The following is a 115343-nucleotide window of genomic DNA, read 5'->3' on the forward strand; positions in this document are numbered from 1 at the left end:
GCCGACTCGCTACCGACGATTGAAGCCGATCAAGCGTTAAAGAAACGGCTCTGGAGCGCTTTACAACGAGTTTTCCGACTTTAACCAACGCCTGTTCACACGGCTCTGGCCGTTTTCTGCCAAGAATTCTGTTCATCCATTTTCTTTCGTCAGCGTTCCCTAATGACGTTTTTTCAACGACTCCGCCGTTCCTTTTTTGCTACCTCCGTACCTCCTGCGCCAACGAGCGTATCGGTACCATCGCCTATCGTATCGGTTCCCCAACCTCCTGCGTTGACTACACAATCAGCAGCATTCCGTACATCGCCAGCCTATGCTACCGAACCTTTGCCCGAGTGGCTTGCCGATGAGGATTCGTTGCGGGACGAAGGCGTACTTTTCGGTTTATCGGAGGCTCGCCCGGATGGCAAAATTTCCCAGATACGGGCGTTTTTCGCTCGGCAAACGGCTTCTTTAACCGAATTGGCAGATGAGAACTCCGAGCGAATTGGTGAACTCAATCTGTTTATCGAACAGCGGGAGAACCAGATTACTGCCCTTCGTGATCAAATCAATGAGTTGCGTGATCGCGAACCCCGTCCCAACAACCTCATTCGAACGGTGGTGAGCTTGGCCCTCTCCTCAGGCGTTTGTGTCGGCAATTTCTATCTCATCGACGAAACGCTGCGCCCTTTATTTCCAAATCGGCTGATCGCCGTTGGTGTATTTCTGGCTGGCATGTTCAATTTGTTTAGCCGTACGTCGTTTTTATACGAGGATGAGGCTCGCCTGTCGGTTCGGCGGATTCTGGCAGACACCGGTTTACCACTGGCGGCATCGGTATTTGTGCTGGTACAGGCGCTCCAGTCGCAATCGACAGGGCAGGCCATTGCCTTGTTTGTGTTTGTTTTTTTCCTGTTCCTTCTGGCCGGAAATCTGTTGTTAAGTAACCTTGTAACCTTGCAAACCGACCTGGCTAACCTTGACGCGAATCGCCAGTCGATTCAAACAAAAGCACAAAGTTTACCCATTTGGGAAGCTGAAATAGACCGGTTGAATCGGGAGGTAGATGCCCTTCGGGTTCAGAAGTGGCCACTGGTTACGGCCCTTAACCATACGCAGGCTCAACTAACCCATTGGAACACCCGGCGGGATGAACTTGTTAACTTATTTGTGAGTGAGTTTGACCTTGCCCGAAGCCTCCGCGATCGACTCTCTGAGCAACAGCGGAAATCAATTTTGACCGGTGCGCCGGTGCGAGTATGAATGATAAATGATGTTTCCCTGATGAATTAACGTCTCCTTTCATTAGTTGTCGCTGAACCGAACCAGCCTGTTGTTAGCTGATCGGTCATGTTTTATAGTTCATCATTAATCATTCTTTATGGAGCCAACAAACAACCCAGACTTCCTGCACGGCTATACGAGTGGTGTGGAAGGCGTTAATCGGGAAACATACGAAGGATACTTATCGAGCCAGATCAATACCGACTGGCTCACGGAACGAATTGACGAGAAACGGACGGAGGTAGCCACGATTAATCAGCAACTTTCTGAAGCCACCGAAGCAAACCGGGCGGCCTTTGCCAACCTTCAAACACACACCCTGCAAGTTGAGCGGCTGGCCAAACAAGTGGGTCAGCGTGAAACGGACCGGCAGGTTGTGCTCGCCGATCAGGCCAGTTTGCGGGAACGCCGGACCAAAGCGGCCCCGGATTATTCGTTGTTTGCGGGATTATTATTTTTGGTCGCGGGTATTTCGTTTCTGGCGGGCGATCTGATCATTTCGCACGAGATCGTTGCTTACGCGCTGAACATCCGCAATACTAACGAAGCCTGGGCCTTTGCCGTTGGTCTGGCCATGGTGTCTATCCTGCTTAAACCAGCCTACGACCGGCTTATTGAGAAACCCTACCAGGAGGACCCCGAGAAAAACGGACGCAAATATGGACAGTTCAAGATTGCGCTGGCGGTGTTCGCGGTTATCACGCTGGCCGTACTGGGCTGGTTTCGGTACGAAGCCTACCGCACGGATCAGCTTAAATCGGCTATCAACAAGTCAGTTCGGCAACTTCAGTTAAACACAGATCCTTCGGCGACAACACAGGTCCTGAGCCCGGCAACGATAAACAAAATCGAAAAACAGTTAAGCGAGTCGAGCGAGTTGAACCTGGCGCTGGTAAATAGTCCCTGGGCGTTGCTTTCCTTTGTTTTGAGTGGTATCCTGTTCGCGCTGGCGGGCGCCGTATGCCTGGGCATTGCCTTACCGGTGATCGCAGCCTTCTGGTTCCGGTGGCTACAGGCCGATATCAAGCTCTGGAAACTGCGTCGTCGGCTGAAACGGCTGGATAAAGAAATGGCTCCGCTCGAAGCTGAACTGGCCGAACAACGCACCCAGCAAAATGTATTGCAGCACAACCTGGATCTGCTACCTGACCTGACAGAGTTGAAAGAGCAACGACAGGCTATAATGGCCGAACTCAACGAGTTGCTGGCCGAACTGAAACTGGCACAAACGGATAGCCGCATCAGCAATTTCAACGATGGGTATGGGCAGGGCGAAGCGACCCGTACGGTTTTGAGCGACGAGGAGCAGCGGCAGCTTCGCAAAGAAATGCTGGCTCTTCAAAATGGTAACCGTAACCGGACGAACGAGTCCCGCCCTGCAGGTACGCCAGCTGCCAACGGCGCGAATGGAAAAGCGCCGGGCCTACGTCCCCACCAGACCATCCGAAAATTTCTCTCAGACGAACTATAGTAGGGTTATTTTTCGGGCGTTCGTGATGTCAGATTCTTAAATCTGACATCACGAACGCAACTAGCTTCTTTGACAAAAAACGCTCTTTCGGTTTTGCAGCCTGAAGAGCGTTTTTTGCGAGTCAACTGTTCGTTCGATAGTTTCAAAAAACCAGAATATGCAGGAAGTCAACGTTTACATTGTCGATGTATTCGCCAACAATAAATACGAGGGAAATCAACTCGCCGTTTTTCTGGATCTGGACAACCAGCTTACCGACGAGCAAATGCAACGAATGGCCCTTGAAATAAACTTTGCCGAAACTACCTTCATCAAAGCGATCAAAGATGACCTTCGGTTTGCGGTTCGCATATTTACCCCTGAGCACGAAGTTCCTTTTGCGGGCCATCCATCGCTTGGAACGAGTTACATCATTGCCAAATTTATTCTGCCGCAAGCCCCAACCCAATTGACGTTAGAACTGGCTCATTCGGACGTTGAAATTTCTATTCTGGAGCCTGATAACCTGGATGAAAGCCTTTTTTTCATGCGTCAGGCACAACCTGAGTTCAGGACTACGTTTACCCGGGAAGAGGTGTCCGCCGAATTAAACATCAGGCTCGACGATATCGATTCATCGTTGCCTATTCAGGAAGTCAGCACGGGGCTCCCTTACATTATTGTTCCGCTAAAAAGCCGGGAAGCCATTGACAATCTGACGCTTACTTTCGAGTCGTTCAGAGACTTTCTGCTGGCTCGTAACAAGTATAAAACGAATAGCGAAACAGGCCATTCAACCTCCCTGTTCTTTTTCACGAACGGCGTTTATGAGACCGGAAATTCATTTAATACCCGCATGCTTTTGACGGAAAACAACAGACTGTCAGAAGATGCTGCCACAGGCAGCGCCAATGGTTGCTTTCTGGCTTACCTGTTAACGCACCAACGTAACAAAATCAAGGCAACTGTCGAACAGGGCTTTCAACTGGGTCGCAAATCGTATATATACCTCGATGGCGCTCTTGAAAACGGTCATTACCAGCTCAATATAGGTGGCCGGAATAAGCTCATTTCAGCGGGCATCTGGTACGTCTAGACTGTGCTAATACCCTTCATCCGTAACCAGATAATAATTCTCGCTTTGCGCCTGTTTGTCTTCGGTCAAAATCTTGACTGTAAGCCATTCCACATGGGTATAGGGATCAAATGAACCGCTTTCTGTTTCGGTAAGTACTTGATTCCGTGCCGCAAGCCGTTGCTTGATAAAGGAAATGGCCTCCTCTCGGGAGTCAAACGTGTCGATCAGATCGCCGAAGTCCAGCGTGGGTTCCGCTTCGGGCAATTCTCCTCTCAGGTTCGAAACGGGCGATTCGGGATGGTTCGGTTTGCCCGGCGTTTGGGGGCTGGCATACAGTTCGATGGTCATTCGGGCGCGTAGGTTTATGGTCGGGCAGCCTGGCAGGCTACCGCTCTGTGTAGAGAACCCCGTGAGGAAAGGAGTGTTAGGAAAATTTCAAAAAAAGGTAAACTTGCGTCGATTTGCCCTAGCGATATGGTTACTAATTTGTGGCTACCGATTATCTCTTTTTTGATCACTTTTACCTACAGTTGGGCCCCGCTAAAATCGGTCCTCTCAACCGAGCCAACCCATTTTCCCATGATCAGACAAAGTCCGTCCAGTTCGGCCGAAGCCAGTAAGAAGAAACAACGCCAGACGTTGTATCAACTGCTTGGCAGGCTCCCCGACCGACACAGACCGATCACTGTCGTGGTCGTTTCCACCCAGGAAACGGATGAACTCATCATCGAAAAGCTTCTATTGGACATCAATGGGCTTGAGCGCGTACCAGCCTATTTTACAAAGCCCAAAAACAAATCGGGTAAGCTTCCTGTCGTTCTGTTTAACCATTCGCATTTTGGGCAATACGAAGTTGGGAAGGAAGAATTTGTTCGTGGCAGACCCGAAATGCAGAAGCCGCCTTATGCACTGGCCTTAGCCCGGGCGGGTTATGCCGGGCTGTGTATTGACAGTTGGTGCTTTGGCGAGCGCCAGGCCCGCAAGGAGACCGACACCTTTAAAGAAATGATCTGGCAGGGACAGGTACTGTGGGGTATGATGGTCTACGACAACCTTCGCGCCCTGGATTACCTGGAAACCAGACCGGATGTCGATGCCCGGCGAATAGCCACTATGGGTATGTCTATGGGTAGTACCATGGCCTGGTGGCTGGCAGCCCTGGATGAGCGCATCAAGGTATGTGTCGATTTGTGCTGCCTGACCGATTATCAGGAGCTAATCAAGGCAAATGGACTTGGCTTACATGGCATTTATTATTATGTACCCGACCTGCTGAATCATTTCTCAACAGCCCAAATCAACGCACTTATTTCTCCTCGTCCGCACTTTGGTTTAGCGGGCCGATTTGATCCGCTTACTCCCTTACCGGGACTTAAAAAAATTGATCAGGCGTTACAATCGGCTTACCAGAAAGACGGGGCTCCATCTGCCTGGCAATTGCGCATCTATGAAGTAGGCCACCAGGAAACAGCCCCCATGCGAGCGGATATAATGGCTTTCTATGCCAAATGGTTGTAACGGGCAGGAGTAGTTTATTCCATTGATCCCTGATTCATACCGACTCAAGGCCTCTTTCCGACAGTTCATACGGATAGGTGATGGGCCGGATCAGGTGCTGACTAGTTTTGCGACCGGTAGACGACAGTTTCTTTACTTTCCCATCGTTTCCCGACTCAATTCATGGATACATTACTACTCCCTCATTTTACCACCAAGCGATCTATACCCGTGGCCTCCATCGAGTACCTGGAAGCAATGGGTAATTATACAACCGTTCACCTGATTGGTAACAAGCCAATGCTTGTAGCCATCACATTAAAACGTTTTTCCGAACGGTTGCCTGCTTTTCTCCGCATCCATAAGGGAACGCTGGTTAACCCCAATCACATCGTCGCCTACAAAACCCGGTTTACGGTGACCCCTTATGTTCAGCTTTCGAAAGATCGACAGTTGGCTATTTCCCGCCGGCAATCCAAGCGGTTGAAACCACAGCTAGCGTCATTTCCGTGGTGTTCTGCCAAGATCTGATGAGCCGGATGCTACTGTCCCTGTCCACACAGTACGTTCAATCAGATAAAACCTTTACTTGCCAATAAATCGTTATTACTAAACCGATACATTAACCTGGGTTTCGATGAACGAACCGAATTTGCTGTTTGAGTGCCTGACGTATCAACAACAGCACTTCCCGCTCAATAACATGCTGTGCGCTAAGGAAGCGGGCCAATGGCGCCACTATAGTACGCAGGAAGTCATAAAACTGGTCAATCAGCTTAGTGCGGGCTTACTGACGCTGGGTATAAACGACGGAGATGGAACCGCTGAAGGACGGAATAAAATTGCTATTCTGAGTGCAAACCGTCCCGAATGGCTGTTGGTCGATCTGGCTATTCAACAGACGGGAGCTGTTTCGGTCCCTATTTATCCAACCATCAACCCCACCGAACTTCAATTCATACTTCAGGATGCCGCCGTAAAACTGGTGTTTATTGGCGACGAGAAACTAGCCCGAAAAGTGGCCGGCATCCAGGCTAACCTCCCTGATTTACAGGAAATCATTACCTTCGACCAGGTTAGCGACGTACGGCATTGGCGGGAATTACTGGTGGAATTAACGCCGGAATTGGAAACACAATTGACAAAGCAGCGGCAGGCAATAACCCCGGCGGATCTGGTCACAATTCTATACACGTCTGGTACAACGGGCACGCCCAAAGGGGTCATGCTTTCGCACCACAACATCCTTAGCAATGTATTCAGCAGTTCCATTCTGCTGAACGAGGTAGGCATTCAGGGCAAAAAAGCGCTTAGTTTTTTACCGCTCAACCACGCTTTCGAGCGGATGGCCACCTATTGTTACATGTATGGTGGAGCCGCCATCTACTACGCCGAAAGCATGGATACGATTGGTGAAAACCTGCGCGATGTTCAACCCACGCTCTTTACCACGGTCCCTCGTCTGCTCGAAAAGATTTATGAAGGCATTCTGGCCAAAGGAGAAGAACTGACGGGCATCAAACGTAGTCTGTTTTTCTGGGCCTTGAAACTTGGTGAAAAATATGAACTTAACGCGCCACAGTCTGTAAGCTATCGGCTTCAACTGGCACTGGCTAACCGGCTCGTTTTCAGCAAATGGCGCGAAGCGTTGGGCGGGCAGATCCGCGCCATCATCACGGGGGCAGCCGCCTGTCAGGTACGGTTGCTGAAACTATTTGGCGCGGCCCAGATCGTGGTTATGGAGGGCTACGGCCTCACGGAAGCATCGCCCATCATCAGCGGTAATCGCCACAGCGACAAAAACCGCATGTTCGGCACTGTCGGGCCGATGCTGAAGGATGTTGAACTCTCTTTTGCAGAAGATGGTGAAATCCTGTGCAAAGGCCCAAACATCATGATGGGCTATTACAAACGACCAGATTTGACCGCCGAAACCGTCATTGATGGCTGGCTTCATACCGGCGACATCGGTACGCTGGTTGACGGTAAATTTTTAAAGATTACTGACCGAAAGAAAGAACTCTTCAAAACCAGCGGGGGTAAATATGTGGCTCCCCAACCCATTGAGAACAAACTGGTGGAAAGCCGATGGATTGAGCAGGTCATGGTCGTGGGCGAAGGGGAAAAGTTTGTTAGTGCCCTGCTTGTCCCGTCTTTTAAAGCAGTAAAAGAATGGTATGCTCAAGAGGGGAAAACCTATCCTGGCGATGACGCTATGGTAACGGACAAAGCTGTTCTGGCACTATTTATGACTGAACTGGAGGCCTATAATCCCTTTTTCAACCATGTTGAGCAGGTAAAAAAGTTTGCCTTGTTACCGGCTGAATGGACGATTGAGAACGGCGAGTTAACCCCAACGCTCAAACTGAAACGGAAAGTGATTCGGGATAAATACAACCAGCAAATTGCCCGTATTTATGCTAGTTAGGTGTCTAACTGATTGGCAATTCGGTCTTAACAAACTACGGTATTCTTGAGTACTGACCTATGATGTTACAAACGCATCACGTGTACCATTTTATCATCCTGTAGTACAATTCACTCAATTTAGCCTTACGGCTAACCTCAACTACCCGTTTATTCGTTAACTGACAAGCTTAAAAGTTGCTGCCATTCGCGCTCCAGTTGCTGAATTATTGTCGAATAAGGTATGTCTTCACCATCGAATGCATGAATGGGCAATTGAGTTCGTTGACCGTTATCGATCAATTCAACTGTCAGAAGTTTGGCACCCGTCAACTGAATGGCATTCACTACGTCAAAAGCGAGTTCCAGCTTGGAGAACCACCACGAAAAATATCTTTTCTGATTATTGGGATCAATTGTTTGTATGAGGATAATCATTGAAAGATAGATTTAGGCTGCCTCGTAAAAATACTCGCAAAGGTAGCAAAGCAGTAAGTATTTATACTCGTTTAATGCATCTTTAATTTAGGTCATTCCACAGGCCTAAACTTGAGTAAACTCAATCAGGCTAATTGCTAGTCCATTTATTCACTTTAGGGCAGTTGACTAATTGGCTACCTTTGTGAATGGATTATTTTAAACACCTGCTCGATTTATTGAAGGCAGAAAGAGACGAAGACCGTAATCAATATCGCAGACTCACAGAATCCACCTCCATAGCCGAACGCAGAGCCAATGGCCTCACTTGGTATTCCATTGCCATTAGAGGGTCTGAAATGAGTCGGGGCGATTATATAACCGTCGAAGTAGAACGAACCACGCATCAGGATCTATCGCATCAATTGCGAACGGGTATGCCCGCCCTGTTCTTTAGTAATCACGACCCTAAAACGGATCGAGTGGAGGGTACAATCGCCTACCAAAACGGTAACCGACTTAAGATCACGTTACTTACCGACGAATTACCCGACTGGTCGCGCGATGGTAAGCTGGGCGTCGAGATGCTCTTCGACGATAAAAGTTATGACGAAATGGAGGAGGCTCTCAAAACAGCCAACATCCTAAGTCAGGACGCTAAAAACAGACTGGTGTCGATTCTAATAGGCCAGTCCGCTCCCACTTTTCATCCCGATACACCGAAACTATCCATTCCAAAACTGAATGACAGCCAGTTGCGTGCTGTCGAAAAAATACGGGCGGCCAATGAGCTAGCGATCGTTCACGGACCGCCCGGCACAGGTAAAACAACTACGCTGGTTCAGGCGATCAAGGCGCTGATCAACCAGGATCATCAGAAGATACTCGTTGTCGCCCCCAGCAATACAGCGGTCGATCTGTTGAGTGAAAAGTTGCACGAAGAAGGGTTGAACGTGCTTCGGGTGGGTAATCCGGCCCGCGTATCGGAGCGCTTGATGGCGCTCACGCTCGACCATAAAATGGCAGAGCATAGCCTGATGAAAGAAACAAAAAAGCTCAAAAAACAGGCGAATGAGTTCAAGAACATGGCGCATAAATACAAGCGCAGTTTTGGCAAGGCCGAGCGCGACCAGCGAAAAGCGTTGTTCGATGAAGCTCACCGGATCATGAAGGATGTTGGTAATACGGAGCAATATATTGTTGACGATCTGATTGCCAAAGCGCAGGTCATTACGGCGACGCTGGTCGGCTCGAACCAGTACATGATTCGTAACCTCAAGTTTCATACGGTTGTCATCGACGAAGCCGGGCAAGCTCTGGAACCGGCCTGCTGGATACCCATTCTGAAAGCGCAGAAACTGGTGCTGGCGGGTGACCATTGTCAACTATCACCGACGATCAAATCGAGCGAGGCCGCCCGTAAAGGACTAAGTACGACATTACTGGAGAAATGCGTAGCCTTGCATCCAGAAGCCGTTACGCTCCTGGAAGAACAGTACCGGATGCACGAGCATATTATGGGTTACTCCTCGCAGGTGTTTTATGGCAGCCAGTTGCGGGCACATGCATCGGTGGCTACCCATTCGCTGTTTCCGGGCGACAGCTCGTTGGTTTTTATCGACACGGCGGGTTGTGGGTTTGACGAAAAACTGGAGGGAACGAGCTCAACCAATCCGGACGAGGCCGCATTTTTGATCAAACACCTGACGCATGTGGTCAGCGAATTAGGTCCCTATTATAGCCCGGAGACGTTCCCAAGTATTGCCATAATTTCGCCCTATAAGCAACAACTGAACCTATTGAATGAGCAGATTCTGCACACCCCTGAGCTAGACCCGTATCGACCTAAACTAGCCGTTAACACCATCGACAGCTTCCAGGGACAAGAGCGGGATATCGTCTATATTTCTATGACCCGAAGCAATGACCAGGGCGAGATCGGCTTTCTGTCGGATGTACGCCGAATGAACGTAGCCATGACCCGCGCCCGCAAAAAACTGGTCATCATTGGTGACAGTGCCACGCTGTCCAGCCTTCCCTTCTATGCAGACTTTATCACCTACGCCGAACGTCTAAATGCCTACCAGAGCGCCTGGGAATGGCTATAGCGCAATGACTTTAGGCGTGTAGCCGCGATCTACCGTCCGTCTACACGCCTAAAGTCCTATCCCGTTTTTAGTTAATCTTGACCAGATCAATCTTGAAAACCAGGATTGAATTAGCCGGAATTTCACCCTGCTCCTGCGAACCATAAGCCAGACTCGGGGGCAGATAGAGCGTGATGCTACCGCCGGGAGCCACTAACGGAATGCCCTCCTGCCAGCCTATAATGAGTTGGCCCAAGTTAAAGCTGATTCCCGAAGCACTATCGAAGGTTTTTCCATTAGTGAGTTTGCCACTGTAGTTAACGGTTACATTGGAGCAGGCCGTTGGCTTATTTCCCGAACCGGGCGACTCGATGGTATAATAGAAACCACGGTCATCGGCTTTGGCGGGTATATGATTGGTTTCTATATAATGTTTCAGCGAAGCCGTTTCCTCTTGCGGTGCCTTGGTTGACACAACGGTCTCCGTACAGGGCTGATCGGCTTGCTGGCAACTACCGGCCATTAATGCCCAGCCTAAGAGGGCAAATACGTATTTTTTCATAAACTGTACTTAGCCAACCGTACAACAGGTACGGCTCGCTTTTGTGAATGGATTAGATATAGAGAATATAGCCAAAGCTACGCAGAAACAGATACTCGGGGCTATTTACAACGAATTTACCCACACAAAAGCGTATTGCTGCACGTGACCTGAATGATTTCTTTTTCGTGATTTATCCTGTAGGTTTATCCTTCTTTTCTGTCAATACCTATGCGTCAACGGAAACCAATTAACCTCCTGCCACTTTTGAGTTTCGTTCTCTATAGCTTCAGCATGTCTATTCCGGCAAATGCGCAGCTGATGAGCCGTATTGACTGTTTTTTGCCCGTTGGTTGGGAGGGTAAAGAAGCGAAGTTAGTGGTTAACCTTCTGCACCAACCTCCGTTAATTGATACAGCCATTGTGGCGAATAGGCATGCAGTCTTCACCGTCAATCTGATCGAATATAGTCCAGCCTACATCTGGCTGGAGGGCAACAGCGAAGATATTCATTTTTTCCTTGATGCGCCCCGAGTTGATATTGCATTCGACCCTAAAGTATTTGCTCAGCCACTTATTACCGGCTCGCCAAGCAGCGAGCTATGGCTTCATCAACGAGAATTATTACATGAGATCGATGAGTCGCATGACAAAGTAAGAGATGATTTTTTTGCTACGAAAAGCGTAACTGATTCATTATTAGTCAATTCACCTTCTACGACTTTACTAAACTTTGAGCCCACTGCTGACTCACTGGCTGATGCGTATAATCAGGTGGTAAGCCAGCTAATTATGGAAAGTCCAGAGGCCGCTTCAAGCTGGTATATATTTGCGTCCCATGTTTCTCGCTTACCTTATTCGAAAACGCTAGCCTTATTTAATGAATTAGCGCTTTTCCGCTCCTATTCCTCTTATAAACAGATACGTGAAATGTTGGCCCGGAATAAAGTGGGCCAGAAGGCACATCCTTTTGATTGGCCCACCACGAACGGAGACACAATTAGATTAGCCGATCAGCAGGGCAAACTCGTTTTACTTGACTATTCAGTGAGTTTTATGGCCTCTTGCCAGCTCCGACACCATGCATTGATAAAACTTTACGCACAGTATCATCCACTTGGCCTGGAAATTATTACTGTTTCGAATGAGTCTAATCGAGAAGCCGGCCAGGAATCTTTTGCGAAAGAAAACTTACCATGGCCTGTCGTCCTGTCTAATCCTAGCGCATTCGACGTAAAAGCCAATTATACGGTTTCAAGAGTTCCCGATAACTTACTCATCGACACTCATAAAACGATAATCGGACGGGATATGTCGTTGAAAGACCTTCAGGACACATTGAAAGCGTTGCTGAAAAAGGAATAGGGGTCGCTATAGGATAGCCCCGGCGACCAAGCCAATGACTATCAGCACATAAGGCGGAATTTTGGTGTATAAGAGCACACCAATCGTCAGTATCACCACCACTACCGATGGCCAGTAGGGAGCCATGGGTTCAAACAGGGCGATAGCAGCCGCTGCCGTTAAACCCGTGCTGGCCGCATTGATGCCCTCCAGCGACGCCCGCACAACCCGGTACCGTTTCAATTGCTCCCAAAAACGATAAACAAAGAAGATGAGAAAGGTGCCGGGCAGGAAAATACCAGCGGTTGAAATAAAACTGCCCCAGAACTGGCCGCTAAGCCCGGCGTCGCGCATGGATAAAGCACCAATGTAGGACGCAAAAGCAAAAACGGGGCCCGGTACGGCCTGTACTAACCCGAGCCCCGACAAAAATTCTTCACGAGTCAGGTAGTGTTTGAAGGCAACAAACTCGTTGTAGAGCATGGGCGTCAGCACTTGTCCCCCACCAAAAACGAAACTACCATTCCGGTAGAAGTTCTCGAACAAGCGCACGGGCAGCAGCTGCGTATAGGCCCCAAGCGTAGCCGCCCCGATGAACACACCAAACCACAGAAAAAAATTAGCCCACTGCACATGCAGGGGCTTTTTCTCCATTCGCTCCTGCTGCTGGTAGGTCAGGGCGGTTGTCAGACCGCCAACCAGCAGCACAATGGGTGTCATGACCGGCGACCGGAATAGGTAAGCTACCACTGCAGCCAGCAGTGCCAGCGCCAGACTGGTTTTATTCTTAATGACTTTTTGCCCGATTCGGTAGCCAGCTACCACCATGAACCCTACGGCCATTGGTTGAATGAAGCGGACAAACTGGAGAGACAATTTTTGCTGTTCCAAGTAATAGATACCCATTCCAGCGGCCGTCATGATGCTTACGGCGGGCAACACCCAAATCAGCAGGGTAATGTAGGCGAGGTTAGGCCCGCCAATTTTAAAGCCAATAGCGGTAATTGTCTGGGTAGACGTTGGTCCTGGCAATACCTGCCCCAGCGCATTCAGTTCCAGCAGTTCCTCTTCGGTCAGGTAGCGTCGCTTCAGCACAAGCCGCTCATAAAACATGGCCAGGTGAACCTGTGGCCCGCCAAACGTCGTTAGCGCCAGAATCAGCACATCTTTTAGAAAGATGAAAAGGCGGATTCGGCGTACGGGCTGAACAGTAGACAGGTAAGGCAGCATACGTGGCGGTTATCTGTGATGATTGACTGATCGCGCACATTCTTGCCGATGGACTTGATAATCAATCATCACCATGAAGATAGCTACTTTTTGAGACCAAGTTCAATTAACCGTTCGTTCAAAAATTCGCCAGCCGTCATATCCACGTATATCTTCGGATGCTGGGCATCGATGCAACTGTCCAGGCTGGTCAAATCCATCTCCGCGCGCGGGTGCATAAAGAAGGGAATCGAATACCTGGACTGATTCATTTTCTCCCGTGGCGGGTTCACCACCTGGTGAATAGTCGATTTCAATTTATGGTTGGTAAGCCGGTCGAGCATATCACCCACGTTCACCACAACCTGGTCGGGCAGGGCCGTAATCCCAATCCATTTACCATCACGTCGGAGCACTTCCAGTCCATCGGCCGACGCCCCCATCAGCAACGTGATTAGGTTAATATCGCCATGCGGAGCAGCCCGTACAGCTCCATCCGGCGTTGTGTCAGGATCAAGAGGGAAGTAGTGTAATGCCCGCAGAATACTGTCGCCGTTTTTTACTTTATCATCGAAATACGTTTCGGGAAGTTCCAGATAAAGCGCAATAGCCCGCAGGAGTTGCTTGCCCGCGTTTTCGAGCGTACGGTAAGCAACCACGGTCGCTTCGCCAAATTCAGGAACCTCTTCGGGTAATACGTTGGCAGGCATATCACCCTCCGGCTCGGGTTGCCCAATGTGGTAGAACTCCTTTAAGTCAGCAACTTTAAATCCTTTTGCCGTTTCCTTACCCTTCCCGATATACCCCCGCTGTCCGTTCAGTTCAGGGTGTTCGTATTTCTGTTTAATCGAATCGGGCGACGAGAAAAAAGCCCTTGCCGACTCATAAAGACGCTTCGTCAGCTCGCTGGTCAAACCATGGTTCCGAATTGCAACAAAGCCAATCTGATTAAATGCCCGGCCTAAATCCTGTACAAATTTCGCTTTTCGCTCGGAATCACCGGATGTAAAATCCGCCAAATCCAGCGATGGTATTTCATTATATAATTCTTCTCCTGCCATGGCATCAACTATTTTCACAAAAATACGTAATGTTAGTAGAGACGCAACCCCTTGCGTTTCCTGTGCCGGATGGTTTTGCTACCGCACAGGAGACGCAAGGGGTTGCCAAACCGGCGGGCCGGTCTCTACCTAGTTAACGATATCAGGCTCCGAAATGCTTGCCGACTTTGTTCCAATCGACTACATTCCAGAAGGCAGTGACGTATTCGGGGCGCCGGTTCTGGTATTTCAGGTAATAGGCGTGTTCCCAGACATCAAGTCCCATTACGGGGGTCCCTTTTTTCTCAGCCAGGGCCATTAGTGGGTTGTCCTGGTTGGGCGTCGAAACGATTTCAACGTCATTGCCATTTTTAATTAACCACACCCAGCCTGACCCGAAACGACCGGTAGCGGCTTTACCCCATTCGGTTTTAAAATTATCGAACGACGTATATTTCTTGTTGATGGCCTCGGCCAGAGCACCCTTTGGTGCGCCCCCCGCGTTAGGACCCATTATATTCCAGAAGAAGGTGTGATTCCAATGCCCGCCCGCATTGTTTCGAACGGCGGGTGGTGTCGTACTGCTCACACTTTTCACCAACGCGTCAATATCCATCTTGGCCATGTCTGTTCCCGCAACGGCTTTATTGAGGTTGTCAACATAGGCTTTGTGGTGTTTATCGTGGTGGATTTCCATAGTCATCTTGTCGATGTGTGGTTCAAGCGCACCTGCGTCATAAGGTAGCGGAGCCAGTTTGAACGGCCCTTCAGCCTGTACTGGCGCAAATCCTAAAGACTGGAAGGCAACTAAACCGGCGGATGCACCGAAGGCCAGTTTCAAAAACTCGGAGCGATTCATGCGAATGTTGGTTTTGGGAAACAAAAAAGCGCCTGTGACCACACAGGTTGTTAAACTGAACAGCCCAGATTGGCGAATGTTCAACAAACCAACGGTCAGAGACGCAAAGAAAGGAGTTTTTTGTATCCGAAATCGAATGGTCCGGCGTTTCGGACGGATCGCTGCAAAAAATTAATCCAGCAACCCGGTTAAAACGCCGGACCACGTACTTCATCGACCATTAATCGTAAGCAATCCGGCTTACTATGCTACGTCCGAGCGTAACTTCATCCGCATATTCGAGGTCGCCCCCGATCGGGATGCCACGTGCGATCGTCGAGATTTTGAAATTGAATGGTTTGAGTTTCTTCTGAAGGTAAAACGCCGTTGTATCCCCTTCCATAGTGGGGCTGATCGCCAGGATGATTTCGCGTACGTGTTCGCCTTCGTCGCTGCGCAACCGGGTAATGAGCGAATCGATCTGCAGATCGCTTGGGCCAATGCCCTCAACGGGTGATATAATACCGCCCAGCACGTGGTAGAGGCCTTTATACTGCGATGTATTCTCGATAGCCAACACGTCGCGGGTATCCTCGACAACACAAATGATCGACTGATCTCGTTTGTTACTGGCGCAAATCATGCATAACTCATGGTCGGATAGGTTATGGCATTTGCGACAATACTTGACTTTAGTACGCATGGCCGTCAGACTCTGGGCCAGCGTCTCGGTTTGTTCTTCATCACGTTTGAGCAGGTGTAACACCAGCCGGAGGGCCGTTTTCTTCCCAATTCCCGGCAGTTTCGACACCTCGTTCACCGCGTCTTCTATAAGTTTAGATGGATACTCCAAAAGAATGATGAATTAGGAATGATAAATGATGACTGGTCGCCAATGCGCTGATGAACCATGAATATTAATCATTCATAACTCATCATTCATCATTAGTTCAAGACTTCAGCCGAAATGCCGCGTCGGCAGATTTCGTTGCGCATTGGCACGAGTTCTTCCCATGAGCCGTTCTTAACGGAACATTTGCCTTTGTAGTGAATGAGCAGTGTACACTGCTCCGCCTGTTCGGCTGTGTGTCCGCAAACGTCAATCAGCGTTTCAATGACATGCTCAAACGTGTTGACTTCGTCGTTGAAGACCACGAGGTTATGGACATCGGTTGCAACAACTTCGTCGAGTACGTCCACACCGGTTTCTTCAAAAGGTTGCATAGGAGATAATATGGTATTTATTTAGCAAATTTACGGCAAAATGGGCACTTTAAAAAACCAGTGCCACGCTATAAAAGAACCCGATTTTGGCCTAAAAAGTTGCCTGATTTTCTATGAATACCACCCTCGCTTTAGTCATTCTGATTGCTTATTTCGGGATGCTGATTGCCGTTTCGTTCTACACCGCCCGAGGAGCTGACACGAATGCTTTTTTTACGGCCAACCGGCAGTCTCCCTGGTGGTTAGTGGCTTTTGGGATGATTGGCACGTCGTTGTCGGGCGTCACCTTTATTTCCGTGCCGGGCGCCGTGGGCAAGATCGGTTTCTCGTATTTTCAAGTCGTGCTGGGCTATATTATCGGCTATATTGTCATTGGGTCCGTTCTGATGCCGCTCTACTACCGGCTGAACCTGATTTCCATTTACGGCTATCTCGAAAAACGGTTTGGCTTTTGGTCGTATAAGGCCGGAGCCGGTTTTTTTCTGCTGGCGCGCACGGTTGGCTCAGCCGTGCGGCTCTATGTTGCTGCCGGTGTCCTTCAAATTGCCCTGTTCACGCCCCTGGGCGTTCCATTTGAGGTATCCGTGCTTATAACCATCGCTTTAATTTGGATTTATACCTTCAAAGGGGGCGTAAAGACAATTATCGTGACCGACACTTTACAGACCGTGTTTCTGGTAACGGCCGTTGTACTAACCATCGTTTTGATTTCGAAGGAGTTAGGCTTCTCATTCGGCGATCTGGTCCGAACGGTGAAGGACAATTCGATGTCGCAGGTGTTTTACTGGGATGCCAACGACCCCAAGAACTTCTTTAAACAGTTCATCTCAGGCGCTTTCATTGCCATTGTCATGACCGGTCTGGATCAGGATTTAATGCAGAAAAACCTGACCTGCAAAAACATCGGCGAAGCCCAGAAAAACATGTTCTGGTTTACGGTTACGCTTGTTTTCGTCAACTTCATGTTTCTGTCACTGGGTGTGCTTTTGTATGTGTATGCTCAACGGGAAGGCATCGCGATTCCCGCCCGCACCGATGACCTATATCCCATGCTCGCGCTGAATCACCTCGGCCTGCTCGTGGGTATTACCTTTCTGTTAGGGATTACGGCCGCCACCTACGCCAGCGCCGATTCGGCCCTAACGGCTCTAACGACCTCATTCTGTGTAGACTTTATGAACGTCGAAAGTAAATCGGAAGCTGAACGTTCCCGAATTAAACACATCGTTCACATTGGCTTTTCCATCCTGTTTTACATCGTCATTATCATTTTCCGGCAAGTCAATAGCAAAGAAGTCATTACGGCTGTTTTTGACATTGCAGGCTACACCTATGGCCCGCTTTTGGGGCTGTATGCCTTCGGAATATTCAGTAAACGCCCGGTTATGGATCGGTTTGTGCCCTGGATTTGCGTGGCCTCGCCCCTGCTCACCTATTATGTCAACGAGCATTCGGCGGCCTGGTTCGGGGGCTATCAGTTTGGCTTCGAACGGCTCCTGCTGAACGGCTTGTTCACGTTTATCGGACTATGGGCCGTATCGAAACCCGTTATCAAAGAAACAGAAGCTGTAGCCGTTTAACCGATCACTGACGCCGGTATAGTTTCGGCACCTTATCAACTAAGGGGAATAAATACAACCAGGATTGTCGCGCTTATTTTCTTCTCCCGTATCTTCGTTGACAACCGATCAGCGGTGATCTCAACTCAGTTATGAAGCCTAGCCCTACCTACCTCATCACGTTCCTTTTGGTCGTTCTGACCGTATCCGTTGCCAGAGCGCAATTCTGTTTTTCGCCTGAACGGCCACAGCTTGGGCAGGTAGTGTCCTTTACGTACTCACCCCAAACGACTCCGCTGGCGGCTGACAGCACGATCGAGGGCCGCTATGTGCGCTATGGTGCTCCCAACGCCATGCAGCTTAGCCAACCAGCAAGTGTTGCATTGACACGCGTAGGCAATGAATATGTGGGTCAACTGGTTCTTCCTAAACGGGACGTGGCTGGACTGATGCTTCTTTTCAGGAACAGTAAACAACCCAAACGGGCCGATCTGAACAAAGGGCAATTATACGTCATTCCGGCTTGCGACCCCACGGGGCGGCCCCTTCCGCACGCAACGGGGGGGCAAGCATCCGTCTTTACACGCAGTCATTTTATTTATGAGGCAGGAGCCAAATATGACCCAAACTGGGTGGTGACGGTGTATGAGCACGAGATTCTACAAAACCCTGATCTTCGTCCACAATATTGGTCAGACCTGCTGGCGGCCCAGGTCAAGCAGCGAAAACCCGGCTACGGTCCGAAAGTAAAAGCAGGCATCGAATCTTACCTGGCCTCCCGCCCAACACCAACAAGCGCTGAACTGACTACGGCGGCCCAATTGTATGAAAGTATGGGCGACTTCCCGAAAGCAAATGCCCTGCGCGAACGGCAGAAGTTAATCGAGCCCACGGGTTCGCTGGTGCAGAAAGACCGATCCATGGCCATTCGGAACGAGTCGGACTGGACCCGGAAGAAAGTGGCTTATCAGGCATTTTTGACGGAATTTCCTACTTCGTCGTATCTGCCCGCCCTGACCGTACTGATGACCGACGGTTACTTTAAAAACAATGACATCAAAGGCCTGGTCACGTTTGTGGAACAACAGCCCGCATCACATATCGATGTACTGATGCTGAATACGATGGCATTTCAATTGGCCGACGAACGGCGTTCCTTACCCGAAGCTGAAGTGCTGATCAAGCGGGCAATGGACATCCTGAAAACGCAGCCCAAACCGAAAACGGCGGTGGGAAACTGGGAAACGGAAAAGCAAACCCGACACCGGCAGTTGGTCAATACCTATGCCCGGGCCTTGGAACAACAGGGTAGATACGCCGAAGCCTATCCAATGTATCAGGAGTTCATCAACCCCGATGATATCGATAACAGTGACCCACGCATTACAGAACGTTATTTTTTGTGCGCTGTCCGAACAAATCATGTGGCTGAAGCCCAGCCAATGGCCGAGGCTGCGGTGCAGATCGGGAAAGCAACGCCCGGCCTTAAAACGACCCTCCGCGACTGGTATGCCAAACAATCCGGTAATACCATGGCCAAAGCGGATACCTATATGACCAATCTGGAAGCCGATCTACGCGCTGATCAGCGGGACGAACTTCGGCAATTACTTATTAACGAACCAGCTCCGTCCTTTTCACTCACCGATTTACAGGGCCGGACCATTTCGTCGTCGGCCTTTAAGGGAAAAGTCATTGTGCTCGATTTCTGGGCAACTTGGTGTGGCCCCTGCATTGCGTCATTTCCGGCCATGCAGCAAGCTCAGACACGATTCCAAAACGACCCGAATGTTCGGTTTTTGTTTGTCAACACGCGCGAAGGTGGCCCCCTGCAACGGGTCCACAACTTCATGAACAGGAATACGTACAACTTCGTAGTACCGCTCGATACGCAGCAGAAAGTGGCGAATGCCTATAAAGTCCAGGGTATACCAACCAAAGTCGTCATTGGTCCAGACGGTCGCGTTCGGTACCGGACCATCGGCTATTCCGGCAACCCTGAAACAACGGTCAATGAACTCAGTATGGTGGTTGAGATGCTAAAAGAAGGAAAATAAGTTAACGGCTTAACAGTGTCAGGTCAAACATGAAACCGGGCAGCACAGGCTCAGCCGGAAGTGTTTGCGTGAAGGGAAGAACGGTTTACGGTTTAGTTACCTATCGACAAAATACCGTATTTGCGTCAAATTAACAAGTTACTTCCAATGACTGTTCGCCTGGCTACGGCTACTGATCTACCCGCGCTGATGCACCTCATCCGCCAAGTTGTTCCTCTAATGCGCAAATCCGGTAATTTCCAGTGGGATGAGCACTACCCTAACCATGCCGTATTCGAAGCGGACATTACCAGGAATCAGCTTTGGGTGGCCATTGTTGATGGATTACTGGCGGGCGTGTCGGCCATCACGGAGGATCAGGAACCCGAGTACGCGCAGGTTGGCTTCGACCTGAGCCAGCGCGCCATTGTAACCCACCGGCTGGCAGTGGACCCGGCTTTCCAGGGGCGGGGTGTAGCCGTTGCATTACTGAACCAGGCCGAACAGGTAGCCATTGAGCGGGGGATTGCCTATCTACGCATCGATACAAACTCAGAGAACCAGGTTACGCAAAAGCTTTTCCCTAAATTGGGTTACCAATATGCGGGCGAGATTACGCTTAGTTTTCGACCAGGGCTACGCTTTCTGGCCTATGAGAAGAAATTGTAGAAAGCGCCTTAAAGAGAACGGCCCGCCAAACACAACATGTTGTATTTGGCGGGCCGTTCTCTTTAATTTTTCCTTAGTTACTCAAAAAGGCGAAGGTTTTTCCCTGATAACGGGGCAAAGACAGGCTATTCCGAATCAAGACAAACGATTGATAAGCGCTTGAGGCCGCAGCTACGTTATCGAGCCAGGCAGGAATATCGCCACCCGGATCGAGTCGACAGGTGTAGGTAACCTGCATCCGTTGTTTAGCTATCGGCCGAACATTCCAAATGGCCAGCCAGTCGGCAATACGCACCGTGTTGGGTTGAGCCGCCACCAGGTTAGGCACACCAACCCCTTTCACTTCCAATACTTTTGAGGCCGGATCCTGCGCAAATGTCAGTTGGACACCCATATCACGATCACTCACCGGCCAGGGCACGGCGGTAACGACATGATAAAATAACTCGGTTTCGCTTACCCGCCGGATCAACCGCGCCGACTTCGTTTTGTAGATCACATTTTTATAATTAGCAATGTCGGACAGCAGCGCCACCAACTGACTCTGCGTACCGGCCATTGTACATTCGACCTTTAGTTCGGTCGACCGGCTACCGGGTATATTGCGCGTATAAACCTGAATCTGATCTTTATCTTTCGCCAAATGCCAGCTTTCCTGCGCCCGTGCTGCTTTCAGGGGGAAACCGAAACTACCGATCAATACTGTCAGATAGCATCCTAACCGAAATAACTTCATAAAGCATTTGCGTCTGTTTGGGCAACATCATTGCCTATCTGTTCACTTGATTAACGTTGCCGTTCTTGTTTTGTTGGATACGGCAAATTACTTAAACACCATTGGATGTCCTTCTTTCGGCACCAGAAACTGGCTTTCTGGAATTTTTGCCACCTGTAATGCTTTCCGTAAGTCATCAGCAGGCTCGGCCAGTCCATCATCTCCCTGCTGGAAGGTGCCAAAGTGAATACCTACAGCCTGGGGCGCCTTCAAATCGATAAATGCCTGCACAGCTCCCGCTGGCGAAACGTGAACGGGAGCCATGAACCACTCGGGTCGGTAGGATCCAATAGGCAGCAAGGCCAGTTTGATTGGCCCCGTTGTTGACCGTTGGGCCTGATCAGCAATCTTTTTAAAATGAGGGCCGTAGCCACTATCACCACAAAAATAAATGGTCCCAAAACTCGTATGAAGAAGATAGCCGCACCAGAGGGTTTCTTCCCGATCACCGATGCCCCGATTGCTAAAGTGCTGAGCCTGCGTGCAGCTTAACAATAGTTTATCATTCACCCGTAACGTGTCGTTCCAGTCGAGTTCATGCGCAATGCGGCCGTCAACCGAGCGGGGCAAATAAGACACGCCGAGGGGGGTCACGAACAGCGGATTATGCGCCTTGACCAGTTTCTTAAGCGTGGGTAAGTCGAGGTGGTCGTAGTGATTATGGCTCAACAGGACCACGTCAATGGGGGGCAACTCCTCTAGTCGAAGCCCCGGCGGCCGTTTACGCTTGATACCCAGCCACGAGGTGGGGCCCACCCGCTCCGACCAGACAGGGTCCGTAAGAATATTCAGTCCCGCCGTTTGAATTAGAAATGTAGAGTGATTGACAAACGTCAAAACCAGGCTATCGCCTTCTACGCGCGTAGCAGGCCGAGCCCCGACAAAAACGTTGGGCTGCTCTGGCCAGGGGCCCTTATCGCGATGGAGCAACCATTTCAACACACCACCCGAGGTACGTTCGGGCATACCCGGATTAAAAAACTTCTTGCCGTTAAAATGATCCGTAATGGGACCTTTATACCGGGGCGCACAGGCCGATATAGTTAAGAACAGGCACGACAGCGTAAGGAACGACAAGGCGGTAGGCATCAGGTACTGAACCATAAGTTTAGTCAAATAGATCAAAACAGCGATAATTGGCCAGACCGGGCAAAAGCACCTTCATGTTCCAGCAACCATTTTTTGCGCCATAATCCACCGGCATAGCCCGTCAGCGAACCATCGGAACCGATAATGCGGTGGCAGGGCACCACGATCCAGAGGGGATTTCGGCCGTTAGCAGCCGCTACTGCCCGAATCGCTTTCTCATCGCCAAGACGTCGGCTTAGGGTCAGATACGAACGTGTTGTCCCAAAGGGAACCTCCCGTAAGGCCTGCCAAACCGTCTGTTGAAAAGCCGTACCAACCGGATTAATTGGAAAGTCGAACGTTTGCCGCTCCCCGGCGAAGTAGGCATTCAACTGATTGACGGCCTGTTCGACCGGCCCTGGCAACGAAATATCTGGCGGGGTTTTATCGGCCGGGACATCCGTACAGGAGATAACAGAAACGCCCTGCTCATCGCCTGTAATGCACACTAAACCCAATGGTGATTCAAAAACGGTGGTCATTTGGCAAACGGTAAGTTTTACCTGGAACAAGGTATCAATATACGGAAAAAGGTGCCCACTGCTCATGCCTGGCCACCTTTTTTACCTGTTATGCGCCTTGTAATTATTTGAGGAATCAGTTTCCAACCAACTTCAGTATCTTACCAGTACCTAAATCACACAGATAAATCTCCTTTTTCTGGTCTTCACCGAAGGCTGAAATAGCCCCAGCCTGCGCCATAAGTTCCTGGGCAGTAGCCGTTTTATTTCCATTTGGCGTTAGCGCCCATAGGCGTCCACTGGCATAATCGGCGAAGATGTATTTTCCACGCAGGGACGGGTTGGCAGATCCACCATACACAACGCCACCCGTGATGGATACGTCCCCCTTGCTGTGGCTGTACTGATAGACAGGTGGAATTAATTCGGCCTCGGGAACGGCATTCTCCTTGGCGTTATAATCAGCATTGGCCTCTTTGATCCGCCAGCCGTAATTACCACCTTTCGTAATGATATCCACTTCTTCAATTTTGTCCTGACCAACGTCTCCCGCCCATAAGCGCCCTTCATCATCGAAGCTGACCCGCCACGGATTACGCAGTCCGTAGGCAAATATCTCTTCCCGATAACCTTTGCTGTTGCCTTTGAATGGGTTGTCGGCCGGAATACCATAATGACCTTTCTCGGTGCTGTTTACATCAACGCGCAGAATTTTACCGAGCCAGCTGCTCTTATTCTGGCCATTATTCTGAGGATCTCCCCCACTACCGCCGTCGCCGGTAGACACGTACAGAAAGCCATCAGGCCCGAACAGAGTCTTACCGCCATTGTGATTCGCATAGGGTTGTGCAAATCGAAACAAGATCACTTCAGAAGCCGGGTCGACCTGCGACGCAGTGGCCGATGAAGCTTTAAAACGGCTGACAACTGTTTCGCGTGGGTTGCTCTTCGTATAGTTGACATAGAAAAAGCCATTCTGTTTGAAATCGGGATGGAAGGCAAGGCCTAACAAACCCATTTCACCACCCGATGCGACTTTGTTGCGAATGTCCAGGTATGTACCGGCCGTGGCCGTATTGGCATCGTTTTCAAAGACCCGAATTTTGCCTTCCTGTTCAATGACAAAGACCCGGTTTGTACCATCGTTGGCATGTGTGTACTCTACAGGCGACGAGAACGTCAATTTTGGATACGCGTTGACAACCCTGGCCGATAAGGTACCTGTATTGGTGCTACCTGTGGAGTCTGGCGTCATTGAGTTCGATTGATTCGATGACTGACAAGCGGCTGCTACTATCCAGGCAACACCCGACGTGGCCGTCAGAGAAATCAAAAACGCAATGATAGTTTTACTGAGCATAATAGGTTGATTCATTAGTTTACCTATTTTTCTCTTACAAATCAGGTTCCAAAAATTAGCGCCGAACTTTGCGGCCCGCTTTTTGTTTAAAAATCAACGAAACCACTGTTTTAAAACGGTCTGATGTACGTTTAAGGCATAGCTGATTAGTGTAGTGTTTCCACAAAACGGGGCAAAAATTCTACCGCATCGGCGGGCCGACGCATCGGCGGTCCGATGCATCGGCGGTCCGACGTCCAATGCTTTAGATCACCGAACGGCTAATGGCCTGCTCTTTCGATTTCGATTCAGATAATGATTAATATGACTACTGAAACCAGTTCCTTTCTCGATCATTTACAGACTCAACGAGCGCGCTATCGCTATAAGCTTCCCTCCCGACCAGATGCCGGGCGTTTTATCGACCAGTTAATGCGGTTGCTTTTTCCGGTTACGCAGGAATGCAAATCCATTTCACAGCATGTCGAAGAGACTTACCAGAATCTGAATGAGCAACTCGTTTGTTTATTACATCCGCTGGAGAAAAACCTGGCTGAAAGTCCGGTCGTCATTACCGAGCGTTTTTTCGAGCAGTTACCTGGTATTTATGACAGCCTGCTGTTCGACGCGCACGCCATCGCGGATAATGATCCGGCAGCCGTTGGTATCGAAGAAGTCGTGGCTGTTTATCCGGGATTTTATACCATTGCGGTCTACCGGATTGCACACGAGTTGCTTAAACTTAATGTACCTCTTCTGCCCCGGATGCTGACGGAATATGCCCACGGCCAGACGGGTATCGATATTCATCCCGGCGCCCAGATCGGCAAATCATTTTTCATTGATCACGGCACAGGGGTAGTCATTGGCGAAACAACAATCATTGGCGATAACGTTAAGATTTATCAGGGTGTAACGCTTGGTGCCACACACGTGGCTAAATCGATGGCTCAGAAAAAGCGCCATCCGACTATCGAAAACAATGTGGTGATCTATGCCAATGCCACCATTCTGGGAGGTTATACGGTCGTGGGACACGACTCCGTCATTGGTGGTAACGTTTGGCTCACGACCAGCGTGGAAGCTCACTCGCTTGTCTTCCACCAGCACCAAACCGATGTCCGGGTGAAATCGCTCGAAGCGGCAGAACCCATTAATTTTGTTATTTAATTTACGTCGATACCCCATTGACGTACAACCCAAAACCCTTCTTCTATGAAAGCTGTCTCCATTCTCGATACGATTGGCAATACTCCTCATGTTCGCATAAACCGTTTATTTCCCGGCTTCGAAGTCTGGTCGAAACTGGAACGGGCAAACCCCGGCGCGAGCATAAAGGACCGGATTGCGCTGGCGATGATCAACGAGGCCGAAGCAAACGGATGGCTAACCTCGGATAGTACGATCATTGAGCCAACCTCGGGTAATACCGGCATCGGGCTGGCCATGGTGGCGGCTGTAAAAGGCTACAAGATCATTCTGGTTATGCCCGAATCGATGAGTGTCGAACGGCGTAAAATTATGGCGGCTTACGGGGCAGAATTCGATTTGACACCCCGCGAAAAAGGCATGAAAGGAGCCATCGAGCGGGCGCATGAGCTGGTTGCCCAGACACCCGGCGCGTGGATGCCCCAACAGTTTGAGAACCAGGCCAATATTGATATTCACGTAAACACAACGGCTCAGGAAATTCTGGCGGACTTCCCCGATGGTTTCGATGTGCTCATTACAGGTGTTGGTACGGGCGGCCATATAACGGCGGTTGGGCAGGTCCTCAAGCAGAAATTCCCGAATCTGAAAGTATACGCTGTAGAGCCTGAGCTTTCCCCAGTCATAAGCGGAGGTTCACCCGGCCCTCATCCTATTCAGGGTATCGGTGCAGGGTTCATCCCAAAAAACTTACATACCGATATCCTGGACGGTGTGATTCAGGTAAGCAAAGACGAAGCCTACGAAATGGCTCGTCGGTCGGCTCGGGAAGAAGGGACATTTATTGGTGTTTCGTCCGGCGCTTCGCTGGCTGCTATCGCCAAGAAATTGCCAGGTCTTGCCCCTGGAAGCCGGATTTTAACATTCTGTTACGACACGGGCGAACGTTATCTCTCCATAGACGGCTTATATTAGACCAATACGTCTATTTACTATTTATCAGTAGACCGAATGAACAACCCGTTTATTCAGTCTACTGCTTCCCTATTGTCTCACAACTCAACCTTATGTTCAGACATTCAGCTACATATCGATTAATCAAAGATACCACATTCATTGTCGCTGGCGTACTTAGTGCCGGCATGGGCATCAAAGGCTTTCTCTTGTCAAGTCATTTTATTGATGGTGGCGTTACGGGCGTTTCGATGCTCCTCGCGTCACTGGTCAGCATACCGCTACCGATCTGGCTTTTGGTTATCAATTTACCTTTTATTGGCCTTGGCTATCGGCAATTTGGCAGGCAGTTTGCGCTTAAAAGTACGCTGGCTATTACGGGGCTGTCCATCAGTCTGGCCGTTATCCCTTACCCGGATGTTACGCCCGATTTATTACTAACAGCTGTTTTTGGCGGCTTTTTCATTGGGGCAGGTATTGGGCTGGCCATGCGCGGGGGAGCCGTTCTGGACGGAACTGAAATTGCAGCGTTACTGATTAGCCGGACCAGTCCGATTTTGAAAGTGAGTGATGTTATCCTGGTCCTCAATGTGCTTATTTTTGGTGCGGCAGCTTTCTTTCTGGGAATAAACCCAGCCCTATACTCCATGATTACGTATTTCGCAGCCTCAAAAACAGTGGATTTCGTTATTCACGGCATTGAAGAATACACGGCCGTTCTGATCATCTCAAAACAAAATGCCTTAATTCGGGAACATATCATTGAAAAAGGCTGGGGTATAACGATCCTCAAAGGTGAGGGTGGCTACGGGAAACACGGAAGCCATCAGGATCTTGACAGTGTCCTTTATACAGTTGTTACCCGACTCGAAATCAGCCGCTTACGAACAATCGTTACTGAAGTAGATCCCAAAGCGTTCATTATTCAGCATAGCGTTGATGATGTGGCGGGGGGCAAAGTCAAAAGTTTGCCCATGCACTGATTCTACACATTGGAATACCTACAGTTGGGCGGCAAATTGGTCCACAGTAGTAAAAGGTTTACCCAGATCGGTCCAGGTTTGGGCGGCCTCGAAAATTTCCGGGTAGTTATTGAGTGCTTTCGTGATATGCAGACCATAATCGGCCTGCTGAGAGAAGAATCGTCCCAATTGCAGGAAGAGAGGAGAAATTATCAATACAATCAACTTTTCCTTTTTATAAGCAGCCACAAACCGTTCGGCAGCTTCATGCTGGGTGAGGGCTTCCGGCCCCTGAATGATGTATTCCTGATTCTGCTCGCCCTGAACCCATTGAAACGCCCGCGCCACCTGACTCCCATAATCCCGGGCCGCTATATACCAGGGTTTGACGACCGACCGGCCAACCATCAGCACAAAACGACCCAGCCGTTGTGTACCATTCAGTGAATCAAGAAAGCAGGACGGATAAAAAATACTATACGGAATACCTGATTCTTTAATAAGCTGTACTGCTTTCTGCTTTACCTCAAATGCCCACCAGTCAAACCCATCCATACCTTGGTACCGAATGATGATCGACGACAAGTAGCCGATTCGACGAATGCCCGCCAATCGGCTCGCCTGAATCAGATTGAGCAAGCCCTGGGCTTCGGTATGAAAGTGATCTTTCTTTTCGGTCTGTTTGATGGATAGGTTCAGGTACACGGCCTCTACTCCACTCAAGGCGTTGACCAAGCTCTCGACATTGTTCAGATCACCCGCCACAACGTCGGTAGCTGGAAAAAGATGCCGTGCTTTTGCAACATCCCGGGCGATGATCCGAATTGAAAAACCGGCCCGGATAAGTTCATGCGTAACGGGCTGGCCAAGCATCCCTGTTGCGCCGATAACGGCAATTTGCATGAGATGTGGGGTGGATAGTGCGGGAGAAAGAAAGCCTGCTCTTCACAAAACAGTCAATTGAATTTCTCCGCGCTGGTTACCGCAAATCGCGAACAAAACGACGCATTGTTTCCCGATAAATTTGTTCTGACTGATCGAGTGACTGTTCGTTCTTAAGCAGCATGGCCAGCATAATCGTCCCATGCGATACTGACCACCATTGAAAATAAAGTCGCTTGATACTTTCTTCCGCTTTGGGAATAAACGAGAAGATAATTTCACGGACAATCCGGCTCACGGCCTGCATTGTTTCGGATTGATACACAGGGAGCGTACAATAGGCGCCATCCAGGTTGTACATCACCTGATAGATTTCTGGCTGATGACGGGCAAACTCCCACTGCACGAGTGAAATTTCGTAAAGCCGCTTTTCGGGATCGCGGTAAAGTTTTAAAATACGCTCATATTCCTGAGCTAAATGCCGGAATCCCTCATTCCGTATTTCATCTAACAGAACATCCTTACTATCAAAATATTCATAGACAATAGGCGCGCTATACTCAATGGCGTCGGCTATTTTTCGAATCGAAACGGCTTGCCAGCCTTCCCGACGGGCAATTGTTTTAGCCGTCTTCAAGATACCGGAACGGGCTTGCTCTCGACTACGTGGTTTGCGTTCGATAGTTTCCATACAATTTCAGGCGATCGATCTTCAGTTAACGGTGTTATATCGACTGAAAACTACGGATTTATACCGAAATAATACAACGACCCTCAAAAAAGTTAAAAATAGAATCAAATAAAATACATAAATTACTGATATACAGCTGGTTAATTTAATAAAAAATATAAATCAATAGGTAACATAATTATATACTAATCAGCAATTCGTACTTATTATCTCTTGGCTAAGATCCAGACTGCTTCATCGCCAAGCGCAAATGGTTCGCCATCAATTGTACCATAGCAATCGAGAATCGTCAGACCTGCGTCAACAAATAAGCCACGAAGTTCAGCCAGGGTGTATACAAAATGCTGTGCCGTGCGGGTCTGTGTCTGACCGGCCCTAACATAGGTAAGGTGGGCGTCAATCCGGCTCTCCATGGGAACATACTCATTCTCGACCAGAAATAGAATTGGGTCATCGCCGTCTTCGCCAACAGGTTGCCAGTTACGGGCCTGGTAATCGGGCAGAACCGATTCGGCAAGCATTTCCGTATGCACCAGAAAACGCCCCCCTGGTTTTAATAACCGGGCAATGCGGGTTAGAAAAGTGCGCATGTCGGGTCTGGGAAAGAAACTGAAACTATTTCCCAGGCAGTAAGCCGCATCAAATGAGCCAGCCGCCCCAAGGTCTGTCTCCGGTATGGTCAGGAAATCGGCAGCAACGGCAATCAAAGGCAGTTTCTCCACTTTGACAGCAGTTTCCAGTTCGGTGATGTATTCTTCTGAAATATCGACCCCGGTCACGCGGGCACCCATCCGCGCCAGCGGCAGTGCATGCCGACCATAACCGCAGAAAATGTCCAGCAAGCGATCATCCGGACCAAAATCCAGCGTTTCCACGAGTAATTCGAGGTCAAGATGCGTTTGTTCCTCTGTTTGTGCAGCCTTCCACGCAGCCTGCGGTAATCCATGAAAAAAAGTATGATACCAAGCCATTTTATTAAAGAATGATATATGATAAATGATGGATGCTGAATGCCATCAATAAATCATTTATCATTTATCAATCTTTCTAACGTTTGCTGAACGGCTGAGAAGTTAGGCACATCGCCCGCACTTTCGAGTACTTCAGCGTATTGAATAACGCCATCCTGATCGATCACAAAGGCCGACCGTTTGCTAACGCCTTTCAGATTCATGACAAAGGTTTCATAATAGGTGTTGTAGGCCTGCGAAACTTCTTTGTTGAAGTCAGATAATAAATCGAACGGCAGGTTCTGCTCTTCCTTAAATTTAGCCAGCGTAAAAGGCGAATCGACCGAAATAGCCAGTATCTCAGCATTCAGATTCGAATAGGTACTGATGTTATCCCGCATTTCGCAAAGCTCGGCCGTGCAGACGCTCGTAAAAGCCATTGGGAAGAAAAGAATAACGACATTCTTTCCTTTAAACGTTGACAGGGTAACTTCCTTTTTATCACTGCTAAAGAGCGAAAACTCGGGAGCTTTTTGGCCGGGAGTAAGCATACTTATTTTTGATTTTAAATTAATGCGTGTTGATTTGAAACAGAATCTTTCCGCAATTCCTGAACAAGACATGTATGTTGATGGCAAAATTCAGGAAAAGCAAGGGTAAAACTAGCTAATTTGTCATTAATCAGGTTATATAGGAACGCTGTAAGCACAAAGGATAGCCATCTTTGTCCCGCTTACTTGTTGGCAGATTTTAGCCAACGAGTACAAACCAGAACCTTAGGGCTATAAAGCAGGCGTAGTCATCAACCTAAATCAACATCACCTATTCTTTTTAATAAATGCAAAACTATTGGGGTATTGACCTGGGCGGCACCAAAATCGAAGGTGTTATTCTATCCGCTCCTTCTCCCGACGCCGTCATTATTCGTAAACGCATTGACACCGAAGCGCATAAAGGCTACGATCATATTATGAACCAGATTATTCGGCTCATCGATATGCTGAAAGCCGAAACCAGCCTTCAGCCCGACCGAATTGGGTTTGGTACGCCGGGCTCCTTCGATCCGGCTCGTCAGGCCATGAAAAACTGCAACACAACGGTATTGAACGGTAAACCGATGAAGCAAGATCTGGCCCGGCTTCTGGGCATACCCGTTTCGGTTGCCAACGATGCCAATTGCTTTGCTCTGGCCGAGTCGACAATGGGCATTGTGCCGGATGTTGTCCCCGATTTTCAGACCGTTTTCGGTGTGATTATGGGCACGGGTGTTGGCGGAGGAGTTGTAATTCGCGGACGAGACGGTGTGCCATTCGTGCTAAATGGCTTACAGGGTATTGGTGGCGAGTGGGGCCATAATATTCTGGAAGAAAACGGCTACCCCTGCTATTGTGGAAAAGCCGGGTGCAACGAACAGGTCATTTCAGGACCAGCTTTGCAACGCTATTATAAACAACTGAGCGGAGAGGAACGGACAATGAAGGAGATCATGGAGCGGTACCAGGAAGGTAACGACCTGATTGCCAGCCAGACCGTAAACCGAATGCTCGAGTATTTTGGCCGTGCGGTCTCCGTCATTATAAACATCCTCGATCCGGATGCCATTGTTCTGGGTGGCGGGGTTGGTAACGTGGATTTGCTGTATACCGAAGGCGTCGAACGAGCCAAGAAATATGTTTTCAACAGCCGGGAAATCAACACTAAATTCCTGAAACCTAAACTGGGCGACAGCGCCGGGGTTTTTGGGGCCGCGTTGCTGTAGGTTATGCAATTCGGCGAGCAATGAGCCGAAAAACACATTACTATTTGAATTTTGGATAAGGGTCAGTAGCTTTGTTCCCAATCCGCCCTCTTACCGGGGGCGGATTACTTGTTCTTAACCAAACTATTAAGTCTATAGAGTTTATAATAATTATTTTCGAATAAAACGAGTTATCTTATGACCGTGATCATCAGCAACAAACGAGTCCAGATTCGCTCTTTTTCCATAAACAAGCATCCTATGCTGACCCTCAATCCGACAGCCCGGCATCTGGGCAAGGCATTGGAACGATCGACTTCCAAATTTTTGGTTGATAAATCCGACGATATGACGCTTAACCCTTATTCCAGAGCGTTCTTTGTGCTTTGGTTAGTGGCGTCGTTGGTGGCGATTGGCGTGCATGTAATGCACCAATAACCCACCAATGGCCTTTAAGGCCTTTAGCTCGTGAGCAGTTCCTTTTTACCTGAGTGCTCTACGAGCCATGTATTCTTCATCAATGTCTAATGCGTATAAAATCTCTTGATCTGCTACGGCAGGAAGCCGACGAAAGCGGAAAGTCAACCCTGAAGCGTTCGCTTGGTGCGTTTAATCTGGTAGCCCTGGGTATTGGGGTCATTATTGGCGCGGGCTTATTTTCACTTACGGGTATTGCAGCCGCAAATCATGCTGGCCCGGCCGTTACCCTCTCGTTCGTTGTCGCAGCCGTTGGCTGTGCATTCAGCGCATTATGTTATGCGGAGTTTGCGGCCATGGTGCCCGTGGCCGGGAGCGCCTACACCTACGCCTACGCTACTCTGGGCGAGTTATTTGCCTGGATCATCGGCTGGGATCTGGTTCTCGAATACTCCGTAGGAGCCGCCACCGTTGCCATTAGCTGGTCGCAGTATCTGACGCGCTTTCTGGGCAAATACGACATTCACCTGCCTCCGCAGTTGGTGCAATCCCCGTTCGAAACGTTGACGATGCCCGACGGTTCTGTGGTAAGCGGGTTCATTAACCTGCCCGCCGTTCTGGTTGTGGTGGCTGTTTCGGTGATCATCATCCGGGGTACGCAGGGCTCCGCCGTATTCAACGCCATTGTCGTCAGTCTGAAAGTGCTGGTAGTCCTGGTATTCATCGCGTTGGGGTGGCAATACATCAACCCGGCCAACTATTCGCCCTATATTCCGCCCAACACGGGTGTATTCGGGGAGTTTGGTATTAGTGGCGTTTTACGGGGTGCCGGGGTCGTTTTCTTTGTGTTCATTGGCTTCGATATTGTGGCTACTATGGCCCAGGAAACCAAGAACCCGCAACGCAACATGCCCATTGGCATTCTGGGTTCGCTGATTGTCTGTACCGTCCTGTTCGTTCTGTTCGGTTATGTCATGACGGGGCTGGCCAATTATACCGAGTTTAAAAACAGCGCGGCTCCGGTAGCTATAGCCATTGAGAAAACCCCTTATGAATGGCTCAGCCAGGCCATCATCCTGGCCATTCTGATCGGCTACACCTCCGTTATTTTAGTGGACCTGCTCGGGCAATCGAGGGTATTTTTCTCGATGAGCCGCGACGGATTACTACCTCGCGCCTTTTCCGATATTCATCCCCGCTTTCAAACACCCTGGCGATCAAACATCCTGCTATGCGTTTTCATCAGCCTTTTTGCTGGCCTTGTGCCGATACGGGTCGTAGGTGAGATGACGAGTATCGGCACGTTACTGGCCTTCATTATGGTTTGCCTCGGGGTATTGATTCTACGTAAACGACAGCCCGATGCCCCCCGCGCCTTCCGAACTCCCTGGGTGCCAGTGGTACCCATTTTGGGCATTCTGACCTGTGCCCTCATGATGCTGTCACTACCCGTCGACACCTGGATTCGGCTGGTGGTCTGGCTAGCCATTGGCCTGGTGATTTATTTTACGTACGGCAAGAAACGGAGCAAGCTACAAACCCCGTCGGTTTAGATTGTCCAGCCCATTTTCTTCTGTACAGACAGCCACAATGAGCTACGTGACAGATGTAGGAAATAAGTTTATATAACCCAAAGACGGCCGATTCGATTAATTTCGCCGTTGAACGTCAGTTGCCGGGCGCAGCCATCAACGAACTCTGATCTTGCACACAATGAATCGATTTATGTTTTTACCGATAGCTGTGCTAGCTATCGGTACAGCATCGGCCCAGTCGACAGCGCCTTTACCAGCTATACCTGCCGAAGCCCAGAAAGTTGCTCGGAGTGTTCGTCCCGAAGCGATCGAGGCTCATATGCGCTACCTTGCCGACGACAAACTCGAAGGGCGTAAACCCGGCACCAAAGGGTTTGAACTGGCCGCTCAGTATGTCGAAAAACAATTTAAGCAGCTAGGATTTCTCCCGGCAGGTCAGAAAGGGACTTACCGGCAGGCCGTACCTCTCCGTCGGGCACAGGTGCGCGAGGATGCCAGTTCAATGACGTTCGTCCAGAATGGTAAAGAGCAGCCGTTAACGTACGGCAAGAACTTCATTCTTACCCCTAATTTCGGGAAGGCCGTCAGTGATGTGTCAGCACCGGTCGTTTTTGTCGGTTTTGGCGTATCGGCGCCCGAACTAGGGTATGATGACTACAAAGACATTGATGTACGCGGTAAAATCGTAGCTTGCTTCAACGGTGCTCCAGCCATCTTTCCGTCAAATCAGCGGGCTTACACGGGATCGGCAAAAGCTGAACTAGCGGCTTCGCGCGGTGCCGTGGGCCTGATCACGTTCAGCCTGCCCACTGACGTACGGGCCCGCATCGAGTCGAACTCACCCCGAAATCGGCAGCCCATTTATCGGTGGACGGATACCAAAGGACAGTCACAGCGTACGTTTCCACAGCTAAGCGTTGTTGCGTCCCTGGGTGACTCCACTGCCCGATCTATCTTTACGGGAGCCAGCAAGACGTTTGAGGAAGCCCGGAAAGCGGCCAATCAAAGTCAGCCACAGGCATTTCCACTAACTATTTCCGTTCGTGCCCATACCCAAACGGATCTAAGCGATGGTCTGGTGGGCGAAAATCTGGTGGGTTTACTGCCCGGTTCAGACCTAAAGCTGAAGGACGAATACGTCGTCTATGTCTCCCATCTGGATCACCTGGGCATTACCAGACCTGTGAAAGGCGCATCCACGCCGGGCGCATCCACGCCGGGCGACTCGATCAATAACGGGGCTCACGACAATGCATCGGGCGTAGCCATCAATCTGGAAGCGGCCCGGCTGTTTTCATCTCTCCCCAAAGCGCCCCGGCGTTCCATTCTGTTCGTCGCCGTTACGGGCGAAGAAATGGGCCTGCTGGGCTCCGATTACTTTGCCAGTAACCCGACTGTACCCAAAGACAAGATTGTGGCCAACCTCTGTCTGGACATGCCTTTTTTCTTTCATCCCTTGCTCGACATCGTTCCGTATGGATCGGAGCATTCGAGTATGAAAGGGGCCGTCGATGCAGCCGCGCAGTTTGTGGGCGTAGCCATTGCCAAAGACCCGATTCCGGAACAGGCTGTCTTTATGCGCTCCGACCATTTTAGTTTTGTTCGGCAGGGAATTCCCGCGATCTACATTAAAAGTGGGTCAACGACCGGCGACGACCGCGACGGAACTAAACTCAACCTCGACTGGCGGGCCACGGTGTACCACACACCAAAGGATGACATGAATCAATTGTTCGACTGGACGGCGGCTGCCCGGCACGTGCAATTGCAGTTTCTGATCGGCTACCTCACCGCTCAGAACACCGAGCGTCCGGTCTGGAATGCGAATGACTTCTTTGGTACCAAGTTTGGCTCGTCAACGGTGACCAAACGCAAATAAGGCATTGGCAGACACAACGCATTCATCGCCCGTTTTGCTGCGGGGCATTGGTCGGTACGATTTCATTGCGCTCATTATCAACATAACCATTGGCGCGGGCATTTTAGGGCTACCGGCCAAACTCTATGCCCTGGCAGGCACCTGGAGCTTACTGGCTTATGGAGTGAGTGCCGGTATTGTCACGCTTATCATTCTTTGTTTTGCCGAAGTGAGCAGCCGTTTCAGCGGCACTGGTGGCCCCTATTTATACACGCGCGTGACCTTCGGGCCACTGGCAGGCTTTGAAGTTGGCTGGTTATTCTGGTTATCCCGCATCGCAGCTTTTGCCTCGATCTGTAATTTGTTCGTCAGTTACGCAGCCCTTTTCCGGCCCCAGCTTGCCACGGGCTGGGAGCGTACCGGACTACTGGCAGCCCTTGTTGCCAGCCTGGCCACGCTGAATTACGTTGGCGTACAGCGGTCAGCCCGGGTCAATACGCTGTTCACAATCACTAAACTACTGGCAGTTGCGTTGTTTGCCGGTGTGGGCTTACTTTTTGTTAAACCAGATGCTTTCGTGTGGCCGCCGTTTCCCACCTATTCGTCCTTCTCCCAAACCGTTTTGTTGCTGATTTTCACCTTTTCCGGGTTTGATGTAGCCACGATACCCTCGGGCGAAGTTCAACAACCGCAGCGAACAGTTCCGCTTTCGCTGCTGGTGGCCATTGGCACAGTGGCGATTTTGTTTATGGCTGTTCAGATTGTCTGCATCGGCACGTTGCCCAACCTAGCCAGTTCTGAACGTCCTCTGGCCGATGCTGCCCGGCAGTTTATTGGCCCGGCCGGAGGCTGGTTTATTACCATTGTGGCGCTGCTAACGGCGCTTGGCACCCTGCATGCACTTATGCTCACAGGGCCGCGTCTGCTGTTTGCCATGGCGGAGCAAGGTCAGTTACCTGACTGGTTAGCCTCGACGCATCCTCGCTTTCGAACGCCACATCGTGCCATATTAATCACAGCGTCCCTGCAACTGATACTCGCCGTGACCGGCACGTTCCTGTATGCACTTACGCTTAGCACACTCATCCGGATCGCGTATTTTGCTTTAACCTGTGCGGCTTTACCTGTACTTCGTCGGCGGGCCAATGTAGCGCCCGCCCAATTCCGGGTGGCAGGCGGCCGGTTTATTGCTGGCCTGGCGGTGCTCCTTTGTGTATGGCTTCTAAGCAACAGTTCGGGACGGGAAGCACGGGATGTCGCGATGGCGATGGCCGCGGGTTTACTTATTTTTGGTTTGATGAACCGTCGCCAGAAACGACAGAATTAGTCACATTTAAAAAAGCTGTTTGTTCACTTCATGCTTCAGCAACCTATTCAACCGGTTTCCATTCGAACGCACCAGCGCGTATGCGAGTTAGCCTGGTTTTCCGATCTCTGTGGAGAAGATACTGAATTCCTGAGTCTTCGTGACCCGGCCCGCAGCACCTTTGTTCATTGCCGCAACATTGCCCTAAAGGCCGATCAAATGGGTTTTAGCAATTTACTTCTTCCGACATCGTACATGCCCGGACAGGAAGTCATTCCGTTTGCGGGTGGGGTTGCTCCCGATCTTCAACAAATCAACCTGCTGACGGCTATTCGTTGCGGTGAAATGCACCCGCCCATGCTCGCCCGTACGCTGGCCTCCCTCGATCAGATGGTACAGGGCCGACTGACGATCAACATCATCAATTCTGACTTACCCGGTTACCGGGAAGACGCCGATTTCCGATACCAGCGCTGCGCTGAAACGATCCAGATTTTGAAACAAGCCTGGACCCAGGACCGGATTGAACACGATGGGCCCGTTTACGGGAAAATCAGTTTAGACACAACCCCTGTCAGACCTTACCAGCAGAATGGCGGCCCATTGCTGTATTTCGGCGGGACCTCAGACGGAGCCCGGGACGTCTGCGCCCGCTATTGCGATGTCTTTCTGATGTGGCCGGAGAATGAAGAAAGGCTCTATGCCAACATGCAGGACGTAGCCAAACGAGCCGCCCGGTTTGGCCGCGCCATCGACTTTGGGTTGCGGATACACGTAATCGTGCGGGAAACAGAAGCCGAAGCGCGTGCCTGGTCGAAACACATCATGTCGAAGTTTGATCCGGTACGTGGGGCAGCCCTGAAAAATGCATCACAAAGCTCCTGGTCGCTGGGCGTAAAGCGGCAAAACGCACTCCGCGAAGAGGCCGACGCTGACGGGTTTGTCGAACCTTTACTGTGGACCGATATCGGGAAAGCTCGTTCGGGAGCGGGGGGTGCTTTGGTGGGCAGCGCCGATCAGATCGTTGAAAAAATAAACCGATATATGGATATGGGCATGCGGGCCTTTATTTTCTCGGGTTACCCGCTTTTGGAAGAAGCCGAGTATTTTGCCCGGCTGGTACTACCGCGCCTGCCCAATGTGTCGATGCCTGTTGTTCAGGGGCGCATACCGAAATAGATAATACGGTTGAGAGTCTGTTTTCCTTGAGGAACGAAGATGTATTATCATTGATATGCCACCAGGCATTGCTAACCAGATTACATGAGCTTATTTTCGGGAAAGTCAACAGATAGACGGTAGGTTGTAGAGCAGGTTGCAACGCTATAAGCAGTAACGGGGTCAGTTCAGAAAACCAACTGTATAAATATGAAATATACCGAATTAGTGCTTGTTGCTCTTGTACTGTTGGTGTTCTCGAACGCCTGCCAAGAACAGGAAAACACGGTAGGCACTTTTCCCAAAGCAGGAGATACTTATGAGTTAGGCTCTGTCTTGCCTGAATTAAGAACGATCGATAAGGATACTGCCCGAATAGCTCTTTACCCGTATGCACGCTGGTTTTACCTGGACATGAAAATGAAAAACAGCCAGAAATACTTAACCATGATTCAGACCGCTGGAAAATCAGGCCGTCAGGTTAAAGCTCGAATTTTCAAGCGCCCTGTTAGTACAGGTGGTGAAGAGATTGCCGAGATTTATTGACTCCCAACAGTTGCTCAACCTGTATCAGCACCGACTCTGTTTCGCTTTAATCGAATAACCTAGAAGGTATTGAATGATAAATCGGCGCTGCCAAATCAGACTATAGTCTAATTTGGCAGCGCCGATTTATAAACACTGGTTCAGTTGGCTATCAACGAGGCCGGCGAGCACCACCGCCACTCGCAGGAGCTGGCTGCTGCGGTTGATCTCCACCGCCTTCGCCCCCTTTCACGTCGTCGTTATTGATCGACTTTTTCTGCCGTTGGGGCGCATCGAAGCTGAGCTTGCCCAGTTTATAGCTAAAGTTGACCCGTACACCCGCATTATACAGATTCGTTGTACTGCTCTGGGCGAAAATGGGTGATGACGATTCCGAGTTAACCGTGAAGGGGTGATTGAAGAAATTTTCAGCGGCAATACCGAAGCTACCCCGTTTGTCTTTCAAATCTTTCTTTACACCAATACTGTAGAACGCAAACCCGCCCTGATAGCCCTGCAACTGGATTTGTTTGCCCCGGATAAAGCCAAATCCCTGCACGCCCCAACCATTTTTGAGCGTCAGATTGGTAAAGAAACGGCCTGTGGTAACCCATCCTGAGTTGGTCGCGTTGTACACGGAACCCGCATTGTTGTTGGTCAGGTAAGAATAATACAGGTCGAAGCCACCCCCAATCTGCCACTTCGAGAAAAAGGTGGCGTTACCAAACACGTTTGTTCCGTAAGCTGATTCGCGGCCAATGTTCAGATAGGTTGTCTGAATAGCCTGCGCCAGTGTCGGATTGGTCACCTGCCCGGCACCGGTCGTAATCGTATCACGAACGCTGGTAATCGAATTGTTCGTTTGCCGGGCAAACAACGCTACGTTCAGGTACACACTCTTGATGTATGCACTCGTGCTTAACTCAAGGTTATCCGTTAGCTCAGGCGACAGCAAAGGGTTTCCTTTTGTAATGTTCGTTGGGTTCGAGGTGTTCACGTTCGGGTTTAAAAATTGAATACCCGGCCGTTGCAGTCGACGGTTATAAGCCAGCTTGATGGTTTTCCCTCCTTTCAACGCCTTCGAAATGTTGATACTCGGCACCAGATTGCTATAGCTTGGAATACCCAGATCCTGACCAGCGGCTCCCCCCTGCTCACCCGGCTGATTCTGGCTGTAGTTGGCATTGATAACCGTGTGTTCATAGCGCGTACCCGCCTTGATGGTATACTTATTTTTGGTCGTCAGGGTATATGATACATAACCGGCACCGATGCTCTGGTCATAATTCAGGGTATTACCGGGGCGAGTCGGGTCGGTTAAAAGTTCGCCGGCTCCGCTGCCAAGCCGATAGCTGAATGCACTTTCAACTTGCCGAAAAATACCTTTGCCTCCAAATTCGAGCAGTTGATTCTTACCAATCGGCGTCTGATAATCACCCTGAATCGTCGATTCCTGGTTGAAGCTGTTATTAAGATTCTGCTGACGAGCCATAACGGTCGAGAAGTCCGTCGTGTTCAAAATATCGGCGGTAAAATCGTTGTTCCGGTTGTTGCGGCTAAACTGAGCCGACACACTCAATTCCTGTTGAGGTTTGGCAAACGTGCGCGTGTAATCGATGTTCGCATCGACCGTTGCGGACAAATCTTTGGTCAATACATTCCGGTCCGATACGATGGGGAAATACGAACTTGGCGAGATCGTACGGGTAAAGAAATTATCCTGATTCTGGTAGTTGTTCCGCGCGCCGTAGCGCAGGCTGGCCGTAATCGAGCTGGTCTTGCTGATGTCATAATCCCAGCCAAGGGTATACTGCCCAAAAATCCCGTGGTTGCGGGTATCCGCCGTTTGATCGGTTGTGGTCGTACCCGTGCTCCCGAATGTTTTCTGGGTGTTGGCAAAATTGCCAACTACGTTGTAATTAGCCCGCCCGAAACCACTCAGGCTAAAGCCCATTTTCCCCGTCCGCAGGTTCCCATTCAGGCCCAGATTGCTTCCCCGGTTACCTACGCCCGAGTCGATGTTGAGCGTAAAGCCCTGCAGCGTCGTTTTCTTGGTGATGATGTTAATGATCCCTGCCGACCCTTCAGCGTCGTATTTTGCCGATGGGCTGGTAATGACCTCAACGGTTTTGATCATGTCGGCCGGAATCTGCTTCAACGCGTCGGCAACACTGCTGGCGACAATGGTAGACGGTTTGTTGTTGATCAATACCCGAACGTTACTGCTGCCCCGCAGACTAACGTTACCGTCCAGATCGACCGATAACAGCGGCACTTTACGCATGACATCGGTTGCGTCGCCCCCCTTGGCCGTAATGTCTTTATCCGCGTTATAGACCAGCCGGTCAACTTTTTCTTCCACCAGCGAGGCCTGTCCAACCACTTCCACCTCTTTCAGCGTACGCACATCGGCACCCAGCTTAATGCTTCCCAGGTTAATGTCCCCCTTGCGGTCGAGTTTAACGCTCGAAACAGTTTTGTTGCGGTACCCGACAAATGAGATAAGGAGTTGAAAGTCGCCTTGTGGCAATTTTGTCAATGTAAACTTGCCCTTGTCATCGGCCACCGTTCCATCAATTGGCTTCTTCGTTTCGGCGTTGATCAGGGCGATACTGGCAAACTCGACCGGCTTCCCGGTTGTCGAATCCGTCACGATACCGGTAAGTTTGGCGCTACCACGGGGCGATGTATCGCTCGACGTACCGGGGATTGCGGCCGCCGGTTGCTGACTGCCGCCCGGTATCGTTGGAAACTGTGCCCAAACGATGTTTGGGGCCGTCAACAGGGCAGTACCAACACATACAGAAAGTACTATTTTTTTCATATTCAGGTTAAAATCAATAATAAAGGTATTTTGCCTCATGAGACCCGTTAAATAGGACTACAAAGACAACTTAGTTGACCAAAACTCGGCACAAATTTCCTGATAAAATCTTATTATACACAAGCGGATGGCAACATGGACAGGCGGGCCGGGTTACTTAGCTAAACAGTTGGGTAGTATTGCTCAATTCTGGATAATTGACCGGTGTAAGGACGTCGGGAACATCACTCGGCTCCGTTCGGGACGTGATGCGTTTGCCGATGCTGTAACTATGCATTTTGCTCGCGGGATACGGGTGAGCCAGCAAGGCCAGCGCTTCTTTTTCGTTCAGATCGTCGTGTAACCAGGCTTGTTCGGCATCGGGCGTCAACACACAGGGCATTCGTTTTTTTGTGTTATGAATAGCCGCCAGCAGCGGGTTCGCTTCAGTTGTCAGCAACGTGTAAGTTGGCATCAGCTCACCCGTTTCGGGATCCAGCCATTCATCCCACAAACCAGCAATGGACGCAATTTTCTGATCGGCGGCACTGATGTAAAACGGGAATTTTTTGCTTCCCTGCGTGTACCATTCGAAAAAGCCCGTTACCGGAATCAGACAGCGCCGAGCCGCCTGGGCCGCTGGCCGGAAAGATGGCTTTTCGTAAATCGTTTCGGAGCGGGCATTGATCGTTTTAGTCCGAATATCGTCGGCGGCCTCCTGACTTCGGGTCCAGCTTGGAATAAGACCCCATTGGATAAATTGTAGCTTGCCCGGCTCCTGCCTGGTTACAATGGGCCAGGCCGGTAAATTATAGGCATTCGCATGGTATATCGGCTGGAAATCAGCCGAAGGTGGCAACGCAGCCTGATAACGGTCCTCTAATTCTGAGGCATTGACATTGAGTGACTTATGAAAACACATGAGCGAGATGAACGCGTCGCTAGACAGTCTATTGATATACTGGGTAAACCAGTAAACACCCTTATCGGTTATTCAATTTCAAGGATTGGGCAAAAAAAATGGTCAAGCCAACTTAGCGGCTTCCTCCAACCCGAACAATTGCCCTCTACGGCTCGTTTATCAGCCTTACGAACCCTATTGTTTATCTATTTCCTGACGAATGCCTTCCCCTGAAACCTCCGTTTACCCTGGTCTTTCGCTTACCTTGCCTACCCTTGAACAAAGTAGCTGGCATCAACTAGTAACTGTATTCGACAATGAGCCGAACGAGACAACGGCTTCCGGCTTCAAAACCATGGTCGTTGCTTCCCGCACCCCCACTGGCGCCGATGCCCGAACGGTGGTACTCCGAAAAGTGGATGCGGACCGAAAGTATGTCTGGTTTCATACCGACGTACGAGCCGCCAAGGTGATGCAATTCGAAGCATTCCCCGATTGTACGTTGGTGTTCTGGGACGAAAAATCGCAGGTGCAACTGCGCCTGACGGTTGAAACGCATCTCCACTCGGATGATTATGTGGCCGATGAGCATTGGCAAACTATAGGCGCTGGCACCCGGAAAAACTACCTGTCGGAGCTTAGGCCCGGTAGCGAACAATCCGCTCCTTACCCCGGTTTTTCCGCTCATTTAGGCGCTGACTTGCCGTCGATTGAAGAAAGCGAAGCGGGACGATCTAATTTTGCGGTCATTGAATGCCGGGTGCTGTCGATGGACTATCTGCAACTAAGTCGGAGTGGACAAGTAAGAGCCCTGTTTCAATACGAACCCGAAGCAAAAATGACCTGGCTGGCTCCGTAGGTGCTATAGGGTCAGTCACTAGATAGCCATTCGTCCTACTTAGTTGTTATATCGGATAAGACCTTATTCGTTATTCTTCCGCTCAATGGCAACCAACAACCGCGCTTTCAACTACGATCTCGACTACCGCACGCTGAACCTCCGGGAACATCCCGAACTTTACCGCGTCGGGAAAGGTGAAATGGGCGTTCTACTGGTCAGACCGTATAAAGATGAAATCCTGCCCTACTGGCGATTCAAAACACCCGACATTGCCCGTGAGTCGTCCGAGAAGATTTACCAGTTATTTCTCGACTACAAACAGAATGGCGACTTCATTGGCATGGACATGGCCCGGAAGTTTTTACAGATGGGATACACCCGATCCCGTCGGTATGCCAACCATAAAACCGGCCAGAAGTACGACGGAGCCGTGCCCGACGATAAGAAAGGTCAATCGGGTGCGCACAGCCGCGAGCAGCTCCCCCGCGATGAAGACCCCGTTAAAGCAGAATCGGCACGTATTTTCTACGGGAAATATCTGGAAGCCCGTGAAGATGCTGACTACAAGAAACTGAAAAAGGAATGGCAGGAGAAGTATGGTTAATTTTCTACCTTTTACGCCACTTCAGCCGTAATGGTAACCATCCAGCTTATGCCAAATTGGTCAGTTACCATCCCAAACGTATCGCCCCAAAATTGCTTTATGAGCGGAGCTGTAATCTGGCCATTTTCTGAAAGTTTTTCAAAGTAGCCCGTTAATACAGTCTCCTCAGAACCTTCCAATGACAAACCGAATTGCCCTGTATTTTTAGTTTCGGTGTTGTGAGGATTGTCACTTGCCAAAAGGACAATATCGCCATCTAGTTTGGCATACATAATCTTCGACCTCATTTCTTCACTGTTAGCTTTAGGGTCTTTATGGGCTTCAGGAGGCCCTTCCGAATAAGGAGTCAGAACTAAATTTCCTCCAAAAACATGTTTGTAAAACTCCATCGCTTCCCGACAGTTGCCGCCGAAGAAAAGATGCGGATTAAGTTTGACGATTACCTGTGACATTTTGCTTCGTATTTAATGATAAAAATCAGATTCTGTTACGTAACAATCCACCCAACTTTTTTGCGCCAGGCATCATACGCTATCTGCTCCAGTTGCCTTTCGGCTGCCGTTGGTTGTTTTCCCTGCTCAACGTTCATCTGGGCGGTCAATTCGGCCAATCGCTCGTCAAGGGTATTTAGCCCTACCTGCTGACGACGTTGATCCACCTCGTCCACAGAACCATCAAGTTGATACGGCACCAGCCGGCCTTGTTCGTCGCTGACAAACTGAGTACCATACGATTGGGGGCGATTCTCAAACATAGCAATTCGGTCTGACAGAAAAGCCAGATTGACCGGATCGATAGTTCTCGTCTTTTGCTGCTCCTCCATCAACGCAAGCGCACGTTTCATGAATGAAGGTAAGCTAATGGCATGCTGGACAATTAACCAGGCCGCCTGACTGGCCTCCTGGCCAACTTGTTCCTGAGCTGGCCAGCCAATCTGACCAATTATCGCCTGAAGTCGTCGGGCATTATCCAGATGCACCTCTTCCATTTCCGGGTTATAGCCCCGAAACAGCTTTCCTTCTGCAATAAGTCGTTGCCTAACGTCAAGGTCGTGTTTGCGTCGTTCGATCAACTCGTGTGCAATAGCCGGAAATTTCATTTAACTCCTATTGAATAGATAAGAGATTGAGAAGTCCGCTTCATTTGCTTAGATATGTAGGTTACTACCAAAAACCTACCCACGTAAAGCCAAATCGGCCCTATCAACTTAGCATCTTTTCAACTTCAACATTCGGAAAGTTTAATTTGACATAATCCATGAAGTCAGAGTTTCCATACTTTCCATTTAATGCTCCAATTCTACGTTGGCTTGAATGAGTGAGTAATTCTTTAATGCCTTGTTCTGTTTTTAGCTTATTGAGCCAAATAATGATTTTTTTGTCGATGAACTCAGTCAGCTTTTGAAACTTGTACTGATTCAATTCATACACGTTACAGGTATGACTATCTATGACTAGCGATTCCGTGCTGTATTGGTCAATCCTTTCTTCTTCATCTCCGAATATATGCTTGACCTTAATTCGCCTTGGATCAGCACTGTATTTATGATAAAAGAGTCCCGAATGGCCAAATAGAAAGCCTTTAGTCTTAGTGATTTTGGCAAGTTGTTTTGAATAGAAAGCTGGCAAGATTTCCAGCAGAACCCATTCACCGGGTTTGTTACTACGACTTGACCAAAAACTAATTTCAAGCTTCAGCGTGTCGTCGCTATAAGTGATTTTAGATCTTGACCGCGAGTATTTGAAACCTCTATTCTCATAATATTTTCCCAGCTCGTCGCAAACCGCCTGAAAGACCTCTTGACAGGGAGTATGTTTTGAATGTGTAAATAAAGGTTTATTATTTATCAGGTTCATTTCTATTCTAACTGTATTTTGTCATACATATCTGCTTTCAAACAATAAGTTCGCCCAATCAGGCGGTTAGTTTATCAGCCGCAATAGGGAAACTAAAGCCTATATGTGATTTTCCACAAAGGCAATGAATCTTCAGCTTCCCTGTGAAGCACCAGAAATCTATTTACCATACCCCGTTTTTAACGGCAATCAGGCGAGCTGTGCTAAATACAGGCGGAAAACTATTCAATATCTAACTCAAGATGGTACTTTCGCAACGGATTACAAATCGTATTGATGAATAAGTGGCCTTGGAGCGTTCCCTGGCGGGCACTCACGGCACTCGAATCAATTCTAATTCACTGTATATCAGCGATACCTAATTATATGCAACTCCTTGACGGTAAATTTCTTTCGGCACAAATCAAACTGGAAATCGCGGCAGAGGTCGCACAGATCAGGCAGCAGGGCGGCAAGATTCCGCACCTTGTGGCCATTCTGGTCGGCAACAAAGGGGCGTCCGAAACCTACGTAGCGTCTAAAATGAAGAACTGCGAAGAGGTCGGTATGCACTCGACACTCATCCGGTTCGACCCATCCGTAACCGAAGCCGAACTGCTCGATAAGGTTCGAGAGGTGAATAACAACCCGGACATGGATGGGCTCATCGTGCAGCTTCCCCTCCCCGATCACATCAACCCCGACCGGGTAATGGAAACCATCGATCCGGCGAAAGACGTGGACGGTTTTCACCCCATCAACATTGGTCGCATGGCCAAAGGGTTACCGGCTTATATTTCGGCCACGCCACAGGGCGTTCTGGAAATGATCAAGCGCTATGATATTAAAACGGCCGGCAAGCATTGTGTCGTGGTGGGCCGAAGCCAGATCGTTGGGTTGCCCATGTCGATTCTGATGCAGCGGAATACCTATCCCGGCAACTGTACCGTGACGATCACCCACAGCCGGACCCAGAACCTGGCCGAGATATGCCGCTCTGCCGATATTCTGGTGGCCGCGCTCGGTAAACCGGAGTTCGTTACGGCCGACATGGTAAAAGAAGGTGCCGTTGTTATCGACGTCGGTCTGGAACGTGTGCCCGACACCAGCAAGAAAAGCGGATTCTCCCTAAAGGGCGACGTGAAATTCGATGAAGTCGCTCCTAAAACGAGCTTCATTACACCCGTTCCCGGTGGCGTGGGTCTGATGACGATTTGCTCGCTGATGCAGAATACGTTGAAAGCCGCTAGAGGTGAGATTTATTAGATCGACAATAAATCTCTCCAGATTACCAAAGGCGCTATTTACGAATTTACAGCCTGAATTCGTCCGTCGTCGGCACCCTTAACAAACTTTAACAGCCCATCCTGCCACGGACGGGCTTCTTTTTGCGTAATTTTGGCTCGGCCTGAATGTGGCCCGGCCTGGATTGGCCACTACTTACACAAAAGCAGTCCGTTTAATCTTCATTTGTATGCAGTCATTCAAACGCCTGAACACCCTGACAGGCTGGTTCGCTTTCGCCGTCGCGCTGATTACCTTCGCGATGACCGTCGAACGAACGGCCAGTTTCTGGGACTGTGGCGAGTTCATTGCGTGTTCCTTCAAGCTCCAGGTTCCCCACCCGCCCGGTGCTCCATTCTTCCTGCTGTTGGGCCGGATTTTTTCGATGTTTTCGTTCGGGAACCTGACCAGCGTGGCCTACTGGGTCAATATGGCTTCTGTACTGGCCAGTGCCTTTACCATCCTTTTTCTATTCTGGACCATTACCATGCTGGCCCAGAAGCTGCTGAACAAGCCGGAGAGTGAGTACACAACGGCCGACACCCTGCTGGTTATCGGTACGGGTGCCGTGGGTGCTTTGGCGTATACCTTTTCCGATACGTTCTGGTTCTCGGCGGTCGAAGCGGAGGTGTACGGGATGTCGTCGTTTTTTACCGCCATCGTCGTCTGGGCTGCTTTCAGATGGGAGCGCATCGAAGACGAAGCTGCGGCCAACCGCTGGCTTATCTTCATTGCCTACCTGACCGGTTTATCCATCGGCGTCCACTTATTGAATCTGGTCACATTACCGGCATTGGCCCTGATTTATTACTTCAAGAAATACCCCAAACCAACCTTCTGGGGTGGTGCAACGGCTTTCGGTATTGGCCTGGTTATTCTGGGGATCATCAACGCGGGTATCATTCCAGGTCTGCCAGGCATGGCCTTCGCCGTCGAGCGGTTCTTTGTCAACATCCTTGGCTTACCCTTTACGTCGGGGGCCATTTTCTTCACGGTGGTGTTTATTGGTGCCATTGTGTACGGCATCATCTGGTCGGAGCGCCGGAAACGGGTTGTGCTGAACACGGCTCTGCTGGCGCTGGCGTTTGTTCTGATTGGCTATGCCTCGTACATGCAGGTGCTGGTGCGGGCTGACTTCAATCCGCCCATCAACGAAAATGACCCGAGCGACGAACTGAACTTCCTGTCGTACCTGCGTCGGGAGCAGTATGGTAGTCGCTCCTTATTATACGGTCCCGTTTTCACGGCTCGCCCCATCGACCAGAAGCCGGGTGCCGCTATGTGGAAAAAAGAAGGAAACAAGTATGTGATCTTCGACCACCAGCCCGAGTACGTTTACGCACCCGGCGATGAGATGCTGTTTCCGCGGGTGTATAGCAGCCAGCAAAATCACCCCGCCTTGTATCGTCAGATGCTGGGCCTGGCCGAAGGCCAAAAACCAACAATGGGCGACAACCTGAAGTTTTTGTTCAGCTACCAGTTGGGGCATATGTGGTGGCGTTACCTGATGTGGAACTTCGCCGGTCGGGAGAGCGACGAAGAAGGCGCTGGGTACCTCCTGCCCTGGTCAACGGATCAGAATGCGCCGGATATGCTGATTCATAACAAAGCGCGCGACAATTTCTATATGTTGCCGTTTATTCTGGGCCTGTTCGGTATTACGTTCCAGTATTTCCGCCGTCGGCGCGATTTTCTGATCGTTGGCCTGCTCTTTCTGTTCACCGGTATTGCGCTGCAAGTCTTCCTGAACTCGCCCCCATCCGAACCCCGCGAGCGGGATTATATCTATGTGGGTTCGTTCTATTTCTTTGCCATCTGGCTGGGACTTGGCGTCATGTCCATTGCCGAGGGCTTGCGAAATACACTGAAATCAGACATAGCCCGTAATGGCCTGGTAGCTGGTCTTTGTTTGCTGGTACCCGTGATGATGGGCGCGAAAAGTTGGGATAATCACAACCGCGACAAGCGTTACCAATCGGTTGATTTTGCCAAGAATCTGCTGAACTCCTGTGCACCAAACGCGATCCTCTTTACGGGTGGCGATAATGATACCTTCCCGCTTTGGTATGTACAGGAAGTGGAAGGATTCCGGCGTGATGTTCGGGTGTGTAACCTCAGCTTGCTGGGTACCGAGTGGTACATTCAGCAGATGAAGCGCAAAACGTATGAGTCGGACGCCCTGCCCATTTCGCTCGAATTCGACAATTTCAACAAAGGCAAAAACGACATTGTGCCGTTCTATGAAGTGCCCGGCGTGAAAAACGGCATCGATCTCAAGCAATACATCAGCCTGATTAAAACCAGCAGTCCGGCAGTTCAGGTACCGCTCACGAATGGCGACATGACGAGCATCCTGCCTTCGTCGGTGCTGTTCCTGCCTATCGACAAAGCCGCAGTGGACAATGCGAAGTTTGTACCGGCTGCGCTTCGTCCGCTCATGAAGGACACTCTGCAATGGACCATTGGCAAGAAAGATCTGTATAAGCCTGACCTCATCATGCTCGACATGATTGCGACCAATAACTGGAAGCGGCCAATCTATTTTTCGAGCACCCTGGCGAGCGATAATTACCTGAGTTTGAAGAATTACATGCAGCTGGAAGGCTACGCATATCGGCTGATGCCGGTAGCTGTACCGGGCGCAACGGATGGGTATGTCAACTCCGACATCATGTATACCAACATGACCAAGAAGACGTTCTGGCGGGAGTTCGACAATCCGGACGTGTACTATGATGAGACCTATAAGGGGCCGCCCGTCATTTCGGCGCGCATTGCGTTCTTCCGGCTGGCCGATCAGTTCATTCGGGAAGGCCGCAAAGACAAGGCACTTGAGGTACTCAATTATTCGCTGAAGGTTATTCCCGACAAGTCGATCCCGTACGACCAGATTTCGTCAAACTACGTGCGGTTCCTGTTTGAGGTAGGCGATAATAAGAAAGCCCTTGAAATTGCCGACATCATGGCCAAGCGTGCCGATCAGGCGCTGACATATGACAAGAGTGGCAACGGGCGCTTCGGTAATCCCGATTCGGATCTTTACATTCTCCAAACGATTGTGGAAGCCTGTAAGGAAGCCAAGCAAACGGCAGCTGCCAATAAATACGAAGCGATCTTTCAGAAGCACATCAACGCCTTCGGTTGATAATACCGGATATAAACAGGAGTCATCTTGACGTTTGGCTCCTGCTTTGGTAAATAGGTAGCAGGGCGGCCAAGGAGGCCCGCAGGCAATAAAGCGGTGTCAGTGCAGACTGGCACCGCTTTCCTGTTTGGTAGGCCCCGTAATAAAAAGCGTGAGTTAGGGCGTGTCAGTTGTGCTGGTGTTTCTGGTAACCATTTCCTGACGCTGTCTGGCGCGTTGCGAATCATAAACCTTAGCCAGACAATGATAGAGAACCAGTTCATACGCCCGTTGCTTTGACGGAAATAACCGGTTGACAATCATGTGCATCATGCTCCTACTGTTGTTAAGAGACGTGCGGTCGAACTGGAGAGCTGCTGCTAATTCCGACAGGGATGATTGCTGATCATCAACCCAGTTTTCAAAACCACCTGTCAGCACAAATGGGCGATTCAAGGCCTGCTCCAGTAAGGGTTTATACGTTCGGTAATGGTCATTTAACTGCTGCCGGAGCGCCGGGCTACCACCAAATTCCGTAAAAAACTGCTCTTTCATGTTAGTCAATATCGTGCACCGCTCATCGATGGTTGAGGACAGACCAACAAGTAGTTTGTCTACTTTGTGGGCTGCAAAGGCAAACCTTAAGTTTTCATCGAAAGCATCGCCAGTCTGTTGCATAAACTGAAGGGTGCTGAGGCTATCGTGGTGAAAAAACTGTTCATAAACGGTTATTTTGTCCATTCCGTATCGTTCCAGTTCACGCTGATACGTGTCGGTCTGGATTCGATGAACCAACCCGCTCTGCACATACGGATGCAGTACCTGCTCGATACGCCGGATGACGTAGTGGTAAAACTCGATATATGGATTTCCCCGAAATCGGAGCCGTAGGTGGGGGTCCTGATCTTTGTAGCGGACAAAGTAAAACTGCTGAATAGTCTGCTGCTGAAGCAACTCCTGAATGGCGGGGTACAACTGGTTAACAAGCAGGGCATCAGACGCCTTTTCTCCCGCATAAATCTTTAGGTATAACCATTCACTACCAACCGAAAAACGGCGTTGTGGCATGTCGATCGTGGCGGAGTTGATGGGTGCATAGGCCGGGGCCGACGGATTATGGAAAGGGAGCACTAACTCGTGGACATAGGCCTGCCCCTGGTGATCGCGAACCGGACACTGCTCGGGTTTGGCCAGGCATTCAATAGCCCGGATTGACTTTGCCCGGCCTAACTCCTGTAAAAACAAAGTCAGTGAAACATCCATAGCCACGTCGATTTTCAGCTCATTGTCACCTTGCGCAATGACAAATTGTGCCGGTAATCCCATGTCCTGAAGTTGCTGCCGTGCCTCGGCCAAACCTGCGGGTTTAAACTGATCGGCGGTCAACTGCCAATTGGCCCGGCTCAGAATAATGTGTCGGTATCGAACGCGGGGCAGATATGCCTGTTGAGTCAGCAGACCCCAATTCCAGCGTATATCTAAGTATGCATCCTGATACTGGAGTGTACTTAAAAACTGGTAGACGGGCAAACCGCCTTTAAAATTATGCGCATTTGACAGCCGGGGAATTACTCGTTTGTTCAGGCGTTTAGATCGCAGGACGAGTCGATCATTCCGAACGGACAGGTAAAGGTCTGATAAGGGAATCTGATACTCTGGTGCTACTGATGCACGGCCCAGGTAAGGTATTTCGTACTGATAGAGCGTAGGCCGATGGCAGATATTTCCTGCTCTGGCTTCAGGCAAATGCACAATTTCGGCCAAAATTATATCAGGGTGGCTGGCTTCCTCCAGCTTGGCGCACTTTTTTAACTGTTCGGCCAGGGCAGGGTCCGCTTCCCCAAAACGGCTGAGCAAGTTAACCGCCGATGGCCCCAGGCAGGACGTTAGCGAGAAGAGGTACTCATCGCGGTCAATGTTGTCAGCCGAAGCGGAAAGCAGCGTACCGAAGGCATAAAAGCTGCTTGGTAACGTGCGCATTGCCTCCTGCGGATTACCTACTTTACCCAAATCGTCGTCCGTTAAAACAATCTCAGACCGCCCATATCGCAATGCCTCGGTATACCGATCCAGCACAAACAACTGCCAGTTGGTCAGGGCAGCATCCTGATCTTTTGCTATTCCCGATAAGCTCAACGTATCAAGCATGGGCGCATTACCTACGCCTAATGTGGATGTGTCACCGTATCCGACTCCCATTTCATGGTCGAGGGCAAACGCCAGTGGCACCTCTTCCGCTTCGTAGCGTAAATAGAACCGGTGTCTGAATTCGTCAAGCGCATTGTTCTTATACGGTCGGTTCAGGACCAACAGAGCGTTCAGTTGTTGTTGGAAATGGTCGAGCCAACGCTCGCTCAACTGGCAGGTATCAGCGGGCAGGGCTGTATCAATCTGAATAAAATCCGAATGGGGTAACGCAATTCCCTGTTCGGCAAGGTACGGTGGCAGGGCATTCAACGCCAGCGGTCGGTGGGTAAGCAGTTCATGGATTCTGGTCAGTACCTGACGGGCGTTGATTACGGCAGGGGAAGCAGCAAGTGTGGATAGACGCTTGGCAAAAACGGCCAGATGGGCGTCGCCGGTAAGAGTTGGCTCAAGTTCGAAGACCAATAGCTGACAGTTGATCAGCTCATTAACGTAGTCAATCGCATCGTCCTGATCAACCTGATGCTGCTCGTTTAAAAAACCGATCAGTTGGGCCTGTGTAACACCAGCCTGAGCAAAGGCGAAGAGATCAGACAGGAGGTTGTCGCGACCAACGGCACTGATAAAATAGGTTCGCCCGGCGGGTTCATGCTGCTGTTCAATAAACCGGAAGTAGTTCCCGGCCAGATACAGCGTCGTGTTGAGCTGTAACGTCAACTGGGCGCGAATATCGGGTTGGGCCAGCAACCAGTCTTTAATTGCCTGAATGTATTCAATATCCAGCCTGACATGAGGAGCTATGCGGTCAACCGATGCGGCAACGAATGCTGTTTTTTTTTCGACGGAGCCCAATGCATACCCGGCAAAAAGGCCGTAAGGAGTACTTCGGGTAGTCATTCGGATCAGGTACTTGTGGAGCGTGTTGATTAGCTTGGCTTCGTCGGAGAGCGTCTCCCCCGCCAGCCACCGTTCTGCGCGATCAAACAGCCGGGGCGAGGCCGTTGCCAGCGCCTGTCGTTGGATCGGATTGGTAAACCACTGCCTAATGGTATGGGGGAGCGTATTTTCCCGATTTTGCAAAGGCTCGTAAATGGATTGAAGGGAATCAAGCGAGAAGAGTGTTCTTCTTAAAACGAAAAAATGGAAACGTTGAACCATTGGAGGGCGAGTAAAAACACCTTCCAATATATCCATTTATTCCGGGATGGATGCGAAATTGAGTAACATTTTACCTAAACTTAATACAAAAAATTGCCAATTAGTAAACTTATAATAAACGATGTAGCTACTTATATTCTTCGGCGCGCTTCTTGCTGATAGGCCTCTAGGCAGTCGTTAAATTTTTTAAACGTAAACGGTTCGGTAAGAAAATCAAAAGGCTGCATGAACAGATTTGGAAACTGATGCTTGGGAAACGGCGAGGTAATAACAACACCCGGATGATTCATTAGCTGAGAAGCTAGTTCGTCATGAACCATTTCATCTGGATACGTCAGGTGAAGAAAGATAAAATCGCAGTTTAACCACCAGGTCACGTCAGTCGTATACCCTTCCGGGCTGGTTGCCAGGGTTAATTTCTGGCAACCAGCCCGGAGGATGTATTGACTCAATAGCGCCTGGCTACCACCATCGTAATTTATTAGTAAACAGCGCATAACGATGTGGTGATGTGGCTACGTGTTGAATTTTACTTAAGGTATGGATAGAATGCGTACTATTCTGGGACAAAGCGTAGGGAACAGACTTGCCCGTTTCCTGCTAATCAGTAATGGTAAGCCAACAGGGAAGGCCCGATTTGGTGGAGCTTGTCCGAACGCCTACGGCGTTTAAATTGACAACGCGTTGTACTTTGATGGAGGGGCGGTTTGGTAGAACTTGTTGCACTTGCATGGGAGAAAAGAGTTAGGGTTGGGATGAATTAAGATGTTCATTTCGTTCAGCGGTATGTGCCATCTGATTGATGAATTAAATATAGCAGATAGCCGAAAGGGAATCAACTCTCGTAGACCGGTGCACGAACTCCTTCGACCAATGCCGTTTTTTTTTCGACCAATGAAAAAACAATTAGTATCGGGGCGTCTTGGCCGGGGCTGAAGCGAGCTGCAAGGTGAGTGTAACCGCATAGCTATCAGCCGAATGTTCCACGTCGACCTGATGGGCATTCGGGTAAAGCAACGCCAGCCGTTGCCGGACGTTGGGCAGGCCAATGCCCCCTGATTTCTGATCCGGAAAGTTCCGTTGGACAGACGTCGCCAGGCTGTTCTGAACCGTAAAGACGAGTGTGTTCGTCTGTTCCACATGTGCTTCGACCCACACATAGGCTTCCTGCTGTTGCCCGCCAACGCCGTGTTTGAAAGCGTTTTCGACAAACGCCAGTAGAATGAGGGGAACAATGAAAAGGTGCTCGTGCGTGCTTTCACTGCTGAAAAGAATCTCAACCCGCTGCCCGTGTCTTGCCTGTTCCAGTTGCAGGTAGTTTTCGATGTATCCCAACTCCTGATCGAGCGAAACAGTCGAAGCTTCGGTTTCATAAAGATTATACCGCATCAGCTCGGCCAGGCGAAGTACCAGATTAGCCGCCTGTTCATCGGCGTTAATGACCCGGGCATAAATACTGTTGAGGGCATTCAGCAGAAAATGCGGGTTTAACTGCGCTTTAAGTAGATCGAGTTCCAGCAGGTTATTTTCCTGATTTAGCGCCAGATTGGTTAGTTCTTTCTGTCGAACATCGAAGCCTAACGACAAATAATACCGGAGCAGCGTAACTAATAAAAATAGACTGGCGTAAAAATAGGGGTCGCTCAAAATAAGACTAATGGCTTCCCAATTATACAGCCATCCCCATATACCCAGTTGGTGAATTTTGTACCAATAAAACAGGGAGGATCGGGGCGTACCGGCTACAATTTTCGATTCGGCTATATGCGTGACCGATTGCAGCAGCGGGTAGGTAAAATAGGTAATCGTGTGAACGGCTCCAAGTAACGCTAATGACCCAATTAAAAACCGGAGCCAGCGAGCATTGTACAGATAGCGCACAAATAACCAACGCACGTTGACCTCGTAAATAAAAATAACCAGGCCATACATGGCCCAAAAGACTAGGTTTTTAATCGATCGTTCGTCCGGACGAATGAAGGCCCCGTTTATCACGTATATACTGATACCAATGAGCAGCCAGACCAGTAGCGAGCGAACAATTCGGAGGAGTAATGAACGGATGGGGCGGAACTTCATGAAGCGAGCGTTGGATCGGAACCCACGTTTTCAGGAACTGCATTCAGGTCGAGCTGGAGCACAACCCGATAATGGTCATCGGTTATGTCGTGCGTGACCGTATACCGGCCCGCATACTGAATATCCAGCCGCTTATGTACGTTGGAAAGTCCCACTCCGCCCGCCTTACGAACGGTGGTGAGAGCACGTTTTCTATTCAGGCTGTTTTCGACGATAAAGTGCAGGACGTTTTGTTCCAGCCGCGCATCAATGAGAATATAAGCCCCGCCAGCCGCCGACTTGATGCCATGTTTGAAGGCATTTTCGACAAAGGCGCTGAGTACGAGCGGAGCAATCAGGTACCCAGCCGTTGCGCCGGACGACTTGAACGATACCGTCAGTTGGTCACCGTGTCGCGCCTGTTCCAGCGTTACGTAACTCTTCAGGTAGTCCATCTCCCGGTCCAGCGGTACCCTCGGCACGTTCGCTTCGTATAAATTATACCGCATCAGTTCGGCCAATCTTAACACCAAATCAGCTGCCTGATCATCGACGTCAATCATCCGGGAGTAGATGCTGTTGAGCGTGTTGAACAAAAAATGGGGACTAACCTGTGCTTTCAGAAAATTCATCTTCAACAAGGTGTTGTCCCGATCCAGTAACAACCGATTTCGTTTCAAATCGAATTGTTTCTGACGGAAAACCATCGTTCCCTGCATAATCTTGATACTCAATGGAATGAGTGAAGCCACAGTAGCAAACGCAAAATTCCAGAGGAATACCCGCAGCGATGTGAAGCATCCGAAGATACCCGTTGGCCCTATAATGGACTGAATCCGGGTTATGTATTGACTTGATTTGGGCAGGCCTGGCTCCACACTGAAAATAACCGTTCGGTTAAGTAGATAAGCGCCCCAGAAGGTCAGCAGGACAATTAAGGTAAGCCATTTCGGCCGACGTTTGTAGAAAAATTTGGGTAAGACCCAATACACGGTCCCATAAAAAACGAGTATATTCTGGCTAACCAACAAGACGACCAATGAAATCAGCACGGGCCAGTCGTTCCCAACGGCCCGGTAAACGATGCTTACGTCGATACCGGCAATCAGCAGGATGGTAATGGCATGAAGGGCAATGCGTACTAGTAGAGGAAGCTGACTCGTTTTGGCAATGAGCCGATCAAGGAAGGTACGCTTTGCCGGTTTCACATCAGGTTTTCTTTCATCGCTTCCCATACAGATTCCCGGTAGGTTACGCCAATCGGTACGCGTTTTCCATCGATTGTGGTAATTAAATTACCGTCAATTTCCCGAATACTTCCTTTCCGAACGATATAAGACCGATTGACGCGCAAAAACTGCGTTGATGGCAGCATTTCCTCTATTTTCGTCATGGTCATATGGGTCGTAATGGTCCGGGCGGGCAAATGGATAACCAGATAATCCTTCATCGCTTCCACAAAGATGATCTCTTCGGGCAGCACTTTGATCAATTTCTTATCTTCTTTTACCAGAAAGAAACTCGCCGATTCCGGAGCGGGTTGACCAGCCTTGGTCGCCGGACGGTTCGTTGACGGCTCCAACGAAGCCGGCACATTTCCGGGTAGTGAGACGGATGGCTGCAGCTTCGTTACGGCTTTGTTGATTGCTCTTAAAAAACGATCGAAAGCAACCGGTTTCAGCAGGTAATCCAGTACGTCCAGTTCGAACCCTTCCAGGGCATACTGGGGTGAAGCAGTTACCATAATAACCTGAGGGCGTGGCGCATTCAGGGACTTTAAAAACTCGACACCTGTCATTTCGGGCATTTCTATGTCGAGCAGGATCAAATCAGGTTTCAATTCCTGAACGGCCAGAAGTGCCTCCACGGCATTATAGCTATAACCAACCAGTTCCAGAAAGGGTACTCGTTTGATAAACTTTTCTAGTACCGCCTGGGCTGGTTGTTCATCATCAATGATAAAACACCGCAGAGTAAGCGCCATAATACGTGAAGGGCTAAAGTCAAATGTACGTCTATTTTCTTCTAAGTAGTAATTTCAAGTCATTATCACGGCATACGGTTTTACCGAAAGCGTATTGGTTACTCTGTTAACTGATTTCGCCTTGCACACGAACATGTGCAAGGCGAAAGAGTCGTATGCTATTTGATTCCGGGCAATGTATAGATGCCGTATAGTTAAGCTGCCAACGCCATTGTCCGAACGTTCCGAACGACTTCGTCGCAATTGGCACAAGCGCCCGCTCCCTCCTGATGATACCACCGGCAACGATCCCGGATGGCGCAGCTGACAAGGGTGGCTTCTGCCTTCCGGTTCATGGCTTCCACAATCTTGCCGACCAAACTACACCCTACGCTTTCCGAACTCCAATGACCACAGCCCGTTTTGGCGCAGTTACTGGCGAAACGGAAGCGCTCTTCCGGGGCGCGGCTCTGCTGCCGGGCGGTATCGACAAATGTCTGGTCAACAATGATGGGTTCATCGAGGTATTGAATATGACCGGATGCGTCCTGCACGCCAAATAGAGCAGCACCGGGTTTCGCGGTCGAACTGGGACAAAGTAAGGAAGCCATGGGATTAGAAATTAAAGGGTCATGTCAGGAGACGTTGGTGGGAACCAGATACCCAGTACGGGCAGATCGATAATGGGGCTTTTCGCACCAAGGGGCGCTCCGCCATTCACCTGGTCCAGCACGTCTTGTGTAAGCTGCCCTTTCTCATCCAGTTCGGCCAGTTTCTTCATAAACTCGGCCTGATTTTCTACCTTGTTCTGTAAGGCCTTGATCTTGTTGTTCATCGATTTTTTCATACTTTCTTTGATTGATTTATGTTATTGTGACTGTATTTTATTGCGGTATTTAGTACTCGTTTATTCACGTCAATTACTCCAGGAATAACCCCAGCCATTTTGGTAAACTCGGCCAGGCACTGCCGCCATTGACCATGTTTAGCACGTCGTCGGTGAGTTGGCCTTTTTCATCCAGCTCGGCCAGCTTTTTCATGAATTCTTCCTGGTTACCCGCTGCGTCACGCAGTACGTTTACTTTGTCTTTTATTCCTTTCTCCATGGCTTTTTTGATCGATAAATAGATTTTTTTATGCTCTATGAACAGAACAAAGGTGGCTAATCATCATCCCCTTAGCTATAACAACCGCTTGTAATTCAGTCGATTGAGTTATTATTTATTCCCGATAGTTATAAAAAAAGCCGCCACGGGCTGGAGTCCGCTTTATTCAGATCCCAGCCCGTGGCGGCTTACGTAAAAAAGTCCAGACTTTAAAAATCTATGCTCTTGACATTATTTTTCGGATGACGGTCGATGAGCAGATTAAGGGGATCAATACCCGCCCGTTCTGGCTTTTGATCGACACGCACGGTAATCGTTTGCTTCGGTTTCGTGATGTGGTGCCGGTGGTAATACAACAGCTTTTCCGGCTGACTACCTTTTGTTTTGGGCGCATATACGCCCACCCACATCCACTCGTTCAGGGGGCGGGGTGTTTCGTTACCGAGGCTGTCGGCCCGTACTTTTTGAGCTTCCACAGTTAGGGTCACGTCGTAGTAGTTCCCCACAGGTTTCACCACGACCTGGTCCGTTTTGAGTTCGTACAGCGTGATCGTGTTGACCCAGTCATTTAGTAGCCCCCGCAAACTGTCTGGTGTAACGGCCCGTAGTTCGGCAGTCAGGTCAGCGGCTGTAGGGTATATACCTGTTTGGGCCACTCTGGCCGTATTCCAGCGGTTTCGGTAGTTCTGCAACGCCTGATTGATGGAAGCCTCACCCAACTGATCCTGCAGGGCATAGAGTACCAGCGCCCCTTTGTTATAATGGATATACGACTGATTTTCGCATTGAGACAGCGGTTGTTCCTTCTGAGTTTCTGCCTGACGCCCTCGCAGGTAGTAATCGAGTTCGTAGCCCAGAAAAGCCTGCATTCGCTCTTTCGGGTAGTGGTGTTTCATCACCATTAGCGCACTGTATTCGGCCAGGGATTCGGAGAGCATGGCGCTGCCTTTCACATTGGCTTCCGTAACCTGATGGCCCCACCACTGGTGGGCTGTTTCATGGGCGGTTACGAAAAAGGGCATGTCGATGTCCGTTGCATCATCAATATCAGCCACAAAGCCCATGTCCTCACCAAAGGGAATCGTATTGGCAAACGATTGGGCATACCCTCGGTAACGGGGGAACTCCATGATGCGCAGCTGGCGGTGCTGAAAGCGACCATAGTTCGCCTGGTAATAATCCAGCGACGCCTTCATGGCCCGCATCATGCGGTCGAGGTTGTGGGTATGGCCCGGATGGTAATAGATTTCCAGACTGACCGGTTTCCCGAACTTACCGCCGTACTGTTCTTTTTTGACCAGATAGTGCGCCGACACAATGGAATAGAAATTGGCGATGGACGAATCCATTCGGTAGCTGAAGTACCGCCGGGGTTTTCCATCAGGCCCTGTTTTTGTCCATTCTTTCTGGAGGTAGCCGGGCGCAATAGCCGTTTGTTCGGGGGTGGTGCTGATGGTCATGGCAAACCGAATCTGATCGGCATCATCCCCAAATACGCTTTGTCGCCGTCCTGTCGGGTCGTTTTGCGCCCGCATCCGCTCCGTTAGCTTCAGTCCATTTTCTTTTCGTTTGTCGTCGTCCTGCAGTTCGTAGCGCTCGTTGTACCCAATACTCGGGAAGTAATCATTGGTGAAAAACGTACCATTCTGTACAATGTCAATGTTAGCCCGACCATTCTTGAATCCTCTGGTTCGGTAGAGTACATCGAAATCGAGCCGTACACTATCCCCCACTTGTAATGGACGGTCCAGGTGGTAAATGTGATAGGCGAAATCAGCCACGTATTGATTATCGACCCGGTTCGGGACCGAAAGCCGAAGCTGTTTTACCTGCATTTCATCCGCGCGGTAGGTTTGCAGATGGATTTCGCGAATGGGCTGCGTCGTCTTGTTTTTGAGAATATACCAGCCCGTTGCGGAGAAATCGCGGGTTAGCGGAAACAGATCGACGTTCATGGTTACACTGGTCAGGCGTGGCTGGGGCAGGTCGGCAAACTTCTTCAGGGTTTTCTCATACCGGCTTAGTTCAGCTTCGACCACTTTGCTATTTTTATACGTATTGAGCACGTTGGTGTTGTAGTAAACGTAGGAGCCGCTGGAAACGAACACAACCAGCGTCGCCAGGCAAACGGTCAGCACGGGGCGCGTTAGCTGGTGGCGACCCATGCGCAAGCGCAGTTTCATCAACTCTTCCGATCCCCGCACCGACAGCACAACCGCTCCGGCAAAGAGAATTACGCCGAAGGCTGTCCAGTAGAGCGTTGTCCAGGAGAAAGGAGCTACCTGATGCCCAAAGCCATTCATGTCGGAATAAGTCCCTAAGGAAGCGGAGTCGAACAGGAGTAACCGGTGTTCGATGCCGAGGTACGACAGAACGCCCAATGCCACAAAAAACAGGATCAGCAGCGCGTGTCCGGCAAACTTGTTATTGACCACCGTGTGGATGAAAAAGCCCAGCAGCATAAATGTCAGCATCCCTAGCAACGATCCTCCGTAGAGGCTCTTGGCATAAACAGACAAGTCGATGAGTGCCCCGCCACCCAGAATGACCTGCATAAGCACACCCAGCCCGATTGCCAGCGTAATCATCAGAAAAAACGCGAGGCCTAATCCCAGGTATTTACTCAGCAGCGGTACCCAGTTTGGCACGGGCAATGCATCACTGATGAGGTTGATTCGTACATCGCGCTCTTTCCAGATCAAATCGCCAACGTACAGGACCATCAGGATAAATAGAAACAAGCCAGTAAACAAGCCCATCTTATGCAACATGACATAGGTAGTAGGCAACGTTCTGGACCCGTACCAGTCACCCGTGTTATCGAAGGCCGAAAAAAGAAACATGCCCAATCCGCCAATACTTAACGCCAGAAAAGGAAGGTCTTTCATAACCACTTTGGCGTAGAACAGGGTTAAATGACCAAGATTACTAAACCAGGCACCCTGTCCGTAGCTACGCTTAACCTGCGCCAACGGGCGACGTAACGCAATAGCATCCAGCTCGGCCTTATTGTCTGTTTCCCGTTTTCGTTTAAGCAGCCCGTTCGTCGGTTGATACGAGAAGAATCGGTAGGTGGCCAACAGGGCGAATCCTGCGATACCTATCCATAACAGGCGATTCCAAAGTAGCATATCCGCTAAAGGCAGGAGCTGGCTATTCTGCTGGCTAATGGACCAGTATTGCGTTAGGTAGCCTATTGCCCGCAAACCAAATGGGTCAAGCAGAGCCGCCGTTTCGCGCCGGTCAATCTGGGAAAGTAAGGTACCCGATAATAAATAGAGCATTAGAAAAACCATGCCCTGCGTGAAAACAACCAGCATTTTACGGCTGAGCGCACCGACGGTGAAGAAAATACTGCCAACGATCAGTGCGTTGGGGACAATAATCGTCCAGTAGGGCTGCCAGTAGGTGGCCGCTCTGAACGGTAATAATCGGTCGGCATTGCGCCAGGGAGCAACCTCGCCCAGCATCAGTCCCAGCGGAATGGCAGCCAGCGTGAGCAACAGAATGGACATGGCCCCCAGATAACGGCCCGTTAAAAACTCCCACCGCCGGATAGGCTTTGTAAAGAACAACGCGTCGGTACGGTGTTCGAAATCGCGCACGACCGATACGCCCATGATCGCCGAACTAATGAGAACGCCCATCATCATAAAGAGAACCAGGCTGATGCGTAACACGACCATGGTTGCATTGTCTTTCACGGCTCCGCCCGATAAGCCCTGAATCAGATCAGTGGTAACCGTTGCGAAGCTGAGGCCCAGCAGTAGTGCAAAGAATAAGTATGTTGCGGGGCGGTTTCGGCGATAGCGAAACTCGAAACTGAGAATGGATAACCAGTTCATAGAACAGATGGAAAAACGGATGGACGAAAAGAGTTTCCGGATCAGACGGATTACGTATGTACTACACGGTTAGGCAGCCAGAGCATGCGCCGTTGACCGGAAACGATCGTTCGTTTTGGCACCGGTTATTTCGGTAAAATAGACCTCTTCTAACCCAGCATCAACGGGGACAAATCCATAGCCGGGCATCGATTTGGCATACACGTAGATGACCGGTTCGCCAGCAATCATGCGCTCGTTGATGACCGTATGCTGTTGCTGCATCGACTCTACTTCTTGCGGACGCACGGACTTTTTCCAGATTTGACCTTTGAGCTGGGCCACTGCATCGAGCGGGTGACCGGCGAGCAGCACCTGCCCTTTGTTAACAATCGCCATCCGGCGGCATAGCTCCTGCACATCTTCAACGATATGGGTCGATAAAATGACGATGGCTTCCTGACCCAGTCCGGCCAACAGATTCAGGAACCGGTTGCGTTCGGTGGGGTCCAGGCCCGCCGTTGGTTCATCAACAATGATTAGTTTGGGATTTCCCAACAGGGCCTGGGCAATCCCAAACCGCTGGCGCATACCACCCGAATAGCCACTCAGGTTATTTTTCCGAACGTCCCACAGGTTGACGCGATGGAGCAGCGTTTCGACTGTTTCTTTACGTTCGGCCCGATTATGAATGCCTTTCAAGACAGCTAAATGATTCAGCAGGGTTATGGCATCGATGCGCGGGTAAACCCCAAAATCCTGTGGTAGATACCCCAGCACCCGACGCAATTCATCCGGTTGACGAATAGCATCAATATCCTGACCATCAACATCCTGCAATACGATACGTCCTTCGTCGGGCAATTGCAAAGTAGCAATCGTGCGCATCAAGCTTGATTTACCCGCTCCGTTCGGGCCAAGCAGCCCAAATAACCCTGGCTCGATCGTTAACGACACGTTATTCAGCGCACGTATCGAACCGGCAGACTGGCCGTTCTTGTACGTCTTGGTCAATTTATCGATTAGTAACTTCATGTTTGTAGGGGGAATAAAGTTGAAATAAGGTGATGGCCAGGTCTGGTTTATCGCCCGCTCAGAACACTGTACGGGACTCGAAAAATGTGGTTAATGCACCTTTTTATCCTGCTGCAACACCGCGATAATCAAGTCGTTCAGTGGCAAACTGAGCAGATCGACCAGACTAATGCCGTACAGAGAGGTCACCTGCTGCAGAACGGTCAGGGATAACTCAGTCCGACCCGTTTCCTTTTTACTGTAAGCGGCCTGGCTAACGCCTAACTGGAAAGCAACGTATTCCTGGGGATAGCCGTGGATCTCCCGGAGCTTGCGGATTTTGATAGCAATGTGGTTCATATCGTAGATTGAAAAGTTTGTGTCATTTGATCGACACAAATCAACCTTAGTCAGACATGAATAGAAATTTGTTTCGACCAATGCGCCCACTTCATCGACCAATGTGTCATTACACAAGCTAACTGATTGGTACGCCCACCTGCTACTTCGATGAATGACGAGTTACCTGCCTTCTATTTCCAATAAACGACACTTAGTTGATGACCTGGGGCTTACGTATAAAACATAGTATATTCTTCGCGGCAAGGCCAAGCCCCAATAAATCTGATCTCAAAGGGTGTTGCAATCAATCCATATACTTCCATTTCTCCACCAGGAACGGCTATTTAATACTGACAATAATCTCTATATAACTTATCTGAATAAACTATATCTCAATGGGTTACGATACAACGTATTGTTATTGAATTCAGGTCGATTACAGGCAACCTTTGTTTCATCAAAACAGCACAAAAAAAATCAATTCTAAATCAATGTTAACCATAAAGCAAAAAAGCCATGAAAAACCGCATCAATTCCGAATTCTCTTTTGAAGTATGGATGAATAATGACGTCGACTCGATGGCCCACGACGCGGGCTCGTTCGATGACAATTGGCTCGTATCCGCTGGTGACCTATTTGGTCAGATGGACCTATCGATGGACGATTCAGCTAATTACTACGACGAAGCTGCCTAGTCAATTAGCATTAACTCAATTACGGGATAAAAAATCCTTATTGAAATAAGTAAATTTTCCATACTGTAGACGAATATATACCATCAGTTATCTGCTATAACCTAATCGAATAAAATACAATATTTAGTTGTTGATAGCTGATTATTTACCGCACACCTTTGTCCCATTAAAACGGAAAAAATTGATAAGAAGTAAGACAAAATAAACACTAAACAAATCGAATACATTATGAAAAATAAATCAATACAGTCGAACGAATTAACGCCGTTGAGCGAAGTCGAACTACCACAAATAACGGGCGGCAGTGATGATGTACCCGTAACGATAGATATCTATTTTCCCCGGCCTTTCCCCATCATCAAATTTCCACCTATCAAGTTTCCTCCCATCCGATTACCATTACCAATTGATCCGGGTATATTGTAGTTCAGCTAACTAAATAATTACGATTAATTTACGCATAGTATTTATACAGAGTAAGCTATATTATTATCTCAACCCATCATTCAAAAAGTACGTTTTCCAGAACTGTAAGCGTACAATGCGTGGGTGAAAAGAGGAGAGTTAATCAAAAAAAAATCAGTAGCCATTTAACGTATCAAGCAGGTGGGATAAGATCGGGCAACTCCCCCGCTCTCTTTGGCGGGGAAGTTCTTTCAACAACCTAGCAGACCACGTATAAAATAGTACATGAAGCTATAGAGTATAATCAATAGTTATTGAATCAACCACTTATCTATCAGACATTTACATCAGAAATAGGCAAAAAAAACAACCAGAAATCATGACTAAAATGAATCTATTGGTCGTAGCTGGCTTACTGCTCCTGGCGACAGCCTGCAGAGAGAGCTCTCCGGTGATGCCGGTCCATACAGCATCCCAGGAAAGCACCTCAGAACCGGTACTGATTGTCCCCCTGGACGATTCGGTACACGTGAACAAAGGCAAAGGCCGACCTGTCAAGGTAAACCCCGAAGTGCCTGGCTCACTACGCCACGCCGATGTAATGCCGATAGAGGTGGTCGAAGACAAGTAGGAACGAAGTGACTGTTTAACAAATAGTTTAACCTAGTAAATCAATTCAAAAAATATGCTGATAGACCTAACGAAAACGGAATTGGGGACCATTGAAGGTGGAAACTGGCTTAATGACCTGGCTCGCGCAGCCGACACAGTTCTCGACGTTTGCGATGACTTTCAAAATAACGGTTCAAATCGCCCATTTCAGAAATACGAATAAACAACTAAACGTATGCAAACAGACAACCAAACTCAGGAACTAACTCCGAAGGAACAACAGGAACTAACAGGCGGCAACTGGCTGTATGAGGCCGCAAAGGCTGTTGCCGAAGCCGTTCTGGATATGGTCAGCTACAAAGGTCCACAGGCATAACGCCATGACCGACTAGGCTCCATCTAGTTCACTAGCCTGGAGTTATCAATTGCGAATTAATTAATAGACACAGGGTTGGCGATCTGCTGAATAACTCAAGGAAGATGCCTGTAATACGTTTGATAGCTATCGGGCACAGATCCCGTAGGTAACGATCAGGCAGACGGTTTTCACTAGCAATAAACGATCTCTGTGATATAGATTGAGAGTGCCCTCCTGGCCAACGCATCCCGGGTAAGCCGTGGCCGGAAGGAATAGAGTATACATTGTTTTATACCATTTTAACAAATCAAATCATGACTAATTTTAATCTTGACCAAGCCGAAGTAGTTGAATTGAAAGGTGCTGAGATGACCGAAGTAGACGGTGGTGGTGCCATCGGAACAATACTCTGTATCGCTGGTGCAATTTGTAATTTTCTTGGGCTGTAGAGTAAAGCAATCTGACTGCCGACAATCTCAATAGTTTGACGAGTATACCTAACTACCCTTTGGGGGAAACTGGCATGGCCCAGTACAGAAGATAGATAAAATTTCTTGTCAAAAATTGAAAAAAGTTAAGCAGGATTTTGCGAATATAATACACTTATTTTTATACCAATTTAATCAATAAAATCATGACTAATTTTAATTTTGATCAAGCCGAAGTAGCTGAATTGAAGGCCGCTGAAATGACCGAAGTAGAAGGTGGAGGCATCATCGGTTTGGTACTCACCGTAGCGGGTATCATTTGCAATTACTATGGCGTTTAAGTAAAGCCATCTTACCAGAGATTCAGGTACTATATTTTATTTATTATTAACTATCAAAACAAATCAAACAATGTCTAATTTTAATTTTGATCAAGCTGAAGTAGTAGAATTGAAGGATGCTGAAATGATTGATGTCGATGGCGGCCTGGCACCGGTTGTTGCTGTTGCTCTTATCATTGCCGGTGGCGGACTCTTGGTCTTTGCTGCAGGCGTAGCTGAAGGCATGCTGGAAGTTTACAACTCGAAACACTAATAGCTATTCTTATACTTTAAAACTTATTTATACAATGGAAAATTATAACATCGAATTGACACCCCTTACAAACGAGGATCTGATTGAATATCAAGGTGGAGTTGATCTGTCTGGTCTTGGCGACTGGATTACGAATACTCTCGATAACATCCATACGTACGGTAAAAACTTAGGTCGTCAAATTGGCGAAGCTATCTGGTAAGCAAACGATACGATATACAGCCAGCCCCAGGGGTTGGCTGTATATCGTTTTAGAACGAATATTATGAAACATATTCTTGCCTCACCGTTTATTCAGGCGCTACTGCTTGTCGTTGTTCTGGCAATTATCAGTAAAATTGGATTGATTGACTTTTTTTATCGAATCGGTAAAAGTTTAGGTAAGCAGTTAGGTGAATTTTTCTTCTAACGAGTTTCTCTGTAAACATTCATACTCAAGCCATGCCCAAAGAGCTGACCCTGTCTACCTTTAAAGCGCAACTCTACGGTGGAGTTGCGTTTCTCATTGGTATTCCCTTAATGGTCTGGCCGTTTACCAGCATCTGGCTGGGATCGCTAAATAAACTCACCGGTTCTGGCGACGATTTTGCCCGGCTTCTCTGGTTCATGGTTGCCATGTTTGCTGGCATCGTAGTACATGAATTGATACACGGACTGACGGCAAAGTGGATTGGACGGCTGTCGTGGCGAAGCATCAAGTTTGGTATATATTGGTCTACCATCACTCCATATTGCCACCCTACCATGCCGATGCCCGCCCATGCCTATCGGCTGGTTGTCGGTATGCCGCTCGTAATCATGGGGCTGCTCCCCTATGGCTTTGCGCTGGCAACGGGTAGTGGCTGGCTTTGTGCGCTTAGCATATTTTTTACCCTGGCGGCAGCGGGCGACATGATGATTTTATGGATCATGCGGCATCTACGATCTAACGATATGGTGCAGGATCATCCCACCAAAGTAGGGCTGCTGGTTGTCATGTCCAGCATTACAACCCGATAGCATACGGTATTCCCCACTGTTATAAAGTACAACTACCTGTTATTGAACCTCGTATAGCACCGCCCGACCTTTGAGATAAGATTTTATCCCAAACGTCAACGCGATGCAACATCAACTACACCCGCCTACCGTCATTGAGCACACGACGGAGGCTTATCTGCCCCAGGTTACGGTTCGGGGGCAGCTTATCTATTGCTCCGTTACCCTGGCCATCGTGGCGGCCCTTTGTGCCCTTCCATTCGTCTATACGGAGGTATCTGTGCAGAGCAGTGGCATGGTCCGCACGGTAGCCGAACGCAATGAACTTCGCCCGCTTGTGGCAGGCACCATTGCCGAAGTGCTCGTCCACGACAATCAGCCCGTACGCCGGAACCAGCCCATGATCCGGCTCCAGACCGACGTACTGGACAGTAAACTCCGGCTGAACCGTTCTCAGCAAAGCGAAAAAAACCTCAATATCCACGACCTCGACCGGCTCGTACACGCTTCCCGCCAAAACCTGTTGTCAATATCCGGGCTGCAATCGCCGGTGGTGCGGCAACAATATGAGCAATTCCGGTTTTTGCTCACGGAGAACACCCAGACGCAAACCAAGCGCAAACGTGAGTTAGACGTGACCCAGCAGCTTTACCAGGACAAAGTTTTGGCGAAGCAGGAGTTTGAAGACAAAGAATACACCTACAACACGGTAGTCGCACAATACGCATCGCAGATAGAACGCCAGGTGAGCGAGTGGCAGGCCAGCCTCAACCAACACCAGCTCGCGCTTGATGAACTCCGCGCCCAGGAACGTCAACTGCTTAACGAGCAAAAACTGCATACCATCAAGGCCCCCGTAGACGGCACAGTCAGTCAGTTGGGCGGCCGTTATGCCGGCTCCTACGTACAGCCCGGTGAAGTGCTCGGCGTGATCTCGCCCGATTCCAACCTGCTGGTCGAGTGCTATGTATCGCCAAAAGACATTGGCCTGCTACGGCCCGGTATGATCACCCGCATGCAGGTCGACGCCTTCGACTACAATCAGTGGGGCATGGCGCAGGGCAAAATTACCGAAGTATCGAACGACATTATTGTGATGAACGATACGCCCGTGTTTCGGATCAAGTGCCAGCTCGACCAGAATTTCCTCGCGCTCAAAGAAGGGTATAAAGGCTACCTCAAAAAAGGCATGACCGTACGGGCGCGGTTTGTGGTGACGCGTCGCAGCCTGTTCGACCTCCTCTACGACAATGCCGACGACTGGCTCAACCCGAAGAACACCCCCGCCTTAGCCGCGAAATAACTAAACCCCCTCCTCAAGAAATCATGGCAAAGAAAACGATACTCAAACAACACGACATTACCGATTGCGGAGCGGCTTGTCTGGCGTCGATCTCGGCACATTATAACCTGATGATGCCCATCGCCCGCATCCGTCAGATGGCCTCTACCGACCAGAAAGGAACGAATGTACTGGGTATGATCGAAGCAGCTCACCGGCTGGGTTTCCAGGCGAAGGGCGTACGCGGCACGTTCGAAAGCCTGAGCAAGATTCCAAAACCGGCTATTGCTCACATTATCGTAAAGGAAGTTCTGCACCATTTTGTGGTCATCTACGACGTAACCGACAAATACATCGTTGTGATGGACCCTGGGCCGGGCAAATTCATAAAACATACCCACGAAGAGTTCAAGAAAATCTGGACCGGCGTGTTGATTCTCCTGCTGCCCGATGATCAATTTACGACTGGCAACGAGAAAATATCGGCCACGCAGCGTTTCTGGCAATTGGTACGACCGCACCGCAATGTGATGATACAGGCGCTTTTCGGGGCCTTGATCTATACGGTGCTGGGGCTGTCGACGTCGATTTATGTGCAGAAGATTGTCGACAACGTCATCGTGGAAGGGAACCGGAATCTGCTCAATCTGCTCAGTATCGTGATGGTACTGATTCTGGTACTGCAACTCTTCATCGGCAGCATGAAAAGCATGTTTGCGCTCAAAACAGGGCAGCAAATCGACGCACGGCTGATTCTGGGGTATTATAAACACCTGATGAAACTACCGCAGCAATTCTTCGATACGATGCGGGTGGGCGAAATTATTTCCCGAATCAACGACGCGGTGAAGATACGGGCCTTCATCAATGATGCCGCTACGGGTCTGGTCGTCAACCTATTCATCGTGCTGTTCTCCTTCGGCATGATGTTCACCTACGACTGGAAGCTGGCGATGATCATGCTGGCCGTCATTCCGTTTTACGGCGTTATATACCTGATCGTCAACAAGCTAAACAGAAAGTACCAACGAACGCTGATGGAAGATGCCGCCGAGCTGGAGTCGCAGCTGGTCGAGTCGCTAAACGCAATGGGTACCATCAAGCGGTTTGGGCTGGAGGAATTTGCCAATGTCAAAACGGAGACGCGATTCATTAAACTGCTTAAAACCATTTTCACCTCGGCCCGCAACTCGGTCTGGTCAGGCAACGCGACGGAAATCGTGTCGCGGCTGTTCACCATCGTGCTCCTTTGGGTGGGGTCCGGCTTTGTGATCGACAACCAGATAACTCCCGGCGAGCTGCTGTCGTTCTACGCCCTCATCGGCTATTTCACCGGTCCGGCAAGCCAACTAATTGGGGCTAACCGAACCGTGCAAGATGCACTCATTGCTGCCGATCGTTTGTTCGAAATTATGGATCTGGAACGGGAAGAGACCGAGAATAAAATCGAACTTAAACCGGAGATGATTGGTGATATCCGCTTTACCGATGTATCGTTTCGCTACGGCACCCGTACCCAGGTATTCGATAACCTCAGCCTAACCGTACCTCGTGGGAAGATCACCGCCGTTGTGGGCGAAAGTGGTTCGGGCAAGTCTACGATGCTGTCTCTGCTGCAAAACCTGTACCCGCTCCAGAGCGGCAGCATTCATATCGGCGATTACGACATTAAGCACGTTAGTAATGACAGCATCCGGCGTCGGGTGAGCGTGGTTCCGCAGAAGATCGACCTCTTTGCCGGAAACGTAATCGACAACATCGCCGTCGGCGAATACCAGCCCGATATGCAGCGTATTGTGGCCATCTGCCAGCGACTCGGCATTACGGATTTCATCGAGAAACTACCCAATGGCTTTCATACCTACCTCGGCGAAAACGGGGCAAGTTTATCGGGCGGGCAGAAGCAGCGCATTGCCATTGCCCGGGCCCTGTACCAAAACCCTGAGGTCTTGATTCTGGACGAGGCTACCTCGTCGCTCGATTCCATTTCGGAGCAGTGCGTGCAGGAAACGATTCAGCACTTGCGGGAACACAACAAAACCGTCATTCTCATTGCGCACCGACTAAGCACCGTGATGAACGCCGACAAAATTGTGGTCATCGAACAAGGTAAACTAATCGAAGAAGGGTCACACTTCGAGTTGCTGGCCCAGAAAACCGCTTATTACAAGCTCTGGGCCTCCCAAATGCCATTAACCTTCAGTACGATAGCACAGTCGCCACTGGATCTGCTCCAGATCAGCGCCAACGGCGATCAAGCCGTTTCCAGAATTGACAACACCGACTCTAAATCCGCCCTGGTCGCATGAAACATATATGCCTGCTCCTACTCGCGTTGAGCCTGTTTAATCCGGCCGTGGCTCAAGGCCCCCTACCCTCCTTGCCAACATCGGCCGAACCACGCTCGACCACGTTGACGCTTGACCAATGCCTTACACTGGCGCTGGAAAATCAGCCAGCCCTACGGCAGTCAGTCCTGCAAAAGCAAGTGGCTGACAATACCGCGGAGCAAACCCGAAAAAGTCAGTTGCCGGTCTTATCGGCCCTGACTAATCAGGGAATGAATTTCGGGCGTAACATTGATCCGTATACGAATGGCATTACCAACGCCCAAATCGCAACCAGCAACGCCGGGCTGGGTCTGAACTGGACCATTTTCAACGGATTTCAGCTAAAGAATACCTTGTTACAGCAAAGCCTGATCGCCCAGGCGAGTCAATTTGACGTAGCGGCCATCAAGAACAACATTACCCTCAATACCTTACTAGCGTATCTGCAGGTTCTGTCAGCACAGGATTTACTGGCGGCAAGTTCCGTGCAGGTGGCGGTAGCACAGGCCCAGGTTGAACGAACTGAAAAGCTGGTGAAGATGGGCACTGTAGCTCCATTTAATCTCTACGATGCCAAAAGCCAGCTGGCCATCGACGACATGCAACGGGTACAGGCCAAAACCAACCTGAACGCAGCCCTGCTGACCTTGTTGCAGGTATTGAACCTGCCCGCCACCACGCCCTTAGAACTGGTGCGACTATCGGACACGATGTCATCGATGCAACCCGGCTTAACCGATGCGCACCAGTTGTACGGCCAGGCACGAACATTTATGCCCGAAGTGCTGGCCGCCGACCTGCGGACTAAAGCGGCACAAAAAGGAATTGACCTGGCCAAAGGGCTCGCCTACCCAAATGTAACCCTGACCGCTAACTGGGGAACATCGTTCTCCAGCGCGGCCCGACAGAATGTATTTGGCACGGACATGATCGAGCAGGCAACGACTGGCTTTGTCGATGTAGCGGGTCAGGCCTACCCCGTAAAAGTGCTGGCCCCAACATCGGCGACGGAGCGCATTGGCTATTTTCACCAGCTCGACAACAATCAGTACAAAAGCGTGGGTATCAGCATCCGCATCCCGATCCTGAACGGCTTTCAGGTGCGTTACAGAACAACCAATGCGCGATTACAGCAGCAGTTAGCCGAGTCGCAAGCCGAGGGCGTCCGGCGAAATCTAAGGCAGGCTATTGATCAGGCGGTTAATCAGTTGGAAAACGCTCAAGATCGTTACAAGGCTTTAGATCAACAGGTTTCGGTCTTAGGCCAGTCCTTTAAAGCTGCCGAAGCCCGCTACAACGCTGGCCTACTAAACGCCGTAGACTACAATCTGGCGAAGAGCAATGTTGACCGAGCATCGGTTAATTTAATTCAGCTTCACTACGAGACGCTCCTTCGCGAGAAGATTGTTGACTTTTACAGGCGAGGTGAGTTATAACAACGCCTTAGTTCTAACTTACCTACTTATACTATAATAACGCTGTATCTGCAGTTTATAAGTACTAAAGCAAACCAGCGTGGCGTATATCCCGTATGCTATGGATTAAGGTTAACACGTAGTAAACCATCGCCCTCAGCTACTAAAAAATAGCTCCGCAAAACGTCCGATTAAACTAAGGACAAGATACTAATGGGACGGTTCACCAACTGACAATGGATTTGCTGGATAACTCCCTGGTCGACGGCCTTGAAAATGCCTGGCCTAACACCTTCCAGAACATACCTGATATAAACACGATTATTGCCGTAGCGGGTTGCTACGGACGATTTAGGCCAACGAATTATCTGGGCTTTGGTAGACCAGGGAGATGAAGTCCGCATCCTGGTTCGCCCCAGTAGTAGCCCCGCCACCCTACAGAATTTTGAGAAACAGGGCGTCCAGGTCGTCAGGATTACGACCTGGGCCGTCCCTGAACTTACCGAAGCCTGTCGGGGTATTTCCTGTTTCGTATCGGCTCTGTCGGGTCTGCGGGAAACGGTCATTGATGCTCAGCAGGCCTTGCTCGATGCGGCAGTGGCGGCTGGGGTACCCCGATTTATTCCTTCCGACTACTCGATTGACTTCACCAGGTTTCAAGCCGGGCGAAATCGCAACCTCGATTTACGGCGGGAGTTTCACGTCTACCTGGATAGGACTCCGACAGAAGCGTCTCGCCAGCCTGTAGGTCGGCGGCCAGCAGCCCGCTATACAGCACCAGGAGCACTCCATTCGATAAATGAGGTCGCCCGGTGGGCACCGGGGCTTGAGTGCTGTTCGCCCCGTTGGGACATCGCCAGGTAATCGGCTTCATTGTTTTATAAATTCGCTACCGCCAGCGAACTAGAATCGGGCAACAGATAAGCTAAGGCCGGTCAAACTACTCCGTTTCTGCTGAGTTATTCGCAGCCATAACCTGTCCCGTTTCTTTACAAGGACTGAATTAGGCAGACCATTTATTTTCAGGATCAGATAATAGTCATCACTTTTCAGGACAAGTTATAGTGAGGTGCCTGTGACTTCGAGTACTTGTTAAAGTCAAAACAATCATACTATCCTCCTATTTACCATGAATGTTATACAATCCACACGTAGGGTTTTCCTTCCGATAACGAAAGGTAAATTACTAACCCTCAGAACCACCTTTGAAGTTACTCTGGTAAGCTTCATCGTATTGACTTACATTCTTGAATTCATCGTTACCGTGTTTGACTTCTAGACAAAACGCCCCGACTAATTGGACAAGATGCTTTATCTGGAAGAAGATCTATACATGGAAACGCCCGGTCAAGTTGACCGGGCGTTTCCATGTATATTCACACCAATAAAAGTGGTAGGTAAAGGTAATTCCAGCTTATCTTCAAGATGCCGTTCGCATTAAGGCTGACTTGGGAAAAGCCCTAGACCAGCCTATAAGCCAGGATACGGTCAAGCGATTGCTAAAAAACGATTGCGCCTGTCACCGGCTTCGAAGAACCACTGAACCCTTTCAAGACCCCGCAGCTTACGCTGATGTTCACCAGGGCTGGCAAATCACGAAAAGGCTCCTATCGAAAAAGCCTCACCCAGCCATATAACCGGAGAAGAAGGTCGTAGAGATATGCGGGTTATAGAAGGTATTTACCAGGCAGCCACAACTGGGCAAAAAGTAAACCTGGTGTAATCGGTCGAATCCATAACGCCTGGCTAGAGAATTTGCCGGACTGGACAACCCGTCTGCAAATAGAGTATACAGTTAACTGTAGCAGGTCCACTAGTTTCTTCGCAAAGACCTGTCAGATTTGGGCAAATTTCTGCCTGGTTCGGTCTTTTGGGCAACACCCCATCCTAATCCTCCCTGGATGACTGCTTCATCTGGACGGGCGCGTTGACCGAACGCTAAAATTCTTTCCAGCCTCATGCAATGGAAAACTACATTGTCCATTGGTTTTGATGAGTACTACCGCTTCGCTTACGAGTAAGGTTTTACGGTCATTCCCTCAGCTAATTTAATCAAACAGCTTCCACTTCAACCACACGATTATGGTTTTGCCAAGAAGAAACGGTTCACCCAATAGCTACAGGCTACTAGTTCTGGTCAGCACACTCCTGACTGGTTTTACAATGGCGTGTAGCCAACGGAGTATGCCTGCCCAATCAGGTCAGGCCACCAATACCTCGTCAACCCTGTCCAGGGATCAATTGCCTATGGAGGAGGAAGTTTTTACGGTTGTGCAGGTGCCACCCAGTTTTCCGGGTGGTAGCGCTCAGATCGGCCCTTACCTACGGCAGAACTTACGATATCCGGAAGCTGCCCTTAACGCAAAGGTTGAGGGTAAAGTATTCGTTTCGTTTATTGTGACCTATGAAGGCCGGATTCAGGATGTGACCGTGTTAAAAGGCTATGGCTACGGTCTTAATGAGGAAGCTGTTCGGGTAGTACAGGCTATGCCCACCTGGACACCCGGAAAGCAGGCCGGCCGCCCCGTCAACGTGAAGTATAATCTGGTTATTCCCTTTGAGTCAGCCAGTCGAAAATAGTCGGTTACGCCACGCAGCTATTTTTGTAACTACTACCTAGGGTTGACGAGATGGTACTATTCTAGCTGCGTATGGGACAGCTTGAGCCCTCACGTTGATACTTATCCAGACGTACCGAACCCGCAGACCATGCTGGTTCGGTACGTCTGGTTCCCTTCCTAATCACGACAAAGACCAAGCTATTATTTTTTGCATTAAATCTGCTTGACCCATTTTCGCTTGTTCCAAACCCGGGAAAAAGCCCCCTCTGGTGTAAAGCGCCAAAATCTAGGTTCCCGTACTTTCTCTTCGGGAAGCATCACCGTCCAGCACTCGCCATTTGGCAAGTCAGTTAATTCATGGATACAGGCTGCTTCGACAATATGCGTTGTCCCTGGCGCCCGAAATACATCGGTATACTGCCAATCCCCAGTTTCATTTATCTGATAAACGCGCTCCGTATAACCGCCTTTCAAAATATGGGTCGTAAACCGGAAGGGGTGACAATGAGGATACCCTTTGTCTCTATCCGTAAAGTGATGCACGACCATGTGAAAGGGGGTATCCTTCCCCTTAAAATCGAATAAGTGTTTGGTAAACTCATTACTCATTTTCTCTTTTCTGTACTTCATTCGTAATCGGTTTGGTGAGGGCATGTTTTTGATTCAAGTCACAATACACTGATAATAAGACTTTTATTACACAAAAAACGGTAGCTAATCAGCAATTAACGTCCACGCTACGTTATTTCCTTTACCCCAGAAATTGTAAAATCCCAGCCATGTCAAGGTAGCAGAACAACGGGTGGTTGAATCAATATGCACCCCGTAGAACATCCAACTGAAACCGACCTTTTGTCGGTGAAAGGTGATTGCGTATTCTACATCAACCTATACAGTTACTAGTGCATATAGAAAGCCAAATTTTGCCCTTAAAAAGGGTAAATCTCCCGGTGTCGCAAGACGTTCAGCTTTTTACCTTTAATCGTTCGTATAGAAGGAGAAAGTTTATGCTTTCTCCGTTAGCTGATTCAGTCTTTACCGGAAAAGCAATTTACTACTCCTGAGGTGCATGCAAGACTGAATTACCACAGATTAATCAGTAGAAGTTAACTCAAAAAATTAAGAAACGCTTCTCTTAACTGTAAATCAAGATGGATGTTGTCATGGATTTAACGGCCAGAGCGGTGAGTTACATCACCTTAGCTCAAGATATTTCTTATTCAGTAAAGCCGCAGCCAAATGAAGGTATTCCATCACAACCTGCTGTCTTACTGCAGGATCCCAAGGATATTAATGACCAGTTAAGACAAAATTACATACCGTTTCAAAAAAGAATAAGTGAGGTAGTTTCTATACCATCAAATGCCAAATTCGCTGAAGATGATGACCCTATCTACACGAATTGGTTTATTACTATGGAAGCTCTCCTCCTTTGGATGAGCCAGGTAAGAGACACGTTGACCCCCGAGCTTTGCTATTATCCCCTCCCACTCGATCATTCCGCAAATAAAGATCCTGAAGAGAACAAGCGAACTAACAGTTCACCCAAAGAAGCCTTAGTACGCACCGATCCGTATCCTGCTCCTCAGCAGTGGCGGGAAGCCATTCGGAGCGCCCTCTATAAAGACCCTGAACAACGAATTGAAGTAGCCAAAGCGTTAAACTACCTACCGGTTTTAGTAGAACTAGCCTGTAAAGGCGATATCGGTTCAGATGGCCAATCGTATAACTGGTAAGATGACAAGCTTGCTTTATCTGTTCTACAAAACGACGATGAACTGTTTAGCCTGTTAAAGCATCGTAATATTCCTTTGCCATTTGACGTGGTATACCGACAGGAATTGAAAGAGGTAAACTACAGCCGCAACGATCGCAAACAACAGACTGTCAAGTCGGATGGTATGGATCCATTGCAACAGGCTAAAACCATGCACTTAACCGGACTTGCTTTTTCAGGCGGAGGTATTCGGTCGGCTACGTTCAATTTAGGCGTTTTACAAGGCCTGGCAAAAGCTGGGTTACTACCCCAGTTCGATTATTTATCGACCGTATCTGGTGGCGGGTACATAGGCGCCTGGTATACTACCTGGATCAAGCGCGATGGATTACTTTTAAAGGTACAGGACCGACTAAATACCGAGAAATCAACGGATCCCCGGGGCGAAGAAGTACGACCGATACGCTGGTTGCGTATGTTCAGTAATTACCTCGCGCCCAGCAACAATATCATGTCTACCGATTCATGGACGGTAGGGATAACCTGGATCCGCAATACCATTCTGAACCAGATAATTATCCTGTTACTCTTGTGTTCTGTCCTTTTGTTAGGCTTATGTGGCTACTTAGTATGGAGTTTTGAGGGATTAAGCCAGTATATCCCTGAACAGTGGGCATTTATTACGTTCAGTATTTTTTTGTTGACGGGTTCAATAATAGCCGGTATAGGCATGGCCTCCTACCGTCCGGATTTATTTCCGGGCAGTTCACTAGGTTCGCTTAAATACACCTACGTAACGGCTGGCCTAGTGGCTTTAGGCCTGATTACGTCCTACCTGGTTAGTAGCTGGTTGTTTTTTTACTCGAAAAGTGCGAATCAACCTTATACATTTGACTATCGCTTTTCTTATTTAACAGACACTGCCCTGGTTGGGACGCTGGGCTTACTGCTCGTGGCCTTATTTGGTCGCTACGATTCGGGACTGCCGGGCAATAACTGGTTACAGAAAGCAGTGGCCTTATTGCTAAGCATACTATTTTCCGTTTTATCGGCGTTTTTCGGCATTTTATCACTCGACCTGGCCTGGGGCTTATTACAGGACCTGGCCGTCGCATCCAAAACGAGCAACTCTTGGAATGCCTCCTTTATAGTGAACGGGAAAGACTTTAGCTGGCATGCTTTATTTACCACAAGAGAATTTCTGAATAGGTTCACGTTTGTGATTGGCCCGCCCCTTATTCTGGAAGTGTTAAGTGTGATGGTTGTCTTACGGATGGCTTTATTAGGAAAGTATTTTCCTGATGCACGCCGGGAGTGGTGGGGACGCATTGGTGCCGTAGTACATCGGGGTATGGTCATTTGGATCATCCTGGCAAGCATTGGTTTGCTCGGCGAAAAAATGCTGGAAGCGGCTACAACGTATTTAGTAGCCATAACGGGGGGCTGGGTTGCCTTAGTCGGTTTGGCAGTCCGTCTGGCCTACAGCGCCAGTACGCCCGCCCAGGGAGACGCTCCTAAAACGTTACCCACAAAAGCAAAGGATTTTCTGGTCCGGTTGGCTCCGTACGTGTTTATCATTGGCCTTTTGATTATCGCAGCCAAACTCATTAATCTGGTCCTACAATCCGGTTGGTTAAACGACCCGACTACTGAACCGCCCCTAAAAGCTGTTTTAACGCTGACTCTTGTCTCCAGTTTGCTTACGTTGGGATTAGCCTGGCGCGTGGGCGTGAATGAATTTTCCATGCACCATTTTTACCGAAATCGGCTGATGCGGGGCTATCTGGCAGCTACTCGCCGACGAACGGAACGGGAAAAAACAGCGAATGCCTTCACTGGATTCGATGACGAAGACGATTTGAAATTATGTATGCTCAAACATGAGCATGCGTATCATGGCCCCTTCCCTATAATCAATACAACACTGAATGCCAGTCGGGTAACTGACCTGGACCGACAGGATCGAAAGGGCGAATCGTTTATTTTCACTCCCTTGTTTTGTGGGTTTGACATTAGTCCTACCCGCCCCAACAACCGCCAAAAGAATATATCCTGTGAATATGGCTATCGACCTACTGAACTTTATGCGTATAAACCCAAAACGCTCCCAAACGGTAAAGTAAGACCGGGCGGACCTGATCTCAGTACCGTAATGGCTATCTCCGGCGCGGCAGCCAACCCTAATCAGGGAGCCCACTCATCACCGGCTACTGCGTTTCTGATGACGGTTTTCAATGCCCGTTTAGGATGGTGGATTGGTAATCCACACGGCAAGGACTGGCAACTTTCCGACCCGCGTTCTGGTTTGGCCTATCTAATTTACGATTTGCTGGGAAAAACGAATACTGCCCAGGATTTCGTCTGCTTATCTGATGGTGGCCATTTCGATAATATGGGTCTTTATGAGTTAGTCAGGCGCCGGGTTCGCCTGATTATACTGGGCGACGCAGAGCAGGACAATCTCTTTACTTGTGAGGGGCTAGCCAACGCTGTGCGACGTTGCCGGGTGGATTTTGGTGTCGAAATCAACATCAATGTAAGCGATATAACCACCCGTGATGGTAAAACCAATTATTCTAAATCCCATTGGGCACATGGTACGATATGGTATCCTGAAGATCCCCAGGGTCAGCCAACCGGGCATTTGATTTACCTTAAATCATCTTTAACTGGCTATGAGCCAGTCGACGTGAGAGAATATGCCGTTAAAAACCGGGACTTTCCCCACCAATCGACGGCTGATCAGTTCTTCAATGAAGCTCAGTTCGAAAGCTACAGGCTATTAGGATTGCACATTTTAGAAACCGCATTGGCAGATCCTGCCGTTAATAGCCTGGTCCCCTTAACCCCGGCTAAAACTAGCCATACAGCAAACCATGCATTGCCTAAAAAGAACAATTCAGAGAAAAGTAGAACTATACTATACCTGCTAAAAGCTGCATTTCATCTATAAACGGCGAGCCTCATCAAACGTCGAAATCCTTTTACTAATCTTCTAAAAAATACCTGTCGATCGTAATTGACGTATACCAGGGTTCTGTTTTCCTTCTCTGATGGGCATCCTAATAGGTTACGCAGACCTGGTTTAAATTGCGGGTCAACCTCAGTAGTGCTGTTTTCCTCCAGCATGTTCTATCGTTCACTCATCCTCAATACGGGCTTCGTAAAAGGGTGACAGTGTAAGTCAAAAAAGCCATTGATAGGGGAACGATCATTGCGTTACGCGTGGATAAAGTATCGAAGTCCCGTGCGTGTACCAAACCCTTGCACCAGGCGGCCAATGTTGAAGTTGCGAGCACCTGCCTGGGCAATAAGCGGCCCTTGGTTTGTACTATTTCCTGGCCGGATCACGGCAGTATGGCCATGCCCACCGGTTGGATTTTTCCAGACCACAACGGATGGACATCCCTTATTGGCGTTATCCTGGGCCTGATCCTGATTGGAAGCCAACCACCCGTTCGCGGGACCAAACTTGCGTAGCCAGTCTACGCCCGCATTAATCGTAATTTCGTTGGCCCCCGAAGCAAACGGTTTGGCAATAGCGCCAGCGGCATCGATCCAATGGGGAATTTCTGACGTCATGGCACGGGTTACATCCCACAGGAATATGTTGCAGAACGTAAACCCTTGTGTCGGTAAATGACGGGGATTATGACCGACGGCGAATTGATCGATTACTTCTTCATAAATATCGCGATGGCGATTGTTGGCGTCATTGATCAGTGGAGGATTCGTAACCTGGGCCCTGGCAATAACTATCGTTCCAGGGGCAGGATTAATGCCATCGAACGTAGCACCAGCGCGGCTAGAAATCGGTGCTGAATCAGGAACATTAATGACCTGACCTATCATAATCTTGTCAGGATCAATAATCTGTTGGTTCATCTTCAGCAGTTCCGGAAGCGTGATATTAACTTGCTTCGCTATCCGGCTCAGCGTATCACCACCCTTTATTGTGTAGCTCTTGATGAGTTGTAGCATAAATGAATAGTTGTCAGATGGTTACCTTTTATACTAGTCAAAGCTACCCATCAAATAGATACCTCCACAATGGGAAATTTCCCCTATTTATCTAAAGCTCAACATTGTGTCATTTGTCGTGTATTACAGAAAATCCTGGGTCAAAGGATCTTGGTAGCTGGCAAACAAATCGCATCTCATGGGTCAACTGTCCTTGACTAACCACGCCCATTCAAAACAACATCAAAAGGCTCATTCATGAACCTTCTTTTAGGATTCAACAAGTAAGTAAATTGGCTCGCATTTGGTTTAATTAGTATTCAACCGCACTACGTACCCATTTATCAAACTCCTCAATTGTGAGGAACATACATAGATCGATCAACGCCGAATAAAGCCTCACAGAAAGGAAAAATAAAAGCCAGACAACACGAAGTCACCTGGCTTTCTTTCCATTCTGTGTGCAGTCCTATGGCTGCGTTTTAAGTGCATTTAGGACTACTTCGAGTGGAATATGATAGTAAAACGGAGTAGCCAACAAATTGTTTAAAAATTCTATACTTTCGTTCTAAAACATCTTTTGTGCCTTTAGCACGTTAACAAAGTACACTCGCTCAACGAAGCTGATCTATGAATTACGCACGCGTTTTTTTGTTCGGATTCGCAGTTTTAGGGATGACCGGCTGCGGTAAAAGAGATACCCACTTACAGCCTCAAGCTGATCAACAGTCTCAGCATGATCAGTTGATTGACCAGCAGTTTACGGGCAACTGGAAGCTAATCGGCATTAAAACGCTGGAGCCAATTGATGCCAACTTAGATGGCGTGGCATCAACTGATTTAATGACTGAAATTCCCGATCATGCTTATGTGATTGCTCAATTGAAAGTGAATTGGCTGACACAAAAGAGGGTCTTTGCGGATGGCTATATACGGACTTATCCCGCCACTCAAACCAATGGCAATACAGCTCAATATGTGGTCAACGGACGAACTTTATTCTTTGATGTGAACGAGGATCGAACGCAGATTAGCCTGACGGACGAATTCGAAACGAAGACCTACCCATTTACTTATACCAGCGCTGAAGAATTTAGAATAGATGGAATTGAACGAACGTATAACACAAAGTCGGGTTGGAAAACTATTCCAACTATAAGCACTTATGAACGCACAAAGTAAAATTAGCTGGTCAAATCGCTCAACGACATGGCTGATGAACTTTTGCAACAGCCACTGGGCTGATGAACTGTGCTAAACGTCAGACACAAGTTCGTAAAAAAATAAGTTGGGGCTTGTTAAATAGCCGCGTAGGGAGTCATAAAAAATGTCCGAAGCCATAACTCCGGACATTTTTTATGACTCCCTAATAACTCCAGTACCCTTCGACCCAAACCCGTCCCCGGCGGGTTTGACGCCAGTAACCAGGATTCCAGGTTTTGTACCGGGCGGGCTTTGAATACGTAACGTACTCAACGGGAGCTGTCTGATGATAGCCGTTTACCCAGATATAATTCCGTCCACGACGGACGTAATGACCCGGAACCCATACTTGACGCGTAGCTCCAGCATGAGGAATGACAATCACCCTTCTAGGCCCAGGTACTTGCGCGGTAACCTCATCTGAATCGACGGTACACAACGCAGTAAGCAATAAGCCTGTTAATGCCAATACTTTCACATTCGTTTTCATAGCGTTTACCGATTAAGTTCGGCAGAAAATCGAATCGCGCATCGGTGAAGATGAACGTTTTCTGCTCTAATTATCTTGACTAAGCTATTGTTTATAAACTGATGTTTAAAACTTGACTACATACTAACCAATCTGCAATCGAGATTGTTAGACCGTTTTGACAATGGTCGGCATGACTTGGTTTAATAGAATGATTTCTGACGCTGGCGAGATGTTTAAAACCTCCTGTTTACAGTAGACTATCTACTGTCACTGACCAAGTGATCAGGCTACCCCACGACAAGGCCATTATGTGGACCAAGATCCATTGGTGGCCTGGGCTTACCCTTTTTTGCGGGTAGGGTATGTTTGGCCAAAATACGGGTCTGCTCGGCCTGACCAACTTCAGTCTGGCGAGGCTCATGGAGCAGAACGCGGGCCTGGCGAGCCGTCATCGTAGCATCGATGATGGGAGCCGGGTAGTCAATGCCAACCTGAAAATGCTCCATGGCCTGTTCCAGCGGTGGCATCGTCCATGGATGGTGAAGATAGGCCAGCGGACAATTGGCCAACTCGGGTACCCACTGGCGGATGAACACGCCCTGTGGGTCATGATCCTGCGACTGCTTGACGGGGTTATAGATCCGGATCGTGTTGGTTCCCGTCATACCCGACTGCATCTGAAGTTGAGCGTAGTGAATGCCCGGCTCGAAATCAGTATAAAGCCGGGCCATATGCCAGCCCCCCTCCTGCCAGTGCTGAAATAAATGATGGGTGAGGAAGGAGGTCAGCATGGCTCGCATCCGAAAGTTTATGTAGCCCGTGGCCGCCAGACAACGCATACACGCGTCGACGAGCGGATAACCCGTGCGTCCATCCCGCCAGGCTGTGTAGTGATCCGGATTCACATGTTTAGGCAGGGCATCAAACGCCCGGTTCACATTTTCGAACTCCATGCGCTCTTCGCCCTCAAACTTTTGAATGAAATGGCAGTGCCAGCGCAGCCGGGAGGCAAAGGCACTGAACTGCCGTCCTGAACCTACTATCTGCGGGTTTCTGGCGGCCTGTCGCTGGGCCTGATACACCTGCCGAATGCTCAGACAACCCCACGACAAGTAAGGCGACAGGCGACTACACCCCCGACGACTTTCCAGGGGTTTGGAGATGGCCGCCCCATACCGCCCGATTCGCTCGGTCAGAAAGCTGGCCAGGTATCGATGCCCTTTATATTCTCCACCGGGCTGAAATAAGGGATCTGGAACTTGCCACGCCCCGGGCAGATCAGGTCCACGCTCGGCCTCGAACCAGGTCAGGGGAACCTTGGCCGGATACCAACGGGCCAGCTCGGGATGCTGTTGGGGTGCCTGCATGGTCTGCTGCCAGTCGGCAGCCCAGGTATCGCGGTTCTTGAGGCATCGAATCACACCATTAGACTGGAACTCGTGCCAGACAATTCCCTGCTGACGGCAAAAGAGGGCCACGGCTTTGTCCCGGTTATATGTTACGGCCAGGCCGGTTTCCTCATGAGAAAAGATGGTGCCTATGGTAAACTGCTCCTGTATGGCGGTTAATACATCCAGGACCTCCCGGTGAAATACCCAGACCGCAGGTTCACCTGTTTCGGGCTGGGTGTCTTCCTGTTGATCGTCAAATTCGAATGGCAACCACTCGTGTACCAGCGGGTTCGTTTCCGACGGAGAAATGGGTGGTGAGGGTAAAGCCGCCAGTTGTCGATTGATGTCGGCCAGACACTCGTATACAAATCGCCAGTGGCGCAAATCGTAATTGGGATCGGCCATCAGCGATGGCTCGAAGCAGTAAAGCAAAAGTAAGGGCCGTTTGGGCGCGCGCTGTCCCCTGACAATCGCTGTCTGGAGAGGGGCATGGTCGCGCAGGCGCAGGTCCCGCTTGAACCAGAGTATGTCAATGGTTGATCGGTTGGGCATTTAGGGGAGCAATAATCGCTTGTTAGCGGAATACTTTTGACCTTGCCTGGCGAGTTCAGCTATGGGAAGTCCGGCGTACTAGTCCCAGCACTCACCGGTCAGTGTGGTGATGCGCAGCAGAACAATGTTCGGATCATCTTTACCTTCTGGAAACCAATCACGTAAGGACTCATTCCACAGAGCGTCTACCTTCGCTTGATCGATAACGACTTCGGCCTCTCCAGCCGTAGTAACTGAAACCTGGGCTTGAGGGTCAGAAAAGCCTAACGAAATAGACGGTTGTTGGCGGATATGGGCGACTTTATCCGAATTAGCTCGGGTGAAAAACCACATGGTTCCATCTGGATCGAGTTGATGGGTGGCCATCGGTCGGCTACGTAAAGCACCCGAGGTCGTTTGAGTAGTCAGTAAAGCCACGCGGATATCCCGAATGTGGTGTTTAATTTTCTCAAATTCGTCAGGGGTAATTGTCTTCTGGCTGGGCATGTTCGTTTGTTGTCAATAACAACTGAGTAAGTAGCTGTTGATGACAAAAGTTTTTAATCCTATCGGATTGATATGTTCTGCGCAAGACGACTGGTCCGACTTTTACGGAGTCCTTGGACATAAGAAAACCTTCCGGTTAGTTGTGCGTACGGCACAGGCCGCCCTACACTAAACTCGGAAGGTTTTCGCGTTTTAGCCAGTCCCATCAACCGCCGGGATGACTCCTGTTGTGCGTATCAGACGCTAGTGAATCGGGTGATTTATTTTTTCTTCTTCCAGATCAAGGCGGGCCTCTTCCTGACGGATCACCTCATCATCGAACTCGTTCAGGTTACGAAAATAAAGCAGCGTCTTGCGTTTGGCCGTAATGATATCGCCCATAATTTTATTATACTGATCGACCTGTTCGCCATCGCGCTCCAGCGAATCCAGGTGTTTCGTAATGGAGTGCAAGTCGTTTTCCATTCGATCTCTCAGGTTACTTACCAGGTCGTTATCGATGGCTTCGGCTGCATATTTTTCCTCGACTTCTTTCAGGGCAACTTTCAGTAATTTCAGTCGGATGGCGGATGTCTGCTGATTCTCAGGAGCCCGATGATCGGGATCTTCATAGTTCACTTTCCGAATAACCATGGGCAAGGTAAGCCCCTGAAAAACAAGCGTAAACAGAATAACAACGAACGTAATGAACAGAATCAGATTCCGATGCGGAAAAGGGGCGCCATTGGTTAGGGTCAGCGGAATGGACAGCGCCGACGCCAGCGACACGACACCGCGCATACCGGCCCAACTGACAATGATAGGTCCGCGCCATCCGGGACTACGGTCGGCCACAGAAATTACCCGGCTAATTACCTTCGTAAAAACAGATGAAAACAGGACGACAGCCATCCGGGTAACGATAACCAGAAAGGTGATCAGCAAGGCGTATAGAATTGCTTCTGTCTTTGAATAGCCATCCAGCCCATTGATAATAACGGGTAGCTCAAGACCGATCAGCATGAAGACCAGTCCGTTCAAGGCGAAAACAACAGTCGACCACATCCCCGTCCCCTGAATTCGGGCGCTGTGGTTCAGAATCTGGTGGCTGTGATTCGACAGAAACAGTCCACCACTCACCACGGCCATCACCCCCGAATAATGAAACTCTTCGGCTGTCAGGTACATGATGTAGGGCGCCATAAACGTCAGCAGAATGCTAACTCGCGTTGTAGTGGGGAGCCAGCGGTGAATGACGTAAAACACGAGCGCTACGGCCAGACCAATGACAATGCCCATGAGCGTAACCATGACGAAACCGGTTGCGGCTTTCTGCCAGACAAATGAACCGGATAAAACAGCCGCCAGGGCAAACCGGAATACCACCAGACTGGAGGCATCATTTACCAGACTCTCTCCTTCCAGAATGCTGATTATTCGCTTGGGCACCTTGATTCCTCTCAAAACAGACGCAGCCGCCACAGCATCGGGTGGCGAAATAATGCCGCCCAGTAGAAAACCTAAAGCCAGCGTGAATCCCGGTATCACGGCACTCGACACATAGGCAACGGCAAAAGCAGTAAAGACAACCAGACCGAACGCCAGCACGACAATAATGCGTCTCCACCGCCAGAACTCTTTCCAGGAGGTAAACCAGGCCGCTTCGTAGAGCAATGGCGGCAGAAAAATGAGGAAAATAAGCTCGGGATCAATAACGACAAGTGGAACACCCGGAATCAGACTGACAACCAGACCGCTGATAACCAGAAAAATAGGCGCCGAAATTCGTAATTGCTGCCCCAGCATAACAAACAGAGAGATCGCCAGCATGAGCGATAAGCAAAGCAGTAGTGTTTGGTGCATACTTGTGTAGGAAAGGTAGGAGACGAAAATAGTACAACACAGGCATTATGCATGACTATGAAGCACAGATTCGTCTTTTATGGATACTCCGGTCCACGATGTGCCTACATGATCGACTGTTGAGCAGAATCAAGATCCTGGTAGGTAAGCCCAATCTACCACTACTCCTCAACCAGAATGAAGAAATTAAAACAGCATTGATTAAACTAGGCAGAAGCGTTATTTTTGCGGCACAATGGCTGACGACCCCGCTGAGGGAAGGAACGTTGGCAAGCCAGGAGGACGACCTCCCCCATTGTGGGAACCAAATCGGGACGGCCCGGCCTAACAAGCCAACGTCATGTCCTGGATTTATTTAGTGTTTGCTGGCCTACTGGAAATCGTTTGGGCCTATTCTATGAAGCAGTCGGCAGGTTTTACCCGGACTGTTCCTTCTGTAATTACGGCCGTAGCCTTAGTGGCTAGCTTCAGTTTGCTGGCTCTGGCCATGCGCACGCTGCCACTGGGCACCGCCTACACAATCTGGACCGGTATTGGAGCCATCGGTGCCTTTTTAATTGGCATCTTCGTGCTTGGTGAACCGGTCAATGCAGTTCGCCTGGTGGCTGCTTCGCTAATCGTCATGGGGCTTGTGCTGATGAAACTCGCTTAAAAATCAGAACGTACTGAAGGGGATTAAGGAACCGATCACAATTCGGAAGGCCGAATTAACCAAGCTGGCTACTATACAATATCCGGAGACATCGAGCGGATTACACGGGTTTCATTTTTATTACACTTAGTAAACCAAATTGACTACCGCTACGTTTTGCCACTAGTTTTTTCTACCAATTCGTTCATGCAAGCTGATCTTTCTACTAGTTCACCTGCCATTCCGACAGGGCTGGTCCGTGTAATCATTGTCGTTACGGCTATTTCGGCCGCCGTAATGGAACTCATCGACGTGACCATTGTCAATGTGGCCCTTAATGAAATTGCGGGGGCATTGGGAGCCACCATTGAGGATGTAGCCTGGGTTGTCACCTCCTATGCTATCGCTAACGTCATTATCATCCCGATGACGGGTTTTCTGGCCGACTATTTTGGCCGCAAAAAGTATTACGTTGCGTCGATTATTCTCTTCACAGTGGCCTCCTATTTCTGTGCCAGTTCTACGAGTTTGTGGCAATTGGTGTTCTGGCGATTCATTCAGGGTATGGGCGGAGGAGCCCTGCTGTCTACCTCACAGGGGATTATTTTCGATGCCTTTCCACCGGCGAAACGAGGGGTAGCTTCCGGCATTTTCGGTATGGGCATCATTCTGGGGCCAACGTTGGGGCCTTTTTTGGGGGGCGTGATTGTCGATAACTACCACTGGTCTTATATTTTCTATGTCAATGTCCCGATTGGCATACTGGCCACTATACTGACCCTACTGTATATTGCTAAAAAACCCGGAGAGGGTACGCGTAAGCAACAAATTAAGATAGACTACCTGGGCATTCTGCTACTAAGTGTGGGAGTCGGATCGCTGCAATATGTATTGGAGAAAGGGCAGTCTGACGACTGGTTCGAGTCGAAAACCATTGTGATCCTTACCCTATCGGCCATTGTCGGGCTGGTGGGCTTCGTCTGGCGGCAACTGACAATCTCCTACCCGGTCGTTAACCTGCGCGTACTAGGCAAGGGAACGCTGGGCGTGACGACTATTTTCAGTTTCGTGGCCGGCCTAGGGCTCTTCACCTCCGTCTTTGTATATCCCGTTCTCGTTCAGCGCATTAACGGATTTACCCCCACCATGACGGGGCTTTCCTTGCTCTGGCCCACTTTAGTGGGTATTCCCTTATTTCCTTTAATTGGCAAACGCCTTTCGGTGGGAGCCTCTCCGCTGCCGTTTATTATTGTCGGCATGTGTACGTTTGTCGTGTTCGGCTTCTATAGCGGAACCCTGAACGGCCAGGCCAATCAATGGGACTTTTTCTGGGCGCAGATGATGCGCGTTTTCGCCGTAACGATGCTCCAATTACCGCTCATCAATCAGGCGGTCGCGGGTTTGCCACCCCAGGACTTCCCGTCGGCTATCGCCCTTAACAATATGATTCGGCAGTTGGGTGGGGCCTTTGGCATTGCCCTGGCGAATACCTTTGTCACCCGAGATTATGCCCAGCATCGCTATGACTTGGTCAGCAATCTCGATCCCTCTAACCCTTTGCTTACCGAGCGGCTCAACTTGCTGGGTGGAGCAAGTCAGCGAGCGTACAAAATTCTCGATCTGGCGGTGGATAGACAGGCTTACCTGCTCGCCTATCTGGATACGTTTCGGCTGGTCGGTATTTTTTTCTTCGCCATCTTACCCTTAGTTTACTTTTTGCGCACTAAGAAAAAGTCGGCGGCTGAGATTGCCTTAGCTGCTAAAGCAATGTCGGAAGCCCACTGACAACAAGGTGGTGGTTTGCTTGTGCTCGACGGTTGCTCCTGATATGCTCCGTTAAGACCAATTTATTTCTGCTTGGTATATTTGCTTCATGAATCGACGCATTCGTCTCAACGATCTTGACAATACGCCCTACAAAGAGGTAATTCAGACCCTAACCTTACAATGGGTTCGTGCCGAGTTACCAGATCAGGGACTCTCCTATGCAGATTACCAAACCGACATTCGTATTCTCCTGTTAACAACCCAAAATACGGATCGGACAAAAGACATTGTTCAGGCGGTCCTGGCACAGGCGACTAAACTGAATAAAACGTCGGGTTGGGTGGAAGAAGAACTCAAATTTGAGGGGATGATTGACGGAGCCGACCGAGCCGATTTTCTGCGATTCGAACTTCAGCAAGCTCCTGCGATTGATGATCAGCTATTGGATAGGTACAACGAGCGAATGAATCGATTTGCCACCTGTAGCGAGTAGAAGCATCCGACTCAGCTGGCTACTGCGGTTACCCTTCCGAATCAGGACCAATAGCCCGTTTTAATACCACTTGGGTTCAAATGTCGGCCAAGCGGATACTGAAAATGGTAAAACACGATTTAATAACTTTTGGCCCCTACACCTGGCAGGTGCTTGCCATTGAAGACGGCCGCAGGGCGTTGCTTATCACCCAAGACATACTGGAATTACGCTGGTACCACACCAAGTTCGTCGACATAACATGGGCCGATTGTGCGTTGAGGCAGTACCTTAACCAGGAACTGTACCATACATTCAGCCAGGATGAGAAAGCAAGAATCATCGAGGTGACAAACCTGAATGATGATAACCCATGGTTCCACACCCCAGGTGGGCAAGACACTACTGACCGATTATTTCTACTAAGCCTGGAAGAGGTTTGCCAGTATTTCGGTGACAGCAGGGCTAAACTAGGGAATAAAGGGGGGCAAACTTGGTCAATTGATGACGAAAACAACCGGAAACGACAAGCCAGATACGGTACTGATTTCCACGGGTGGCGGCTTCGGTCGCCCGGTTATTACGGACGCACGGGTGCGGGCATCAATAAAAACGGCCATGTTTACGTCCGAGGCAATGGCGTCTTCGGCCGCCCAAGAGACGGTGGTGGTGTTCGTCCCGTTTTATGGTTAAGGCTGTCCGATTAACTCGTTCACGGATAGGCGCTACAACCCTTTTCAATTAGATTTTTCTTTCGCTGAACACGTAAAGACCTTTCATTGACGCTGGTTTTTAATAGCAGTCAACATCAATCAGCCACATACGTAGTTAACAGGACGAGTATTTACGGGTTTTAAGCCAATAAGGTTAGTGTTTTCCTGTCGGCCTCTCCCTGATAATATTTCGTTAAGACCTGCTGAAAGACGGGTTCAGTGGGGTCAACAAGGCTGAACAGGGTCATACTCGATTTTAGTTTTAAATCGTCCGGACTACCCATAATTTGATGGGCCGTTTTGCCCTCAATCCCAAGCAGCGCCTGAGAAATTTCAATTAGTCGACCACCCAGGATGGGATGGGCTAAGTAGGCCTTCGCTTCAACTAAATCGTCAATGCCATAATACTGAGCCATCTGACTAGAACCTAATCCGGCTAGCTGAGGGAAGATATACCACATCCAATGGGTTTGCTTACGGCCATTGCGGATCTCGGCTAGAGCCTGCTCGTAAGAGGAGGCTTGAGCATCAATAAATCGGGTTAAATCAGGCTCGTTTTCCATTTTCAGAGGGGTTTGAGTAAATAAACTCACCTTTTAAGCCTTTGTTGGTTTCTCCCTTCACTTTAATTATAGGCCTACTTAACATTGTCTTGGATCAGGTAACAGAATTTTACCACGAAAAGGATATAGTACTAAGATTTCATTTACTACAATGGTCCGCTATACTTTTGCTTATCTTTAACTCATACCAAGTAATTTGAGCTCATGATTCACCCGTTACGATTGCTGCCAGGACTACTTTTCTTTATCTTACTTGGTCAGACAGCCCTCTCTGCACAGAACCATCACCAGACCTACTTAGAAAGTCAGGAAGATTTCTCCAACCCAGAACGGGGATTTTATATTCCGATCAGTACTTCTTCAGCCCGGTTCGTGCCCCTCGATGCAGCGAAACTAATCCTTTACCGGACCCAGGAACAGCGCGTCTCCAAGGCCAACTACGCCATTCATTGTTCCCTGGTGTATCGAAGTTATCAGCTGAACACCTTCAAAAACAGTCCCATAAGCGAGGACTTTCTCAAAAAGATAGGAAAGGACTTTGATATTGCCCGGCAGGCGGGCATCAAGCTTATTATCCGGTTCGCTTATACAGAACAAGCTACGACGGGCACCTGTCCAGATCAATATAAAATATGCCCGCCCTACGGCGACGCCCCCAAAGCCATTGTGCTGACTCACATTAATCAGCTAAGCCCCTTGCTTCAGCAGCATGCCGATGTTATTGCGGTGTTGCAAATGGGGTTCATCGGCATTTGGGGCGAGAATTATTTTACCGATTATTTTGGCGACGCGTCCACCAATAGTCTTGGCGTGGTGCCTGACAGTAGCTGGCAGGATCGCAATCAGGTGCTGGCCGCTCTATTAAAAGCCCTTCCCAAAGATCGCATGGTGCAGGTACGTACCCCCCAGATCAAGCAACGGTTTATTTATGGGCCAAAAGCACCAGTTACCTCGGCCGCCATGAAGCCGGGGGACGGGTACCGAGGTTCCGATCTGGCCCGGATCGGGTTTCACAACGACTGCTTTCTAGCCAGTGCAGATGACTACGGTACCTTTTATGATGTCGGCAACTCGTCGACCAAACGCGGTCCGGCCACCACTCCCTTACGTCGGTATATGGCGCTGGATAGCCGCTACACCGCCATAGGTGGCGAAACCTGCGACGATGCGTTTAGTCCGCAAAATGACTGTGCCCCTATGGGTCGGGCCGAGCAGGAGATGGCCCTGATGCACTACAGCTACCTCAATGCCAGTTATAACAATGAGGTGAACAATGACTGGCAAACGAACGGGTGCATGGACAATATCCGTCGCCGGCTCGGCTATCGATTCGTGTTACGGTCCGTAACGGTCCCCAAAAAGATCAAAGCAGGCCAACGATTACAGGTTGACTTAGCCTTGAATAACGTTGGCTATTCAGCTCCTTATAATCCAAGGCCCCTTCAGCTTATTCTGCGGAATAAGGCTAGTGGTACCCTTCACAACATAACGCTCGAAACGGATGTCCGTAAACTATCACCCGGGGCACATCAGCTTCGCTACGCGCTTCAGCTTCCTACTACAATAAAAGCCGGTCAATACGAACTACTGCTAAACCTCCCTGACGGCTATCCCTCACTAGCAATAAACTCGTCATATAGTATCAGGTTGGCCAATACAGGGCTTTGGGAAGCCCATACGGGGTATAATAAACTAAACCTTGACCTCATCGTTGGGCCGTGAGATGGCAGACTCGTCAGGTCTACGAAAGCAAAAAATGTAAAGCTGAGCGAAATCAGAACGGTTCACTTTTTTTCGGATCATACAGCCTGGTCCGTCCCAGATTGAATCGTACTGTTCACTACATCAAGAGATCACATTTATTTGGCCGCGTAACTTTAATAGCATTTTAAAGCTATAGACGCCCTTAAATGGCACTGCGTTAGTAGTTAACTCGTCGCAAAAAATACTCAATTACGAGTAAAAATACCCCAAAAAATACTGAGTAGTTACTGCACCAAAGAAGCATCAATAGTGCTCCTTTAGCCTGTAATCCTGCTTTTTCGTCTTTTTTTTCGGATGGCATGATTTTTCTCTACGGATCAGCCAATGCCCGTCAAAAGGGCTCTCATTATTTCCGAAATAGCTTAAGTTAGATTTATGCGGTTACGCTCATCCCCCCTGGACTTACCCACTTACGCCAAAATAAGTGCTATTCTCCTTTCTCTAGTCATCATTGTTTACGGTCTGCATACACTGGCCGGCATACTGATTCCTTTAGTATTCGCCATTCTCTTTGCCGTATTGCTGTTTCCCCTGGCCCATCGCTTTGAGCAGTGGCATTTACCGCGTATTCTGGCCAGCATCATTTGTCTGGTTTTGCTACTCACGTTTATTGTAGGCTTATTTTATGCCGTCTCTCTACAAATCAGCAATTTCTCCGAAGTTGTTCCGAAACTCAGCCAGAAGGCCAGTGAGTATGTTGGGAAACTACAAACATTAGCTGATGAGCGCTTCCATATCAACCGTCGCCAACAAGGTCAGGAAGTCCAGAAATACATGAAGCAGGTAATGGCTGAGGGAGGAACTATCCTGAGCTCAACGCTATTGGCCACAACCAGTGCGCTGACGAATGTGTTTCTGGTCCTGCTGTTTACGTTTTTTTTTCTGCTCTACCGCGACTTTTTTCGCTCCTTTTTTTATAAAGTCTTCGCCGAAGAAAAAAGGTCGGTTATCGATGTCGTCTTTCAGGGCATCTACACGGTAGTCAAAGATTATTTAGCCGGATTAGTCCTCGTTATTCTAATTATTGGGGCTATGATGACCGCAGGCCTGTTCTTCCTGGGCGTTGACTATGCCGTATTCTTCGGTTTTTTTGGGGCTTGCTTAGTGCTTATTCCTTATTTCGGCATTTCGTTAGGGGCGCTTCTACCCGCTGCTTATACCTTAGTTACTCAGGATAATCCACTGAAAGCATTGGCTGTCATTGGCTTATTTTTAGGGGTACAGATGATCGAAGGCAATTTCATCACGCCTTACGTAGTAGGTTCCAAGGTGAGTATTAACCCATTAGCGGCCATTGTCGTGCTGATTCTATGGGACAATATCTGGGGTCTGCCCGGCCTGATCCTGGCGTTACCCATGACCGCCATTCTGAAAGTTATTTTTGACTCTGTAGAGGGTCTTCGTCCGTATGGATTTCTAATTGGCGAAGCCGAAAAACCCCGTCCGCCTATTCAAAGCTGGCAACAACTTACCGATCAGTTTCCGAACCGGATCAAAAAGGTCGGTAAGGTCGACGAAAAGACGACAGTAGCGACAACCTGATAGCAGGCCACACACTTGTGGAATAGCAGGCCTGCCTCCCAGATGAAGATAAATTAATCTGAATCTAATCGAAACTTCAGCCAAACTGGATTGCTTTGTCCCTGTCTGAAAACAGACGGCGCAAGCAGGGCGCAATAGAATGTGAGTAACAGATACGATTATATGTCAATCGTACCTGTTAACGACGACTAAACAAGCTTACATGACTCATATTTTCATCTGGATTATTACGTTTGTATCCATTGCGGGTGTCATCATCCGACCGTTTAACATACCCGAGGCCGTCTGGGCGGTTAGTGGGGCAATTTTACTGCTGCTTTTTCAGTTTTTATCACTTTCCGAAGGGCTGTCGGGTGTTGCTAACGGGTTAGATGTGTACCTGTTTCTAATAGGTATGATGCTCCTGGCCGAGACTGCCCGCGAAGAAGGCTTGTTCGACTGGCTGGCAGCTCATGCGACCAAACGCGCTGAAGGGTCGGCCAGCCGCCTTTTTCTGCTGATCTACCTGGTAGGTGTCGTTGTTACTGCGTTTTTATCCAACGATGCCACGGCTGTTGTGCTTACCCCGGCAGTAGCGGCTGCGGTTAAAGCCGCTAAGGTCAAAAACCCACTACCCTACCTGTTCATCTGCGCCTTCATTGCCAATGCGGCTTCATTTGTATTGCCGATTTCCAATCCGGCCAACCTGGTTATTTATGGTCGCCACATGCCACCCCTACTGGCCTGGGTAGCCCAATATACCCTGCCCTCGCTGGTGTCGATTGCCGTTACGTATGGGGTGCTGCGGTTTACCCAGCGGGAGGCACTAACCGAATCCGTTGAGACGGATATTGCCATTCCCGTGCTATCACCCGGTGGTCGCCTGGCCATCGTCGGTATTGCCGCTACGGCAGTCGTTCTGCTGGTTTCTTCCGCACTGGACAGGCCCCTTGGTCTGCCAACAGCCATTACGGGTATCCTCACGACCGTTCTTGTCCTGATTCGGGCGAGACTAGACCCGTGGGTCGTTATCAAAGGCGTATCCTGGTCGGTGCTTCCGCTGGTTGCGGGCCTGTTCGTTCTGGTGGAGGCTCTGGTTAAGACGGGCCTGATCCAGGAGCTAACGACCCTGCTGCACGAAAGCACGAACCATTCAGTAACGATGACCACCTGGGCGAGTGGTGTTGGCGTTGCGCTGACCTGCAATTTGGTCAATAACCTGCCTGCTGGTCTCATAACCGGTACAGTGGTGCAGGCCAGCCAGGTGCCCGACGTAATCAAAAGTGCCCTGCTGATTGGCATCGACCTCGGCCCCAATTTATCCGTGACGGGCTCACTGGCTACGATTCTCTGGCTGGTTGCTTTGCGTCGGGAAGGCCAGCAGGTCAGTGCCTGGGCGTTTCTTAAACTTGGCATTCCGGTCATGTTAACGGCGCTTCTGTTCACACTGGGTAGCATCTGGCTATACCACCGTTTGCTCTAGCCCTGCTGGTATAACTTACGTATGCTCATCACTAGTAAAAACTCGTCGTTATGAAACCATTTCACAGTATCCGTTGGTTGCCAGATTCGGCCGGACTCCGTTTAGCGAATTCGCTGTTTAGGGACGTGTTTATGCGTTCAACCGTCTACTCATTTACGCAAAAATGATCGACGCGCCCGCTAAAACTCCGAAACATAAAGCTCATAAAAGCAGTCTGCGCGCATTGGACGCGGCTAACTTTTTTCTGGCCGATGTCCGCGATGGCCTGGGGCCGTATCTGGCTATTTATCTGCTCACAACGTTGCACTGGGACGCCCAGACAATTGGTATCGCGATGTCGGTTATGGGCATTGCGACCGTAGTGGCCCAGACGCCCGCTGGTGCCCTGGTCGACCGTACGCGCCGGAAACGTATTTATTCCGTTGTGGCGTCGCTGTTGATTGCTACCGCTGCCCTGCTCACCATTACCTGGCCACGCTACGGGGTCATTCTAGGCGGTCAGGCCATGATGGGAATAGCGGCTGCCTGGTTTACTCCCGCCGTTGCTGCCCTGACGCTCGGACTGGTCGGGCCCAAAGCACTCGATGGACGGGTGGGTCGAAATGAAACATTCAACCACGCAGGAAACGTATTTGCAGCGGTGATGGCGGGCCTGATTGGCTATTACCTTCGAACGGAAGGAATCTTTGTGCTGCTGGCCGTTATGTCGCTGCTCAGTAGCATAGCCGTCTGGCGCATCCGCGAAACCGATATCGACCATGAGCTGGCGCGTGGTCAAGGATCGGAAGACGAACCGGACGATTCAGAAGGGAAGCCAACCGGCATCCGGGCGGTGCTGAGCAACCGATCCGTTTTATTTTTTGCGCTGGCCTGTGTACTTTTTCACTTTGCCAATGCAGCCATGCTGCCCTTGCTGGGCCAACGATTGGCGAAAGGCATCAACGCCGGGGCCTCATCGGCCTACATGTCGGCCTGTATTATTGTCGCCCAACTGGTTATGATTCCCGTCAGCCACCTCACGGGGAAGCTGGCACCCAAAGGACGCAAGCGGTTGCTACTTATCGGATTCGCCGTGCTCCCCATCCGTGGGCTGCTCTACACACTGACGAATGACCCCATGCTTCTGGTCGCTATTCAGATTCTGGATGGCGTGGGTGCGGGTATATTCGGGGTGCTTTCTATTCTGATCGTCTCAGATTTAACCCGTGGCAGTGGGCTCTTTAATACCACACAGGGCGCCATTGCCACGGCTGTCGGGCTGGGCTCCTCGCTCAGCAACGCCTTTGCCGGTGGTCTTCTCCAGCGAACCAGCTACAATGTTGCCTTCCTGACACTGGCGGCCCTAGCCCTGGTTGCCCTGGCCGTTTTGTGGTTTTTCGTGCCGGAAACGGGACCACAGGAAAAAGAGGAAGGTGCCTAAAAAGTCGTCAGTTGACTAAAACAGAACATGGTAATGCACTCATCTGCTTACCGCCGTGCCAACAATTAAGTTCTTGATAAACATGGCTTATATCATTCAAAAAAAGCTGCCATTAGAACTAATGGCAGCTTTTTTTGAATGGTACTAGATCAGTGACTATTGATTCATTATGAGTTGATAAACGCCAGCAGGTCAGCGTTAATGGTATCCGCTTCGGTAGTTGGCATACCATGCGGGAAGCCAGGATACGAAATCAATTTCCCATGTTTCAACAACTTAACCGCCTTGGCTCCGGAAATGGGAAAGGGAACGATCTGATCATCTTCGCCATGCAGTACCAGAACAGGAATATCCACACTTTTGAGATCTTCCGTAAAATCGGTTTCTGAAAAGGCTTTGATCCCATCATAATGGGCTTTGATACTTCCCATCATGCCCTGGCGCCACCAATTATCCCGGATTCCCTGTGAGATGGTTGCCCCCTCCCGATTGTACCCATAAAATGGAAGTGTGAAATCCTGAAAATATTGGGGGCGGTGCTTAGCCGTCCCTTCCCGTATTTCGTCAAATACCGACATGGGAACGCCGTCAGGGTTGGCTTCTGTCTGGACCATTAGGGGTGTAACTGCACTAATCAGCACGGCTTTAGCGACTCGGCCCTGGCCATGTTTGGCCACGTAATGAATCACTTCGCCACCGCCCGTTGAATGGCCGATGTGGATCGCATCTTTTAGATCGAGGAATTGGGTTAACTCGGCCACATCGGCAACATAGGTGTCCATATTATGGCCATCAGATGTATGGGATGAACGGCCATGTCCCCGGCGATCATGGGCAATAACGCGAAATCCTCGCTCCACGAAAAACATCAATTGGGTGTCCCAATCATCGCTTGATAAAGGCCAGCCATGATGAAAAACAAGCGGTTGGCCTGTTCCCCAATCTTTGTAAAAAATCTCGGTACCGTCTTTTACTGTGATCTTGCCCATGATTGTACGATTTAATTGTAGAGAGTAGATGAAAAATTAGAAACCGGTATTTTTCGTTTCCTTTACCTCATTGATCCGGTTAACGGGCAGCTCGTATAGCGTTCAATCAATGCGTAGTAAAGTAATAACGTAAATTCGTTTGCCGGATCAAAATTACCAGGAGAAGGCCGAAGCGAACGGTACAAACAACTGGTATTCCAGTACAAAGAGAGGATTTGTGTTCATCATAACGTCTCCTGACACTATTTTTACCAAACGAAGCGAAGTCAGCTACCTATCTTAGCGCCATGTCCTGGAATTGTTTCGGTACTCAGTGCTCCAAGACCAGCATCAAGCCTTCACCCGATGAGAAAATCGTTTCTTTCCCTTTTACTTGGTCTGGTTATGGCCTGCCAGGCAGTAGCTCAATCCACGCCTGGGTCTGGCAACGGCCTCACCTACACCAATCCCGTTATTGAAGGGGATTTTGCCGACCCGTCCATCATTCGGATCGGGAACACCTACTTTGCCGTTGGTACATCCTCCGAGTGGGGGCCAGCCTTCCCCATCTATACCTCGGAAGACCTGGTGAACTGGGCCTATGTGGGCCCTGCCTTTCGCCAACTACCCGCCTGGACAATGGGTAGCTATTGGGCACCCGAGCTTTTTTATCGGAAGGGCACCTATTACCTGTATTACACCGCTCGGCGAAAATCCGACAAGCGTTCGTTTATCGGAGTGGCGACCACACGCGAGCTCAACAAAGGGTTCACCGATCATGGCTTATTACTCGAATGGACTAGCGAAGCCATTGATCCTTTTATCATAGAGGACGGCGGCAAACGCTTCATTACCTGGAAAGCCTACGGCTTGGATCAGGGTAGGCCCATCGAAATCCTGGGGGCGGAACTGGCTGCTGACGGACTTAAGGTTAGTGGGCCCGCCTTTACGCTCATCAAGGCGGAGCCCGCTAATTGGGAAAAGGGCGGAGCCGAAGGACAGGCAATTTTCAAACGGGGTCGTTATTACTACATGCTTTACTCAGGCAACGCCTGTTGTGGGCTGGCGTGTAATTACCAGGTCGGTCTGGCTCGGGCCGAGACCCTGCAGGGGCCCTGGGAGAAATACGCCAACAACCCCATTTTAGTCAGTGATACCACCTGGAAATGTCCTGGACATGGTACTGTTGTCGTTACACCTGATCAGCGTTACTTCTATTTACATCATGCCTATAACGGCGTCGACTTTACCCTTACCGGCCGTCAGGGTGTGCTGAGTGAATTAATTTGGGATGAGCAAAGCCAATGGCCCGCTTTCCGGTATGGCCGCTCAACGCCCAGGCAGGCGGAGTCACCCCTACAGGCCCGGCAGAAACGACAGCCGGACCTACGTGTTAACTTTAGCCAAGCCATCAAGCAGACTCCCTGGGTCTGGGATGTTAGCCTTCCCAAGCCCATCTATCGAGTCAATCAGGGACAATTACAGCTTGTTCGTCAGGGCTCAAGTCCGGGAGGCACCTTCCTGGGGCTCGTTATCAGAAAAGGAACCTATTCCCTGTCGGCCGATATTCTCCCCCGATCCGATCTGCTCCAAAGTTTGTGTGTGTATGGAGATGCCCAAAATCAATTAGGCATTGGCATTCGGCCTGGATGGCTCGAGGTCTGGCAACTTAAAGCAGGCGTGCGCAAGGTTCTAACGACGCACCCCCTTCCAGCAGGAGCCCCTCTAATTACGCTACAATTACGGAGCAAAGGAGGCCAGCTTTATGAGTTCGGCTGGCGCACCAAAGCTGGTGAATATAAGCGGCTAATGGACAGCCCCTTAGATGGCTCTTTTCTACCTCGTTGGGATCGGGCTCCTCGTGTCGGTATCAGCCTGAACGGTAAAGACCAGGTAAGCAGCCGGGTTCGGACGTTGAGTATTCGGTATGACGACTAGTACTGATTTTGGGCAATAAAACACTCATCATTAGTAAAGGCTGGATCCGGAGGGCTAGCTATTTATTCGCTTTATTAACTGACTGATTTCCTGTTCTCATATGTAGCCAACCGGAGCAAAGCGTTGTTGTGAGTAGACAAGTCGTCAGCCGACTACCGTTCCGTTCCCCGGCTGATTGAACAGGATTCATTGCCAGCTATCCCAAATAGCTTTTGCCAGTTTGGCGATTACGGCTTCCCGGGTGGTCTGGTCCGCTTTGGCGTCGCTTATAAAAACGGCCAGGGCCATGTGCTGCCCATTGGGAAACGTAATCAGGCCAATGTCGTTTGTGGCAGCCGTAATCCCGTCCAGGGTCCAGGATGTACCCGTTTTGTGGGCCACTGGGGTTCCGATGGGCAATAGCCCTTTCAAACGCTTGAGTCCGGTTTCTGTATCGGTCATTAGTTGCAGCAACAGGGTCCGGCTTGTTGCGGTTAACCCGCGTCCCTGTTGCAGGGCCTTCAGTAAGGTTACCGCTTCATCCGGTCGGGCCCAGTTACGGTATTGTATGGCGTTATGGGTCCCGATTTCTTTCTCCGTGTTGACCACCATCAGTTGGCGGATACCCAGATTTTTGAGGTAGGTCATGATGCTTAGTGGCCCACCAACCAACCGCATTAGAACATCGCTAGCCGACCCGTCACTTTCCGATACGGCATAGCGTAACAACTCCTTTAGGGTTACGTCAGCACCGCCCGGATGCTTATCCCGGAGGGGGCTGTGCTGACGTTCGGATACGTAATCTCCGGTCGTAACATGAACCAACTGATCCAGAGTAAATTTGCCTTCATCAACCTGGTGCAGGGTAGCCATGGCGATGGGAAATTTATAAACACTTTGCATCGGAAAATGCTCATCCCCATGAAAGGACATAGACTTACCCGTTTCGATCAGGGTTGCCGCTACCCCAACACGTCCCTGGGCAAGGCAAGCAATCTGTTCAAGCTGGTCGTAAAGGCGGGTGCCTTTAGCCTCCGTCTGTTTGCTGGGTTGAGCGTTGATAAAGGCTGAAACTAACAGCGCTACGGGCAACAGAAGGTGTTTAATCATATAATCTTGCTTTTAACTGGCTTTGCTTCATTAAACAGGCCATCTCAATCAGGCTTCATTGAGTGTCGAGTTTAAGGGCGTAAGGCCAATCAATGAATTTCTACTCTTTCGTTCACTAAATCACCCATTCGTGAAACACCTGATGTTTATGCTTCCGAGAATTGGTCCGGAAGTTGAGCAAGCGCATCCGCTTTACGTCAACATCAAGTAGCATTAACCCACATTTGGCAAGATAAGTAATTCTTATCCATAATATTAGTTGACGCTTGAGTGACTAACAGGCAACGCTTGGGAATTTCCTGCATCTTTAGCAAACATATAAACCTGCCGTATGAAAACCCCGGGATACCTGCTCTTACCTGTTGCTTTGTTGATGGTAGTAAGTTCCTTTATCAAGACGTACGCTCAATCAGCAACAGATAGAGCCTCGTTAGAAAAAACAAGTCAGGCTATCCGGGCCGCCTTCGCACAGGGGGATGTAGCCACTATCCTTTCTTATCATCATCCTGACGTCATTAAAGCGCTTAGTTATACAAAGTATTTAAATGGCCGTGATGCGGTGAAAGCCGATCTGGCAGGGACATTTCAGGGATTTACCTTAGCATTCGAAGACAACCAGGTCGAGAGTCTGTTCATTCAAGGGGACACCGCTATCGAACAGGCTCTTTTTACGATTAAAGGCACACCCAAAATTGGGGGGAAACCCTTCATCTTCAAAGGGCGTGCGCAGGTTGTGTACGTCCGTTATAAACAGAGTCCAACCGGCTGGGCCTCCATTCGGGAAATTATTCAACCCGCTACTGAGTAAATGCCCGATTATCAACATGTGGAAGTTTTTCTGGCTTGTTACTACGAACAATTCGCGTATCACCCTCCACGTTGTCAGCAAAACGTGCCCCTATTTCTACGGCAAGTGCCCCCAAACGATAGCATTTAGGGCACTGCGAATTCACGAAATCTGACTATTGATCCCTAATCTGTAGCTTGTCAATAACTGGCTAACTCCATTCGAAGGACAGGGCCGATCGGGCAGGGCTTTATCGGTACGAGTAAAAAAAAGGAATGATCGCTTATTAATGAGTACTCGTCTACCTGGATAAGCCCCATGAGAATTGCAGGATTACTATTATTCGGTTTGCTGATCATCTTACAAAGGCTAAACGCACAGCCATTCGGCGTGGGCCAGATCCGGAAAAACGTACCACTTGATTCGATTCGGCTCAGCGATCCGTTTATTCTGGCTGACAAAAAGACAAACAGGTACTTCATGACCGGAACGGGTGGTATGCTCTGGAAAAGCGCTGATCTGAAACTATGGGAAGGGCCTTACCCGGTCGCCCAGACAGACCCCGGCTCGTGGATGGGACCTAAACCAATGATATGGGCCGCGGAACTGCATTCATTTAAAAACAAGTACTACTATTTCGCCACCTTCACCAACCGGGCGGTCAAAATTGATACCGTTGGAAAAAACATCATCGAACGGCGAGCCAGTCATATACTTGTCAGCGACAAGCCCGACGGGCCCTATGTACCCATGCATGATGCCACTTACCTGCCTGCCACCAAACCTACGCTCGACGGTACATTTTGGGTCGACAAGGACGGGAAACCCTATATGGTGTATTGCTACGAATGGCTGCAGAACAATAACGGCACCATCGAAAAAATAGAACTAAAGCCCGATTTGAGCGGCAGCCTGGGCGAGGGTAAACTGCTGTTCCGCGCCAGCGATTCGCCCTGGAGCCGCGAAAAAGATTCGACCGGCCACGACCGACCGAACAAAGTCACCGACGGGCCGTTTCTATTCCTGACCAAAACCGGCCGACTGGGTATGCTGTGGACGAGCTGGATTTACGACGTCTACACGCAGGGGGTAGCTTATTCAAAAAGTGGCACGCTTGATGGCCCCTGGATACAGGAAAAAGACCCGATCACCCCATCTAATTTTGGCCATGGCATGTTGTTCACCACGCTCGATGGGAAGCTACTTATGTCAGTGCATAGCCACAGAAGCCTAAATGGGCGCACCGTCCGTATTCCCTGCCTATTCGAAGCCGATCTATCGGGAGACAAACTGATCGTTGGAAAACAATACATACCTTAATAAAACCACACTTCCTGGCTCATCTGCTTGGTGAACATAACTCGTTCTGCAGCGATCTGGCAATCGTTGCAGAAATTGATCGTATTTTACAACCATACTTGACCGTTTGCAGAATAACGGCCAAGTGTATGGGTGCGAGAATAGCCCTAAAAGGCTCTTTCCCGGCCTTGTGATGCCCCAGGAAGCTTACAAACCTTGCCGCTACAGGGTGCGTATACCTCATCGGCGGCCCTCCATTGACCAATCAATACGCTTTGTTTTCCAATGAGTATAGTTCATCACGGCTCAGGCATAGCGTTGTTTTAATAGGTTCATCATGAATACGTTGATCTCCCATTGATTGCCAATGGGAAGCTGGGTATAAGGCATAACGGGCATATAGGGCGCCGGACCAAACTCGGTTGTAATGGTCAACGAGTCGCCGGAGCGGTTGGTATTAGTTGCCCGGTATGTTTCAACGACTTTGTCCCACCAGGCCAAATGCGTATTGAGGGTCAGTTCCCATTCCGAAGCGCGGGGATCGTTAACCTGAGGCCCTCCCGGATGCCCCACCCGGCTGTGAATATGGTCGGTACGGGATATAGCCAGCTTCACCGCTTCGGTCTGATCATCCAGTAATGATTCATGGACGTTACACCAGTGCGAAATATCGAGGCAAATGCGCAGATCAGGGAGCTTAGTCAAATAGTCCTGCGCGATATGAGCCGCAAACAGCGACTTTCCCCGGTGCGTTTCGTGGATAATTTTCACGCCTGTTTCAGCTGAAACACGGTCGGCCAGTTGGAACAGGTGTTTGTTCTGCTCGAACGTAAAGAAATCCTTACCTGTCTGACAGTTGATGAAAACGGGCCGCGCGGCAATCAGATTCCGGAGGTACTTTTCATAGTTCCGACTATGTTCGTCAAGATCGCTTTCGAACGATTGCCAGTACTGGCCGATCAACTCAAGATCATAGTCGGTAAGCGTAGCTACAATTTCCCGGCTCTCATCGGCTTCCAGGGGCAAGGCCATTTCCACCCCATCGTAGCCAGCGGCTTTCACGTTCTGGCAGAACGTAGCAAACGGTAACGTATTTCCCCATTGGGGCGCGTAGAATTTAATTTGCATAGCGGAGCTGGTCGTCGGTTTGCAGTATACGGTTAGTCATTAATGTTTTTTTGATAAGCTATCGTCTGCAGCACCTGCGCCACCCGGACGTATTGCGCACCAAGCGTTTTGGCATTCTGACCAACGTCGGCCAGTTTGTTTTGCAGATCAGGATAGCCAACTCCAAATGAAGAGCATTTCATGCCCCGTTCGTCAAGGAATTTTCGTAGTTCGGCGGCTGTTTCACCGAACCGATTGGAAAATGCCACGTCGGTAATTCCCAATGACTTGATGGTATCGAGCGTAGCCGCTACGTTTTTAGCAAAGCTATCTCGATTATGTATACGACACGACTCCCGGTGTTTGAGGAAATCCCTTTTTTTGCGCCTGAGCAGCGCCAACGCTCAACAGAATTGCGAAAACCAGCCGTTTTTTTTCACAATTTGTACTAGCATGCCTAAACTGACTTATAACGTAGCGTCCTCGGCAGATAACTTCATCGCCCACGCTAGCGGCTCTATCGAAGGCGTTCAGATATCAGGCGATTTTGCCAACGATTTTCTGAAACGTATGGTGACAGTCACCTGGTTTCTGCCTTACTCCTGGTATTCCCGCAGCAGCGTCTTGAGCTGTTGGAGCGGCTTAACGAAGCTTTTCCTATTTTCGGCGCGAATAGCAGCGTAACAGGACAGCAGCGTAAGGACATAGGTAAGGAGCGCACCGCCGGGAAAAGTGCGCACTCCTCCCGGCACATACAGGGTAAAAACCAGGATAACTCCAATGGCCCCACTAATCGGGATCAGTAGCAACTCATACCGCTTCTTGAACGTAAAAAAGCCGTCCAGTAACTGGTACTGCTCCGCCAGGTAGTCTCGGATTGAAGCCGGCTCTTTACTCATAAGCTGGCCTCTGGCGACCCGCTTAAATTTGTTCATCAGGACAATGGTAAACGGAAGGTATAACAACATACCTGACAGGCTCAGTAACAGAATGTGTGTTTGTGGCCAGTACTTGATGACAAGGTGGCTACACATCGCATAAACGACTAGTTGCAGGGTAAACGAAGCCCAGAAATAGTGAAAGCTGGCTTTCGTATGCTTACGCACGCGGGACGTAATGATTTTGCGAAGGGAGGCTTCATCCAGCCGCGTCTGCCCGTCAGCAGCGGAGGCTTTGCCGGATGGCTCCCAATGTTGTTTGAGTTGATCAAGAGTTGACATTGTCAGGAGAATTTGTTTGTTTTTTGAGTTGTGCTTCCAGTTCTTTTTTGATGCGTACCAGCCGTACACTCACGTTGGATTTTGTCAGACCGGTAATGGTGGCGATCTCTTCGTAGCTTACCTCATCCAGGTATAAAAGCACAATGGCTTTATTTAAAGGAGACAACGTGGCGATAGCCTGAAAAAGGGCCTGCCGTTGTTCTTCCTCAGGGCCAGTTGCTGGCTCCGGTATCTGCTGATGACTGAGCGAAAGGCGCTCCCAGTTCCTACGGGTAGTTTTCTTATGCCAGGTCAGGGCTGTATTCAGACACACCCGATACATCCAGGTGGTAAAACTGGAACGTTCGCCGAAACTTGGATAGGCTTTCCAAAGTTGGTACAGCATCTCCTGCAACAGATCGGCCCGCTCTTCGGGGTCCTGGCAGTACAAGCGGCACACCTTATGGGCAATGCCAAAGTGGTCATTGATCTGGTTAAGAAAGGGTTGCTCCAACTGGTCAGCCATCGTCCTGATACGTTAAGGTTTTGCACTGTAACCTACCAGTTAGTAGCCGGTTATACCCAAAAACTACAGTCTGTTCAAGAAAATTTGGTAACCCGACTTAGGTATGGGGCGAACGGAACAATGCTGTCAATGATTGAAATGGTCCCGCGAATTCCGAGTGGATGCGGGGAGGGCGAGGAAAAGTCAAACACACAACGGACAAAATCTGGCCGGGCATGGGCGTTAGCCCGGCCTGTATATTTCAGCAGAACAGACCCGATTTTTAATAAATCATCGCCCAGCCGCCCGCTAACGGCGTTCGGCTGGGCGATAGTATCTGATAGACGCTAGGCTACGAGCTCCATTTCACGTATTTCTGCCAGTTATGCTGTTCGTTAAAGCCCAGTACTTCGCGGATTTTACGATTGGAAAACAAGGCTTCATTTTCCCCCAATTCGCGACTGATGGGCACTCCGGGGAAGTATGTTTCGGCCAGTTCTTTGCTGGGAAGGATGGCCCCATTCTCATCATTGCCCGCATTGAAAACCTGATAACCAAGGTTATCTTTTTGCAGGCATAAATCCACAATCTGGCCCAGGTCACGCGCATCGATATAACAGAAGGCATTCCGACGGCGCACTTCAGGGTTTGCCAGATAAGCGGGAAACAGATCAGCGTATTCGTGCGGTTCAATCACATTGCCGATACGAAGGGCATAAATATCAAAGCCTGACCGGCGCTGGAAGCTACGGGCCGTTTGTTCATTGACAACCTTCGATAAGCCGTAGCTATCCATAGGATCAACGTCGTAATCCTCTTCCAGCGGTAACGATTTAGGATTAGTTTTACCATCTGAAAAACAGATCCCATACGTGGTCTCTGAAGAGGCAATGATAATCTTTCGAATGCCAAGTTTAACAGCAGCTTCGATTACATTGTAGGTACCTATGGTATTGACCCGAAACGTTTCATTATCCGGCTTGAGTAAGATCCTGGGTATGGCAGCAAAATGGACTAATGCATCAAATTTGGGTATGCCATTCCCTGGCTCCAATTCATCTAAGTCCGTATATGAACTCATGGCATTGAACATCTGGCCTGAATCGGTCGTATCCGCAACCAGATTAGCTACCCCCGGGTGATCCAAAGGAGCTAGGTCTACATTCATCACTTTATGCCCCTGTTCGAGCAGGTAAGCCACGACATGTTTGCCTGCTTTTCCCGATCCTCCTGTAAATAATATGCGCTTTTTAGTCATGCGTTTGCCCGAGTTAGCGATTGACAGTAATTAGACAGATTTCAATAAGATTTCAACTGGAGCTGGCTAAGCTGTGAAAGGGAGATAAAGTAGCGTTTACGCCCTTTCTAACCAATCCTACGAAAAATAACACGTTTCAAAAAAGCCAGGCCCGTTGAACCAGAACATGCCTCTTACGATGGAAACAGCGTAGCTGGTTTTACCTCGGTGATGAGCCGTCAACCGACGTAAGCTGCCGGAAAGGGCGCTTTCACTAACCTGCTCAACGCCTGCACGAAGGGTTTAGGCTGCTCGGCCGAAAGGTTCACGTTGATTCTGTACTACTATTTCGTAGTGTGATGTCAAGGATGTAATTATGGTCACAATCGACTGGCGCGATTTTCTAACTATTTTATCCATGGCAACCGCAGCCGTCGCCCGATACAAGCTGACTAGACCAATAAGAAGTACATAGCCATTCGCATACAAACAAAAAAGCCCCAAATCCGGGGCTTTTTTGTTTGTATGCCATAATTACTTATCCGTGAAAGAAATCCTTCATCTTGTCGAAGAATCCTTTTTCATTTTTATTGGGCTTTGGCTGGAAGTTCGGCGAGTTGCGCAATTTTTCAAGAATACCGCGCTCTTCGGCCGATAGCATTTTGGGCGTCCAGACGTTGACATGAACCAGTTCGTCACCCCGTCCGTAGCCGTTTAGCTCTTTAATACCTTTTCCCTTCAAACGGAGGATTTTCCCGCTTTGCGTACCGGGTTCGAGCGTGATGCGGGCTTTTCCATCAATGGTCGGCACTTCAACACTGGTACCAATGGCCGCATCGACAAAGTTGACGTATAAATCGAACACGACGTTATTCCCATCGCGTTTGAGGTCTATGTCTTCCTCTTCTTCGATCACAATCAGCAAGTCGCCGGCAACACCGCCCCGTGGGGGAACGTTGCCTTTACCACCAACCGACAGTTGGATGCCTTCGGCCACACCAGCCGGAATTTTGATTGGAATAACATCTTCCTGCAAGACGCGTCCTTCACCGAAACAGGCGTCGCAGCGGTCGGTGACAAGTTTACCTTCGCCGTTACAGGTTGGGCACGTACTGGTCGAAACCATCTGGCCAAGCATCGTATTGACCACTTTGCGCGTCTGGCCCGTACCGCTACAGGTCGAACAGGTCTGTACCGCCGTGCCATTTTTAGAGCCGTTGCCGCCACAGGTATTACAGGTAACGTGGCGCTTCACTTTTATCTTCTTCTCAACACCGTTGGCAACTTCCTGCAAATTCAACTTCAGTTTGATGCGCAGATCGGAGCCACGACGAACGCGCTGCCGACCACCACCGCCACCACCCTGAGCACCCCGGAAGAAACTACCAAACGGTGAATCGTCGCCAAAGACATCGCCAAACTGGCTGAATATATCTTCCATCGATGGGCCGCCAGCGCCATATCCGCCCCCAGCAGCACCACCCATACCGGCATGGCCAAACTGATCATACCGCGCTTTTTTCTGAGGATCGTTCAAGACATCGTAAGCCTCAGCCGCTTCCTTAAATTTCTCTTCGGCGGTCGGGTCATCCGGATTCTTGTCGGGGTGGTACTTGATAGCCATCTTACGATAGGCTTTCTTGAGGTCTTCTGTCGAGACGTTCTTGTCAACGCCCAGTATTTCGTAATAATCGCGCTTCGTTGCCATATCTTTCAATGTTGAATGATAGAATAACTGAATGATAGAATAGCGTATGCCAACCCATTCTATCATTCAGTCATTCTATCATTCAATCATTATGTTAACTTCCTACAATCACTTTTGCAAACCGAATGACCTTGTCATTCAGGTAATATCCTTTCTCGATTTCTTCGATCACTTTCCCTTTCAGATCGTCGCTGGGAGCCGGGAATTGCGTAACAGACTCGTGCAGATCAGCATCAAAGGCTTCACCTTTAGAAACCATTGGCTTCAGGCCTTTTCCTTCGAGCGTCTTGAACAGCTTGTTATAAATCAACGAAACGCCTTCTTTCAAAGCCGCCACATCGTTTGTATTATCGATGGATTGCATGGCCCGTTCGAAATCGTCAACAACTGGGATCAGGGCTTTCAATACACCCTCATTCGCATTGTTGATCAACTCCAGTTTCTCCTTTGCGGTGCGCCGACGGAAGTTCTCAAAATCAGCGTATAAACGGAGATATTTATCTTTCAGTTCAGCTACTTCACTGCCGTTTTTTTGGGGCTCAACCGGGGTGGCTTCGGCCTCGACGCTTTCCGTCGATGTCGTTTCTTCCGCTTCGGTGGGCTCTCCACCATTCACCGTTACAGCCTCTTCACCGTCCGCCGTTGCAGTTGTCAGGTTGTCAGGTTGTTGCGTATCGCTGGATGCCTGATCATCCAAAATGTCTTTATTTTCCATTACTGAGCTTCTATTTCTCTTCCAGAAATTCATAAGCAAAGATGGGCAAAAGACCGGCCAAAACCGCATTTCCTGCCAACTTGGCACACAGTATCCAGATTTGTATCTTCTGGATTTGATAGATTTGCCGGATTTATATTCGGCTCAGCTGTGTTTTCTTTTTGTTATTCCAGTCTTTTTAATTTAGTCTGTCTCCTATGCCTTCGTCTGTCAGCCACTACACGCAACTCATCAAAGCAAAAGCCGCTGAACTGGGCTTTGATTTTTGCGGGGTGGCCAAAGCCGATTTTCTGGAAGAGGAAGCGCCCCGGTTGGAAACCTGGCTGAAAAATGGGATGCACGGTCAGATGAATTACATGGCCAACCATTTCGATAAACGACTGGATCCGCGGTTGCTGGTCGATGATGCAAAATCGGTGCTAACCGTGCTGCTTAACTATTACCCCGAGCAAAAACTTCCCGAAGGCGATGATGACCTTAAACTATCCAAATACGCCTACGGCACTGATTATCACTTTGTTATTAAGGACAAACTAAAGGATTTACTGACTTTCATACAGGACGAAATTGGCGAGGTGGGCGGACGCGCTTTTGTCGATTCGGCGCCGGTCATGGATAAGGCCTGGGCCAAACGCGCCGGGCTTGGCTGGGTGGGCAAGCACACGAACCTGATCAATCGGGAGATCGGTTCATTTTTCTTCATTGGCGAACTGATTCTCGACCTGGAGCTGGAACCCGACGGCCCGATAACGGACTATTGCGGCACCTGTACCCGTTGCATCGACGCCTGCCCGACCGATGCCATCGTTGGACCCTATGTGGTTGACGGCAGTAAGTGCATTTCCTATTTTACCATTGAGCTGAAAGAAGCCATTCCGACCGAAGTTCAGGGAAAATTCGAGAATTGGATGTTTGGCTGCGATATCTGCCAGGACGTGTGCCCCTGGAACCGGTTCGCCCGCCCCCATAAAACGCCCGCCTTCGACCCTCATCCCGACTTGGCCAGTCTAACCAAAACCGACTGGAAAGAAATTACGGAAGACGTTTTCCGGGAGATATTCCGCCGATCGGCCGTTAAGCGGACTAAGCTGGACGGGTTGAAACGCAATATTGCCTTCCTTTCCTCGACGGACGACTCATCCGGTAACGAGTAAAGTAGTTAATTGCCAATCTGTAAGTGCCGTAGGCACGATAGGTTGTAGCGCGGCCATCCTGTCCGCAGTGCTATACAGATGACCCGTGAATCTACACAGGAGCAGCCTAACTATTCCTGTGCTGCATAGTATGCCTTTAATACCTCGCCAACACGCCACACCTCCTCAAAAGTGTTGTACAAAGGGGTTGGTGCCAACCGAATACAGTCCGGCTCCCGCCAATCGCCAATGATGCCGTTTTCCACCAGATAAGTAAACAAACCTTTGCCATTTTTACGGACCAGCAGCGACAGTTGACAGCCACGCTGGTTTGGATCATCGGGGGTCAGGAGAATGACTTCTTCCAATTGGTTCAGTATAGACTCCAGAAAACCCGTCAGCTGTTCGCTTTTTTGCCGGAGCGCCACCATGCCAGCTTCAGCCGTGATGGCAATGGCAGCCCTGTGCAGCGATAGAGCCAGAATATTGGGCGTGCTGACTTGCCAGCCATCCGCACCAGGAGCGGGCAAAAATCCGGGCGTCATCTCGAATCGTTTGTCTTCCCGATAGCCCCACCAACCAGCTAGTCGGGGTAAGTTTTGATCGTGGTGTTTTTCATGCACAAACACCCCCGATACGGCACCAGGGCCGCCATTGAGGTATTTGTAGGAACACCAGGTGGCAAAATCAACACCCCAATCGTGCAGTCGCAAAGGGATATTACCGATGGCATGGGCCAGGTCGAACCCAATGGGAACACAATATTTTCGCGCCGTTTCGGCAATGGCGGCCATGTTGTAAACCTGACCCGTATAGTAGTTAAGGCCACTCATCCAGATCAACGCCAGCGAATCAGCATGCTCGGCAATAGCGGCCTGTATATCCGTTATGTGAATTAGATTATCGTCGGGTCTTGGAGCGATTTCGATGATCGCATCGGATGGCTGTAAATTATACTGCTTCACATGGGTTTCCAGGGCGTACTGGTCCGATGGAAAGTCCCCTTTGATGGTCAGTATCTTGTATTTTTTGTTACCCGACCCATTCACCGCATCACCGGGCCGGTAAAAGGAGGCCAGCAGTAAATGAAGATTCACCGTCAGGGCGTTCATGGGGCAAACTTCGGCGGGCAGCGCCCCAACAATCTGAGCCAGTGCATCTTTACAGGTTTCGTGATACCGGAGCCACGGTTGCTCGGCGGCTTCGGGTTTATCAAACCAGCCTTCAACGCCTAGATTTTGCCATGTATCCAGTTCCTGTTCTAAAGCTTCCCTGGCCGTTTTTGGCTGCAACCCAAGTGAATTACCACAGAGATAGATCAGATCCTGCCCGTTGCGCCGGGGAATATGGAAGCGGTCACGATAGGAACGAAGCGGGTCGGCCTGATCGAGTTGCCGGGCAAAATCAAGGGTATTTTTGTAGATCATGGATGGAGTCTGTACGTTTTTCAAGTTCCGGTTTCAAGCTACTTATGCTGTTTCAGCAACCACGCATATAGGGCGTTATCCTCATACACGTATTGAATGCCGTGGCCTTCTTTTTCCAGCCGAGTGAAGTTAATCTTCCCCCGGCAATCAGTTAACCGTTTCACCAATCGCTCTGTTTCGGAGATTGGAATTAGATCGTCAGCCGTTCCATGAAATGTCCAGATCGGAATATGTTTGATCCGGCAAATCCGTGTCGAATCATCACAGCCGCCACATAAGGGAACCACAGCCGCAAATTTGTCCGGATAGTTTACGGCGGTTTGCCAAGCGCCATAGCCTCCCATGCTGATACCGGTCAAATAGATGCGCTTTTGATCAATCCGGTACTTGGTTGTCAGTTCAGCATACAGCGAATCGAACCAGTTATCGGTCGACCAGAATTTGCCATCCGGACATTGGGGAGAGGCAATAATGAACGAAAAATCCCGGCCTCTGTCGACCAAGTGCGGTAGTCCGTATGTCTTTAATTTACTTAAATCTTGTCCTCCCTGCGACCCGCCGTGCAGATAAATAACTATAGGAAACTTGGCTTTATTGGTGTTATATTCTTTTGGCAGATAAAGCAGATACGGGTATTTCACGTAGTTTTTGGCCGTAGGCTGCGCCTGCGTTTTTAGCGGTAGGGTTAACATAAACAGGCTGATAAACGCACAAAGCAACTGGGAGCGCATGGAAGGAGAAGTTGTTCACAAAGATTGTGAACTATCCACTTAATTCAGCTTGGATCAGAAAAAGTCTTTCCAATCAGCTATAGTGCGGTCAGCCTGGTGGGAATGCTTCAAATTCTGAAACCTTCTATCTTTTCCTCCTGATCAACAGCAAACATTTCGCGACTTAACGACAGGAAAACTATAGGCTAAACCCAGATCAAAGACAGTTGACTTCCCGCCATGGCTATTGCAAAACGCTATCAGTGCCTGATAATGCTGAATAGGTAGAGTTGTTTTACAGTCGCGGCTAGAGAATCGTGTCGGCCCCGGGAATCGTCAACGCAAGTCGGCCAATCAAGAAAGAGCCGATTACGGCTAATGGAGCAACAAAGATGAGCTTCAGGAAGGGATCGAGCGACACACCGGCTACCAGCAGCGACAAACTGATGATGAGCAGTGGATGAAAAATATAGGTACTGTAGGCACTTCGGGCCAGCTTATCCAGAAACGCATTATTACCATTCCAATGGTATTTGCCATAGCTTAACAAAGCCATACTGATTGACAGGCCCGTTAGCTGTTCCCAAAGACATAATAGCAGGGATTGCCAGTTCCATCCTCCACTAAAATTGTCAATAGACAACTGTAGTTTTATCGCTGCCACGAACAGCAATGGGAAACCAATCCCAACAAAACCCAAGGCTAACCACCCAAATCGCTTTCCTTCCCGGATCGATAGTTGATCGAGCCACTTATTCTGGCGAGCCACTACACCTACAGCGAATAAGACTACATACTGGGGAAAATAACTAAACTGAAAGCCCAGGAAGGGCAATACCCAGCCGATAGGGAAGACCAGCCGAACCAGAAAACTGACCAGCCCAAGAGCAACGGCAAACAGGAGAATACCGCTCATTGGGGGTAATTGAATAGCGTACTGTAGCGTGTAGCGTTGCCGTAGAACCACATAAATCAACGTAAACGTCAGCAAAGCCGCAACAAACCACAACACACCCGGATCGATCCAGTCGTCGTAACCGATTAGAAATTGCCAAAAAGTGGCCCGCTGATGCTGGCCATAGCGGTATACTAAAAAGTTCATTATTGGTGAGAGAACCAGCGAATAAAACACCAACGGAATACCCAGCCGCTTGAGTCGGTCCTGCACAAACCAAGGGGCTCCTTTGCGCTGGTAAGACGGTTCGATAAAGTAGGCTGCGAGCAGAAAGAAGAGCCCCATAAAAAACGATTGGTTTGTGGAAACAAACAACGCTAACCCAAACTTAGCGGCAAGCTGGGTCGTGGGTTGTCGATAATACCAGCCACCTGGGGCGCCATAGGTAATACAAACGTGGTGTAAAATGACCAGTATGGTCAATAGTATTCGGGTGTGATCGAGGTAGCGAATTTTTGGCTGGGCGCCACCGGCTAAAGGGGAAGAGGCAATTGTTGGCATGGAAGACGTGTAGAAACAAAACACAAGGTTAGACAAAAAGTGTCAAACAGGCGTAAATGCGTTTACTCGTTAGGCCGGCGTAACGTATGCCTTTAGGGAATATACGCATCGCACTTCAAGCACAACAGGCGCTACCCAATCAGTCAATGCGTTCAAATGAGGCTAGTTCGACCCAAACAAACAGCCCCACGTCTCCATAAGACGTGGGGCTGTTTGTTTGGGTCAGTTCGTTTATTGATGAGCCATTCCGCTGTCTTTTTTGCAACAGCTCGGAAGTTTGTTATAACCGGCTTCGTCAGCCACGACTTCTTCCGCGTCGTAACCCGTTTTGCTGATGTTCGCTTTTAATTTGGATATATCCGTTTTTGCCGGATTGTATTTGATGGTAACGACTTTGGATTTCACGTCAAGATCCGCTTCTTTGACACCTTTTTCGTAAGACAGATTCCGTTCAATACGGGATTTGCACATGCCACAGATGGCCGATGTCTTGATTTTCACTTCCTTTTCCTTGTCGTCGCGGGTTGGTGCACCAGCGAATAGGTTGCCTATAAGCAATAATGACGTTAGGGTGGTTAGAAACAGGTTACGCAACATAGGGGTATGTGGTTTATAGTGAATTGATAACGATAGTTTAGTCCAAATGGTGCCCGGCAAGAAGCGCTACTTCCTATACAAAATACCTGCTTAGCGGCTCATGCCCTTCATCTGACCATGACCCGCGTGATTCATGCTTTTCATGGTCATCAGGCTGGGCGTCAGGCGTAGGTAAATTTCTCCCGAAATGGGCATTTTTCCATAAAGAGATTGTAAAAAATGATCGGGCATACTTGTCGTCACCTGCGCGCCCAGTACCAAATCGGTGCTGTGTTGCTGAACGATTCGGTAGTTCATACCGAGTGTCAGGTTGTTAATAACAAACGACTGATCGCGGGTGATTTTCCCGATCTCTCCCGAT

110 protein-coding genes (2 of these 110 running past the window's edge) are annotated in these 115343 nt (G+C 49.4%); 56 read left to right on the top strand and 54 right to left on the bottom strand.

Translation table 11 applies throughout. The annotated features are described in order from the left end of the window. From ACYVAM_RS18925 to ACYVAM_RS18940, 4 genes are all read left to right on the top strand, one after another. Nucleotides 1-84, top strand: the 3' end of a protein-coding gene (locus ACYVAM_RS18925; protein WP_461069846.1) for a hypothetical protein. Its footprint begins 636 nt before the window's first position; the window shows 84 of its 720 coding nt (coding positions 637-720); its start codon lies beyond the left edge, outside the window; its stop codon occupies nucleotides 82-84. Nucleotides 85-162: 78 nt separating this feature from the next. After that, a complete protein-coding gene (locus ACYVAM_RS18930; protein ID WP_461069848.1) occupies nucleotides 163-1245 on the top strand; it encodes a hypothetical protein in 1083 nt (360 codons plus the stop codon). Nucleotides 1246-1363: 118 nt separating this feature from the next. After that, nucleotides 1364-2737, top strand: a complete 1374-nt coding sequence (locus ACYVAM_RS18935) for a LapA family protein (RefSeq protein ID WP_461069850.1) — start codon at nucleotides 1364-1366, stop codon at nucleotides 2735-2737. Between the two features lie 157 nt (nucleotides 2738-2894). Beyond that, nucleotides 2895-3812 (top strand): PhzF family phenazine biosynthesis protein, encoded by a 918-nt coding sequence (locus ACYVAM_RS18940; protein ID WP_461069852.1) that lies wholly within the window; start codon nucleotides 2895-2897, stop codon nucleotides 3810-3812. 6 nt (nucleotides 3813-3818) lie between these two features. Here ACYVAM_RS18940 and ACYVAM_RS18945 read toward each other — a convergent pair whose 3' ends face one another. Further along, nucleotides 3819-4142: a hypothetical protein gene (locus ACYVAM_RS18945; RefSeq protein ID WP_461069854.1), complete on the bottom strand. Its 324-nt coding sequence runs from the start codon at nucleotides 4140-4142 to the stop codon at nucleotides 3819-3821. A 231-nt stretch (nucleotides 4143-4373) separates the two neighbouring features. On the opposite strand from ACYVAM_RS18945, the gene ACYVAM_RS18950 reads away from it, so the two are divergent. The 3 genes from ACYVAM_RS18950 to ACYVAM_RS18960 all read left to right on the top strand — a co-directional run bounded on the left by ACYVAM_RS18950 (nucleotide 4374) and on the right by ACYVAM_RS18960 (nucleotide 7719). Next, a complete protein-coding gene (locus ACYVAM_RS18950) occupies nucleotides 4374-5312 on the top strand; it encodes a dienelactone hydrolase family protein (protein ID WP_461069856.1) in 939 nt (312 codons plus the stop codon). Between the two features lie 162 nt (nucleotides 5313-5474). Then, entirely contained in the window at nucleotides 5475-5822 is a 348-nt protein-coding gene (locus ACYVAM_RS18955; protein ID WP_461069858.1) for a LytR/AlgR family response regulator transcription factor, read from the top strand. A 106-nt stretch (nucleotides 5823-5928) separates the two neighbouring features. Then, the gene (locus ACYVAM_RS18960) at nucleotides 5929-7719 is read left to right on the top strand and encodes an AMP-dependent synthetase/ligase (RefSeq protein WP_461069860.1); all 1791 of its coding nucleotides are present in this window, start codon (nucleotides 5929-5931) and stop codon (nucleotides 7717-7719) included. 149 nt (nucleotides 7720-7868) lie between these two features. Here ACYVAM_RS18960 and ACYVAM_RS18965 read toward each other — a convergent pair whose 3' ends face one another. Continuing rightward, the gene (locus tag ACYVAM_RS18965) at nucleotides 7869-8135 is read right to left on the bottom strand and encodes a hypothetical protein (RefSeq protein WP_461069862.1); all 267 of its coding nucleotides are present in this window, start codon (nucleotides 8133-8135) and stop codon (nucleotides 7869-7871) included. Between the two features lie 188 nt (nucleotides 8136-8323). On the opposite strand from ACYVAM_RS18965, the gene ACYVAM_RS18970 reads away from it, so the two are divergent. Continuing rightward, complete coding sequence (locus ACYVAM_RS18970) at nucleotides 8324-10222, top strand: AAA domain-containing protein (RefSeq protein ID WP_461069864.1); 1899 nt, start codon at nucleotides 8324-8326, stop codon at nucleotides 10220-10222. Between the two features lie 67 nt (nucleotides 10223-10289). Here the strand turns inward: ACYVAM_RS18970 and ACYVAM_RS18975 are convergent, their stop codons facing one another. Beyond that, complete coding sequence (locus ACYVAM_RS18975) at nucleotides 10290-10763, bottom strand: FKBP-type peptidyl-prolyl cis-trans isomerase (RefSeq protein ID WP_461069865.1); 474 nt, start codon at nucleotides 10761-10763, stop codon at nucleotides 10290-10292. Between the two features lie 210 nt (nucleotides 10764-10973). On the opposite strand from ACYVAM_RS18975, the gene ACYVAM_RS18980 reads away from it, so the two are divergent. Beyond that, a complete protein-coding gene (locus ACYVAM_RS18980; protein WP_461069866.1) occupies nucleotides 10974-12107 on the top strand; it encodes a redoxin domain-containing protein in 1134 nt (377 codons plus the stop codon). A gap of 6 nt (nucleotides 12108-12113) precedes the next feature. Here ACYVAM_RS18980 and chrA read toward each other — a convergent pair whose 3' ends face one another. The 5 genes from chrA to ACYVAM_RS19005 form a co-directional block, all read right to left on the bottom strand. Further along, the gene (gene chrA, locus ACYVAM_RS18985) at nucleotides 12114-13316 is read right to left on the bottom strand and encodes a chromate efflux transporter (RefSeq protein WP_461069868.1); all 1203 of its coding nucleotides are present in this window, start codon (nucleotides 13314-13316) and stop codon (nucleotides 12114-12116) included. Nucleotides 13317-13399: 83 nt separating this feature from the next. Then, the gene (locus tag ACYVAM_RS18990; protein WP_461070841.1) at nucleotides 13400-14356 is read right to left on the bottom strand and encodes an isopenicillin N synthase family dioxygenase; all 957 of its coding nucleotides are present in this window, start codon (nucleotides 14354-14356) and stop codon (nucleotides 13400-13402) included. A 142-nt stretch (nucleotides 14357-14498) separates the two neighbouring features. Then, nucleotides 14499-15194 (bottom strand): superoxide dismutase, encoded by a 696-nt coding sequence (locus ACYVAM_RS18995; protein ID WP_461069870.1) that lies wholly within the window; start codon nucleotides 15192-15194, stop codon nucleotides 14499-14501. A gap of 220 nt (nucleotides 15195-15414) precedes the next feature. After that, complete coding sequence (recR, locus tag ACYVAM_RS19000; RefSeq protein WP_461069872.1) at nucleotides 15415-16026, bottom strand: recombination mediator RecR; 612 nt, start codon at nucleotides 16024-16026, stop codon at nucleotides 15415-15417. 92 nt (nucleotides 16027-16118) lie between these two features. After that, on the bottom strand, nucleotides 16119-16397 hold the full coding sequence (locus tag ACYVAM_RS19005; protein ID WP_461069874.1) for an ATP-dependent Clp protease adaptor ClpS: 279 nt from the start codon (nucleotides 16395-16397) through the stop codon (nucleotides 16119-16121). Nucleotides 16398-16510: 113 nt separating this feature from the next. Between ACYVAM_RS19005 and ACYVAM_RS19010 the strand changes: the two genes are divergently transcribed. The 3 genes from ACYVAM_RS19010 (at nucleotide 16511) to ACYVAM_RS19020 (ending at nucleotide 20661) form a co-directional block, all read left to right on the top strand. Continuing rightward, nucleotides 16511-17977 carry a sodium:solute symporter gene (locus tag ACYVAM_RS19010; RefSeq protein WP_461069876.1) on the top strand — a complete coding sequence of 489 codons (1467 nt, stop codon included), beginning with the start codon at nucleotides 16511-16513 and terminating at the stop codon, nucleotides 17975-17977. A 131-nt stretch (nucleotides 17978-18108) separates the two neighbouring features. Then, nucleotides 18109-20013 (top strand): redoxin domain-containing protein, encoded by a 1905-nt coding sequence (locus ACYVAM_RS19015; protein ID WP_461069878.1) that lies wholly within the window; start codon nucleotides 18109-18111, stop codon nucleotides 20011-20013. A 147-nt stretch (nucleotides 20014-20160) separates the two neighbouring features. Continuing rightward, entirely contained in the window at nucleotides 20161-20661 is a 501-nt protein-coding gene (locus ACYVAM_RS19020) for a GNAT family N-acetyltransferase (RefSeq protein WP_461069880.1), read from the top strand. A 73-nt stretch (nucleotides 20662-20734) separates the two neighbouring features. Here the strand turns inward: ACYVAM_RS19020 and ACYVAM_RS19025 are convergent, their stop codons facing one another. The 4 genes from ACYVAM_RS19025 to ACYVAM_RS19040 all read right to left on the bottom strand — a co-directional run bounded on the left by ACYVAM_RS19025 (nucleotide 20735) and on the right by ACYVAM_RS19040 (nucleotide 24400). After that, nucleotides 20735-21397 (bottom strand): SRPBCC family protein, encoded by a 663-nt coding sequence (locus ACYVAM_RS19025; RefSeq protein ID WP_461069882.1) that lies wholly within the window; start codon nucleotides 21395-21397, stop codon nucleotides 20735-20737. Nucleotides 21398-21484: 87 nt separating this feature from the next. Beyond that, nucleotides 21485-22540, bottom strand: coding sequence for an MBL fold metallo-hydrolase (locus ACYVAM_RS19030; RefSeq protein ID WP_461069884.1), 1056 nt, complete (start codon nucleotides 22538-22540; stop codon nucleotides 21485-21487). A 17-nt stretch (nucleotides 22541-22557) separates the two neighbouring features. Then, complete coding sequence (locus ACYVAM_RS19035; protein ID WP_461069886.1) at nucleotides 22558-23046, bottom strand: methylated-DNA--[protein]-cysteine S-methyltransferase; 489 nt, start codon at nucleotides 23044-23046, stop codon at nucleotides 22558-22560. A gap of 115 nt (nucleotides 23047-23161) precedes the next feature. Then, nucleotides 23162-24400, bottom strand: coding sequence for a PQQ-dependent sugar dehydrogenase (locus ACYVAM_RS19040; protein ID WP_461069888.1), 1239 nt, complete (start codon nucleotides 24398-24400; stop codon nucleotides 23162-23164). Between the two features lie 288 nt (nucleotides 24401-24688). On the opposite strand from ACYVAM_RS19040, the gene ACYVAM_RS19045 reads away from it, so the two are divergent. The 3 genes from ACYVAM_RS19045 (at nucleotide 24689) to ACYVAM_RS19055 (ending at nucleotide 27450) form a co-directional block, all read left to right on the top strand. Then, on the top strand, nucleotides 24689-25534 hold the full coding sequence (locus ACYVAM_RS19045) for a serine O-acetyltransferase (RefSeq protein WP_461069890.1): 846 nt from the start codon (nucleotides 24689-24691) through the stop codon (nucleotides 25532-25534). A 45-nt stretch (nucleotides 25535-25579) separates the two neighbouring features. Further along, nucleotides 25580-26488, top strand: coding sequence for a cysteine synthase A (cysK, locus tag ACYVAM_RS19050; RefSeq protein WP_461069892.1), 909 nt, complete (start codon nucleotides 25580-25582; stop codon nucleotides 26486-26488). 92 nt (nucleotides 26489-26580) lie between these two features. Next, nucleotides 26581-27450, top strand: a complete 870-nt coding sequence (locus tag ACYVAM_RS19055) for a YitT family protein (protein ID WP_461069894.1) — start codon at nucleotides 26581-26583, stop codon at nucleotides 27448-27450. Between the two features lie 18 nt (nucleotides 27451-27468). Here ACYVAM_RS19055 and ACYVAM_RS19060 read toward each other — a convergent pair whose 3' ends face one another. The 4 genes from ACYVAM_RS19060 to ACYVAM_RS19075 form a co-directional block, all read right to left on the bottom strand. Continuing rightward, the gene (locus ACYVAM_RS19060; protein WP_461069896.1) at nucleotides 27469-28332 is read right to left on the bottom strand and encodes an SDR family oxidoreductase; all 864 of its coding nucleotides are present in this window, start codon (nucleotides 28330-28332) and stop codon (nucleotides 27469-27471) included. Nucleotides 28333-28408: 76 nt separating this feature from the next. Continuing rightward, the gene (locus ACYVAM_RS19065) at nucleotides 28409-29002 is read right to left on the bottom strand and encodes a TetR/AcrR family transcriptional regulator (RefSeq protein ID WP_461069898.1); all 594 of its coding nucleotides are present in this window, start codon (nucleotides 29000-29002) and stop codon (nucleotides 28409-28411) included. A 206-nt stretch (nucleotides 29003-29208) separates the two neighbouring features. Beyond that, complete coding sequence (locus ACYVAM_RS19070; RefSeq protein ID WP_461069900.1) at nucleotides 29209-29973, bottom strand: SAM-dependent methyltransferase; 765 nt, start codon at nucleotides 29971-29973, stop codon at nucleotides 29209-29211. A gap of 53 nt (nucleotides 29974-30026) precedes the next feature. Continuing rightward, a complete protein-coding gene (locus ACYVAM_RS19075) occupies nucleotides 30027-30503 on the bottom strand; it encodes a redoxin domain-containing protein (protein ID WP_461069902.1) in 477 nt (158 codons plus the stop codon). Between the two features lie 287 nt (nucleotides 30504-30790). Between ACYVAM_RS19075 and ACYVAM_RS19080 the strand changes: the two genes are divergently transcribed. From ACYVAM_RS19080 to ACYVAM_RS19110, 7 genes are all read left to right on the top strand, one after another. Continuing rightward, the gene (locus ACYVAM_RS19080) at nucleotides 30791-31711 is read left to right on the top strand and encodes an ROK family protein (protein ID WP_461069904.1); all 921 of its coding nucleotides are present in this window, start codon (nucleotides 30791-30793) and stop codon (nucleotides 31709-31711) included. Nucleotides 31712-31888: 177 nt separating this feature from the next. After that, complete coding sequence (locus tag ACYVAM_RS19085) at nucleotides 31889-32128, top strand: hypothetical protein (protein ID WP_461069906.1); 240 nt, start codon at nucleotides 31889-31891, stop codon at nucleotides 32126-32128. A gap of 89 nt (nucleotides 32129-32217) precedes the next feature. Continuing rightward, nucleotides 32218-33660: an amino acid permease gene (locus ACYVAM_RS19090; RefSeq protein ID WP_461069908.1), complete on the top strand. Its 1443-nt coding sequence runs from the start codon at nucleotides 32218-32220 to the stop codon at nucleotides 33658-33660. Between the two features lie 160 nt (nucleotides 33661-33820). Continuing rightward, nucleotides 33821-35521, top strand: a complete 1701-nt coding sequence (locus ACYVAM_RS19095; RefSeq protein WP_461069910.1) for a M28 family metallopeptidase — start codon at nucleotides 33821-33823, stop codon at nucleotides 35519-35521. Between the two features lie 4 nt (nucleotides 35522-35525). After that, on the top strand, nucleotides 35526-36827 hold the full coding sequence (locus tag ACYVAM_RS19100) for an APC family permease (RefSeq protein ID WP_461069912.1): 1302 nt from the start codon (nucleotides 35526-35528) through the stop codon (nucleotides 36825-36827). A gap of 30 nt (nucleotides 36828-36857) precedes the next feature. Then, nucleotides 36858-37985, top strand: a complete 1128-nt coding sequence (locus ACYVAM_RS19105; protein WP_461069914.1) for an LLM class flavin-dependent oxidoreductase — start codon at nucleotides 36858-36860, stop codon at nucleotides 37983-37985. A gap of 189 nt (nucleotides 37986-38174) precedes the next feature. Further along, the gene (locus ACYVAM_RS19110) at nucleotides 38175-38510 is read left to right on the top strand and encodes a hypothetical protein (RefSeq protein ID WP_461069916.1); all 336 of its coding nucleotides are present in this window, start codon (nucleotides 38175-38177) and stop codon (nucleotides 38508-38510) included. A 151-nt stretch (nucleotides 38511-38661) separates the two neighbouring features. On the opposite strand, the gene ACYVAM_RS19115 is transcribed toward ACYVAM_RS19110, so the two are convergent. Both ACYVAM_RS19115 and ACYVAM_RS19120 read right to left on the bottom strand, forming a co-directional pair. Further along, nucleotides 38662-41313: a TonB-dependent receptor gene (locus ACYVAM_RS19115; RefSeq protein ID WP_461069918.1), complete on the bottom strand. Its 2652-nt coding sequence runs from the start codon at nucleotides 41311-41313 to the stop codon at nucleotides 38662-38664. 157 nt (nucleotides 41314-41470) lie between these two features. Next, a complete protein-coding gene (locus ACYVAM_RS19120; RefSeq protein ID WP_461069920.1) occupies nucleotides 41471-42214 on the bottom strand; it encodes an SOS response-associated peptidase in 744 nt (247 codons plus the stop codon). Nucleotides 42215-42413: 199 nt separating this feature from the next. On the opposite strand from ACYVAM_RS19120, the gene ACYVAM_RS19125 reads away from it, so the two are divergent. Both ACYVAM_RS19125 and ACYVAM_RS19130 read left to right on the top strand, forming a co-directional pair. Then, on the top strand, nucleotides 42414-43052 hold the full coding sequence (locus ACYVAM_RS19125; RefSeq protein ID WP_461069922.1) for a pyridoxamine 5'-phosphate oxidase family protein: 639 nt from the start codon (nucleotides 42414-42416) through the stop codon (nucleotides 43050-43052). Between the two features lie 85 nt (nucleotides 43053-43137). Then, nucleotides 43138-43638 carry a DUF4385 domain-containing protein gene (locus tag ACYVAM_RS19130; protein WP_461069924.1) on the top strand — a complete coding sequence of 167 codons (501 nt, stop codon included), beginning with the start codon at nucleotides 43138-43140 and terminating at the stop codon, nucleotides 43636-43638. Nucleotides 43639-43649: 11 nt separating this feature from the next. Here ACYVAM_RS19130 and ACYVAM_RS19135 read toward each other — a convergent pair whose 3' ends face one another. The 3 genes from ACYVAM_RS19135 to ACYVAM_RS19145 all read right to left on the bottom strand — a co-directional run bounded on the left by ACYVAM_RS19135 (nucleotide 43650) and on the right by ACYVAM_RS19145 (nucleotide 45494). Further along, the gene (locus ACYVAM_RS19135; RefSeq protein ID WP_461069926.1) at nucleotides 43650-44090 is read right to left on the bottom strand and encodes a VOC family protein; all 441 of its coding nucleotides are present in this window, start codon (nucleotides 44088-44090) and stop codon (nucleotides 43650-43652) included. Between the two features lie 35 nt (nucleotides 44091-44125). Then, the gene (locus tag ACYVAM_RS19140; RefSeq protein ID WP_461069928.1) at nucleotides 44126-44737 is read right to left on the bottom strand and encodes a DUF6624 domain-containing protein; all 612 of its coding nucleotides are present in this window, start codon (nucleotides 44735-44737) and stop codon (nucleotides 44126-44128) included. Nucleotides 44738-44840: 103 nt separating this feature from the next. Continuing rightward, nucleotides 44841-45494 carry a hypothetical protein gene (locus ACYVAM_RS19145; RefSeq protein WP_461069930.1) on the bottom strand — a complete coding sequence of 218 codons (654 nt, stop codon included), beginning with the start codon at nucleotides 45492-45494 and terminating at the stop codon, nucleotides 44841-44843. Nucleotides 45495-45860: 366 nt separating this feature from the next. On the opposite strand from ACYVAM_RS19145, the gene ACYVAM_RS19150 reads away from it, so the two are divergent. Further along, entirely contained in the window at nucleotides 45861-46739 is an 879-nt protein-coding gene (locus ACYVAM_RS19150) for a bifunctional 5,10-methylenetetrahydrofolate dehydrogenase/5,10-methenyltetrahydrofolate cyclohydrolase (protein ID WP_461069932.1), read from the top strand. A 208-nt stretch (nucleotides 46740-46947) separates the two neighbouring features. Next, nucleotides 46948-49902, top strand: a complete 2955-nt coding sequence (locus tag ACYVAM_RS19155) for a glycosyltransferase family 117 protein (protein ID WP_461069934.1) — start codon at nucleotides 46948-46950, stop codon at nucleotides 49900-49902. Nucleotides 49903-50058: 156 nt separating this feature from the next. Here the strand turns inward: ACYVAM_RS19155 and ACYVAM_RS19160 are convergent, their stop codons facing one another. The 12 genes from ACYVAM_RS19160 to ACYVAM_RS19215 form a co-directional block, all read right to left on the bottom strand. Then, a complete protein-coding gene (locus ACYVAM_RS19160) occupies nucleotides 50059-53106 on the bottom strand; it encodes a lantibiotic dehydratase (RefSeq protein ID WP_461069936.1) in 3048 nt (1015 codons plus the stop codon). 209 nt (nucleotides 53107-53315) lie between these two features. Then, the gene (locus tag ACYVAM_RS19165; RefSeq protein ID WP_461069938.1) at nucleotides 53316-53681 is read right to left on the bottom strand and encodes a hypothetical protein; all 366 of its coding nucleotides are present in this window, start codon (nucleotides 53679-53681) and stop codon (nucleotides 53316-53318) included. A 103-nt stretch (nucleotides 53682-53784) separates the two neighbouring features. Next, nucleotides 53785-53916 carry a hypothetical protein gene (locus tag ACYVAM_RS19170; protein WP_461069940.1) on the bottom strand — a complete coding sequence of 44 codons (132 nt, stop codon included), beginning with the start codon at nucleotides 53914-53916 and terminating at the stop codon, nucleotides 53785-53787. A gap of 174 nt (nucleotides 53917-54090) precedes the next feature. Continuing rightward, on the bottom strand, nucleotides 54091-55263 hold the full coding sequence (locus tag ACYVAM_RS19175) for a sensor histidine kinase (protein ID WP_461069942.1): 1173 nt from the start codon (nucleotides 55261-55263) through the stop codon (nucleotides 54091-54093). Continuing rightward, a complete protein-coding gene (locus ACYVAM_RS19180) occupies nucleotides 55260-56477 on the bottom strand; it encodes a sensor histidine kinase (RefSeq protein WP_461069944.1) in 1218 nt (405 codons plus the stop codon). Before ACYVAM_RS19180 ends, ACYVAM_RS19175 begins: the two co-directional genes overlap by 4 nt. Next, nucleotides 56447-57226, bottom strand: a complete 780-nt coding sequence (locus ACYVAM_RS19185) for a LytR/AlgR family response regulator transcription factor (RefSeq protein ID WP_461069946.1) — start codon at nucleotides 57224-57226, stop codon at nucleotides 56447-56449. Before ACYVAM_RS19185 ends, ACYVAM_RS19180 begins: the two co-directional genes overlap by 31 nt. Before the next feature lie 194 nt (nucleotides 57227-57420). Beyond that, nucleotides 57421-57816 carry a hypothetical protein gene (locus ACYVAM_RS19190; RefSeq protein WP_461069948.1) on the bottom strand — a complete coding sequence of 132 codons (396 nt, stop codon included), beginning with the start codon at nucleotides 57814-57816 and terminating at the stop codon, nucleotides 57421-57423. Nucleotides 57817-57827: 11 nt separating this feature from the next. After that, entirely contained in the window at nucleotides 57828-58052 is a 225-nt protein-coding gene (locus tag ACYVAM_RS19195) for a hypothetical protein (protein WP_461069950.1), read from the bottom strand. A 73-nt stretch (nucleotides 58053-58125) separates the two neighbouring features. Then, nucleotides 58126-58311 carry a hypothetical protein gene (locus tag ACYVAM_RS19200; protein ID WP_461069952.1) on the bottom strand — a complete coding sequence of 62 codons (186 nt, stop codon included), beginning with the start codon at nucleotides 58309-58311 and terminating at the stop codon, nucleotides 58126-58128. Between the two features lie 209 nt (nucleotides 58312-58520). Further along, complete coding sequence (locus ACYVAM_RS19205; protein ID WP_461069954.1) at nucleotides 58521-62156, bottom strand: ABC transporter permease/M1 family aminopeptidase; 3636 nt, start codon at nucleotides 62154-62156, stop codon at nucleotides 58521-58523. Between the two features lie 69 nt (nucleotides 62157-62225). Beyond that, a complete protein-coding gene (locus tag ACYVAM_RS19210; protein WP_461069956.1) occupies nucleotides 62226-63170 on the bottom strand; it encodes an ABC transporter ATP-binding protein in 945 nt (314 codons plus the stop codon). A 90-nt stretch (nucleotides 63171-63260) separates the two neighbouring features. Continuing rightward, a complete protein-coding gene (locus ACYVAM_RS19215; RefSeq protein ID WP_460941164.1) occupies nucleotides 63261-63509 on the bottom strand; it encodes a helix-turn-helix domain-containing protein in 249 nt (82 codons plus the stop codon). 498 nt (nucleotides 63510-64007) lie between these two features. Between ACYVAM_RS19215 and ACYVAM_RS19220 the strand changes: the two genes are divergently transcribed. The 15 genes from ACYVAM_RS19220 (at nucleotide 64008) to ACYVAM_RS19290 (ending at nucleotide 75169) form a co-directional block, all read left to right on the top strand. Next, a complete protein-coding gene (locus ACYVAM_RS19220; RefSeq protein WP_461069958.1) occupies nucleotides 64008-64187 on the top strand; it encodes a hypothetical protein in 180 nt (59 codons plus the stop codon). Nucleotides 64188-64415: 228 nt separating this feature from the next. After that, nucleotides 64416-64613 carry a hypothetical protein gene (locus tag ACYVAM_RS19225; protein WP_461069960.1) on the top strand — a complete coding sequence of 66 codons (198 nt, stop codon included), beginning with the start codon at nucleotides 64416-64418 and terminating at the stop codon, nucleotides 64611-64613. Nucleotides 64614-64971: 358 nt separating this feature from the next. Further along, a complete protein-coding gene (locus ACYVAM_RS19230) occupies nucleotides 64972-65223 on the top strand; it encodes a hypothetical protein (RefSeq protein WP_461069962.1) in 252 nt (83 codons plus the stop codon). A 216-nt stretch (nucleotides 65224-65439) separates the two neighbouring features. Beyond that, the gene (locus ACYVAM_RS19235) at nucleotides 65440-65580 is read left to right on the top strand and encodes a hypothetical protein (RefSeq protein WP_461069964.1); all 141 of its coding nucleotides are present in this window, start codon (nucleotides 65440-65442) and stop codon (nucleotides 65578-65580) included. 296 nt (nucleotides 65581-65876) lie between these two features. After that, complete coding sequence (locus ACYVAM_RS19240) at nucleotides 65877-66011, top strand: hypothetical protein (RefSeq protein WP_461069966.1); 135 nt, start codon at nucleotides 65877-65879, stop codon at nucleotides 66009-66011. 185 nt (nucleotides 66012-66196) lie between these two features. After that, the gene (locus ACYVAM_RS19245) at nucleotides 66197-66331 is read left to right on the top strand and encodes a hypothetical protein (protein WP_461069968.1); all 135 of its coding nucleotides are present in this window, start codon (nucleotides 66197-66199) and stop codon (nucleotides 66329-66331) included. 70 nt (nucleotides 66332-66401) lie between these two features. Next, nucleotides 66402-66584, top strand: coding sequence for a class IIb bacteriocin, lactobin A/cerein 7B family (locus tag ACYVAM_RS19250; protein ID WP_461069970.1), 183 nt, complete (start codon nucleotides 66402-66404; stop codon nucleotides 66582-66584). Between the two features lie 34 nt (nucleotides 66585-66618). Next, the gene (locus tag ACYVAM_RS19255) at nucleotides 66619-66786 is read left to right on the top strand and encodes a hypothetical protein (RefSeq protein WP_461069972.1); all 168 of its coding nucleotides are present in this window, start codon (nucleotides 66619-66621) and stop codon (nucleotides 66784-66786) included. 63 nt (nucleotides 66787-66849) lie between these two features. Continuing rightward, nucleotides 66850-66993 (top strand): hypothetical protein, encoded by a 144-nt coding sequence (locus ACYVAM_RS19260; protein ID WP_461069974.1) that lies wholly within the window; start codon nucleotides 66850-66852, stop codon nucleotides 66991-66993. A gap of 32 nt (nucleotides 66994-67025) precedes the next feature. After that, complete coding sequence (locus tag ACYVAM_RS19265; RefSeq protein ID WP_461069976.1) at nucleotides 67026-67583, top strand: DUF3267 domain-containing protein; 558 nt, start codon at nucleotides 67026-67028, stop codon at nucleotides 67581-67583. A 103-nt stretch (nucleotides 67584-67686) separates the two neighbouring features. After that, nucleotides 67687-68865, top strand: coding sequence for an HlyD family secretion protein (locus ACYVAM_RS19270; RefSeq protein WP_461069978.1), 1179 nt, complete (start codon nucleotides 67687-67689; stop codon nucleotides 68863-68865). A gap of 23 nt (nucleotides 68866-68888) precedes the next feature. After that, complete coding sequence (locus ACYVAM_RS19275) at nucleotides 68889-71153, top strand: peptidase domain-containing ABC transporter (protein ID WP_461069980.1); 2265 nt, start codon at nucleotides 68889-68891, stop codon at nucleotides 71151-71153. Continuing rightward, complete coding sequence (locus ACYVAM_RS19280; RefSeq protein ID WP_461069982.1) at nucleotides 71150-72610, top strand: TolC family protein; 1461 nt, start codon at nucleotides 71150-71152, stop codon at nucleotides 72608-72610. The genes ACYVAM_RS19275 and ACYVAM_RS19280 overlap by 4 nt, the downstream gene beginning before the upstream one ends. A gap of 354 nt (nucleotides 72611-72964) precedes the next feature. After that, entirely contained in the window at nucleotides 72965-73453 is a 489-nt protein-coding gene (locus ACYVAM_RS19285) for an NmrA family NAD(P)-binding protein (RefSeq protein WP_461069984.1), read from the top strand. A gap of 1320 nt (nucleotides 73454-74773) precedes the next feature. Continuing rightward, on the top strand, nucleotides 74774-75169 hold the full coding sequence (locus tag ACYVAM_RS19290; RefSeq protein WP_461069985.1) for an energy transducer TonB: 396 nt from the start codon (nucleotides 74774-74776) through the stop codon (nucleotides 75167-75169). A gap of 194 nt (nucleotides 75170-75363) precedes the next feature. On the opposite strand, the gene ACYVAM_RS19295 is transcribed toward ACYVAM_RS19290, so the two are convergent. Next, nucleotides 75364-75780 carry a hypothetical protein gene (locus ACYVAM_RS19295; protein WP_461069986.1) on the bottom strand — a complete coding sequence of 139 codons (417 nt, stop codon included), beginning with the start codon at nucleotides 75778-75780 and terminating at the stop codon, nucleotides 75364-75366. A 521-nt stretch (nucleotides 75781-76301) separates the two neighbouring features. On the opposite strand from ACYVAM_RS19295, the gene ACYVAM_RS19300 reads away from it, so the two are divergent. Beyond that, entirely contained in the window at nucleotides 76302-76886 is a 585-nt protein-coding gene (locus ACYVAM_RS19300) for a hypothetical protein (protein WP_461069987.1), read from the top strand. 75 nt (nucleotides 76887-76961) lie between these two features. Then, nucleotides 76962-79820 carry a patatin-like phospholipase family protein gene (locus ACYVAM_RS19305; RefSeq protein ID WP_461069988.1) on the top strand — a complete coding sequence of 953 codons (2859 nt, stop codon included), beginning with the start codon at nucleotides 76962-76964 and terminating at the stop codon, nucleotides 79818-79820. A 266-nt stretch (nucleotides 79821-80086) separates the two neighbouring features. On the opposite strand, the gene ACYVAM_RS19310 is transcribed toward ACYVAM_RS19305, so the two are convergent. Then, on the bottom strand, nucleotides 80087-80848 hold the full coding sequence (locus ACYVAM_RS19310; protein ID WP_461069990.1) for a LysM peptidoglycan-binding domain-containing protein: 762 nt from the start codon (nucleotides 80846-80848) through the stop codon (nucleotides 80087-80089). A 609-nt stretch (nucleotides 80849-81457) separates the two neighbouring features. Between ACYVAM_RS19310 and ACYVAM_RS19315 the strand changes: the two genes are divergently transcribed. Next, on the top strand, nucleotides 81458-82009 hold the full coding sequence (locus ACYVAM_RS19315) for a hypothetical protein (protein ID WP_461069992.1): 552 nt from the start codon (nucleotides 81458-81460) through the stop codon (nucleotides 82007-82009). A 184-nt stretch (nucleotides 82010-82193) separates the two neighbouring features. Here the strand turns inward: ACYVAM_RS19315 and ACYVAM_RS19320 are convergent, their stop codons facing one another. The 4 genes from ACYVAM_RS19320 to ACYVAM_RS19335 form a co-directional block, all read right to left on the bottom strand. Continuing rightward, a complete protein-coding gene (locus tag ACYVAM_RS19320) occupies nucleotides 82194-82520 on the bottom strand; it encodes a hypothetical protein (protein WP_461069994.1) in 327 nt (108 codons plus the stop codon). A 269-nt stretch (nucleotides 82521-82789) separates the two neighbouring features. Further along, nucleotides 82790-84445: a cryptochrome/deoxyribodipyrimidine photo-lyase family protein gene (locus ACYVAM_RS19325; protein WP_461069996.1), complete on the bottom strand. Its 1656-nt coding sequence runs from the start codon at nucleotides 84443-84445 to the stop codon at nucleotides 82790-82792. 78 nt (nucleotides 84446-84523) lie between these two features. Continuing rightward, on the bottom strand, nucleotides 84524-84931 hold the full coding sequence (locus ACYVAM_RS19330) for a pyridoxamine 5'-phosphate oxidase family protein (RefSeq protein ID WP_461069998.1): 408 nt from the start codon (nucleotides 84929-84931) through the stop codon (nucleotides 84524-84526). Between the two features lie 243 nt (nucleotides 84932-85174). Then, nucleotides 85175-86773: a Na+/H+ antiporter gene (locus ACYVAM_RS19335; RefSeq protein WP_461070000.1), complete on the bottom strand. Its 1599-nt coding sequence runs from the start codon at nucleotides 86771-86773 to the stop codon at nucleotides 85175-85177. Nucleotides 86774-87113: 340 nt separating this feature from the next. On the opposite strand from ACYVAM_RS19335, the gene ACYVAM_RS19340 reads away from it, so the two are divergent. The 4 genes from ACYVAM_RS19340 (at nucleotide 87114) to ACYVAM_RS19355 (ending at nucleotide 90350) form a co-directional block, all read left to right on the top strand. Further along, a complete protein-coding gene (locus tag ACYVAM_RS19340; protein ID WP_461070002.1) occupies nucleotides 87114-87425 on the top strand; it encodes a DMT family transporter in 312 nt (103 codons plus the stop codon). A gap of 186 nt (nucleotides 87426-87611) precedes the next feature. After that, nucleotides 87612-89189 (top strand): DHA2 family efflux MFS transporter permease subunit, encoded by a 1578-nt coding sequence (locus ACYVAM_RS19345; RefSeq protein ID WP_461070004.1) that lies wholly within the window; start codon nucleotides 87612-87614, stop codon nucleotides 89187-89189. 88 nt (nucleotides 89190-89277) lie between these two features. Beyond that, a complete protein-coding gene (locus tag ACYVAM_RS19350; RefSeq protein WP_461070006.1) occupies nucleotides 89278-89664 on the top strand; it encodes a hypothetical protein in 387 nt (128 codons plus the stop codon). A gap of 104 nt (nucleotides 89665-89768) precedes the next feature. Next, entirely contained in the window at nucleotides 89769-90350 is a 582-nt protein-coding gene (locus tag ACYVAM_RS19355; protein WP_461070008.1) for a DUF6273 domain-containing protein, read from the top strand. A gap of 146 nt (nucleotides 90351-90496) precedes the next feature. Here ACYVAM_RS19355 and ACYVAM_RS19360 read toward each other — a convergent pair whose 3' ends face one another. Beyond that, nucleotides 90497-90919 (bottom strand): DUF1810 domain-containing protein, encoded by a 423-nt coding sequence (locus ACYVAM_RS19360; RefSeq protein ID WP_461070010.1) that lies wholly within the window; start codon nucleotides 90917-90919, stop codon nucleotides 90497-90499. Nucleotides 90920-91123: 204 nt separating this feature from the next. Between ACYVAM_RS19360 and ACYVAM_RS19365 the strand changes: the two genes are divergently transcribed. The 4 genes from ACYVAM_RS19365 to ACYVAM_RS19380 all read left to right on the top strand — a co-directional run bounded on the left by ACYVAM_RS19365 (nucleotide 91124) and on the right by ACYVAM_RS19380 (nucleotide 97107). Beyond that, nucleotides 91124-92641 (top strand): DUF4832 domain-containing protein, encoded by a 1518-nt coding sequence (locus ACYVAM_RS19365; RefSeq protein ID WP_461070012.1) that lies wholly within the window; start codon nucleotides 91124-91126, stop codon nucleotides 92639-92641. 417 nt (nucleotides 92642-93058) lie between these two features. Continuing rightward, nucleotides 93059-94225, top strand: coding sequence for an AI-2E family transporter (locus ACYVAM_RS19370; RefSeq protein WP_461070014.1), 1167 nt, complete (start codon nucleotides 93059-93061; stop codon nucleotides 94223-94225). A 202-nt stretch (nucleotides 94226-94427) separates the two neighbouring features. Beyond that, nucleotides 94428-95687 carry an arsenic transporter gene (locus ACYVAM_RS19375; RefSeq protein WP_461070016.1) on the top strand — a complete coding sequence of 420 codons (1260 nt, stop codon included), beginning with the start codon at nucleotides 94428-94430 and terminating at the stop codon, nucleotides 95685-95687. A gap of 163 nt (nucleotides 95688-95850) precedes the next feature. Next, entirely contained in the window at nucleotides 95851-97107 is a 1257-nt protein-coding gene (locus ACYVAM_RS19380; RefSeq protein WP_461070018.1) for an MFS transporter, read from the top strand. A gap of 167 nt (nucleotides 97108-97274) precedes the next feature. Here the strand turns inward: ACYVAM_RS19380 and ACYVAM_RS19385 are convergent, their stop codons facing one another. Next, nucleotides 97275-98096, bottom strand: coding sequence for an alpha/beta fold hydrolase (locus ACYVAM_RS19385; RefSeq protein WP_461070020.1), 822 nt, complete (start codon nucleotides 98094-98096; stop codon nucleotides 97275-97277). Nucleotides 98097-98441: 345 nt separating this feature from the next. On the opposite strand from ACYVAM_RS19385, the gene ACYVAM_RS19390 reads away from it, so the two are divergent. Beyond that, nucleotides 98442-100013 carry a glycoside hydrolase family 43 protein gene (locus ACYVAM_RS19390; RefSeq protein WP_461070022.1) on the top strand — a complete coding sequence of 524 codons (1572 nt, stop codon included), beginning with the start codon at nucleotides 98442-98444 and terminating at the stop codon, nucleotides 100011-100013. 186 nt (nucleotides 100014-100199) lie between these two features. Here ACYVAM_RS19390 and bla read toward each other — a convergent pair whose 3' ends face one another. Then, nucleotides 100200-101102, bottom strand: a complete 903-nt coding sequence (gene bla / locus ACYVAM_RS19395) for a class A beta-lactamase (protein ID WP_461070024.1) — start codon at nucleotides 101100-101102, stop codon at nucleotides 100200-100202. A 331-nt stretch (nucleotides 101103-101433) separates the two neighbouring features. Here bla and ACYVAM_RS19400 point away from each other — a divergent pair, with 331 nt between their 5' ends. Both ACYVAM_RS19400 and ACYVAM_RS19405 read left to right on the top strand, forming a co-directional pair. Beyond that, nucleotides 101434-101910 (top strand): YybH family protein, encoded by a 477-nt coding sequence (locus ACYVAM_RS19400; RefSeq protein WP_461070026.1) that lies wholly within the window; start codon nucleotides 101434-101436, stop codon nucleotides 101908-101910. A gap of 297 nt (nucleotides 101911-102207) precedes the next feature. Then, nucleotides 102208-103209 (top strand): glycoside hydrolase family 43 protein, encoded by a 1002-nt coding sequence (locus ACYVAM_RS19405; protein WP_461070028.1) that lies wholly within the window; start codon nucleotides 102208-102210, stop codon nucleotides 103207-103209. A gap of 285 nt (nucleotides 103210-103494) precedes the next feature. Here ACYVAM_RS19405 and ACYVAM_RS19410 read toward each other — a convergent pair whose 3' ends face one another. From ACYVAM_RS19410 to ACYVAM_RS19440, 7 genes are all read right to left on the bottom strand, one after another. Further along, the gene (locus tag ACYVAM_RS19410) at nucleotides 103495-104316 is read right to left on the bottom strand and encodes a sugar phosphate isomerase/epimerase family protein (RefSeq protein WP_461070030.1); all 822 of its coding nucleotides are present in this window, start codon (nucleotides 104314-104316) and stop codon (nucleotides 103495-103497) included. 32 nt (nucleotides 104317-104348) lie between these two features. Further along, nucleotides 104349-104696 (bottom strand): hypothetical protein, encoded by a 348-nt coding sequence (locus ACYVAM_RS19415; RefSeq protein WP_461070032.1) that lies wholly within the window; start codon nucleotides 104694-104696, stop codon nucleotides 104349-104351. A 195-nt stretch (nucleotides 104697-104891) separates the two neighbouring features. Next, entirely contained in the window at nucleotides 104892-105515 is a 624-nt protein-coding gene (locus ACYVAM_RS19420; protein WP_461070034.1) for a hypothetical protein, read from the bottom strand. Further along, nucleotides 105502-106020 carry an RNA polymerase sigma factor gene (locus ACYVAM_RS19425; protein ID WP_461070036.1) on the bottom strand — a complete coding sequence of 173 codons (519 nt, stop codon included), beginning with the start codon at nucleotides 106018-106020 and terminating at the stop codon, nucleotides 105502-105504. The genes ACYVAM_RS19420 and ACYVAM_RS19425 overlap by 14 nt, the downstream gene beginning before the upstream one ends. Nucleotides 106021-106351: 331 nt before the next feature. After that, nucleotides 106352-107257 carry an NAD-dependent epimerase/dehydratase family protein gene (locus ACYVAM_RS19430; protein ID WP_461070038.1) on the bottom strand — a complete coding sequence of 302 codons (906 nt, stop codon included), beginning with the start codon at nucleotides 107255-107257 and terminating at the stop codon, nucleotides 106352-106354. A gap of 517 nt (nucleotides 107258-107774) precedes the next feature. Continuing rightward, nucleotides 107775-108944, bottom strand: a complete 1170-nt coding sequence (dnaJ, locus tag ACYVAM_RS19435) for a molecular chaperone DnaJ (RefSeq protein WP_461070040.1) — start codon at nucleotides 108942-108944, stop codon at nucleotides 107775-107777. Nucleotides 108945-109038: 94 nt separating this feature from the next. After that, a complete protein-coding gene (locus ACYVAM_RS19440; protein ID WP_461070042.1) occupies nucleotides 109039-109659 on the bottom strand; it encodes a nucleotide exchange factor GrpE in 621 nt (206 codons plus the stop codon). A gap of 197 nt (nucleotides 109660-109856) precedes the next feature. Between ACYVAM_RS19440 and queG the strand changes: the two genes are divergently transcribed. Beyond that, nucleotides 109857-110813: a tRNA epoxyqueuosine(34) reductase QueG gene (gene queG, locus ACYVAM_RS19445; protein WP_461070044.1), complete on the top strand. Its 957-nt coding sequence runs from the start codon at nucleotides 109857-109859 to the stop codon at nucleotides 110811-110813. A gap of 110 nt (nucleotides 110814-110923) precedes the next feature. On the opposite strand, the gene kynU is transcribed toward queG, so the two are convergent. The 5 genes from kynU to ACYVAM_RS19470 form a co-directional block, all read right to left on the bottom strand. Next, the gene (gene kynU, locus ACYVAM_RS19450) at nucleotides 110924-112219 is read right to left on the bottom strand and encodes a kynureninase (protein ID WP_461070046.1); all 1296 of its coding nucleotides are present in this window, start codon (nucleotides 112217-112219) and stop codon (nucleotides 110924-110926) included. 38 nt (nucleotides 112220-112257) lie between these two features. After that, a complete protein-coding gene (locus ACYVAM_RS19455; protein WP_461070048.1) occupies nucleotides 112258-112950 on the bottom strand; it encodes a carboxylesterase family protein in 693 nt (230 codons plus the stop codon). 286 nt (nucleotides 112951-113236) lie between these two features. Continuing rightward, nucleotides 113237-114385 carry an acyltransferase family protein gene (locus ACYVAM_RS19460; RefSeq protein ID WP_461070050.1) on the bottom strand — a complete coding sequence of 383 codons (1149 nt, stop codon included), beginning with the start codon at nucleotides 114383-114385 and terminating at the stop codon, nucleotides 113237-113239. Between the two features lie 231 nt (nucleotides 114386-114616). Next, entirely contained in the window at nucleotides 114617-114982 is a 366-nt protein-coding gene (locus tag ACYVAM_RS19465; protein ID WP_461070052.1) for a heavy-metal-associated domain-containing protein, read from the bottom strand. Between the two features lie 90 nt (nucleotides 114983-115072). Continuing rightward, on the bottom strand, nucleotides 115073-115343 hold the 3' end of the coding sequence (locus ACYVAM_RS19470; RefSeq protein WP_461070054.1) for a hypothetical protein. Its footprint extends 1268 nt past the window's final position; 271 of the gene's 1539 nt are visible here — the last part of the coding sequence; its start codon lies beyond the right edge, outside the window — the gene reads right to left on this strand; it ends in the stop codon at nucleotides 115073-115075.

The sequence above is a fragment of the Spirosoma horti genome, assembly GCF_054776595.1.

Bases quoted from the DNA above. Each gene is read 5' to 3' on its own strand.
- ACYVAM_RS18930 (WP_461069848.1), top strand. From the start codon at position 163: ATGACGTTTTTTCAACGACTCCGCCGTTCCTTTTTTGCTACCTCCGTA.
- ACYVAM_RS18935 (WP_461069850.1), top strand. From the start codon at position 1,364: ATGGAGCCAACAAACAACCCAGACTTCCTGCACGGCTATACGAGTGGT.
- ACYVAM_RS18940 (WP_461069852.1), top strand. From the start codon at position 2,895: ATGCAGGAAGTCAACGTTTACATTGTCGATGTATTCGCCAACAATAAA.
- ACYVAM_RS18945 (WP_461069854.1), bottom strand. From the start codon at position 4,142: ATGACCATCGAACTGTATGCCAGCCCCCAAACGCCGGGCAAACCGAAC.
- ACYVAM_RS18950 (WP_461069856.1), top strand. From the start codon at position 4,374: ATGATCAGACAAAGTCCGTCCAGTTCGGCCGAAGCCAGTAAGAAGAAA.
- ACYVAM_RS18955 (WP_461069858.1), top strand. From the start codon at position 5,475: ATGGATACATTACTACTCCCTCATTTTACCACCAAGCGATCTATACCC.
- ACYVAM_RS18960 (WP_461069860.1), top strand. From the start codon at position 5,929: ATGAACGAACCGAATTTGCTGTTTGAGTGCCTGACGTATCAACAACAG.
- ACYVAM_RS18965 (WP_461069862.1), bottom strand. From the start codon at position 8,135: ATGATTATCCTCATACAAACAATTGATCCCAATAATCAGAAAAGATAT.
- ACYVAM_RS18970 (WP_461069864.1), top strand. From the start codon at position 8,324: ATGGATTATTTTAAACACCTGCTCGATTTATTGAAGGCAGAAAGAGAC.
- ACYVAM_RS18975 (WP_461069865.1), bottom strand. From the start codon at position 10,763: ATGAAAAAATACGTATTTGCCCTCTTAGGCTGGGCATTAATGGCCGGT.
- ACYVAM_RS18980 (WP_461069866.1), top strand. From the start codon at position 10,974: ATGCGTCAACGGAAACCAATTAACCTCCTGCCACTTTTGAGTTTCGTT.
- chrA (WP_461069868.1), bottom strand. From the start codon at position 13,316: ATGCTGCCTTACCTGTCTACTGTTCAGCCCGTACGCCGAATCCGCCTT.
- ACYVAM_RS18990 (WP_461070841.1), bottom strand. From the start codon at position 14,356: ATGGCAGGAGAAGAATTATATAATGAAATACCATCGCTGGATTTGGCG.
- ACYVAM_RS18995 (WP_461069870.1), bottom strand. From the start codon at position 15,194: ATGAATCGCTCCGAGTTTTTGAAACTGGCCTTCGGTGCATCCGCCGGT.
- ACYVAM_RS19005 (WP_461069874.1), bottom strand. From the start codon at position 16,397: ATGCAACCTTTTGAAGAAACCGGTGTGGACGTACTCGACGAAGTTGTT.
- ACYVAM_RS19010 (WP_461069876.1), top strand. From the start codon at position 16,511: ATGAATACCACCCTCGCTTTAGTCATTCTGATTGCTTATTTCGGGATG.
- ACYVAM_RS19015 (WP_461069878.1), top strand. From the start codon at position 18,109: ATGAAGCCTAGCCCTACCTACCTCATCACGTTCCTTTTGGTCGTTCTG.
- ACYVAM_RS19020 (WP_461069880.1), top strand. From the start codon at position 20,161: ATGACTGTTCGCCTGGCTACGGCTACTGATCTACCCGCGCTGATGCAC.
- ACYVAM_RS19025 (WP_461069882.1), bottom strand. From the start codon at position 21,397: ATGAAGTTATTTCGGTTAGGATGCTATCTGACAGTATTGATCGGTAGT.
- ACYVAM_RS19030 (WP_461069884.1), bottom strand. From the start codon at position 22,540: ATGGTTCAGTACCTGATGCCTACCGCCTTGTCGTTCCTTACGCTGTCG.
- ACYVAM_RS19035 (WP_461069886.1), bottom strand. From the start codon at position 23,046: ATGACCACCGTTTTTGAATCACCATTGGGTTTAGTGTGCATTACAGGC.
- ACYVAM_RS19040 (WP_461069888.1), bottom strand. From the start codon at position 24,400: ATGAATCAACCTATTATGCTCAGTAAAACTATCATTGCGTTTTTGATT.
- ACYVAM_RS19045 (WP_461069890.1), top strand. From the start codon at position 24,689: ATGACTACTGAAACCAGTTCCTTTCTCGATCATTTACAGACTCAACGA.
- cysK (WP_461069892.1), top strand. From the start codon at position 25,580: ATGAAAGCTGTCTCCATTCTCGATACGATTGGCAATACTCCTCATGTT.
- ACYVAM_RS19055 (WP_461069894.1), top strand. From the start codon at position 26,581: ATGTTCAGACATTCAGCTACATATCGATTAATCAAAGATACCACATTC.
- ACYVAM_RS19060 (WP_461069896.1), bottom strand. From the start codon at position 28,332: ATGCAAATTGCCGTTATCGGCGCAACAGGGATGCTTGGCCAGCCCGTT.
- ACYVAM_RS19065 (WP_461069898.1), bottom strand. From the start codon at position 29,002: ATGGAAACTATCGAACGCAAACCACGTAGTCGAGAGCAAGCCCGTTCC.
- ACYVAM_RS19070 (WP_461069900.1), bottom strand. From the start codon at position 29,973: ATGGCTTGGTATCATACTTTTTTTCATGGATTACCGCAGGCTGCGTGG.
- ACYVAM_RS19075 (WP_461069902.1), bottom strand. From the start codon at position 30,503: ATGCTTACTCCCGGCCAAAAAGCTCCCGAGTTTTCGCTCTTTAGCAGT.
- ACYVAM_RS19080 (WP_461069904.1), top strand. From the start codon at position 30,791: ATGCAAAACTATTGGGGTATTGACCTGGGCGGCACCAAAATCGAAGGT.
- ACYVAM_RS19085 (WP_461069906.1), top strand. From the start codon at position 31,889: ATGACCGTGATCATCAGCAACAAACGAGTCCAGATTCGCTCTTTTTCC.
- ACYVAM_RS19090 (WP_461069908.1), top strand. From the start codon at position 32,218: ATGCGTATAAAATCTCTTGATCTGCTACGGCAGGAAGCCGACGAAAGC.
- ACYVAM_RS19095 (WP_461069910.1), top strand. From the start codon at position 33,821: ATGAATCGATTTATGTTTTTACCGATAGCTGTGCTAGCTATCGGTACA.
- ACYVAM_RS19105 (WP_461069914.1), top strand. From the start codon at position 36,858: ATGCTTCAGCAACCTATTCAACCGGTTTCCATTCGAACGCACCAGCGC.
- ACYVAM_RS19110 (WP_461069916.1), top strand. From the start codon at position 38,175: ATGAAATATACCGAATTAGTGCTTGTTGCTCTTGTACTGTTGGTGTTC.
- ACYVAM_RS19115 (WP_461069918.1), bottom strand. From the start codon at position 41,313: ATGAAAAAAATAGTACTTTCTGTATGTGTTGGTACTGCCCTGTTGACG.
- ACYVAM_RS19120 (WP_461069920.1), bottom strand. From the start codon at position 42,214: ATGTGTTTTCATAAGTCACTCAATGTCAATGCCTCAGAATTAGAGGAC.
- ACYVAM_RS19125 (WP_461069922.1), top strand. From the start codon at position 42,414: ATGCCTTCCCCTGAAACCTCCGTTTACCCTGGTCTTTCGCTTACCTTG.
- ACYVAM_RS19130 (WP_461069924.1), top strand. From the start codon at position 43,138: ATGGCAACCAACAACCGCGCTTTCAACTACGATCTCGACTACCGCACG.
- ACYVAM_RS19135 (WP_461069926.1), bottom strand. From the start codon at position 44,090: ATGTCACAGGTAATCGTCAAACTTAATCCGCATCTTTTCTTCGGCGGC.
- ACYVAM_RS19140 (WP_461069928.1), bottom strand. From the start codon at position 44,737: ATGAAATTTCCGGCTATTGCACACGAGTTGATCGAACGACGCAAACAC.
- ACYVAM_RS19145 (WP_461069930.1), bottom strand. From the start codon at position 45,494: ATGAACCTGATAAATAATAAACCTTTATTTACACATTCAAAACATACT.
- ACYVAM_RS19150 (WP_461069932.1), top strand. From the start codon at position 45,861: ATGCAACTCCTTGACGGTAAATTTCTTTCGGCACAAATCAAACTGGAA.
- ACYVAM_RS19155 (WP_461069934.1), top strand. From the start codon at position 46,948: ATGCAGTCATTCAAACGCCTGAACACCCTGACAGGCTGGTTCGCTTTC.
- ACYVAM_RS19165 (WP_461069938.1), bottom strand. From the start codon at position 53,681: ATGCGCTGTTTACTAATAAATTACGATGGTGGTAGCCAGGCGCTATTG.
- ACYVAM_RS19170 (WP_461069940.1), bottom strand. From the start codon at position 53,916: ATGCAAGTGCAACAAGTTCTACCAAACCGCCCCTCCATCAAAGTACAA.
- ACYVAM_RS19175 (WP_461069942.1), bottom strand. From the start codon at position 55,263: ATGAAGTTCCGCCCCATCCGTTCATTACTCCTCCGAATTGTTCGCTCG.
- ACYVAM_RS19180 (WP_461069944.1), bottom strand. From the start codon at position 56,477: ATGGGAAGCGATGAAAGAAAACCTGATGTGAAACCGGCAAAGCGTACC.
- ACYVAM_RS19185 (WP_461069946.1), bottom strand. From the start codon at position 57,226: ATGGCGCTTACTCTGCGGTGTTTTATCATTGATGATGAACAACCAGCC.
- ACYVAM_RS19190 (WP_461069948.1), bottom strand. From the start codon at position 57,816: ATGGCTTCCTTACTTTGTCCCAGTTCGACCGCGAAACCCGGTGCTGCT.
- ACYVAM_RS19195 (WP_461069950.1), bottom strand. From the start codon at position 58,052: ATGAAAAAATCGATGAACAACAAGATCAAGGCCTTACAGAACAAGGTA.
- ACYVAM_RS19200 (WP_461069952.1), bottom strand. From the start codon at position 58,311: ATGGAGAAAGGAATAAAAGACAAAGTAAACGTACTGCGTGACGCAGCG.
- ACYVAM_RS19205 (WP_461069954.1), bottom strand. From the start codon at position 62,156: ATGAACTGGTTATCCATTCTCAGTTTCGAGTTTCGCTATCGCCGAAAC.
- ACYVAM_RS19210 (WP_461069956.1), bottom strand. From the start codon at position 63,170: ATGAAGTTACTAATCGATAAATTGACCAAGACGTACAAGAACGGCCAG.
- ACYVAM_RS19215 (WP_460941164.1), bottom strand. From the start codon at position 63,509: ATGAACCACATTGCTATCAAAATCCGCAAGCTCCGGGAGATCCACGGC.
- ACYVAM_RS19220 (WP_461069958.1), top strand. From the start codon at position 64,008: ATGAAAAACCGCATCAATTCCGAATTCTCTTTTGAAGTATGGATGAAT.
- ACYVAM_RS19225 (WP_461069960.1), top strand. From the start codon at position 64,416: ATGAAAAATAAATCAATACAGTCGAACGAATTAACGCCGTTGAGCGAA.
- ACYVAM_RS19230 (WP_461069962.1), top strand. From the start codon at position 64,972: ATGACTAAAATGAATCTATTGGTCGTAGCTGGCTTACTGCTCCTGGCG.
- ACYVAM_RS19235 (WP_461069964.1), top strand. From the start codon at position 65,440: ATGCAAACAGACAACCAAACTCAGGAACTAACTCCGAAGGAACAACAG.
- ACYVAM_RS19240 (WP_461069966.1), top strand. From the start codon at position 65,877: ATGACTAATTTTAATCTTGACCAAGCCGAAGTAGTTGAATTGAAAGGT.
- ACYVAM_RS19245 (WP_461069968.1), top strand. From the start codon at position 66,197: ATGACTAATTTTAATTTTGATCAAGCCGAAGTAGCTGAATTGAAGGCC.
- ACYVAM_RS19250 (WP_461069970.1), top strand. From the start codon at position 66,402: ATGTCTAATTTTAATTTTGATCAAGCTGAAGTAGTAGAATTGAAGGAT.
- ACYVAM_RS19255 (WP_461069972.1), top strand. From the start codon at position 66,619: ATGGAAAATTATAACATCGAATTGACACCCCTTACAAACGAGGATCTG.
- ACYVAM_RS19260 (WP_461069974.1), top strand. From the start codon at position 66,850: ATGAAACATATTCTTGCCTCACCGTTTATTCAGGCGCTACTGCTTGTC.
- ACYVAM_RS19265 (WP_461069976.1), top strand. From the start codon at position 67,026: ATGCCCAAAGAGCTGACCCTGTCTACCTTTAAAGCGCAACTCTACGGT.
- ACYVAM_RS19270 (WP_461069978.1), top strand. From the start codon at position 67,687: ATGCAACATCAACTACACCCGCCTACCGTCATTGAGCACACGACGGAG.
- ACYVAM_RS19275 (WP_461069980.1), top strand. From the start codon at position 68,889: ATGGCAAAGAAAACGATACTCAAACAACACGACATTACCGATTGCGGA.
- ACYVAM_RS19280 (WP_461069982.1), top strand. From the start codon at position 71,150: ATGAAACATATATGCCTGCTCCTACTCGCGTTGAGCCTGTTTAATCCG.
- ACYVAM_RS19290 (WP_461069985.1), top strand. From the start codon at position 74,774: ATGCCTGCCCAATCAGGTCAGGCCACCAATACCTCGTCAACCCTGTCC.
- ACYVAM_RS19295 (WP_461069986.1), bottom strand. From the start codon at position 75,780: ATGAAGTACAGAAAAGAGAAAATGAGTAATGAGTTTACCAAACACTTA.
- ACYVAM_RS19300 (WP_461069987.1), top strand. From the start codon at position 76,302: ATGGATGTTGTCATGGATTTAACGGCCAGAGCGGTGAGTTACATCACC.
- ACYVAM_RS19310 (WP_461069990.1), bottom strand. From the start codon at position 80,848: ATGCTACAACTCATCAAGAGCTACACAATAAAGGGTGGTGATACGCTG.
- ACYVAM_RS19315 (WP_461069992.1), top strand. From the start codon at position 81,458: ATGAATTACGCACGCGTTTTTTTGTTCGGATTCGCAGTTTTAGGGATG.
- ACYVAM_RS19320 (WP_461069994.1), bottom strand. From the start codon at position 82,520: ATGAAAACGAATGTGAAAGTATTGGCATTAACAGGCTTATTGCTTACT.
- ACYVAM_RS19325 (WP_461069996.1), bottom strand. From the start codon at position 84,445: ATGCCCAACCGATCAACCATTGACATACTCTGGTTCAAGCGGGACCTG.
- ACYVAM_RS19330 (WP_461069998.1), bottom strand. From the start codon at position 84,931: ATGCCCAGCCAGAAGACAATTACCCCTGACGAATTTGAGAAAATTAAA.
- ACYVAM_RS19335 (WP_461070000.1), bottom strand. From the start codon at position 86,773: ATGCACCAAACACTACTGCTTTGCTTATCGCTCATGCTGGCGATCTCT.
- ACYVAM_RS19340 (WP_461070002.1), top strand. From the start codon at position 87,114: ATGTCCTGGATTTATTTAGTGTTTGCTGGCCTACTGGAAATCGTTTGG.
- ACYVAM_RS19345 (WP_461070004.1), top strand. From the start codon at position 87,612: ATGCAAGCTGATCTTTCTACTAGTTCACCTGCCATTCCGACAGGGCTG.
- ACYVAM_RS19350 (WP_461070006.1), top strand. From the start codon at position 89,278: ATGAATCGACGCATTCGTCTCAACGATCTTGACAATACGCCCTACAAA.
- ACYVAM_RS19355 (WP_461070008.1), top strand. From the start codon at position 89,769: ATGGTAAAACACGATTTAATAACTTTTGGCCCCTACACCTGGCAGGTG.
- ACYVAM_RS19360 (WP_461070010.1), bottom strand. From the start codon at position 90,919: ATGGAAAACGAGCCTGATTTAACCCGATTTATTGATGCTCAAGCCTCC.
- ACYVAM_RS19365 (WP_461070012.1), top strand. From the start codon at position 91,124: ATGATTCACCCGTTACGATTGCTGCCAGGACTACTTTTCTTTATCTTA.
- ACYVAM_RS19370 (WP_461070014.1), top strand. From the start codon at position 93,059: ATGCGGTTACGCTCATCCCCCCTGGACTTACCCACTTACGCCAAAATA.
- ACYVAM_RS19375 (WP_461070016.1), top strand. From the start codon at position 94,428: ATGACTCATATTTTCATCTGGATTATTACGTTTGTATCCATTGCGGGT.
- ACYVAM_RS19380 (WP_461070018.1), top strand. From the start codon at position 95,851: ATGATCGACGCGCCCGCTAAAACTCCGAAACATAAAGCTCATAAAAGC.
- ACYVAM_RS19385 (WP_461070020.1), bottom strand. From the start codon at position 98,096: ATGGGCAAGATCACAGTAAAAGACGGTACCGAGATTTTTTACAAAGAT.
- ACYVAM_RS19390 (WP_461070022.1), top strand. From the start codon at position 98,442: ATGAGAAAATCGTTTCTTTCCCTTTTACTTGGTCTGGTTATGGCCTGC.
- bla (WP_461070024.1), bottom strand. From the start codon at position 101,102: ATGATTAAACACCTTCTGTTGCCCGTAGCGCTGTTAGTTTCAGCCTTT.
- ACYVAM_RS19400 (WP_461070026.1), top strand. From the start codon at position 101,434: ATGAAAACCCCGGGATACCTGCTCTTACCTGTTGCTTTGTTGATGGTA.
- ACYVAM_RS19405 (WP_461070028.1), top strand. From the start codon at position 102,208: ATGAGAATTGCAGGATTACTATTATTCGGTTTGCTGATCATCTTACAA.
- ACYVAM_RS19410 (WP_461070030.1), bottom strand. From the start codon at position 104,316: ATGCAAATTAAATTCTACGCGCCCCAATGGGGAAATACGTTACCGTTT.
- ACYVAM_RS19420 (WP_461070034.1), bottom strand. From the start codon at position 105,515: ATGTCAACTCTTGATCAACTCAAACAACATTGGGAGCCATCCGGCAAA.
- ACYVAM_RS19425 (WP_461070036.1), bottom strand. From the start codon at position 106,020: ATGGCTGACCAGTTGGAGCAACCCTTTCTTAACCAGATCAATGACCAC.
- ACYVAM_RS19430 (WP_461070038.1), bottom strand. From the start codon at position 107,257: ATGACTAAAAAGCGCATATTATTTACAGGAGGATCGGGAAAAGCAGGC.
- dnaJ (WP_461070040.1), bottom strand. From the start codon at position 108,944: ATGGCAACGAAGCGCGATTATTACGAAATACTGGGCGTTGACAAGAAC.
- ACYVAM_RS19440 (WP_461070042.1), bottom strand. From the start codon at position 109,659: ATGGAAAATAAAGACATTTTGGATGATCAGGCATCCAGCGATACGCAA.
- queG (WP_461070044.1), top strand. From the start codon at position 109,857: ATGCCTTCGTCTGTCAGCCACTACACGCAACTCATCAAAGCAAAAGCC.
- kynU (WP_461070046.1), bottom strand. From the start codon at position 112,219: ATGATCTACAAAAATACCCTTGATTTTGCCCGGCAACTCGATCAGGCC.
- ACYVAM_RS19455 (WP_461070048.1), bottom strand. From the start codon at position 112,950: ATGCGCTCCCAGTTGCTTTGTGCGTTTATCAGCCTGTTTATGTTAACC.
- ACYVAM_RS19460 (WP_461070050.1), bottom strand. From the start codon at position 114,385: ATGCCAACAATTGCCTCTTCCCCTTTAGCCGGTGGCGCCCAGCCAAAA.
- ACYVAM_RS19465 (WP_461070052.1), bottom strand. From the start codon at position 114,982: ATGTTGCGTAACCTGTTTCTAACCACCCTAACGTCATTATTGCTTATA.